The following is an 89,555-nucleotide window of genomic DNA, read 5'->3' as shown; positions in this document are numbered from 1 at the left end:
ACCCCACGCCCACCCCCCCGCCCCCCGCGTTAGTGGACTCCCCCCACCCGCCCGCCCCGGTGGTGGTGTTCTGCCGCCAACCAACCGCCAAACCGTTGGGGGGGGCGGCCCGCGCCCCCCCCCCCACTACGTTGTCCGGATGTGAGCTCGTCAGACCTCCTCGACCTGGGCGGCCGGTTGGGGAGAGACCTCTACCGCGGTGCTCGGTGCTCTGCGCTTGGTGACGGCGAAGACGGCAAGGAGGACGGCGAGGACGATCAGCACGACCCAGGACATGGTGTCGGCCGGCGAGGGCGGTGGGTTGATCACCCCGTTGATGTACATCCACGCGGTCGCCACTGCTCCGAAGACGGACGCACCGATCAGGAACGGTCTGTTCTCACGGGCTCGCACGGTGAGCACAATGGCGCCGATGGTGATCAGGACGTACGGAAGCACCCACAGGTACACGACCAGCGGAGCGACTGTGTAGTACGCCGACACCACATCTCCTGCGGCAAAGACCAGGGCAGCGACGAGGACGAACCCGGCGACGGACATGACCGCGATGCTGACGAAGGGGCTGTGGTGACGAGGATGGATCTTCCCCAGCGAAGCGGGCAGGACACCGTCGTCGGCGAGTGTCATGGCGAAACGCGCACCGTAGTTGATGAATCCGATCAGTGCGGCGAAGGTGGCGACCGCGAGGACCAGATCGCTGACGGTGGCGACCCCGGAGCCGAGTCCGGCATGCAGCGCCAGCGCCGCGGGCGCCGACATCCCGGCCTCCAGTTCGGCGGACGCCGCCTTCAGCCCCGGGACCTGGAGGATGGTGACCAGAGGAAAGACACCGCCGAGGAGGACTGGGACGGACATGACCGCGAGAGGAACGTTGCGGCGAGGATTGCGAGTCTCTGCTGCGAGGGCGGTGCACGATTCGAATCCGACCAGGAATGCAGCTCCGACGGCCATGCCCTGGAGCGTTCCGCTGAGACTGAACTCGCTCAGGCCGAACTGATCGGCGAGATCGAGTCCGGTCTTGGCAGCGCTGGCGATGGTGATCACCAGGACTAGGGGGAACGACAGCACGGCGAGGGTCACCGCGATCCACACCGAGGTGTCGAGGCCGCGGTAGGCGATCGCGGCGGCGAGGGCGAGAGCGACGAGGAAGATTGCCAGTTGCGGACCGAAGGTGAGGGCCTTGTCGACCCCGTGCGAGAGCAGGAAGCTACCGGCGAAGATCCCCACGACGGCGGCGAGTGCTCCGATCGCGGCGATGAACCCCGCCAGCAGTGCGGCCGCGGTCAGGTATCGGGCCCAGGGCCCGAATACCTCCCCGATGTAGGAGTACAGCGATCCGGTGGCGACGTATCGCCGGGCGAAGGCGGTGACTGCTCGTCCGACACAGATGACGGCGATCGTGGAGAGCAGTGATGCCTGCCACGCATTGGCGCCGGCGGTGCTGAACACGAGCAGGGGCACCAAGGCGATGCCGACTGCGGGGAAAAAGGATGCCAGAGAAAGCGATACGAGTGAGGCCCGGCTCAAACGTCCCGACTCGAGATGCGCCTCAGCGGTGAGGTCGCCGCCGGTTGTGGGCGTGGATGGGTTGGTCATTTCAGGCCGCCTTCGTCGCCGTGCTGACGCACGCCGTCCTCAGGCAGTTCCGTCCACTCCTGTGGATAGTGGATTCCCGCTCGGTCATGTGAACTCCTTCGGTGAGGGTGACTGGCCGGCTGCGTGACGACACGCACTCCGATCGATGAGCGAGAACGCTACTGCTGTGATACCGCTAACACAAGAGGTTTTATATTAAAAGTTTAAGCGATAGGTTTTCACCCGTCCGGTCACCACTCTCGTCAGTTCTGGCGTGCTGGAACGAAGCTCACAGGAAGCTCGATCGGTCCGGTGTTCCCCGTCGGAGGCCGATTGCTGGGCGGGGCGGAGTATCGCGGCTGGGTGAGGCGCTGCGAAAGGGCTTGCAGCGCTTCGCGGATGTCGAGGCGGGCGACGAAGTGCCCGAGGCAGTGATGCCGCCCTCCCCCGAAACCGAAGTGGGGGGCGCGCTTGGCCGTGATGTCGAAGCTTGCGTCTCCGACGGCGAGGGGGTCGGTGCCGGAGGAGTAGGACATGAGGTGGAGCACCGTCCCCTCCGGGATGTCGACATCTTGGAAGGAGAAGTCCTCGATGGCCAGTCGGGTGGTCCAGTGGATCGTCGGATTGAAGCGAATGACTTCCTCGACAGCCTGGGCGGCGAGTTCCGGCTGGTCGGCGAGCAGCGCCCATTGATCGGGGTGTTCGACGAAGGCCTGCATCATCAGACCGAGTTGGCTGCGGGTGGTGTCCATGCCGCCGAAGATCAGGCTGGTGATCAGCTCCCGAAGTTCCTGATCGCTCAGCCGGTCCCCATTCTCGTCCGTTGCGATAACCAGTTGCGAGACGAAGTCGTCGGTGGGCTGGCGGCGGCGCTGGGCGACGAGTTCGTCGGCGCGGGCGTAGAGGGCGAGGATTGCGGCTTCGATAGTGGCTCGCTGCTCGGCGATCTCGGGGCCGAAGGCCAGCCCCATGTCGGACGAGAGCTGCGTGAGCTCGCGCCAATCCTCTTCGGGTAGGGCGAGCAGTCGGCACAGGGCACGAGAAGAGTACGGTTCGGCGAAGTCCGTCATGAACTCGCATGCGCCGGAGGCGGCAAACTGGTCGATGACATCGTGGGCGAGCTCGCGGAAACTCTCGGTCATCGTCGCGATGACCGAGTGGGAGAACGCGGGGTTGACCAGCTTGCGGATGCGGGCATGGTCCTCACCCTCCATGCCGACCAGGGAGTTCTTCCACCAGTCCGAGAGCACACCGTCGGTGATGCCATTCTGCGCGGGCCACGACCAGCTTCCCTGCCGGAGGCGGCGATCCTTGAGCAGGGCGGCGACTTCGCTGTGGCGCAGTACAGCGAGACCGTAATTGGTTCGGGCATACCAGTTTCGCTCCCTGGCCGCACGGATCTCGTCGCCCATCGCGGAGAATCCGGGGTCGGTGATCTTCAGCAGTTCGCCATCGGTGGCAGATTCGATACTCATGCTAGAACTCTAACATTAGATGTTAGAGTTGCAAGTAGTCGACGCGGTCGATCTAGACCTATATGATGTGAAGATAATGGATACAAATGACTCGGCGTCCGATACCCGGGCCCCCTCGCCGGCGTCCTTGCTCGTTCGCAGTGTCATCCTGTCCCCGATCGGCGGTGAGGGGCTGGTAGCGCAGACCGTTCGCCGACTCGGTGAGGCCATCGGCCTGGGAATCTTCGATGTCGGAGCGCGACTTCCCTCCGAGTCGGAACTGGCCGAGCAGCTGGGGATCTCCGCGATGACGTTGCGCGAAGCGCTCGCGGTGATGCGCGAAGCCGGCTACGTCGAGACCCGACGCGGTCGCCAGGGCGGCACCTACGTCAAGCAGCTGGCACTTACGGTTCCCGAGCGCGAGGCGCAGAAGCGGATCGCGACGATCACCGACGAGTACATCACTGACCTCACCGACTACCGCATCGCCATCGGCGGGGAGAGTGCGGCACTCGCCGCCGAACGCGCGACGACCGAGGATCTCGCCGGGATGCGGGAACTGGTCGAACGTATGGATGCCGCAGAGGCGTTCGAGGAATTCCGCAAGTGTGACGCAACCTTTCACGTCACCATCGCGTCCTGCACGCGGTCGCACCGGCTGGCGAAAGCAGAGACGGAGCTGCAGGCCGAGTTGACCCCACTGATGGGGGCATTCCGAGTGGGCCCGCAGGCCCGGCATACCACCAATGATCAGCACCGCAAGATCTTCGCGGCGATCGAAGCCGGAGACGGCGCGCGGGCGCGCCGCCTGATGGCCGAGCACATGACCAGCAGCGCGGAAGCAATTCTGGGATTTACCCGCGCCGCAGCGGGCGCCGGAAGCTGACGCGATCCCCAGGCGCGCGTGGACAACGAAACACGCACGCCCGGGCTCGGGATCGACATCTTGCGCCACCATCTGGTCGCCGCGTTCGTGCAGAGACACCGGCGGATAACGCTCTGTCAGAGCGGATGCGTGTGCTCCGGCCGGCTCAGCGACCACAGATCGACCTCGCAATTCGGGAGGGTGTGCGCGCCCCAGTTGCGTTGATGCAGCCCTTCGTCCCGGTCGGCCCACAGCAGCAGGGTGCGGTGCCGGAGCGTGGCGTCGGCGGTCAACCCGAGGGCACCGTGCAGTTGGTGTGCCTGCGTGGCGACGTCGGAGGCGACATCGCCCGCGAGCGCCCGGGCTGCGGTGGCAGCGAAGTGAATCCGATCGGGGGATGCGGTGTGCAGTCGGCGGGCGAACTCGGCGATCGCCTCGTCGAGTTGCAGCTGTGCGATTGTCAGTCGGCCCAGTTCCTGGGCCACGGCGGGAAGCTTGATCAGGGCCCGGCCGAACTGCACCCGGCTGGAAACGTAGTTGCGAGCCTGCTCGATTGCACCGCGCGCTGCGCCCGCGATTTCCTGGACGAGCAGGAACTGGGCCAGCACGCCGTCGGGTCGATCCCCGAGGTCCTCCGGGTGGTCGGTTCGGTGCAGCGGGCGTCCAGCGACGTCGCGGTCCACCGATCCCAGCGCCACCCGGTCCTGGGTGGTGCCGTCGGCAACGACGAAGGCGGTCGCGATCGGATCCCAGACCCCGAACGAGTGCGCGCTGACAACGATCGGCCCGGGGGCAATCGGCTGGGAGGCGAGGGCGCGCGCAACAAGGGTCTGGCGGACGGGAAGGGTGGCGCCCGCGTGGGCGAGGGCGCGGGTGACGGCGGCGGCGGCGTCGATGAGTTCGGCCGACTCGGCCAGCCCCTCGAAGCTGGTGCAGTCGACGTCGTCGAGGATCGTGGTCCATCCCAATTCCTCGGCGACCTTCCACTGAGCGTGGAAGTGTTCGGCCTCCGAGACGAGGCAGCCCGCGACCGGGAGAGCCCAGGTCGCCACCACATCGGCGACGGTCGCCGCCAGTTGTGCGGCTTCGTCGGTGAGAATCGTCGTGCTCATTGCATTTCCTTCGTGACGATGGACAGCATGACCGGGGCGGCGCCGCCGCGCAGGCCCGACTTCGGGGAGGCGATCACAGCCGCGTCGAACAGTGCGCGTACTCGCCCATCGCACCGAGCCAGCAGGGGCCGGACGAACTCGAGCACGGCCAACTCGAGCCGGTTTCCGAGGTACTTGCTGGTGGCGGCCTCCGCGACCGGGCTGCGCCCGGCGTCCAAGGCGGCCGCGATGTCCCGCGCGAGTGAGCGCAGAACCGTCAACTGTGCAGTCAGCACGCGAAGTGCGCCGCGGTCGGTGTCGTCGAGCACTTCGGCGTCGAGGACCGCGCCCAGGACCGGATACATCGACAGAAACCGTTCGGGGCCACCGCGTTCGAAGGCGAGCTGCGAGATGACCTGTTGCCAGCCGCGTCCCTCGGTGCCGATCAACCACCGGTCGGGCACGTGCACCTCGTCGAAGACGACTTCGTTGAAGTGATGTCCGCCGTCCATGCCGATGATCGGTTGCACGTGCACCCCGGGCGCGGACGTGTCGACCACGAACTCACTCAGGCCGGCGTGCCGACCCTCACCTTTGGAGGTGCGGGCGAGGACGTAGAGGTAGTCGGCGAAGTGGGCGCCGCTCGTCCAGACCTTGCGGCCGTTGATGACCCAGCCCTCGTCGGTGCGGGTGGCGGTGGTGCGGACGGCGGCCAGGTCGGAGCCGGCGTCCGGTTCGCTCATCCCGAGCGCGAAGCTGATCTCGGCCCGGGCCAGTCGGGGACAGAATTCGTCCTGGAGCGCCCGGCTGCCGTGGCGGATCAGGGTCGGGCCGATCTGCCGTTCGCCCGCCCAGTGGTAGGAAACCGGGGCGCCGGCCCGGAGCAGTTCCTCGGTGACCGCAAGGCGGGAGAGGTTCGATTCCGCGGCCCCGCCCAGGTCCTTCGGCCAGGTCAGCGCGAGGAGTCCACGCCGCCCGAGTTCCCGGCTGAAGTCGGGGTCGGCCTCGCCGCCCCAGGCGTCGCATCGGGGTTCGTAGTCCCACTCGGCGCACAGTTCGCGCACCGCGGCACGCAGCGCTTGTTCTCGTGTAGTCATCGTGTCCTGGGTTGTCATCGTCCCTCGAAGGCAGGGGTTCGTCGGGTGGTGTAGGCGTCGAGTGCCTCGATCGAATCGGATGTGGTCATCGCCACCGCCTGGTGTGAGGCGATGAGATCGAGCGCTGACCGTAGATCGCCGGTATCGGCTTGGCGTACTGCGTTCTTGATCATCTGGACCGCCACGGGAGGCTGCCGGGCGATCTGGGCGGCGAAGGAGTCGAGTCGGACGTCGAATTCGTCGGCGGCGCAGACTTCGTCGACGAGATTCCAGTCGAGAGCTTGCTCGGCGGTGATGAACTCGCCGGTCCACAGCAGCCGCAGCGCGCGGGGTCGGCCGATCAGCCGCGGGAGGTAGAAGCAGCCGCCGTCACCCGGTACCAGGCCGACGCGGATGTACCCCTCGGAGAACCGGGCCGCAGCCGAGGCGATCCGGTAGTCACACATCAGGGCCATATCCATCCCGGCGCCGACGGCGGGCCCGCTCACACCGGCAATCAGTGGTTTGGTCAGGTCGTCGACCGCGCGAGCCACCTGGTGGACCGTGTCGGTCATCAGTTTCCGGTTGGTCAACGGTGTGCGATCGATCTCGCCGATGTCGGCGAGATCGGCGCCGGCGCAGAAGGCCTCACCCGTGCCGCGGACCACGATCACCCGCACCCGCTCGTCTCGCTGGAACTCGCGCAGCGCCTGCGCCCAGTCCTCGAGCATGTCCACGGTGAACGAATTCTTCTTCTCGGGTCGGTTGAGGGTGATGCGCCCGATGTGGTTGTCGATGGTGACGACGAGGTCGCCTCCGGAAAAGGTCATGGCAGGGCGTCTCCATTCACGGTGATGCGACAGGTGGTCATGCTCTGCTCCGCTGCCGATGGTCGAGTTCGTCGAGGATCGACTCGGTGTGCTGCCCCTGTGCCGGGCAGTGTCGGCGCAGTTGCGCCGGTGTCTCGGAGTACCGGACCGGGTGACCGATCAGGTGGTAGGGCCCTTCGGTGGGGTGGTCGGTCGTGGTCAGCAGCCCGCCGTCCTGCGCGTAGCGGCTGGTCGCGCTCTCGGCGAGGCTGTAGACCGGATGCGCCGGAATGCTCGCGTCGTCGCACATGCGTTGCCACTCGGCGGTGCTGAACTGTGCTGTCAAGGAGCGCATTCTGGCGTACAGGGCATCGGCGTGTGCGACCCGGCCGGCCATGGTGGTGAACCGGGGATCGGTCGCCGCGGCGGGGTCGCCGGCGAACTCGAAGAAGTCCCTCCAGTTCGCGTCGTTGTAGGGCAGGATGCACATCCACCCGTCCGCGGTTCGGCAGGCTTTGCGTTCACGGCTGAGCACCCGCCGGTAACCGTAGTCGCTCTCGTTGGACGGATCGAGTGATGCTCCGGCGAGGTGCTCGACGAGATTGAAGGCGATCATGGTGTCCGCCATCGGGATTTCGACGTGCTGTCCGCGTCCGGTGCGGTCGCGGTAGTGCAGGGCCGCGAGTACCGATTGCACCATCATCAGCCCGCACACCTTGTCGGCCACCACCGATGGGATGAAGTTCGGCTGTCCGGAGACTTGCTCGTTGAGCCACACCAGTCCGGTGGCCGCCTGGATGATGTCGTCGTAGGCCGCGTTGTCCCGCATCACCGAGTCGGAACGAAATCCTTGTGCGGTGGCGTACACCAGACGTGGATTGACTGCGACCACGTCCGCCCATCCCAGCGACAGCCGCTCGAGGGCGCCGGGGCGGACATTGGTGAGGAAGACATCCGCGGTCTCGAGCAACGCGAGTAGCGATTCTCGATCGGACGCATCCTTGAGATCGAGTGTGACACTTCGCTTGTTGCGGTTGAGATTGAGGGTGGGGCCGCCCATCCCCGGATGGCGTTTCGGTTCGAACTGCCGTGTCGGATCCCCGCCGGGAGCCTCGACCTTGATCACATCCGCGCCGAGATCGCCGAATTGCTGACCGGCGTAGGGGCCCATGATGACCGTGGCCAGTTCGATCACGCGAAGTCCTTGCAGAGGACCGCCTGCCGCACCGGGATGGGTGGATGGTTTCCGCGGGCCAGGGGGAATGGATGTGCTCGATGCGATCGAACCGATGTTGTCGTGCTTCACACCATAATGAAAGCCCCGATGACGATCTATATCCAATACTAATTATGCCAACATTAATATTATGGAAGATATGGATTTTTCGCGACGGCTGCTCGAGCAGTTCGTCGTGGTCGCCGAAGAGCGTCACTTCACCCGTGCTGCCGAGCGTCTGTCCATGAGTCAGCCGCCCCTCACGCAGGCGATCAAACGCCTCGAGAAGGCCATTGGGGTGCCGCTGCTGGAACGAAGCACTCGCCAGGTGCAACTCACCCCCGCCGGACAGGCGTTCGCTCTCGATGCACGGCACCTCCTGGACGCGCAGAGCTCCGCAACCGAACGCGCCAGACGGATCGCACGAGGAGCCGAAGGGACTCTGCGCCTCGGATTCGTCAGCGGGGCCTCCTACGTATCCGTCCCCGGCCTGATCGGCATGGTCCACGACAACTTGCCCGGGCTGCACATCCACCTCTACCAACGCACCTCCGCCGAACTCGCCGATATGGTCCGCAGCCGGCGACTGGACTTCGCTATGGTGCGAGCTCCACTGGCCGACCCGGACCATCTCGATATCCGTCTCCTGCACGACGAACCGCTGGTATGCGCACTGCCCGCCGAGCACGATCTCGCGTCCCGGTACAACATCACGCTTGCCGACTTGCGGCATCAGCATTTCGCGCTGCCTTCCGCGACCGCGTTGCCCGGGCTCAGCCAGTTGATCTACTCAGGTTGCCGCGCCGGAGGTTTCGAACCCAGAGACGGCGGGCGAGCGGACAGCCTGATGGGAATGCTGGGCCTGGTAGCCGCCGCCCACTGTGTGTGCCTGGTTCCACGGGAGATCTGCGACGGGGTCGTCCCGGGGGTCACCTACCGGCCTCTCGTCGACGCCCCGCGCCTGCAAACACTCGTCATCGCCAGTGCGGCACGTAACGACCCCCTGGTCGACCGAGTGATGGCGCTCGTCGGGCGCTCCGCGTAGGAGGTGTCGATGGCACTGGAGGGTGCGTCGTCAGCCTGCCAGGGGTTCGGCGGCGGGAGCGTTGATGGCGTCGTAGAACTGGAGTGCGCTTGCAACGGCGACTGGCCCGCCCACGATGATGGTTCCGGCGACGGCTCCGATTGCGCCCGCGGCGGCTCCGGTAACCAGGCATCCTCCGAGAAACCCGGGGACCGCGAGGGTACCGATCGTCGGGACGGCGACCGCGGATCCGACGAGCGCTCCTCCGGCGACGCATCCGATGCCGGCACCGATCGCCGTTCCGATCAGACTGCCGATACCGACTCCCAGCGCAACTTCGGTTCCGAAGTTGATGATGGCTGCGCTGAATTCCGGTGACCGAACGTCCAGGGCGGTCGGCTGCAGTGGAAGCGCTGCATCTTCGAGCGGTGTGGCAGTTGCGGGTTCAGTGCTCGGTGTGAGGGTGGCGCTCCTGCCGTCGATCTGAGCCGCGACCGGCCATTCTTTCCCGTCCCGGTAGTAGGTCAGCGGGAAGCCGGCTACCAGATTCCCGGCGGCATCGAGGACCTGGAACTGGTTGCCGCGGCTGGTCAGTGAGCCGGCATCGGTCGTCAGGACGACGGACTTGTCGACGACGCTCGCCGCGTAGTGAATGCCGGGAAGGATCTCCGTTTCGAGGGCTGATGCATGGTGGGGGTCGGTCTGTTCCGGGGCGGCACCAGCGGTGCTGGTGGTGGCGACCGCTGCCGTAATGGCAAAGGCTGTCACCGCAATGAGGCGTGTCATCAGCATTGGAATCTCCATTGTGAAGGGGTGGGAATGGGCATGCGAGTGTGAGTTGCGGGGGGTGTGCCGCCGGGAACGTGGGGCGTGAGTGACGGTGCGTACAGCAACGGCGCCCTGAGAGGTCCCCGGGCGCCGCTGTGTGTTCTTTCCGTCAGTTGTCGAAGACTCCGAGCTGACGTAGCAGCGTCCCCGAGTCCCAGTACGAGCGTTCTTCGAGCAACTGTCCGTCGGGGTTGCATTTGAGCAGGTTGACGCCGCGTACCTCGATGCGGTTGCCGGTCGGTGCGATTCCGTCAAGGTCGCCGGTATGCACTCCGGTCACGGTCCACTCAACGGTGGCCGTCTCACCATCATCGGCAACGACGTAACTCCGGAACTCCATCGAGGAGAAGGCGTTCGTGAAGGCGCTCAGGGCTTCGGCGATCGCGGCTCGGCCGGTGGCCGGGCCGGGTGAGGTCATGTCGTGCAGGACGCCGTCCTCCGCGAAATGCGCGGCAAGAGCCTCATGGGGCTGCGCGGCAGCCCATGCCTTGTCCATATCCTTGACGAAGTTGTGCAAGCCGGGGCGCACGGGATTCCCTTCTGTGCCCCGGGTGTGCCGTGTTCACGCACGGCACACCCGGGAAAATAGTTGTCGAGTGTGGGGTTGCGAATGTGATCGGTGGGCGCGACGTCTCTGTCGTGTCGCCGGAAAGCGGGCGGCCCTCAGGCCCGCGGGCCGCCGGTCGCCTGATCGCGCACCACATTCCGAGCGGCGAGCGCGCCGCTTTCGAGAGCCCCCTCGATCCACCCGACGAACGTTGGGGCGATATCGCTGCCGGCGAAGTAGACGCGGCCGTGCGACTTCTGAATGTCCGGAACTGCCGACGACAACTGCCCGGGACGCATCATCATCCAGGTACCCTGCGAGAATTCGTCGTCCACCCAGTCGTGCCCGTCGGTGTCCACGACCTCGAGGTCGGGCACGTACGCGCGCAAAGCGTCCTGCACCGCGCCCTTGTCATCGGGGTCGATCGCTGTGGAGTCGGGACAGAAGCACACGATCAAGGTGTCACCGTCGAGACGGTATTCGGTCATGGCGATGGTGATGGGGTTCGCTCCCAACGGGGCATAAGCGGTGAACGCCTCGATTTCACCCTTTGCCCGGACCCACATCTTGCGGTTGCGCATCGGATGCCCCTCGTCCGAGAGGCGCTGGCTGCCCTCGCTCAACGCGGGCGAGAACTCGATCATGTTGAGCGCGTTGATCGGAACGGCCACGACGACAGCCTCGGCGCGGATCGTCCCACCCGATCGGGTGGTGACGAGCACTTCGTCGCCTTCGTTCGCGATTGCCGAGACCGGAGTCGACAGCCGAATATCGGCTGAGGATTCGGCGGCAATCGCCTCGATCAGGCTCTTGGTTCCGGTCGCGATACGCCAGTAGGCGCCCGACTCCCAGAGAACTCGCCAGTCACCGAAATATAGTGCGGCCCAACGGAGGAGTTGCGACACCGCCTGCTGGTCGGGTGCCGCCACGGTGTACGAGAGAATGCCGTCGAGCATGTCACGTTCCGCCGGGTCGAGATCGAGTCGCTTCATCCGATCGGTGAAGGTCTCCAGATCGATCTCCCCGATGTCCGTCGCGTGGACATCGTAGGGAAACGGGAAATGGTCACGGGCGTCCTGGACGAACCGCTCCATACCTGGGCCGGCGAGGGCGTCGAATTCCGCCTCGGTGCCCGAGTGCAGTGCGCCGTCGGCCAACCAATGGACCCGTTCGATCGGCACGGGAGTCGACAGTTCGAGACCGTGCCGCTGCATCTCTCGCCACAGATTCGGCTGTGTCCAGTGCACGTAGGCGCCGCCGAGTTCCACCGGCCGCCCGATCTTGTCATCGGTGTAGGTACGGCCACCGATGCGATCGCGTCCCTCGAGAACGACGACTGACTTCCCCTCCGCGGTCAGGTCTCGGGCGGCGGTGATGCCGGCGAATCCGGCTCCCACGACAACTACGTCAAATACTTCGTTCATCGACACTCTCTCCTTCATTAACTATGAGCGCGATCACAACCTAACATCTCATAACCTCATATACTAGAGGTTGTAGTGTTAAATCCTGGAGAGTTGCGATACCTGTGATGAAGATGCCGAAAGAGCCGCCGAACGGGCCGTGCCACGCGCCCACCTTCCAACAAGGTTCGGCGCGTGGAACGGATCGTTCGGCGGCCCGTGGACAGCCGTCGGATGTGGGAGAGTGCGGATCCGTCAGACGGTGAGGGCGTGAGCCGACGCGAGTCCGTGTGCTTCCGCGACCGGGGCGTAGGTCACCTGCCCGGCGTGGGTGTTCAGACCCCTTGCCAGCGAGTGGTCCTCGCGCAGCGCCTGCTCCCAGCCCTTGTTCGCCAGGGCGAGGGCGTAAGGCAGCGTCACGTTGGTGAGGGCATGAGTGGAGGTGTGCGGCACAGCGCCGGGCATGTTCGCCACGCAATAGAAGTGCGAGTTGTGCACTTCGTATGTGGGCTGGGCGTGCGTTGTGGGGTGTGAGTCCTCGAAGCAGCCACCCTGATCGATGGAGATGTCAACCAGCACCGATCCAGGCTTCATCCGGCTGACCAGCTCGTTGGAGATCAATGTCGGGGCCTTGGCGCCGGGTACCAGCACCGCCCCGATCACCAGGTCGGCGTCGAGGACCGCGGCTTCGATCGCATAGGCGTGGGAGGCGACGGTGCGCACGCGCCCACGGTAGATGCGGTCTGCGGCGCGCAGGGTGTCGACGTTCCGGTCCAGGAGCGAGACCTCCGCTTGCAGGCCCAGTGCGATCGTTGCGGCGTTCATGCCCGAGACGCCGGCACCGATCACGACGACCTTGGCCGCCGGTACACCGGGCACCCCGCCGAGAAGCACGCCCCGACCGCCACCGGCCCGCATGAGGTGGTACGCACCGGCTTGCGGCGCCAGTCGGCCGGCGACCTCGCTCATCGGTGCCAGGAGCGGCAGGGCGCCGGTCGGAGTCTGCACTGTTTCGTAGGCGATGCCGGTCACCTGACGTTTCTGCAGCTCTTCGGTCAGCCGCTTGTCGGCGGCCAGATGGAGGTAGGTGAACAGGACCTGCTCCTCGCGCATCCGGTGATACTCGTCGACGATGGGTTCTTTGACCTTCAGGATCAGGTCACCGGTGGCCCACACATCGTCGGCCGAGGAGAGGATCTTCGCGCCGGCGGCGAGGTAGTCCTCGTCCGGGATCGACGACCCGACGCCGGCCGACTCCTCCACGAACACCTCGTGCCCGGACGCGATCAATTCGTGCACGCCGGCCGGGGTGATGGCCACGCGGTACTCGTGGTTCTTGATTTCCTTGGGAATGCTGACCTTCACAGGACCTCACTTCGATCGTTCGTGGTTGGCGAAAAGGGTGGTGCCGCAACTGCAGCGGACATTCGGCGCGGCGCACAGAAAGGCGACAAGTGCCTCGGAGCTGCGGTAGGCGTGGGCTCAGCCCACGCTCTCGAGAAGGGCCTTGTGCCGCAACCGTTGCGCCGGCGTGCCGCCGGCAATGACGACGCCGGTCATCGTGGACTCTGTGAAGTAGCCGACCACGACACCCTTCGATGGCCATCCCGGGGTGAATCCGCCCTCCAGGACCTCGATACGGTCTGCGTGTTCGGTGCGCCCGAAACCCTGGATCCTGACGTCGAATTGGTCGCTCCAGAAGGCTGGCAGCGGCGCGAACGGTGCCGGATCTCGGTCACCGCCTTCGGCAGGGCTCAGCCCGCGGATCAAGGTGGTGGCGGCGCGCTGCGCGGTGTCGGCCGGGATGCACCAGTGCTCGACGCGGCGCGGAGTGCTGTCGAATCTCGGGTTCGGGAATCGAGCCACGTCCCCGACGGCCACCACCTCGTGGCGACCTTCGACCCGCATCATGTTGTCGCAGAGGACGCCGTCGGACAGATCCAGGGCGTTCCCGTCCAGCCATTCGACGTTCGGCTGCGACCCGACTGCCTCGACCAGCACGTCGGCCTCGAGCGCGGAGCCGTCGTCGAGGACGACCGTACCGAGCGCCTCGGGATCCGATGACCGCCCGACCAGGGCCGATACCGACCTGCCCAGTGCGAAGGCCACGCCATGCTTTTCGTGGAAGGCCTGCAGGGTGCGGGCGAGGTCGGTGCCGAGCGGGCGCAGCATCGGTGCGGCGAACGGCTCGACGATCGTGACCCGGCATCCGGCGCGGCGGGCACTCGCGGCGACCTCGCACCCGATGAAGCCGCCGCCGACGACCACCACGGAGGTCCCTGCCGTCAACTGCTCACGCAGTGCGATCGCATCGTCGAGAGTGCGTAGTACGTGCCGGTGAGAGCTGAAACCGTCGATCGGCAACCGGCGGGGCCGCAGACCGGTCGCAACGACCAGACCGTCATAGCCGAGTGTGCGCCCGTCCGCGGTGTGCAGGACCCGGTTTGCCAGCACGGCCCCGGTTAGCTCGGTGCCCGTCACCCAGGACACGTCCTCGACGCGCGCGCGCCGGCGCAGGGCCACACCCGGGTAGTTCACGAGTTCGGCCGCGCCGAGTGCACTGGCGTCGGAGGCGACCAAGACGTTCTTCGACAGCGGCGGACGATTGTAGGGCAGGTGCGGTTCGGCGCCGACGACTGTCAGCTCACCCGACCAGCCGTTCACGCGCAGTTGCTCGGCGGCACGCAGCCCGCCGAGGGATCCGCCGACGATGACAATCCGTGGCGACATCGGTTAATCGTCCACACTGATCGCCTGAACGGGGCACACGTCCGCGGCTTCTTCGACGGACGCGCGCAGCGACTCGTCCGGCCCCGGTTCCCAGACCAGCTTCCCGTCGTCGTCGAAGTGGAATACTTTCGGCGCGCTGAAGATGCACTGTCCGTGGTCGGCGCACACCGCGGTGTCTACGGTGACTTTCATAAGGGGGGCCTCTCTTCCCTGGGTGGTCGGCGGCTGTACCGCGATGGGTACGGTCGGGGTCTGCCGGGTGTGCCGGCGGTCAGGACTCGTTGTGGTCGCGAACCCGACCGTCGACACGGTCGAGGAATGCTCGGAACAGTGGGCTCATCGGGTCCTGCTCGGGATGCCACAACACACCGAGCGCGAACGCGTGCTCGGGAGACTCGATGGCCTCGATCACCCCGTCCGGCACCGAGTGCGCACTGACCGTCAGTCCGGTGCCGAGTCGGCCGACGCCCTGATGGTGTGCGGAATGCACGGTCGCGGTGTCGGATTGGCAGGCGCCCGCGACGACGGTGTCCGGAACGAGGGTGACCTCGTGCTTGCCGAACACGCCGTCGTGGGCCGCGTGATCGTCGTGGGCCAGTGAGTCCGGCAGGTGCTGGTCGAGCGTTCCGCCGAAAGCGAGGTTGAGCATCTGCATTCCGCGGCAGATGCCGAGGATCGGGACGTCGAGTTCGAGGGCACGGCGAGCCACCGCGAGCTCGGCGCGATCGCGCGTGAGGTCGGGTTCGGCCGTCGCGGTGTGCGCGGGTTCGCCGTAGGTCGCCGGGCCGATGTCACGCCCCCCGGCCAGAATCACTGCGTCGACGAGATCGAGGACTTGGTCAGGGTTTTCGGCGATGTCGTCATCGGCGGGGAATAGTAGAGCAGTCGCCCCGGCGCGCCGCACGGCCTCGACATAGGTGGTCGGCAGCATCGCGCTGGGCACGTTCGTCCACATACCGAAGTCTCCGTGTTCGACGCCGACGACGATGCCGACCTTCACGCGCCCGGAATTCGAGGAATCCATCGGGGTCACCTCAGCCGATCGTGAAGGGGTCGCGGGTGGCGCCGGTCAGTTCGACCCAGACCGCCTTGGTTTCGGTGTATTCGAGGGCTGCCTCGGGTCCGTTTTCTCGGCCCCAACCGCTGCTCTTGAACCCGCCGAACGGCACGCCGGGCCCGACCACGCGGTAGGCGTTGATCCACACGGTGCCGGCAGTGACCGCGGCCGCGACGCGGTGTGCGCGCTGCAGGTCACGGGTCCACACTCCGGCGGCAAGGCCGTACTGGGTGCCGTTGGCCAATGCGAGTGCTTCGTCCTCGGTCGAGAATCGTGTCACGGCGAGCACCGGGCCGAAAACCTCCTCCTGTGCGATGTGCATGTCGGGCCGGACGTCGGTGAGCACGGTGGGTGCGACGAACAGTCCGCCGCGGCTGGACGATTGGCCACCACCGGTGGCGACGGTGGCGCCGTCGGCGACCGCCTTCTCGATCATTTCGAGCACCGAGACGAGCTGCCTCTGGTTCGCCACGGGTCCCATCTCGGTGGCCGGATCCGTCGGGTCGCCCAGCACGATGGTCTGCGCGCGGCGCACGATCAGCTCGACCAGTTCGTCGTGGACGGATTCGTGGACCAGCAGGCGTGAGCCGGCCAGGCAGGTCTGACCGGTGGCCGCGAATACGCCGGCGATGACACCGTTGGCGGCGGCTTCCAGATCCGCGTCGGGGAACACCAATTGGGCGGATTTACCGCCGAGCTCGAGCAGTACCCGGGTCATGTTCTGCAGGGCCGCGCGGCCGACCTGGACACCGACCGTGGTGGAACCGGTGAAGGCGATCTTGTCGATGCCGCGGTGGCCTGCGAGTGCCTTGCCGACCTCCGGCCCGGTGCCGGTCACGACGTTGAAGACACCCGCAGGGAAGCCCGCCTCGTCCATGCGCTCGGCGAATTCGAGGGTGGAGGCGGGGGTGTAGTCGGAGGGTTTGACGACGAGGGTGCAGCCGGCGGCCAAGGCGGGCGCGAGTTTCCACGCCAGCAGCATCAGGGGTGAGTTCCAGGGCAGGATGGCGCCGACGACGCCAACCGGCTCGCGTCTGGTGTAGATGAAGAAGTTCGGGCGATCCGACGGCAGTGTGTCGCCGCCGAGCGTCTCGGCGATCCCGGCATAGTACCGGTACCACTGGGGCAGATAGGCCATCTGGGCGGCCATCTCGCGCAACAGTTTGCCGTTGTCCTTGGTCTCGATCGCGCCGAGGGCGGCGGCATCGCGCTCGAGTAGATCCGCGAGGGTGCGCATCAGCCGTGCGCGCTCGGCTCCGGTCGCGGTCGACCACGGTCCGGTGGTCAGGGCGGCGCGGGCGGCGGTGACGGCGCGGTCGACGTCGGCGGCGCCGCCGTCGGGGGCCGTCGACCACGGCTCCTGGGTGTAGGGGTTGGTGGTGGCATAGCGGGCTCCGGTCCCGGCGGGGACCCAGTGCCCGTCGATGTACATCTGGTACGCGGGCAGACCGGTGGTGTCGATCGTGCTGCTCATCAGGTTTCTCCTCGGGTCAGTCGGTCGGCAACGAGAGCGCCGCGGCATCGACGAGTGTCGATCGCAGGATGGTCTCGATCTCGGCGAAGTGTTCGGGGCCGGCGATGAGCGGCGGCGCCAGTTGGACCACGAGATCCCCGCGCATGTCGGCCCGGCAGATCAGACCCCGCCGATAGAGTTCGGGGGCCAGGAAAGCCAGCAGCGCCCGGCCCTCGGCCGGCGAGAAGCGTTGCCTCGTCGCTGGGTCCTTGACGAGTTCGATCGCCCAGAAGTAGCCCGCCCCGCGCACGTCACCGACCAGGGGAATGTCGCGCAGCGACTCGAGCATGGCATTCAACGCCGGTTCGTTGGCCCGCACATTCTCGAGCATCTTCTCGCTCTCCATCAGCTCGATGTTGGCCAGCGCCACCGCCGATGCCACCGGATGACCACCGAACGTGACGCCGTGCATGAACACGTTGTTGTCGGCGAGGAACGGCTCGATGACGCGATCGGAGGCGATGACCGCCCCCATGGGCGCATAGGCGGAGGTGAGACCCTTGGCTGTGGTGATGATGTCGGGCACATAGTCGAACCGCTGGGCGCCGAACCACTCCCCCAGGCGCCCGAACGCGCAGATGACCTCATCGGAGATCAGCAGGACGTCGTACTGATCGCAGATCTGCCGCACGCGCTGGAAGTAGCCCTCCGGCGGGACGAAACAGCCTCCCGAGTTCTGGACCGGTTCGAGGATCACCGCCGCGACGGTGTCCGGCCCCTCGAACTCGATTCTTTCCCGGATCGCCTCGGCGAGCGTGTCCACCGCCTGCGGGTCCAGCCGGTAGACGTTGGTATTCGTCACGTGGCTTCCACCCGCGGGCAGCGGTTCGAACGGCGCCTTGGCCGCGGACAACGCGGTCGCCGACAACGCGCCCAGCGTGGTGCCGTGGTAGGCGGTGTTGCGGGAGATGACTTTGTACTTGCCGGCATTTCCGCGAAGGCGGTGATATTGGCGGGCGAGCTTGAGCGCGGAGTCCACGGCTTCGCCGCCACCGCCGACGAAGAACACTCGGTTGAGATCCGCGGGTGCCAGGTGGGCGATCTTCGTTGCGAGCTCGATCGCGCGAGGGTGAGCGAAGGACCACGTCGGGAAGAAGGCCAACTCGGTAGCCTGCTTGGCCGCGGCGTCAGCCAACTCGGTGCGGCCGTGACCGACGTTCACGCAGTAGAGCGAACTCAGGCCGTCGAGGTATCGGTTCCCATGTCGGTCCCACACATAGCAACCCTCGCCGCGGACGATGACTGGGACTTCGGCCCCCTGCGCATACGCCCCCATGTTGCTGAAATGCATCCACAAATGTCTGCTCGGGTCGGAATCGACGGTGTGCACAGGATTTGCACTCAACTCGACTACCTCCATTCTCATTACTCAATGAGCCTTGCCTTCTAACCTCTGACATTATAGGTTTGAGGTAACGATGTCAACGAAGGAGCAGAAGCATGACACTGGTGCGCAGTCAGAACTTCATCGGCGGGCGGTGGGTCGATCCCGTCGACGGTGCGCGTGCGCCGATCACGAATCCGGCCACGGGGAAGGCTATTGCCGAGGCGGCCGTGAGTTCACGCTCCGACGTCGACCATGCGGTCGATGCAGCCGAATCCGGCTGGCGGACTTGGCGGGACACGACCCCCCGGGAGCGATCGGAGTTTCTCTTCGGCCTGGCCGAGGCGATGGCCGCGCACAAGAACGAGCTGGCCGATCTCGAATCGGCGAATGTGGGCAAGCCGATCCTGCTCGCGCGCGGCGAAGTCGACGAGGCGATCGACGGTCTGCGTTTCTTCGCCGGCGCGGTGCGTAGCGGAGAGGGTCTGGCGTCCAACGGGTTCCGTCGCGGTACCACCTCGGTGGTGCGCCGTGAGCCCATTGGTGTGGTAGGCCTGATCACGGCGTGGAACTTCCCCCTGATGGGCGCGATCTGGAAAGCGGGCGCCGCGCTGGCCGCGGGTAACGTGTGCGTACTCAAACCCGCCGAGCAGACCCCGCTGACGACGCTGGCACTTGCCGACGTGGCGGCTCCGATCCTGCCACCGGGGGTACTCAACGTCATTACCGGGCAGGGTGATCCAGTCGGCTCCGCGCTCGCCCAGCACCCCAGGGTCCGGATGGTGTCGGTGACCGGCGCGGTCACTACCGGGAAGGCGGTGGCCGCCGCGGCGGCCCACACCCTCAAACGGGTGCATCTCGAGTTGGGTGGCAACTGTCCCGCCATCGTGTTCGCCGATGCCGACCTCGATGCGGTGACCGCGGGGATTCGTCATGCCGCCACGGTCAATTCCGGCCAGGTCTGCCTGGCGGCGACGCGTCTGCTGGTGGAGAAGTCGTGTTACGACGACCTTCTCGATCGCCTCGTGCCGGCGTTCGAGTCGGTCCGGGTCGGTGCACCCGAGGAGGGTGAGCACATCGAGATGGGGCCGCTCGCCTATCGCGGGCACCGCGATCGAGTGGCCGGCTACATCCGCAACGCCGAGAACGCGAAGATCCTGACCGGGCACCTCGGCCCGGACGCCGACGGCAATTTCGTTGCCCCGACACTGATCACCGGCGTCGAGCAAGGTGACGCGATCGTTCAGGAGGAGATCTTCGGGCCGGTCGTGACCGTACAGCCGTTCGACAATGACGCCCAGGCGGTCGAGTGGGCGAACGGTACCCCCTTCGGCTTGGCCGCGTCGATGTGGACGGGCGACCTCAGCCGGGCGATGAGCAGTGCCCCTCGCCTCGAGTTCGGCACCGTCTGGCTGAACGATCACTTGTCGATGCTTCCCGAGATGCCGCACGGCGGGGTAAAGGACTCCGGCTACGGCAGCGAAGGCTCGAGCTACGGTATCGACGAGTTCACCCAGGTCAAACATCTCTGGATCAACCACGGTTGAGGTCTGAGGCATTCGTACAGACCGGTCTGAACGGTGAATCCATCGGTACTCGGGTCTTGCGAAACAGGAAACGAGCGGATAACATCTAATTCCAGATGTTATATTCCTGACTCAGGGCTCGGCCCTGGATTCCCCGCGCGCCGCACGCAACATCGGCCCGAACGCCCGCTTGATCGGGCGCGGCGCAGCACACTATGTTTGAGACCCGGAGGCCAAGTATGCCCACCACCCGCGAACACGCGACCCCACTCGAGCTGGCGCTCAGCGATCCCGCCCGCGAATCCGAACTGGAACGGTGTCGGCGGCTGTTCGACGAACGCGGTGTCACACACGTGCACTGCCAGTACGTGAGTGTGCAGGGCCGCGTCCTCGGAAAGGTGATGCCGGCCAAGTACTTCCTCGGCACCGCGGCCCGCAAGGGCGTGCCGTTCGGCTACGCCGCGGCAGGTGGGCTGCAGGCCAGCCTCGCCGGTGAGCTGCTCGGACCAGGTGGTATCAGCACCCGCGAGGGCCTCCTGGTGCCCGACCTGACCACGGCGCAAATCCTGCCGTGGGACCCGAGCGTCGCACGAGTCTTCTGCGACCACTACCGCTCGCTGCGTGAGGAGGTCGGGCCGGGTGAACCGGAAGAGGCCGACGCCCGCGGCAACCTCAAGCGCGTCATCGCCGCCTTCCGGGAGGAGACGGGGCTCGAGCTCCGGACCGGGTGCGAGCCGGAGATGAGCTGGTTCAGCGGTCCGGACGCCATCGACAGGTCCGCCTCCTTCTTCCCCGATTGGGTAGGCCCGTCCTACCACCTCGAGCACATCGCGGAGATGATGCCGATCCTCAAGCGCATCACGCAGTATGCCCAGGAAATGGGCTTCGAGATGATCCAGTCCGACTACGAAGACCCCGGTCAGCTCGAGTGCAACTTCCTCTACGACAACGCCCTCGCGACGGCCGACCGACTGATCACCTACCGGCAGATCTGCATGGCGGTGGCCAAGGAGTTCGGTGTTCTGGCCACCTTCATGCCCAAACCGGTCCCCGGGATCATGGCCAACGGCTGCCACCACCATGCGAGCCTGTGGCGTGGCGAGGAAAATGTGTTCGCCGACGATGACGATCTCACCGAACTGGGCCGCCACGCGCTCGGCGGCCTGCTCGAGCACACACGCGGTATGACCGCACTGCTCGCGTCGACGACCAACTCCTATGCCCGCTTCTGGGACGTCGGCCTGTTCGCGCCTGCAGTCACCAACTGGGGATATGACAACCGCACGACCAGCTACCGTGTGCTACCCGGACGCGTCGAAGTCCGCTCGCCCGACGCAGCCGTCAACCCCTACCTGTCCCACGCCGCGCTGATCGGCGCCATGGCCGACGGCATCCGACGGAACGTCGATCCCGGCAAACCCGAACTCGGCAACGCCTACGCACCCTCCGACGACGATGCCCCCTCGACCTTCGCGCCGCCGCCGCTGACCTTGTCCGAAGCCCTCGACGCCCTCGAGGACGACAAGGCGGTTCGATCCGTTCTGCCCGGTCCGCTCTACGAAACCTTCACCTCCTGCAAGCGTGACGAATGCAACCGGCGCTCGGGCGCGATCACCGACTGGGACTTCAACACCTACCTGCGTTACACGCCGTAACACACCATTTCGGACCCCGCCAGAGGGCGGGGCCCGATCCTCCATGCCGGTTCACCGGAGAAGGATCCTTACCGTGAGCGATCTCGAACTCATTCAATCCGGAACTCTCGTCCTGTGCTCCACGGACATTGCCGCCCCGCCCATGACCTCCGTCGTCGACGGTGTGCGATTCGGCTACGAGCCCGACCTCGGTCGTGCACTGGCCAAGCACCTGGGCCTCGAACTGCAGTGGGTCGACGTACGTCGGTGGTCCGATTTCGTGCCGACACTGACCGAACGGCGGTGTGACGCGATCTTGTGCAACCAGGCCATCACCCCCGACCGCGAGGAAATTGTCGACTTCACCATCCCCTACGGACGGTTCAACGAAGGAGTTGTCGTCCGGACCGACAGCCCCGTCCACTCGGCCGCCGACCTCGTCGGCCGCAAGGTCGGAGCCATCACCGGGACCACCAACATTGCACTGGCCGCGTCGTTCGCCGGAGCCGAGGTCGTCGAATTCGGTTCCGGTGACGATGCATTCCACGAGATGGCCGACGCCGCCGTCGACGGCACCATCGATGCGTTCGTCGACGACGAGATCGTGCTGCCCGCACTCGAAGCCACCGGCACGCTGCGTGTCGCCTTCATCGCACCCACAGGAAACCCGTACGGCATCGCGGTGCGCAAGGATTCGCACGCGTTGCGCACCGGCCTGAATGGAGCGATCAATCACCTGATCTCAGACGGCACGCTCGCCGAAATCTGGAACAACTCCTTCCCTGCCAAAGCCTTTCGGTTGTGACCCCACCCAGACCGGCCACGATCCTCTAGGCAGCTGGTTTTCCATGTCTGAACCGCGCACCACAGCACGCAACTTCCGTCCTGACTCCGAGTCGGGCAGGAGCCTCGCCGACAGTCCCGCCACCGATGAGCACCCAACGGCGCACCGACTCCCTCGCCGTCAGCGGCTGCGTGACAAGATCCGCGCAGAAAGACACTCCCGCGTTCCGCGAGAGGCCGACCAGCTGATTCGTTTCGCGCAGAGCTGGATCCCGTATGGGGGGCCACCGCCAGATGAAATCTTGGTCCAGTTCGGGATGACCACAGCCCGCTTCTCGGAGGCCCTGCGACAGGCGACTTCCCTGCCCGACTGCGATCCCGGTATCGCGCGCCGAATACACACCGCCTACTTCATCCGCCCGAGTAGTCTGTGCTGGTATGGCACGGGATGAGCGCGGTGTGGGCGTAGTCCGATCGCGGGGATTCTGCCACGGCGTATCGATGGATGCTCCTTACGCGCAGGCCGCGGTCTGGGTCGCCGACACCGCGCAAGGCGAGCTGACCGGCTATGAGTTCATCCAGTGGCCATCGCGAGGACGGCACATCCTCAACCCCCGCCTCCGCCAGGAAGGACCGGTGTGGGTCGACCCGCACACCGACGCCGCGGTCGCCTCGATCGGCGAACTGTGCGAGCAACGCAGCGCCTGGGACTCCCTCGACCGGCGACCGGGGGAATGAAGGCCCGGGTCCGCTGTCGACCTGCCTTGACGCCGCCGAGGAACCTTCTGCCGGTCAACGATGACCGGATGGTGATTGCCCCACCCGTACACCGTCTTCGCACGGGCGCGGCGGCCGCGTTCGTGTCCTCAGCGACATCGCTCCTCTCAGCATCAGTGAGGTTCGCGAGCACCTCCAACACGAATCCGCCCACAGTCCCACCCCAGGCCCCACCCACTGCACCCCGCGCCGCCGCGCACACAGGCCAGAACCTCGAAACCTCCTGTCCGCGACCGCATCATCGACGCCCTCGAACGACCCGAACAGCTATGGGAATCAACACCGAATGTTGCAGGGTCTCGCGCGGATGCACCCTCGCCCGCGGAACCTCGAAATAGTACTGGAACCCGCCCGGGATCACCGTGAGAGCCTAATGGGGGTGCCAACGCATCTCCGCGGCCTCTCAGTTGGGATCAGACGGACAGCCTTCAACTCGGTTGTGCATCAGAGTTATCGACAATTCGATGTAAATCCGCCACATGAAAACGGTGCAGTGGTTCGGATGGAGGTGAAGTGGACACTTCAACGAGGAAGTCCATGGCCTCGTGGCCGAAACTACGCGGGGCAAGATCTACTGCGAAGATCTGAGAACTTCCCAACTCACTGACAGGGTCGCCAGCCAGGGAAGCCACGCGAAAACCGCGCTCGCTGTTGACGTCGGGAGTCTTCCCGAGCGCGTGCAGCATCGGAAGGGCGCGCCCGGCCAATCCTTGGGGCCCGAACACGATTGCGTCGACGGCGCATTCACCAGTCAACTTCTCGAGAGCAGCGAACAGTTCGTCCTCGTTGGGGTCTGTGGGTAGGAGGAACATGTGCGGCTCGATGCCCTCACGTAGGCACCACTCTTCGAAGCTGCTCTTCGAGTCGGCGGCCCAATGGGGGCCGTGCAGTGATTCCAGGCCAACGTAGCCCGGACGCCGTGTACCTGTTGATTTGAGTTGCTCGAGAACAAAGTTGACGACGGCGCGATGGTCGATCTCGATCGTTCCCACCGGTTGCGTGGGCAGTGGAAGGGGGCCGCTCCGTCCGGCGAAGACGATCGGGATCGCAGCGCGGAGCATCCTGTCGACTACCGGGTCGTCGTCGAGAGCATCGATGACGAGCGCGCCGTCGACCTGGAAGTGTTCGGACGTACGCGTATGGAGCGTGAGATCTCGTCCGACGGATGCCGCTGCGTCCGCTGCTCCGAAAGCGAAGTGCATGTAGAAAGACAGCCCTCGGACCTCCGACGGAATGTACAACCCGAATGCCCCCGTCGTTCGCCGACGCAATGACCGGGCGGCACGATTCGAAACGTATCCCATCGACTGTGCAGCCGTCATCACCCGCTGCCGCGTGGCCTCCGACACCCGCCCGGATCCGATCAACGCATCGGAGACCGTCGTCTTCGACAGACCGAGTTCTCGAGCCAGATCGATGATCGTCACTGCCGGCATGCCGCAATCGTACTGAGGTTCCGGTTTGGAAACCTCGCCACCACACCTTGACATGTGACCGGGGTTACGTGACGATAAAAATCTGCCGGAACGTTCCGGCAGATGCCCTGAGGGCCCTACCACGGAGTTTGCACATGTCATATTCAGCTCGACCGTCCGCGAGAAGGTCGCGTTCCGCCCTGATCCTGGGGCTCCTGGCGCTCGACTTCGTCATTGGGCTGGCACCGCCGCTGCACTGGCTGGCCGGCAACGGCACCGCCGTGGTCTCGATCGGATATTTCCTCGCGGCCGGTGTGTTCATCACGCTGAGCCTGTTCGTGATGACCACGCTGGACGGTGGGAGCGGGGGCGATCGATGATGAACATGCTCATCGGATACGGAGGCGTCGCCGTCTTCTTCGTTGTCGTCGTGACGGCCTTGGAGCTCACCAAACGGAAAGACGCAACGTTCAGTGAGTACGCGACGGCCGGGCGATCCTTCGGATCGTTCTTCGGAACGATGGCGTTCCTCAATACGTGGTTGCCCGGGACGATGTTCATCTCGTTCGCCGGGCTCGCCGCGAGCGCCGGAGTCATCGGCTTCTACTCGATGATCTACTCCCTGCTGGCCGTCGTGCTCATGTTCTTCCTCGCCAAACCCGTCCACGATTGGGGTAAGCGGTACGACCTGAGATCCCAAGCCGACCTGCTCGGCGCCCGTTACAACTCACGCGCGGTCCGGGTAGTTGCCGCAGTGATCGGAATCGCCGCATCGTTTCCGTGGATCGTTCTCGGGATGCAGTCGCTGGCTCTGGTCTTCAAGTATCTGTCGTTCGGGCACGTCGGAGCGAGCGCGGCTGTCGTGATCGGCATCGTGGTGATCGGCCTCCGCCAGATCTGGACGATCAGATTCGGCATGCGCGGGGTGATCATCAGCGACATGGTGCAGGGCATCGTCGCCTACCTCATCGGGACCCTCATCATCCTCGGCCTACTCACCTGGCTTGTCAGCAACGGGCACGGTTTCGACGCCGTCGCCCCGGACCACTTCGAGCTCCCCGGGCCGGGAAGCTCGCTCGGACCTCTCTACCTCTCGTCGCTGATTCTCACCGGCGCGCTGGGAGGTTGGTGCTGGCCGGACATCTTTGTTCGGCTCTTCACAGCAAACAGCACAGCCACGATCAAACGCTCGGCGGTACAAGCGGCGCCGGTGCTCCTGATCTTCGGGGCCGCATTGACGCTGATGGCGATCGCCGCCACCAGTGTTCCCGGTGTCACCGAAGCACCAGATGACGTGTGGTTCATCACGGCCGGTATCGGGGGCGTAGGCCTGATCACCCTGGCGGGCATTTGCGTGGTCGCCGCCACCATGGGCAACGTGGGCGCCAACCTCCAGGCCCTGGGCACCCAAACCGCCAACGACATCATCGGGGTAGCCAAGGGAGTCCGAGTCACCGACCCCCGGATCGGACGCATCACAGTAGGCGTGCTGACACTTCTTGCCGCCATCGGCGCCGTCGCCACCGTCGGCACCTCCTCCGGACTGATCACCCTCGCCCTCATCTCCTACCAGGGCATCTGCCAGCTCGCCCCCACGTTGTTCCTCGGGATTTTCTGGAGAAGAGGCACCGCCACGGCAGCGGTCGCCGCGATGACCAGCGGTTTCGTGACTGCAGGTGTCCTGCAGCTGGTCTACCCGATCTCGATCCCCTGGCTCGGAGGCCTCACCTCCGGTGTCGCAGCACTACTCGTCAACGCCACCGTCTACGTCGCCGTGACCTACGCAGCGCCGATGAGCACCGCTGAACGCCGGAGAGTGGATCTGCTGTTCGACCGGCTGCACGCGTCGGACGCCGATCCGGACCCCCAGACCCACCCCGACCCCGAGGTGGACCTCAATTCCCACACACCAGCCCATTAACACCCGCACCGAGAAGGCAATCCACATGAGACCCACCCAGCAAACGAACCCACGGCCAGTGACCGTGGCCGCCACCCAGTTCGCCTGCACCTGGGACCTACACGAAAATCTTGCAACCGCCGAGCGCCTGGTGCGCAAAGCCGCCGACGCCGGCGCCCAGATCATCGCCCTCCCGGAGTTATTCGAGACGCCCTACTTCTGCCAGAGCCTCGACGACGAGTACTTTTCACTCGCCGCACCCATCGACGAGAACCCCGCGGTGCAACTGGGCCGCGACCTTGCCCACGAACTGCAGATCGTTCTACCGGTGAGCACATTCGAACGCGACGGTCAGAAGTACTTCAACAGCGTCACCATCATCGACGCAGACGGCACGATCCTCGGAACATATCGGAAAACACACATACCGGAAGGCCCCGGATATCACGAGAAGTTCTACTTCAATCCCGGCGACACAGGCCTGAGAGCGTGGCGCACGCGCTACGCCACCATCGGCGTCGGTATCTGCTGGGATCAGTGGTTCGTCGAATCGGCGAGAATCATGGCGTTGCAAGGAGCGGAAATGCTGCTCTACCCCACCGCAATCGGATCAAGCCCCACCCCGAACGACCACCACGGCGACCATCACACCGAACCGGGAGACTTGCAGAACACCGAACTGCGACACACCCACTGGCAGAACGTGCAACGCGGACACGCCGCCGCCAACATGATGCCGGTCATCGCAGCCAACCGAATCGGCGTCGAGACCCAAGGCACCACGCACATCGAATTCTTCGGGCAGTCCTTCATCACCAACCAACGCGGAGAAGTCGTCGAGGAACTGTGCAACGACAGCGAAGGAATCATCCTCCACGAGTTCGATCTGGAGAAGCTGCGCACCCAGCGAGCAAGCTGGGGCCTCTTCCGCGACCGCCGCCCCAGTGCCTACACCGACCTGGCCGCCGGTTCATACCCGCCATCGAATCGAACGACTCCTCCCCCACCCCAACGCAATCACGCCTCGGCGTCGTCAAGCGTCTTCTGACAGTGGACGGACCCGTCACCGCGCCAACCCGATCAACCCAACACCGGCATCGGTCACCGCGCGGTGGCGTGTCCACCCGCCACGCAAGTCGAAGCCCACGCGGGCGAAGGCGCCCGCGCGGCGGGTCTGAGTGAGCCCCAACGCCACTCATCCTGGCCTGAACCGTGAGGAGTGGGACTGTGCGCATCGACAGCAATGATCACGGCTCACGTCGTGTACCCGGCCCCGTCGACGACACGCAGAGCGAGCTTTCCGAGATCACCGAACCTGCCCTCGCCCACACTGCCGACCAAGGCCACGGTGTGCACGTCCTCCGGCACGGCGGACAGGTCGATCGCGATCCTCGCCTGCGCACCTTCCTCGGTGCCGCTCGTACCCAGGAACCGGATCGACCCGTCTGTCGACTCGGGCTGGCTGTAGAACACGAAATCTTCGTCGGAGCGGACCTTGCCGCCGGAGTTCAGCAGCAGAGCCGACGCATCGACCTCGACTTCCGACTCGGTCCACCCGAGCACCACATCGATCTGCTCCACCTCAGCGGGCAGCGACACGTTCTGTCCCTTGGACAGCATCGGAAACTCCACCAGAATCCACCCTCGTTCGACCCGAAACCGCACCAACCCTGCCGGGGCCGGGCAGAGCCTGAGCCGACCACCGACGTCCGTCGCATCAACTGCGCACACTAATCGGTTCGTTTCATCTGTGGACACCACCTGGCAAACATCGTGTCGCCGCGTGACCACACAGCGCCAGCATGCCGTCTTGTCCCAATAGAACACTGTCATCCGCGCGAATAACATTGCAGACGATGCAAAGTGAGCACGGGTGGCGGTTGTCCACGACGCGCAAGCTCATCACGTGTAACACGTGGCTAGCCTCGGTCAAGCCGAGTCGCCCGATGCAGCTAACGGCAGGTCTCCGCCGACCGGTCGCCGCATCAGACTCCGAGCAACAGAATCCCGGTCACCAGCAACGCAATGACCTTGACAATTTCCAGGCCGATATAGATGTAGTGCGCGTGCGAACGGGGGCTGTCTTCACCGGCGAGGACGCGGTCGGTTCGACGTGTCAACCGGGGTCGAACACCGACCAGTTGCACCACGAGCACCGCGACTGCCGCCGCTCCTGCCACCACCACCCGGGTAGGTGGACCGTCGAAGAGGAGCCCGGCAACGAGCAGCGCCGACCAGACCACCTCGGTGGCGTTCAGCGCACGAAACACGAGCCGGCCGATCCCCAATCCGAGGGGCACCGTCACCCCGGGTGCGCGAAACTTCAGCGGCGCCTCGAGGAACGAGATCGCGAGCACCATTCCCAGCCAGGTGAAGGTCACCGCGATCGAGACGGCATGCGCTGCGGACATCCGCCCTCCTTTCTCCTACTCTCGCCGGTGCGGCAAGCTTGATCTCAGACAGTGTGCACCCGAACTCGTAATTCGACAGCTGCGAGTGGCTGATCCTCCCGAGTAGTCTGTGTGGGCATGGCACGGGATGAGCGTGGTGTGACAGCCCAGAGTGAGGACTTCGCTGCCTGGTACAACGAGGTGGTCTTCAAGGCGGGCCTCGTGGACCGAGGTCCGGCCAAGGGCACCATGGTGATCCGACCGTACGGATACCGGCTGTGGGAGCTGTTGCAGTCCGAGCTCGACAGCCGCATCAAGGACACCGGTCACGAGAATGCATACTTCCCGTTGCTGATTCCGGAAAGCTACCTGGGCCGGGAAGCGGAACACGTCGAAGGGTTTTCCCCGGAGCTGGCGGTGGTCACCCACGCCGGCGGGAAGATGCTCGAAGAACCGCTGGTGGTGCGGCCGGCGTCGGAGACGGTCATCGGCGAGATGATGGCGAAGTGGATCAGCTCGCACCGCGACCTGCCGCTGCTGTTGAACCAGTGGGCGAACGTCGTGCGGTGGGAGCTGCGGCCGCGAATGTTTCTGCGCACCACAGAGTTTCTGTGGCAGGAGGGCCACACCGCGCACGCCGACGAGGCCACCGCCCGCCGCGAGACGATGCTGGCGCTGGACATCTATCACGAGGTGGCGCGCGAGTTGGCCGCGATCCCGGTCGTTCCGGGTGAGAAGACACCCGGTGAACGGTTCGCCGGTGCGGAGGCGACCTACACGATCGAGGGCATGATGCGGGACGGCCGTGCGCTGCAGTCCGGCACCTCGCATTACATGGGCACCAGGTTCGCGTCGGCGTTCGACATCCGTTTCACCAGTGAGTCGGGGCGAGAGGAGTTGTGTCACACCACGTCCTGGGGAATGAGCACCCGGATGATCGGTGGCATCGTCATGACTCACGGCGACGACAAGGGTCTGGTGTTCCCGCCGCGGTTGGCACCCCACCAGGTGGTGATCGTGCCGATCACCCGTGGCGGCAACGTTGCGGTCGAGGAAGCGGCCGACGAGCTGGCCCGCCGCCTGCGGTCGGCAGGGGTGCGGACCCACGTCGATGCCCGCCCCCAGCTCACTCCGGGGTTCAAGTACAACGAGTGGGAGATGCGCGGCGTCCCGATCCGGCTCGAGCTCGGCCCGCGAGATCTGGAGGCCGGCACCGTGATGATGGTGAAACGACTCGGCGACGACGGTAAGCAGGCCGTGCCGATCGGCGCCCTGCCCGAGACCATGCCGGGGGTCCTGGACGACTTCCAGGCCTTCCTGCTCGATCGTGCCACCACGTTCCGCGACAACCACACTCGGACCGTCGACAACTGGGCGGATTTCGCGGACGCGGTGTCGACCGGGTGGGCACTGGCACTGCACTGCGGGATCTCCACGTGCGAGGAGGAGATCAAGTCCCTCACCGCTGCCACCCCGCGGTGTGTCCCCCTCGGCGGCGAACCGGAGACAGGCGGGTGCGTGCGATGTGGCGCGGCGTCAGCGTACGGCAAGCGGGTGATCTTCGGGCGCGCCTACTGACGGAACGGGGCGGTACGTGAAGGGGTGCCCATCACCACCCCTCGGGGGACTATTCGCATGCCCGGCACTCGACGGACGCTGGGGATCGCGAAAACCGACCACTCGGAGAGAGACTCCCCTCGATCGGAAGGAACCTTCCACCATGCCCCGAATCCTCGGCACCACCGTCCCCGACGTCCACGAACACGATCCGCCGGGCGCGGCCCTGCCCGCCGTCGAATCCGTCCGGAAGGCGGTCCGTCACCACTGGGCCTTCGCCCGGATAGGCCTGTACCTGCTGCTCGCTTCCCTACCGTTGCTCGCGATCTCGGCGCAGGTGTTCGGTGTCGTGCCGATGAATGCCACCGGTGCCCTGGTGATCATTCCGCTCGCCGCCACCCTCGCCGTGTTGTGCGTGTTCGCTCCGCACCCCATCGACCGCATCGTCGGCCATGGCCTCGGCTGGGGGATGTTCGCGTGTCTGGCCTACGACGTCTTCCGCCTCGACACCGTGTATCTGCTCGGGCTGTGGGGCGACTTCATTCCGAAAATGGGTACGTGGCTGCACTCGGGAACCGATACCCGGACCGGCGCGATCGTCGGCTACCTGTGGCGGTACCTCGGAGACGGCGGCGGTATCGGAATCGCCTTCTTCCTCATCGCCCTCGCGCTCGGCCTCCAACATCGGTCGCGCCGCGTCGTCCTCTTCGCGTTCGTCACCTTCGCGGTGTTCCCGGTGTGGGCCGGGCTCATCGCAACGGTCGCCCTGTCGCCACGCGGACAGCACGACATGTTCCCGCTCACGCCGACGACGATCACGCTGTCGCTGGTCGGGCATCTGATCTTCGGGCTCGTGCTCGGCCTCGGCTTCCTGCGTGCGCGGGGTCGCCTCGGCCAGCACTGGCCGTGGCCGCCGCTGCTCCCGGTACGGTCGCCGGCCGGTGCGGCACAGCCGCGCAGTGAGGCACTGGTGCCCGCGTGCGGCGAATGCGGCGTGGCCGAACGGTAGCGACCCTCGGTAGGTGAGCGGCGAAGCGTGCCCTGGCACGCTTCGCCGCTCACGTGTGGGTGAGGTGCCGGTCCTTCACCCTCCGGCCCACTGCCACGGACAGCAGCATCAGCAGTGCCGCCCCCACGAAGCAGGTGGCGTAGCCGACGTGCGGCGCGAGGAGTGAGATGACGAACGGGACGGCGAAGCCGATGTAGATAAGGCAGTAGAACACCGCCACGGTCTGCGCGAGTTCGTCGGCCGGCGCCAGCTTTTCGACGGACGCGAGACCGGAACCGAGCAGGATGCCGTAGCAGGATCCGAGGAGGAAGGCCGCGACGACGATCGCGGCGACGGACAGCGCACCGTCCGTGTATGCGGCCACGGTCGCGGCGCCGAAGCCCAGCACCCCGAGGGTGATGCCGACCCGGATTCCGGCGGCGGCGTCGTCCTGCTGCGACCACCGTGTGGCCCACGGCTGGATCACCGCCCCGGTGATCAGGGTCAGCGCCGCGACGAGCCCGGTGAATGCCACGGACGCGGAGCGCAGCGACTCGGAGACGAGCGGCGGAAGGGTCGCGAACGACACGGTCGCCACACCGAACACCCACGGCGCCCAGGGCGTGATGCCCCACCGGAACTGCGGTGCTGCCAGCGCCGACAGGGGTTTGGCGGTGAGGTCCGTCGCCCGGACCCGTGCGTCGGGCACCGTCCACACCAGCGCCAGTGCGCCGATCATCATCGCGATGTGCACCAGGTACGGGAGCAGTTCGGGGGCGGGAAGCCACTGCGCGATCACGCCGGCGAACAGGGCTCCGCAGCCGAATCCCGCGGACAGTGACACGGCGGCGCGGCGTGCACCCGCCCCGGCCGGCGCGGTGGAGCTGAGTTCCTTCATCCAGGCGGTTCCGGCGCCGAACGCCATGCCGGACGCGAGTCCGGCCAGCACCCGGCCCAGGTAGAGCAGGTCGGGGACGGCGGCGCCCGCGATGAGGACGAGCGAGGAGACGATGCCGACGGGGATCATCGGGCGGATCACGGCGCGCCTGCCGAAGCGGTCGGACACGCGCCCGAAGTACAGCAGGGCGGGTACGAGCCCGACGACGTACGACGCGAGCATCGCGGTGAACGAGCCGTTTCCGAGGCCGAGATGTTCGCGGTAGACGAGCTGCATCGGGGCGAACTGGTTGGCACCCCAGCTGACCGCGAACAGCGCGGCAGCGAGGCGAACCCAGGGCGAGAGCATCACCTGATCCTCCCAGAGCCTGTAGCGCGGCGAAGTATCAACTCTTCACAGCCCGGGGCGCTCATTCCTGTGCACACTGGCCGTGTGCGGCGGGTGCGGGGATGTCTAGCGTCGATCCCTGAGCACGAGCCGAGGAGGACATGTGTGGGGTAACGACGGAAGCTGGGTCGGCTCGGACGCGCACGCGATCGCCCGCGCCGTGACGAGCCGGGAGGTGTCCGCGAGCCAGGTGCTCGACGACCACCTGGCGCACATCAAGGCCCGCAACCCGGAGCTGAACGCCGTCGTCACCGTCGCCGAGGACCAGGCGATCCGGGCCGCCGACGACCTCGACACCCGGATCGGCCGAGGGGAGGACGTCGGGCCGCTGGCCGGAGTCCCGTTCACGGTGAAGGACCTGATCGCGACCGCGGGTGTCCGGACGACGGCGGGATCGCGCGCACTCGAGCACAACGTGCCGCGCGTCGACGCGCCCGCGGTGGCCGCGATGCGGGCGGCCGGCGCGATTCTCGTCGGGAAGACGAACACCCCGGAGTTCGGGGCCAGCGGCCTCACACACAACGACCTGTTCGGGTACACCGTGAACCCGCTCCGGCCCGACGGCGTTCCCCGCTCCCCCGGCGGTTCGAGCGGCGGCGAGGCGGCGGCGGTCGCGTCCGGGATGAGTGTCGTCGGTCTCGGCACCGACTTCGGCGGCTCGGTCCGCTGGCCCGCCCACTGCACGGGACTGCGGTCCGTGCGCCCGACGATCGGCCGGGTGGACCCCGACGGACAGTATCCGGGCGTTCCGTCGGGCGATCACCTGTTGACCAACCCGGCGACCATGCACGGCACGCTGCAGACGATCGGTCCGATGGCGCGGACCCTCGACGACGCGGCCCTCGTGCTGCGGGTGCTCTCGTCCCGGCAGTACAACTGGACCGACCCGGGTTCGGTAGACCTCTCGCGTCTCGACATCACGTGGGCGCCCGGTGAGGGGACCGTCCCGGTCGACAGGGAGATTTTCGCGGCCGTCGCCGGTGCCGCCGGCCGGCTCGGTGCCCGACCGTACCGGGGTGCGGCGCTGTCGGAGGGGAACGACCTGTTCGGAAGGTTGCGTTCGGTCGAAACCCACACCGACATCGAAGAACTCGGCACCGGATTCGGGACGAACATCACTACGATGCTCGCCGACGCGCGGGACGTGGATCGGCGCCTGGTCGAGCGGCTGTGGGCGCAGCGATCGGAACTCGTGCACCGGCTGCTCGGCGAGATGGGTGACGTGCTCGTCCTTCCCGTCGCCTCGATCCCGGCGCCGCCGCTCGGCGAAGAAGTCTTCGACGTCGGTGGGCAGTCGCTCACGTGGGCGCAGGCTCTGGCGAGTTGTCGCGCGATCAGCGTGACGGGTCTGCCGTCCGTCGTCGTTCCGGTGGGAATCACCCGGTCCGGGTTGCCGATCGGCGTGCAGATCGTGGCGCGGCCGTGGTGCGAGCACGTGGCGTTGGCCGTGGCCGCCCGGTTGTGAGGCGACCACGGCCGACGCGGGTGTCAGATCACCCGGTCTCGCCGCAGGCCCTCGATGTCTTCGTCGCTCAGCCCGAATTCACCGAGCACCTCGGCCGTGTCCTGCCCCAGTACCATCGGCGGCGCATTCCGGATCGGCAGGGTCTCGTCGTCCACCCAGAACGGACCCCGGACCAGCGGCACTTCACCGCCGTCGGGGGTGGTCACCGGCTGCACCATCTTCAGCGCCTGCACCTGCGGGTCGGCGAAGGCCTGATCGATCGTGTGGACGGGACCGCACGGGATGCCCGCCGCGCGAATCGACGTCACCCATTCGGCGGCCGACCGCACGGACAGCAGTTCGAGAAGTTCCTTGGTGAGCCGATCCCGGTGCGCGAGTCGTGATTGGCCGGTGCGGTATTCGGGCCGGTCGGCGAGGTCGGGATCCCCGAGAACCTCGCACAGCGACACCCAGTGCCGGTCCGAACCGGTCGCGATGATGATGGGAAAATCGGCGGTGTCGAACGTGCCGTACGGCGTGATCGTCGGGTGCGTGTTTCCGTTCGGCTCCGCGACGCGTCCGGTGCTCAGGTAGTTCTGCGCCTGGAACGACATGATCGACAGGGCGGATTCGAGCAGGGACGTCTGCACGTGATGACCGGCGCCGTCGCGGCCGCGGGACACGAGTGCGGCCGTGATGCCCAGCGCCGCATAGATACCGGACACCGTGTCGATGATCGGGATGCCGACGCGCATCGGCGTGTGGTCGCCGGCGCCGGTCACCGACATCAGACCCGACATGCCCTGCGCCACCTGATCGAGTCCCGGCGAGAACTGTTCGGGTCCGGTCGGGCCGAAACCGCTGACGCTCATGACGATCACTCCGGGGTTGTCCTCTGCGAGCGACTCCTGGTCGAGCCCCATGTCCGCGAGGACGCCGGGACGGAAGTTCTCCACGATGACGTCCACGTCGACGGCAATGCGGCGCAGCAGTTTCCGGCCCTGCTCGCTGCGCATGTCGAGAGCGACGGAACGTTTGCCACGGTTGACGGAGGCGAAGTACAGGCTGTCGCTGCCGTCGAACGGCGGCCACTGCCGGGAACTGTCGCCACCGGAACGGGTCTCGACCTTGATGATGTCGGCGCCGAAATCGGACAGCAGTGCCGTGCACAGCGGACCGGCGAGGGCCCGCGTGAGGTCGAGGACCCGGATCCCGCTGAGCAACTGATTCATGGTGGATCCTCGGTTCTCTGTGAAGGAAGGGGGACCGTCCGAGAATTGCGGACGCGTCGATCGATAGCGATGGCGACAATGCACAAGCGGCCGCTGGGGATTTCGGCGCATTGTGTGCCGCGACGGCCGGTCGTCGCCGGTTAGCGTGAGGTTCCCGACGAAGCACCCGAGGAGTACGAGACGATGCGCGACATCCTGACGGGCCTGGAAGCGTGGTTCGACCGTGGCGAGAACTTCGCCCTCGCCACGGTGGTGCGCACCTGGAAGTCGTCTCCGCGGGCACCGGGCGCGGCGATGGCCGTGTCGGAATCCGGTGAGGTGCTCGGAAGTGTGTCCGGTGGGTGCGTCGAGAGTGCGCTGTACGAGACGGCGCGGGACGTGCTGGCCGACGGGCGGAGCCGGACGGAAGTGTTCTGCGTGGCGGACGACGACGCGATCGGTGTCGGTCTGACGTGCGGTGGCACCATCGAGGTGTTCGTTCAGCGCATCGGGCACAACGACTTCCCGGACTTCGCGGACGTCGCGCGACGCATCCGCGGCGGTGAGTCGATCGCCGTCGTGACGGAGACCTGCGACGGAGCCCGGACCCGGCGCTGCGTGATCACCGGGGACGGACCCGTCGGCGACCTCGACCTGCCCGAGACCGATGTCGAGAGCGTCCGCCGTCGCCTCCAAGCCGGTGAGTCGCTGGTGTATCAGCTGCAGTCCGAGACGGTGTGCATGGTCGAGATCTTCGCGCCGCCACCGCGGATGTACATCTTCGGAGCCATCGACTTCGCCGCGGCCATGTGCACGCTGGGCGCGTTCGCCGGCTACCACGTCACGGTGATCGACGCCCGCGCCGTGTTCGCGACGCGTGCCCGGTTCCCGGACGCCGACGACGTCGTCGTGATGTGGCCGCACCGATTCCTCGAGACCGCGGCGGTCGACCACCGGACGGTCCTCGCGGTACTCACCCACGACGAGAAATTCGACATCCCGCTGCTGGAGCTCGCCCTGCGTTCGGGCGCGGCGTACATCGGCGCAATGGGCAGCCGGGCCACGCACGACCGCCGGGTCGCGCTGCTGCGCGAACGGGGGACGACCGCGGCGGAGCTGGTGCGGCTGCATTCCCCGATCGGCCTCGACCTCGGCGCCCGCACCCCCGAGGAGACCGCGGTGTCGATCCTCGCCGAGATGATGAAGACGACCCGGGGCACGACGGGGCTCGAGCTCCAGCAGCTGAGCGGTCCGATTCACCGTGACGCGCCGGCCGGGACCGGCCGGCCGCTCGAGTGCACCGCGTGAACACCGTTTGACGGGTATTCGGGTCGCGACTTAAGGTCACAGTTTCGCGCCATCCGGGGCGAGTGTCGGATCAGGTGAGCAGGGTGTTGCAGTGACGACGAGGGATGCCGGTAGTTCCGCTCCCGGGTTCCGCGCAGCCGCCGACACCGGCAACGGGCCTGGTCCGGGCATTGCGCCGCAATCGTTCGCCGACGTGCTGGTGTCCGATCTCCTCGTCTCCCCGACCCTGGTCGCCGGCGAGACCGGCACCTCGCGAGAGGTGTCGAACGTCGCCGTGATGGCGGTGCCGGACATCGGACCGTGGCTCCGGACCGGACAGTTGCTGATCACCACGTCCGCGGTTCTCGGCCGGCTGGTCGAGCCGATCGACGTGTTTCTCGCCCGGCTCGACAGGCGAGGCGTCTCCGGGCTCGCCGTCCGCCTCGACGACCCCACCGCGGCGCTGCCGGCCGAGATGTCCGATGCGGCCGACGAACTCGGGCTTCCCGTCGTCGTGGTCGCGGACCTGTACTCGCAGGCACACCCGCTGGCGGGTGCTCTGGCGGAGCTGTCGGCCCGGCAGGTCGACGCCGTGTTCGAGGCGGACCGGTTGCGGAGAGTGCTCGTCGACGTCGTGATGGCCGGCGGAGGGTTCGCCGAGCTGTCCGTCGCCGTCGCCCGTGAACTGGGCGGTGCCGTGCTGATCACGACACCCGACGGCCGTCAGTTGTGCCGGGCCGGGGACGAGTCCGAGCTGAGCCGGCTGGCGTCGAGTGCGGCGCTCGACTCCACCGGGCGGGTTCGCACCGATTCGACGGAGGGCGGGCTCGGCCTGCACCGGCTGGGCGACGAGTTCATCGCGGTCTCATCGATTTCGGCCAACGGCATCGATCACGGGCGGCTGGTGCACTTCAGCACCGGGCATGCGCTGCGCAGCGAAGACCTGTATCTCGTCGAGCAGGCGGCGGCGGTGTGCGCCCTGGTGGTCGCCCGCGAACTGGTGGTCTCCTCGGTGGAGGAGAAGCATCGCGCGAACTTCGTCCGGGACCTGCTGCTCGGCCGCGGCGGCGAACACGAGCACGTCGTCGCGCACGCCAAGACGTTCGGCTGGGACCTGGACCGTCCCGTGGTCGTCGTGGTGATCGAACCCGATCCGGTCGGTGAGGACGAGCCGTCGGTGCCCACTCGGATGCCTCTCGTCGAGCGACAGGCGCGGGCATTCACGAGTGCCGTCGCGGGCCGTGACACCGGCGCCGCGGTCACCGCACTGGCGTCGGAGACGGTGATCCTGATGGGTGTCGGCACCGACACGATGAACCTCGTCCACGAACTCGTCGCCAACGTGCGCGGCGCCGGCGGCGGTGGTCGCCGGGCGTTCGGGGTGGGCGTGTCCCGGCCGACGGACTCGGTGGACGGCATTCCCGCCCTCTACGGCCAGGCCCGGACCGCGCTGAAGGTGGGGCGGCAGATCACCGGCGCCTGGGCGGTGACACATTTCGACGACCTCGGCGTCTACCGACTGCTGAGCCTCGTCGAGGACGACCGCGAACTCGAGTCGTTCGCCAACGAGACCCTCCGCGAACTGACCGCGGACACAGCCGAGGCGCAGGACATGCGCCGCACCCTCGAGGTGCTGCTCGCCACCAACATCAACATCGCCGAAACCGCACGTCAACTGCACTTTCACTACAACACCCTGCGGTACCGGGTGGTGAAGCTGGAGAAGATGCTCGGGTCGTTCACGGACCACCCCGAATTGCGCCTCGACCTGTCTCTCGCCCTCAAGATCATGGCGATGCGCGGCATCAATTCCTAAAGTTGCCAATTTCGCCGGGCACGCACTGGCAGATTCTTCTCACGCCGGGTGGCTGACGCTGTAATAACGTTGCCCTCCTATCGAGGTGCAACTGTGACATGCGGCACATCATCGAAGCTGGCCGCCGGCACCCCTGCACCGTCACCTGTCTGAAAGGTCCCCCTATGCCTATCTGGACACTGCACGGAGATGGCAAGACCATCGCGCCCGGGGAGGTCGTCGCCCCGAGCGAACGGCTGAGCTGGGGTCGCACGATCGGGCTCGGCGGGCAGCACGTGGTCTCGATGTTCGGGGCCACGTTCGTCTTCCCGATCATCATGGGTCTCAATCCTCAACTGGCCGTGATGTTGTCGGGGTTCTGCACCCTCTTCTTCCTGCTCGTCGTCAAGGGCCGGATTCCCAGTTATCTGGGGACGTCGGCCGCGTTCGTCGGCGGCATCGCCGCCATCCGCGCCCAGGGCGGCACCTCCGCGCAGGTGACGGGGGCGATCCTGGTGTCGGGTCTCGTGCTCGCCGGGATCGGCGTGCTGATCCACTTCCTCGGCGGCGGGGTGGTGTTCAAGATCCTGCCGCCCGTGGTCACCGGCGCCGTCGTCATGCTGATCGGGTTCAACCTGGCCCCGGTCGTGGCCGGGACGTACTGGCCGCAGGACCAGTGGGTCGCGTTGACGGTGATGGTCGTGCTGGTGGTGGCGAGCGTCGCGCTCCGAGGATTCCTCGGAAGGGTCGCGATCTTCCTGACGCTGCTCTTCGGATACGCGCTGTCGTGGGTGCTCGACCTGACGACCGGCATGATCACGTCGTACGACCCGGTCGCAGGCGGGGTCACCGAGCACTTCCGCGTCAACTGGGACGGAGTGTCCTCCGCCTCGTGGATCGGGCTTCCGCCGTTCTCCGACGAGGCGAACGGCATCGTGGGCATCCACGCGCCGTCGTTCAGTCTCACGTTCATCGTCCTCGTGCTGCCCGGTGTGATCGCCCTGATCGCGGAGAACGCCGGACACGTCAAGGCCGTCGCCGAGATCACCAAGACCGACCTCGACCCGATGATGGGACGCGCCCTGATCGGGGACGGCCTGGCCACCACCATCGCGACCAGCCTCGGCGGATCCCCCACGACGACGTACGCCGAGAACATCGGCGTCATGGCCGCGACGAAGGTGTACTCGACGGCCGCGTACGCCGCGGCAGGTGTCATCGCGATGCTGCTGGGCTTCTCTCCCAAGTTCGGCGCCGTCATCTCCGCGACCCCCGGCGGGGTGCTCGGCGGAATCACCGTGGTGCTCTACGGGATCATCGGCCTGCTCGGCGCGAAGATCTGGAAGGAGAACGGCGTCGACTTCGGCAATCCGCTCAACCTGATGCCCATCGCCGCCGGCCTGATCATCGCGATCGGTGACACGGAGCTGACGTTCACGGACAGCTTCTCCCTCAGCGGCATCGCGCTCGGCACGATCGTGGTGATCGGGATGTACCACCTGTGCCGCGTCATCGCCCCGAAGGATGCCGACGACGCCGGCACCGGCCGTCACCACCCGAAGCCGACCGCGGACGATGGAACGGTCCCCGATCGGGTCGGTCAGCTCACGTGATCTGCCATCGGGGGGACGTGAGTTTTGTCACTAGTTCACGAAACGTCGAGCGTACGATACGGGCAGGATCTGAGGAATGAAACCGTCGCCACTGACTTATCACCGACCTCGGTCGATCGACGAGGCCTGTCAGATCCTCGCGGACGTGGCTCACGAGGGAAAGGTGCTCGCGGGCGGGCAGTCGCTGATCCCGTTGCTCTCGATGCGGCTGGCCGCGCCGGCGCACCTCGTCGACATCGGATCGATCCCCCGGCTGGACGCGGTGTCGTCGTCACGCGATCTCGGTGTCACGTTCGACGCACTGACCACCCACTCGGTGCTCGAAGCCGACCGCGGCGCCGCCCAGGTGCAACCCCTGATCGGCCGCGGGCTGCGTCTCGTCGCACACCCGACCATCCGCAACCGCGGCACGACGGTCGGATCCATCGTCCACGCCGACCCGTCCGCCGAGATGCCGGCCGTGCTCGCGCTGCTCGGTGGCTCGGTCACCGTGCGTTCCGTGCGCGGGGTCCGGGAGATCCGCTCGACCGACCTGTTCGCCGGACCGCTCGAAACGACGCTCGAGGCGGACGAGATCGCCACGAGCGTCGCCGTCCCGGCCGCCGAGCCCGGTGTCGGAACGGCGATCGACGAGATCGCCCGCAGGCACGGCGACTACGCACTCGTCGGGGTCGCGGCGCAGGTGCGGGTCGAGGACGGTGCGGTCGCAGAGGTCCGGATGACGTACGTGTCGGCCGGCGAGCTCGGTGAGGTCGTCGACTACACGGACGTGCTACGGGGTGCGTCCGCGACGGACGACCGGGACCCGTTGTGGCGGAATCTGTCCGAGTTCGCGCGGGAACGGATCGATACCGAACCCGACATCCATGCCACGGCGCGGTACCGGTCACAGCTGGTGGCGGCGCTGACCGCCCGGGTCGGGTTCGCGGCCGCGCAGGATGCAGTGCTCGACGGTGCCGCCGTGCACGCGTCGGCGGGAGGAAGGTGACCATGGCAAAGGCAACACGCAGCATCGACGAGCAGCTCGCCGAACTGCAGGAGGAGACGGGCGAACAGCACGTCGCGGTGACGTTCACGCTCAACGCGGTGACGCAGACGGTGGTGCTGCCGTCGCGCACGCTCGCGTCCGACGCGATCCGGCACCATCTGCGCCAGACGGGGACACACGTCGGTTGCGAGCACGGGGTCTGCGGCGCGTGCACCGTGCTGCTCGACGGCAAACCCGTGCGGTCGTGCCTGGTGCTCGCCGCGAGCCTCGAGGGCCGGGAGATCACCACCGTCGAGGGTCTCGTCGAACCCGACGGCACCCTGCATCCGGTGCAGCAGGCGTTCATCGACTGCCACGGCCTGCAGTGCGGCTTCTGCACGCCAGGCTTCGTCACCACCATCGCCGCGTTCCTCGAGGAGAACGATTCGCCCACCCGCGAGGAGGCCACCGACGCGATCGCGGGCAACCTCTGCCGGTGCACCGGATACCAGAACATCAGGGCAGCCGTGCTGCGCGCCGCGGAGATCAAGCGCGAGCGTTCGGGCGAGTTCCCGCTCGGCGCGGACGACGAGTCGTCGCGGGCCTCACTCGACCCGAAGGTCCGCGGCACGACCAACCCGGTCGGTGGAAGGGCAGGGCGAGCATGAGCGTCACGAAACCCCGCACCGAGCCCGCGCCCACCAAGGGAGCCGACGCGCCCGCCGCGTCGGAGAAGTTGTTCGGCAAGCCGATTCCCCGCACTGAGGACGCCCGGCTCCTGTCCGGCAACGGCCGCTACCTCGACGATCTGGGCCACAACGCGCTCATCGCCGCGTTCGTCCGGTCACCGCACGCGCATGCCCGGATCACGGGGATCGACATCGATGCCGCGCTCGATCTGCCCGGTGTGCACGCGATCTACACGTACGAGGACCTCGCGGACGACTCCCCGGAGATGGCGGAGAACCTGCCCCTCCTCATCCCGCATCCGGCGATCACCGCACCGCGCAACGGGTATCCGCTCGCCAAGGACGAGGTGAACCACGTCGGCGAGGCGATCGCGATGGTGGTCGCCGACAACCGGTACATCGCCGAGGACGCGTGCGCCAAGATCGACGTCACGTACGAGATGCTCCCACCGGTCGTGGGCGTCGACGTGGCGCGGCAGGCGGGCAACGCCGTTCACGCGGACGTCCCCGACAACGTGGCGGCGCACCTGCAGCACGGATTCGGCGACGTGGACGCGGAACTGGCGAACGCACCGCACCGGCTGACCCTGAACCTCGAGATCGAGCGGTCGGCGTCGATGCCGATGGAGGGCAAGGGCGTCTACGCTCGCTGGGACACCGACGAGCAGGCGCTCACGTTCTGGACGTCCACGCAGACGTCGACGTCGGCCCGCGCCGCGATCGCGGCACGACTGAAGATGGCGCACAACAAGGTCCACTGCATCGCACCCGACGTCGGCGGCGGTTTCGGCGTCAAAATCGTCCACCCGTGGCCGGAGGAGGTCATGGTCACCTGGGCCGCGCGGCGGCTCGGGACGGCGGGCATCTCGAGCGAGGTCAAATGGGTCGAGGACCGGCGCGAGCACTTCGTGTCGAGCGCACACGAGCGCGGCCAGATCCAGGAGGTGACGGTCGGATTCGACGACGACGGCACACTCCTCGCTTTCGACTTCACGTTCTGGCACGACAACGGCGCCTACCTGCCGTACGGCATCATCGTCATGCTGAACACGTCGACGCAGGTGCTCGGGCCGTACAAGCCGAAGTCGTTCCGGGTGGACGCGTACTCGCTGTACACGAACACCGTCATCGTGACGCCCTACCGCGGCGCCGGCCGTCCGCAGGCCGTGTTCGCGATGGAACGGGCGATGGACGCGATCGCGAAGTATCTCGGCAAGGACGTCATCGAGGTTCGTGAGCACAACTTCATCCGGCCCGAGGAGATGCCGTACGACTTCCACCTCACGTTCCAGGACGGCCGCCCGCTGATCTACGACACCGGCGACTACCAGGCCGGGATCGACAAGCTGAAGAAACTGATCGACTGGGACGGGTTCGCCGAGTACAAGAAGCAGGCGAAGGCCGAAGGCCGGGCCGTGGGCATCGGGATCGGCGCCTATGTGGAGGGCACCGGACCGGGCCCGTACGAGGGCGCACACGTTCTCGTGGAAACGTCCGGGAAGGTCAAGGCCGCAACGGGTCTGACCACCCAGGGTCAGGGCCACCAGACGGCGTTCGCGCAGATCGTCGCGGACGACCTCGGCGTGCCGGTCACCGACGTGGAGATCGTCACCGGCGACACCCGCCGATTCGGCTATGCCGTCGGCACGTTCGCGTCCCGCGGCGCCGTGATGTCGGGTTCGGCGTTCCACGTGGCCGCGCAGATGGTGGCGGAGAAGGCCCGCACGATCGCCGGTGAGGCGCTGAACCTCGATCCCGCCGAACTGGAACTGCGCGGTGGGCACGTGTGCAAGATCGGCACGCTGCCCGGCGCCGAGGGCACGTCCATCTCGCTGGGTGTGGTCGCCGTGCTGTCGAACCCGCTGCGCTACGCGTTCGACGACGCGTCGAGGCAGGCCACCGGATTCGCGAAAGCCGACACGGACATGACGATTCCGCCGGTCCGGGAGGGCGAACAACCCGGGCTCGAGGCGACCGGCTACTACTCGCCGCCGACGTCGACGTTCGCGTCCGGCGTGCACGCGGCGATCGTCGAAACCGATCCGGTGACGGCCGAGATCCACGTGCGGCGGTACGCCGTGATCCACGACTGCGGCAACGTCATCAACCCGCGGATCGTCGAGGGCCAGGTCATGGGCGCCGTCGCGCAGGGTATCGGCGGCGCACTGTACGAGAAGATCGTCTACGACGAGCACGGCCAGCTGCTCAACGCGTCGTACATGGATTTCCTGATGCCGTTCGTCACCGAGATGCCCGACTCGCTCGAGATGGACCACACCGTCACCCCGTCCGGCCTCAATCCCCTGGGGATGAAGGGCGCAGGCGAGGCGGGCGTGATCCCGACGTCCGCCGTCATCGCGGCAGCGATCGAGGACGCGGAAGGCATCCCGATCACGTCCATGCCGATATCCCCGTCAGAGTTGTTCGAGCTTCGCCTCGCACACGCGTCGTCACAGAGCAAGGAGAACGAATGAGAATCGCCGGCACCGCCCTACTGACGGCCCCACCGGAGGCCGTGTACGACAACCTGCAGGACGGACGGGTCCTCGCGGCGACCATCCCCGGGGTGCAGTCCCTCGAGCAGCTCAGCGACAACCACTACAAGTTGTCCATCACCGCGGGTGTCGCGTCCATCAAGGGCACGTACGACGGCGAAGTGATTCTGTCGCAGCAGAATCGGCCCGAGTCGTTCGTGATGACGGCATCGGGTGCGGGTGCTCCGGGCACCGTCAAGGCGGATGTGACGGTGCGGCTCGAGGAACGTGACGGCGGCACCCTGCTCAGCTACGACGCGGACGCCGTCGTCGGCGGCATGGTCGGCGGCGTGGGGCAGCGGATGATCACCGGCGTCGCGAAGAAGATGGCCGGGGTGTTCTTCAAGGGCATCGACGGCGTGATCGCCAACGGCATCCCTGCGGCCGAGGTCGTCGCGGCGTCGGGCGAGGTGCCGGCGGCCGCCGGCGTCGCAGCGGCAGCCCCGGTTCCCGCGGCAGCCGCCGCGCGGGTGCGGGTACCCGAGGGAACCTCCACGACAACCGTTCTCGCGTCGGCCGCCCTCGGCGCCGGCATCGCCCTCGCCGGTGTTCTCGTCGGCGGCATCCTCGTGCGGGGCACCTGCTCGAAGTAGCGCCGCGAACACCTCGTCACACAGCACCCCGAACCGTCCGGTTCGGGGTGCTGTCGTCTGTCCGGGTTCATCCGGTCGCGGGCAGCGCCGAACGAGGACCGGTGAGTTCGGCGATATGTGACAAAGAAACCGGGCGGCGAAAGCGGTGCAATTGCTTTACGCGAGACGAGCCCAGGAGGAATCGTGGAATCCAGAAAGATTCGGGTCGGTATCGACACCGGCGGAACATTCACCGACGTCGTGGCTGTGGACGAGGAGTCCGGAGCAGTCGTCACCACCAAGACACCCTCGACGCCTGCCGACCCGGCGCAGGGATTCCTCACCGGAATCGAGAAGGTGCTCGCCAAGCTCGGCGAGACCGGCGACGCGATCGGCGCCGTCAGCCACGGCACCACCGTCGCCACCAACAAGCTCCTCGAAGGCAAGGTCGAAAACCTCGGGTTCATCACGACCGAGGGTTACGAGCACGTGCTCGAGATCGCCCGGCAGTCCGTCCCGGACGGCTACGGCAACTCCTACTTCTGGGTCAAGCCCGACCGCATCGTCCCCGCAGACCGGGTCCGCACCATCGGCGGCCGGCTCGCGTTCGACGGCAGCGAGATCCGCCCCCTCGTCGAGGACGACGTCCGCAAGGCCGCCCGCTTCTTCGCCGAGCGCGGCATCCGCACCATTGGCGTGTGCCTCATGCACTCCTACGCCGACCCGAGCCACGAGAACCGCGTCCGGGATCTTCTGCTCGAGGAATACCCCGAGGCCACGGTGAGCATCTCCAGCCAGGTGCTGCGCGAGTACCGCGAATACGAGCGGTCCATCACCACGCTGGTCGACGCGGCCGTGAAGCCGAACATTCGCAACTACGTGAACAACATCGCCAACCGACTGCGTGAATTCTCGTCCGACGAGGGCGAGGCCCGCGACATCCCGTTCTATGTGATGAAGTCGAACGGCGGCGTGCTCTCCGCCAAGGAGGTCGTGCACCAGCCGATCACGACGGTGTTGTCCGGCCCCGCGGCCGGCGCACTCGGAGCGGCGCTCATCGCGAGTGTCGCGGGTGTCGAGCAGGTCCTCACGTGCGACGGCGGCGGAACGTCGACCGACGTCACCGTCGTGGTCCGCGGTGAGCCCGCGCTGACCACCGAGGGTCGCGTGGGGGCGTATCCGTCGAAGATCCCGATGATCGACGTCGTCACCGTCGGCGCCGGCGGCGGGTCCATCGCCTGGCAGACCCCCGAAGGCACGCTGCGCGTCGGACCGCAGTCGGCGGGCGCCGACCCCGGCCCGCTCTGCTACGGCAAGGGCGGCAGCGAGCCCACGATCACCGACGCCCACGTGCTGCTCGGCCGCATCCCACCCCACCTGCTCGGCGGCGAGATCCCCCTCGACACCGAACTGGCCCGCAAGGGCGTCGAGCAGCTCGCGCACCAGCTGAAGCTCGACTTCGAGGCGTGCGCCACCGGCATCCTCGAGGTGTCGGCGTGGAACCAGGCCAACGCGCTGCGGCAGGTCACCGTCAAGCGCGGCCTCGACGTCCGCGACTTCACTTTGGTGACGTTCGGCGGCTCCGGTTCGCTGCTCGCCTGCCGGCTCGTCGACATCCTCGGGCTCAAGGACGTCCTCGTCCCGCTGAACCCGGGCAACGTGTCCGCATTCGGGCTGCTCACGGTCGACGTCCGCAACGACTACGTGCAGACCCACGTCTGCAGGCACGACCGGTTGAAGATCGAGGAACTGCAGTCGGGGCTGGACGCGCTCGCCGCCGAGGCGGAACGCGCACTCGCCGACGAGGGCTTCGGCGAGGCGGAGCGCAAGTACGCGCGCTCGGCCGACCTCCGCTACCTCGGCCAGGCCTTCGAGGTCCGGGTGCCGGTCGGTGAAGGTCCCGTCACGCAGGAGTTGATGGACGACGCCGCGGACAGGTTCCATCAGGCGCACAAGGAGCTGTACGGCTACGACTTCCGCGGCGACCCGCACCAGCACGTCGAGTGGGTCAACCTGCGCGTCAGCGGCATCGGCCCGATCAAGCGCCCGACGCTGAACGAGATCGCGGCGGGGGCCGGAGCCGAGTCCGCCGTGACCGGCACGCGTCCGGCGTACTTCGACGAGTGGGTCACCACCCAGGTCTACGACCGGGCGCGGCTCGGCGCGGGCGACGTCCTCGAGGGTCCGGCGGTAATCGAGGAATTCAGCTCGACCATTCCCGTGCACCCCGGTTTCCAGGCGCGGATCGACACCTTCGGAAACATCCGCATCACCAAGATCGCCGACTCGAACGGAGCGAACCGATGACCGTCACCACCGAACCCGTTGCAGTGCAGGCGGCCAAGCCCTACCGGCTGACACCGGTCGACGGAAAGACGCCCGACCCGGTGCTGGTGGAGATCGTCGCCGGCTACCTCGCCAGCGTCGAGATGGAGGTCGAGACGTCGATCTCGCGGACCTCCCGCTCCCCCATGATCCGCGACGCGCACGACTTCCGTGCCGGCATTCACGACCGTAACCTCCGGAAGCTCACGGGCCGTTCGTATTCGGCGCTCGTGCATCCGGTGGCGCGGGACTTCCCGCTCGACACGATGAAGCCCGGCGACGTCTACTTCCACAACGACGTCTACCTGTCCGAAGGCGGCATCGGCCACCTCCCCGACCTCTGCGTCACCGTCCCGGTGTTCGCGACCCGGCCGGGCGAGGAGGAACCGTCCGTCGTCGCGTTCGTGCAGGCGTTCGGCCACCACGACGACATCGGCGGCTGCTGCCCGGGATCGATGCCCTCGGGCGCGACCACGGTGTACGAGGAGGGCCTGATGGTCCCGCCGATCAAGCTGTGGGATCAGGGTGTGCCCAACGAGGCCGCACTGCGCATCATGACCCGCAACTCGCGGATGCCCGACGCGCTGGCCGCCGACCTCGACGCCGAATGCTCGGCGTGCCTCATGGGCGCCCGCCGCCTCACCGAGCTGTTCGAGCGGTACGGCTGCGACACCGTCGAGGCCTGCTTCGACGCGATGATGGACGCGACCACCGAAACGTACCGGCGGGAGATCCTCAGCAAGATCCCGAAGGGCGAGTACACGTGGGAGGACTACGCCGAACACGACGGCGTCGACGAGCCCATGCTGCACCGCCAGCGGATCACGCTCACCAAGACCGGCCCGGAGGACGAGGGCGGCGAACGCCTCATCCTCGACTTCAACGGCACCGGACCGCAGGCCAAGGGGCCCATCAACCACTGCGGTGACTACGCCGACGGCAACTTCCTCATCAAGTGGCTCGCGCCGATCCTGCGCAACCTCGCCGACAGTCCCGAGCGGATGGCGGAACTCGACGTCAACGAGGGTGTCGTGCCGTTGATCGAGATGAAGTTCCCGGAGAAGGGCACGCTGATCACCCCGATCTTCCCGGCGCCCACCAACGCCCGGACGTTCGTGATCCTGCGTCTGCTCGGCGTTCTCGCCGGTGTCGTCGCGAAGGCCGTCGACGGGAACATGCCCGCCGACCAGGAGACCATCCGCTACACGGGTGTGTACGGCGAGGACTTCGACGGGCACTCGTACCTGATGCGGGAGGTGCTCGGCGGCGGGTCCGGTGGCAGGCACTACGCGGACGGTGAGGACACCATCCACGTCGTTCCCGATTCGCGGAACCTACCGACCGAGTTCACCGAGAGCCGGTTCCCGTTCATCGTCGAGAAGCTCGGCCTGGCGAAGGACTCCGGCGGTGCCGGACGCTACCGCGGCGGCCTCGGCTACGAGAAGCACATCCGGATGCTCAAGGACGCGAACTTCATGTCCATCGCCGACCGCTCGATCCTCTCCTGCTGGGGGGTCAAGGGCGGCAAGGCCGGACGTCCCTTCTCGGTGGTCCTCGACCCGGGCGGCCCGAACGAGCGCGAGTTCGATGCGCTGACCGACGCCGAACCGATCAAGGCCGGCGAAGTGGTGCGCATCCGCACCACCGGTGGCGGCGGCTGGGGCGACCCGCTCGACCGTCCGATCGAGGAAGTCGTCCGGGACGTGCTGTGGGGCAAGGTGTCCGCGGAGGGTGCACGCGTCGACTACGGTGTGGTGCTGGCGTCGTCGACCGAGGAGCCGGTCGCGGACGTCGACGCCACCGACGCGCTGCGCGAGCAGATGCGCGCGGACCGCGGCCTGGACGAGCCGTTCTTCGACCGCGGTCCCGGCTACGAACGTCTCTCCGGCGGTGCGAAGTTCGCCGAGTTCGACTTCATCGACCGGTGATCCGATGACCGAGTCGCTCTCCCGCGGTGCCGAGATCGCCGTCATCGGCGCCGCGGGGAAGACCGGAGCCGCCGTCGTGGCGGCGCTCGAGGGGCTCGCCGACGTACGCCGGGTGGTGCACACCGCCCGGCGTTCCGGCGATTTCGCCGTCGACCTCGAAACGGGTGCGGGACTGGAAGAGGCGCTGTCGGGTTGCCGGGGCGTGTACTTCATCGCCCCCAACGTGCACCCCGACGAGCCCGCGCTGCTGCGGAACGCGATGGGCGCCGCAGCGTCGGTGGGTGTCGAGCACCTCGTCTACCACTCCGTGGCCTGGCCTTACACCCCGCTCATGCCCCACCACGTCGACAAGGCGCGGTGTGAGAACGAGCTCAGGACGTTCGGCGGGCTCCGGTGGACCGTCCTGCAGCCGTGCGCGTACGCCGAGAATTTCGGGGCGGTGCTGGCGGGCTCGGCGACGACCGTCGAACTGCCCTACAGTCCCGACGCGGCGTTCTCGTTCGTCGCACTCGCGGACGTCGCCGAGGTGGCCGCGCGAGTGCTGATGGAAGGCCCGGACATCCACCACGGCGCCACGTACGAACTCGGCGGTCCGGAGGCCCTCAGCGTGCGGGATCTGTGCGACCGGGCGGGTGGTCCGGTGTCGGTGAAGCAGGTGTCCGTCGACGAGTGGATGTCGCGGCACGGGCGGGACCTGACGGACGACGGTCGCGCGCGGTTGTCGGCGATGTTCGAGTTTTACGACCGATTCGGGTTCCTCGCAGGCGGCGTGATGTTCGAGGCGCTGCTGGGCCGCCCGCCCACCCCCGCCATGTGAGCGGCAAAGCGTGCCGGGGCACACTTTGCCACTCACCTGGGGTCAGACGCCGATCCGGCCGCCCGACTTCCACACCGCCACGACGGCGGGACGCGGCTGCGAGTCCCCGCCGTCGGGCCAGTGCGACGCCGGGTTGTCGGCGCTCGCGTCGTCCAGTTCACCCGGGTGCTGCACGCACACCGTGACCCGCTCCTCGCCGACGATCGGGCCGCACGTCTCGGCGCCCTTGGGCACGGTCAGAAACTGCTTGGTCTCCCCGCGGTTCGGGCCCTCGAGGACGACGCTGAACAGGCCGTCGTTGGACTTCAGCGCGTTGCCGTCGGTGGAGATCCACAGGTTGCCGTGCGGATCGAACGCCAGGTTGTCGGGGCAGGAGATCGGGCTGACGCTCTCCTTGTCGAAGCCGCCGAAGTAGGTGTCGGCCACCTTCGGGTCGCCGCACACGAGCAGCAGGTTCCACGTGAACGCGGTGCCGGCGTGGTCGTCGGTGAGTTCGAGGACCTGGCCGTTCTTGTTGTTGTTCCGCGGGTTGGCCTCGTCGGCCGCCGCGGCGCCGTCGACGCCGCGCTTGGTGTTGTTGGTCAGCGCCACGTACACCTTGCCGGTCGTCGGGCTGGGTTCGAAGTCCTCGGGACGGTCCATCTTGGTGGCACCCACCTTGTCGCCGGCCTGACGGGTGAACACTGCCACCTCTTCGGCGCTCATGCCGTCGACGAGCGACTCACCCCGGCCGTCCTCACCGGTGCGCAGCAGCGGGATCCACTCACCGGTGCCGTCGAACGTGCCGCTCGACGGCAGCGTGCCCGACCCGTCGATCTCGTCCGCCGAGTTGCCGCTGAACTTCGCGACGTACAGGGTGCCTGCGTCGAGCAGCGTCATGTTCTGGCGCACGGCGGCCTGGCTGTTGCCGTCCATCATCTTGCGGCTGGAGACGAACTTGTACATGTAGTCGAAGCGCTCGTCGTCGCCGCTGTACGCCACCACCGTGCCGTCGTCGGTGACGTGGATGGTGGCGGCCTCGTGCTTGAACCGGCCCAGTGCCGTGTGCTTGACGGGTGCGGACGTCGCGCCCCACGGATCGACCTCGACGACGTACCCGAAGCGGTTGACCTCGTTCGGCTCCTGGACGAGGTCGAAACGCTTGTCGAACCGTTCCCACTTACGCTCGGACGCAGCACCTTCCACGCCGTACCGCTTCAGCCGTGCGGCGACGACGGGGTCGGTGACCAGTTCGGCGTTCCCGAAGTACTGGTTGAAGTTCTCCTCCCCCGACAGCACCGTGCCCCACGGGGTCACGCCACCCGAACAGTTGTTCAGTGTGCCGAGCACCTTCGTGCCCGTCGGGTCCGTGGACGTCTTCAGGAAGTCGCTGCCCGCGGCGGGACCGGTGACGGCGAATTCCGTCGTCGCCGTGATGCGCCGGTTGTACGGTCCGAAGTCGGGAGTGAGCGTGCCCGAGCCGGATTCGCCCTTCACCTGCACCACGGACAGCCCGTGGGCGGCGAGCGCGGTCTGGAACTGCTCCGGCGACGGGTTCTCGGCGTCATAGCCCTTGAACATGAACGGCTCGGTGGTGTACTCGTGGTTGACCACCAGCAGGAAGGTGTTCGGCTGCCCCTCGACCGGCAGAAGTCCGGCGAAGTCGTTGTTGAACCCGAACTGCTGCGCCTGCGCCTGGGCGGTCTGGTTGTCGAAGTCGAACGCGGGAGCCCCGGGCAGCACCGCGTCGCCCCAGCGGATCACCACACCCTGCTCGTACCCTTCGGGGACGACGAGGGCGTCCTCGGTGTTGGGGGCGACGGCGTCGAAGTTCGTTCCGGCGGGCGCGCCGCCGTCCGAACCGCCCGTGCCGGAGACGCTTCCCTCGCCGGAGTCGTCCGAGCAGGCCACCAGCGCACTGCCCGCGCCGACGGCGAGGACGGCCATCCCCGTCCCGCGCAGCATCCCGCGCCGCGACAGGGCGGTACGGGCGATGTCACGGAAGTACTCGCCGTGCGAGGTGTTGGGCACGTCGTGGGAGCACGCGTTGCCGCACTTGTACTGACAGGTGACGGATGCGCGCGAGGACACTCCGGCGTGATTGACGAACAGTGCGAGGGGTTTCAAACTCACCGTGGCTCCCGATTCGAATGTGGACAACTCCGGCACCGTAGAAGTCGTAAGCGAGACGAAGGGAACGGTTGCATGAACGTGCGGACAACGAGGTGACCCTAAGTTCTGGCAGAAATTGCTTCTAGCCAGCAGCCCGGCAGCCGTGCACCATTGAAAGATGGACCCCGTCGAAGCGCTGCGGGAAATTGCGTTCTGGCTCGAGCGCTCGCGTGACGAGGCACAGAGGACCGCCGCATTCCGGCGGGCGGCCGATGTGCTGACTTACGCGGACGAGGACGAACTGGCCGATCTGGAGGAGCGCGGGTGGGTGTCGCCACCCGACATCGGGTCCGAGGCCGCCGCGATCATCCGTGAGTGCGCCGAGTCGGTGCCGCTGTACCTGACGTACCTGCGCAATGCGGCCGAGCCGATCGGACTCGGCGGGACGGAACTGCTCGACGCGCTCCGCGGCGACCTGCACACCCATTCGGACTGGTCGGACGGCCGGTGCCCGATCCGGGAAATGATGCGTCGGGCGGCCGCCCTGGGCCACGAGTACTGCGCGATCACCGATCACTCGCCGCGACTGACGGTCGCGAACGGGCTGTCGTCGGAGCAGCTGCTCTCCCAGCTGAGCGTCGTCGCCGAACTGAACGCGGAACTCGCGCCCTTCCGCGTGCTCACCGGCATCGAGGTCGACATCCTCGACGACGGTTCCCTCGACCAGGACGACGACCTGCTCGCCGACCTCGACATCGTGGTGGCCAGCGTGCACTCGCACCTGGACACCGACCGTGCGACGACGACCAAGCGGATGCTGCAGGCCGTGAAGTCCCCGCACGTCGACGTCCTCGGGCACTGCACCGGCCGGCTCGTCGAGGGTGCGCGGGGACCGCGGGCCGAATCGAAGTTCGACGCGGAACGGGTGTTCGAGGCGTGCCGCGAGTACGGCACCGCGGTCGAGATCAACTCCCGCCCCGAGCGGCGCGACCCGCCGGGACGCCTGATCGACCTCGCCCTGAACAGCGGTTGCAAGTTCTCCATCGACACCGACGCGCACACCACTGGTCACCTCGCGTGGCAGGGCTACGCCTGCGAGCGCGCCGCCGAACGCGGAGTCGAGCCGTCGGACGTGATCAACACCCTGCCCGTCGCCGAGTTGCTGGAGTGGGCCGGAGCGCCGATTCGGCAATGATCCGCGTCGGCATCGTTGCGCTCGCAATCGTCGCTCTGCTGGTCGCCGCCGTGTGGGTGTTGCAGCGTCGACTGATCTACTACCCAGACACCTCCCCGGTGCCGCCTGCGGACCGGCTGATCGCCGGGGCCGAGGACGTCACGCTGACCACGTCGGACGGCCTCGAACTCGGTGCCTGGTACGTCCCACCCGCGAGCAGGGACCCGCTGATGACCGTCCTCGTGGCCGCCGGGAACGCCGGCAACAGGGCTGACCGGGCGCTGCTGGCGTCGGACCTCGCCGCCGCGGTTTCGCCACGCTGCTCTTCGACTACCGCGGGTACGGCGGCAACCCCGGTCACCCCAGCGAGGACGGGCTGGCACTCGACGTCCGGGCGGCCCGCCGTCACCTCGTCGACGAGCGTCGCGTGCCGCCGGAGCGGCTGCTCTACTTCGGGGAAAGCCTCGGCACCGGCGTCGTCACCGAACTCGCCACCGAGCATCCACCTGCGGGCCTGTTGCTCCGGTCGCCGTTCGTCGACCTCGCGTCCGTCGGCGCCCGGCACTACCCGTTTCTGCCGGTCCGCCTGTTGCTGCGCGATCGATTCCCCGTCGCGGAGTTCGTCGCACGCATCGATGTGCCGACCACCGTGGTCTACGGCACGGCCGACATCGTCGTCCCACCGGACCAGAGCGCACGCGTGGCCGATGCGGCGCTCGGCCCCGTCGAGACCGTCGTGCTGACCGGGGCGGGGCACAACGACGACGTGATGTTCGGTGGCGCGGAGATCGTCCGCGCCACCGCCGATCTCGCCGCGAGGGCGCTCCGCGCCCCGTGAGCCTTTTTGGTACCCGGGACTACCAAAAGGGCGCACAGGCGTGTCAGCGCACTATGACGACGTCCAGCGTCCGGGGACCGTGGACGCCCTCGACGCGGTTGAGTTCGATGTCGCTGGTGGCGCTGGGACCGCTGATGAACGTCAGCGGCTTGGTCGCGTCGAGGGTCTGGAAGGCCTGCGGCACGGTGTCGACGATCTGATCGGTGCGCACGATGCAGATGTGGTGATCCGGGACCAGGGTCAGTGCCCGCCGCCCCTGACCGGCGCCGCCGTCGAGCACGATCGTCCCGGTGGCGGCGATCCCGAGGGTGCAGCCGGTGACGACCACGTCGAGCGCGTCGAGTTCGAGCGTCGACAGTTCGGCGGGTGACCCGTCGACGACGACGTCGCGTCGCGGCCGCCACGACAGCGGCAGGTCCGGTGGGACGACGGCGCGCGCCCCCTCCGCGATCAGCCCGGTGACGATCTCGGCGACCGTGTTCTCGTCGGCGCGATGGACCTGCGCGCGGTAGTCGTCGACGGTGTGGGCGAAGAACTCGACGTCCCCGGGACCCGACGCGGGCTGCCGGTGGTAGTCACGGGGAACGGGTTCGGGGGCGGGAGCTTCGGCGAGCGCCGACCGGATCCGGGTCAGTATCTCTTCGCGTGCGGTCATCGTGTCGTGTCCTCGTGAGTGCGGGCCCACCACTGTCGGAACGTTTCCTTCGGCGGGGACGGCAGGTCGCGGCTCGCGGTCCACTTCGACCCCGGGTACGGCAGCGACGTGATGCGTCCCTTCTTGCCGCCCAGCACCCGGCCGACCTTGGACGCCGTCTCTGCGGCGGCGAACCGCTTCTCCGACCCCATCACGAAGCCCGCGGCCTTCATCGCGAGGTCCTGGCCGCCCGGAAGTCCGTGCCGCTCGGAATCGACCTGTTCCGCGCGCAGGTGCACCAGAATGCTGGGGATGTCGATGCGCACCGGGCAGGCGTCGAAGCACGCGCCGCACAGCGTCGAGGCGAACGGCAGCGAGGCGTTCGGGTCGTCGTGACCGGTGGTCCCCGTGAGTTGCGGGCTGAGGATCGCGCCGATCGGGCCCGGATACACCGACCCGTAGGCGTGGCCGCCCGCCCGCTCGTAAACGGGGCACACGTTCAGGCAGGCACTGCAGCGGATGCAGTGCAGAGCCGACCGCCCGACCTCGTCCGCCAGCACGTTGGTGCGACCGTTGTCGAGGAGGACGACGTGGAAGTTCTGCGGGCCGTCGCCGGGATGCACCCCGGTCCACATGGAGGTGTATGGGTTCATCCGCTCGGCGGTGGACGACCGCGGCAGCAGTTGCATGAACACCTCCAGGTCGGTGAACGTCGGGACCAGTTTCTCGATGCCCATGAGGGTGATGAGGGTGTCGGGGAGGGTGAGGCACATCCGCCCGTTGCCCTCCGATTCGACCACCGCGAGCGTCCCGGTTTCCGCGACCCCGAAGTTCGCGCCGCTGACCGCCACCTTGGCGGAGAGGAACTTTCGCCGAAGGTGTGCCCGCGCGGCCATCGCCAGCGCCCGGGGGTCGTCGGTGATGTCCTTGTCGATGCCGGGCATCGATTTCAGGAAGATCTCGCGGATCTCGGCGCGGTTGCGGTGGATGGCGGGAACGAGGATGTGGCTCGGCTTGTCCTCGCCGAGTTGGACGATGAGTTCGGCGAGGTCGGTCTCGATCGCCGCGATCCCGTTCTCCTCGAGGTGCTCGTTGAGGCCCGTCTCCTGGGTGGCCATCGACTTGACCTTCACGACCTCGTCGGAGCCGGTGGCCCGCACGAGGTCGGTGATGATCCGGTTCGCCTCCTCCGAGTCGCGCGCCCAGTGGACGGTGCCGCCGCGGGCGGCGACGTTCTCCTCGAACTGCACGAGCAGTTCGGGGAGCCGCGCCATCACGTCCGCCTTGAGGGCGCTGCCGGCCCGGCGCAGTTCCTCCCAGTCGTCGACCTCGGCGACCGCGGCGATGCGCTTGTTGCGGATGGTGGTGGTGGCCGCGCCGAGATTGGCGCGCAGCTGGGTGTCGGCGAGCGATTTCCGCGCCGCGTCGGGGAAGGATTCTGTGCCCCGGATGTTTCCGGTGCCCGCATGGAACGTGGGTGAGCCGAGGAACGTGGTCATGCGTTGCTCCCGATCTTCTCGGTGCTCGCCAGGATCTCGGCGAGGTGGACGGTGCGGACCCCGCTGCGCAGCCGGGACAGTCCGCCGCCGATGTGCATCAGGCAGGACGAGTCGCCGGCGCTGCACACCTCGGCGCCCGTGTTCAGGACGTTGCCCATCTTGTCGGCGAGCATCGCGGTCGACGTCTCGGAGTTCTTCAGCGCGAACGTTCCGCCGAAACCGCAACAGGATTCGGCCGCGGGGAGCTCGATCAGGGTCATCCCCCGCACCGCGCGAAGCAGTTGCAGCGGCTTGTCGGCGACGCGCAGCATCCGCAGCGAGTGGCACGTCGGGTGGTACGTCACCCGGTGCGGGTAGTAGGCGCCGACGTCGGTGACGCCGAGGACGTCGACCAGCAGTTCGGACAGCTCGTACGTCCGGGACGCGACCTCCTCGGCGCGCGTCGCGAGCGATTCGTCCCCGTACCGGCGGGCGACCATCGCGTGCTGGTGCCGGACGGATCCGACGCAGGAACCGGACGGTGCCACCGCGACGTCCCAGGACGGTCCGCTCTCGAACGCCTCCACGTGGTGACGCACGAGCGGCAGCGCCTCGGCCTGGTAACCGGTGTTGATGTGCATCTGCCCGCAGCACGTCTGCTTCGGCGGGAACACGACCTCGTGGCCGAGCCGCTCGAGCAGGCGGACCGTCGAGGTGGCGGATTCGGGGAACAGGGCATCCGCCAGGCACGTGGCGAACAGGGCGATTCTCATCGGGTACTCCAACCGGGCTGGGCTGTGGTCTGACCACAGTAGCGCACTGTGGTCAGACCACACCAGGTAAACTTCGTTCGTGCGCACACACGAGGTCGTCCTGCACCGCATCGAGCAGGATCTGGCCGCCGGCAAACTCACCGTCGGCGGACGGCTGCCCGCCGAGCGCGCACTCGCGGAGGAACTGGGCGTCGGACGCTCGTCCGTCCGCGAGGCCATCCGCGTGCTCGAGGCGATGGGCATCGTCCGCACGGCCGTCGGGTCCGGACCGGACGCAGGCGCGATCGTGGCCGCCGACCCGGCCGCGTCCATCGGCGCGGCCCTGCGACTGCACATGGCGACGCGCACGCTGCCGATCCGCGACGTCGTCCAGACGCGCACGCTGCTCGAGTCGTGGGCGGTGCAGGAAGCCGCCGGCCAGGCCCGCGACCTCGACTTCTCGGCCATCGACACGCTGCTCGACGCGATGGACGACGAGGACCTCTCCCCGGAGGCGTTCCACCGGCTCGACGCCGACCTGCACGTCGCGATGGCCGGACTCGCTGGCAACGTCCTCGTCGAGGCGATGATGGTCTCGCTCCGCGACTCCATTCACGGCTACGTCATGCAGGCCGTTCCGCTGCTCGACGACTGGCCTGCGGTCGCGACCCACCTCCGCTGCGAGCACCGCGGCATCGTCGCCGCCCTCCGCGACGGGCACGGCGCCGAGGCCGCCGGCCTGGTGCGGGAGCACATCGAGGGCTTCTACGGGCTGATCCGCTAGGTGCTTCGCACCCGTGCGCCTTTGTGGTTGCTCCAACTACCAGAAAGGCGCACGAGCGCGGTGCGCCTCAGTACGCCCCCAGGATCTGCGCCTCGGCGTCTTCGAGGTAGGTCTTGAGCAGCTGACCTGCGGCTTCGGTGTTGCCGGCGGTCAGGGCGTCGTAGATCTCGTGATTGCGGGTGAGGTACGGGCCGTGGAATCGGTGGGCGTCGTCCATGACGTGGAAGACGAGCCGCGCCTCGTTCCACACGCTGCGCATCAGTTCGTCGATGCGATTGCTGTTGTTGAGGCTCGCGAGGGCGCTGTGGAAGTGGATGTCGGCGGTGCCGACTCCGGTCCAGTCCTCGACGGCGTACCGTTCGTCGGCCAGGTCCAGGGCCTCGGCCACGCGCGACAGGTCGCCGGTGGCGGGGTCGAATCCGTTGACACCCGCGCATTCGACGACGCGCCGGCAGATGTAGAGCTCCGTGATGTCCTCGGCCGTGGGCACGCGGACGAAGACGCCGCGGTTGAGTTCGTGCGCGACGAGCCGGTCCTCGATCAGGATCTGGAAGGCCTCGCGCACCGTGTTGCGGGAGACGTCGAGGGCGGCGCAGATGTCGGGTTCGGAGAGTCGCGCCCCTGGTTGGAACGTTCCGTCGATGATCGCGTCCCGCAGAATGCCGGCAACCCGGGTGGTCCTGCTGGTGCGTTCGAGCAGGCCGCGGTGAGCGGCCAGGCGGGAATGCGCATCGCCGCGAAGGGCATTCGAGCTGGTCAAGTCCACTCCTCAGGTTTCGATCTCGACCGCAATCATAGTTGTGAGCTCAGTTACGCGATGTAATCCATGTTAAACGATCCTCTCAGGGTATTGCAGGATCGTTGAACGATTTGTACCGTGATGGGAGTTACACCGTTTCTTCCGGCAGTTACATCCCTTCTTCAGGCGAGGTGCCATGACCACAGATACACAGACCGAGGTCGCGCAGGCGCGCCCCTTCGACTGGTTCCGCACCCTCGGGCCGAAGGGAAAGAGAGCCTTCGTCGGGGCGTTCGGCGGATACGGACTGGATTCCTACGACTTCCAGGTCCTCCCGCTCGGCCTCGCGGCCATCGCCGCCTACTTCGGCCTCACCACCGGTCAGGCTGGTCTGCTGACGACGGTGACGCTGGTCGTGTCTGCGCTCGGCGGTGCCCTCGCCGGCATCCTCGTCGACAAGATCGGCCGGGTCCGCACCCTGCAGGTCACCGTCGCGACGTACACGATCTTCACGGTGCTGTGCGGCTTCGCTCAGAACTTCGAGACGCTGCTCGTCTTCCGCGCCTTCCAGGGCCTCGGCTTCGGCGGCGAGTGGGCGGCGGGTGCGATTCTCGTGGCCGAATACGCCCGGGCCGAGTACCGGGGCCGGGCCGTGGCGTTCGTCCAGAGCGCGTGGGCAGTCGGCTGGGCGCTGGCGGTGATCGTCTACACGGTCGTCTTCCAGCTGTTCGATCCCGACGTCGCCTGGCGAGTGCTGTTCTTCACCGGTGTTCTGCCCGCCTTCCTCATCATCTGGGTTCGCCGGAACCTGAAGGACCCCGAGGTCGTCACGAAACGTCGTGAGTCCGCGGGCAAACAGACGGGTTCGTTCGCCGCCATCTTCCGCGGCGGACTGCTCCGCACCACCATCTTCGCGTCGCTGCTCGCCACCGGTGTGCAGGGCGGCTACTACACGCTGGCGTCCTGGCTGCCCACATTCCTGAAGACCTCGCGCGGACTCGACGTCGTCGGCACCGGCGGGTACCTCGCCATCCTGATCTCGGGTGCGTTCCTCGGTTACGTCAGCGGCGGCATCCTCACCGACAAGCTGGGCCGCAAGCGGACCATGCAGCTGTTCGCGGCACTGTCGGCCGTCTTCATGGTCGGCTACACCCAGGTGCCCGAGGGTGCGAACACGTTGATCCTCATCCTGGGCTTCCCCCTCGGCTTCTGCACGTCGGCGATCTTCAGTGGTTTCGGATCGTTCCTGTCCGAGCTGTACCCGACGCAGTCCCGCGGCACGGGCCAGGGCTTCACGTACAACTTCGGCCGCGCGGTCGGTGCCGTGTTCCCCGCGGTCGTCGGTTTCCTGGCGGCCACCCAGCTGGGTATCGGCGGCGCGATGATCTTCGGTGCGCTCGGTTACGCCATCGCCGTCGTCGCCTTGTTCTTCCTCCCCGAGACCCGCGGGATCCAACTTGACTGACTCACCGACCGACCTCCGATCCGCATTCCGTTCGGGACGTATCACCCCGACCGCCGGTCTGGCGCCCGGATTCGCACAGACGAATCTCATCGCCGTTCCGCAGGACTGGGCCTACGACGTTCTGCTGTTCACGCAGCGGAACCCGAAGCCGTGCCCCGTCCTCGACGTCGGCGACGTCGGCTCCAGGGCGACGATGCTCGCCCCCGGCGCCGACATCGCCACGGACCTGCCGCTGTACCGCGTGTGGAAGGACGGCGAACTGGCCGACGAGACCGCGGACGTGTCGGCGCTGTGGCGGGACGACCTCGTGGCGTTCCACATCGGATGCAGCTTCACGTTCGAGCATCCGGTGGCCGCCGCCGGGGTGCCGCTCCGGCACGTCGAGCAGGGCAGCAACGTCCCGATGTTCGTGACCAACCGCGAATGTCGGCCCGCAGGCCGGATGAGCGGACCGATGGTGGTGTCGATGCGACCCGTTCCCGAACATCAGGTGTCCCTCGCGGCGGCGATCTCGGCGCGGATGCCCGCCGTCCACGGTGGACCCGTCCACGTCGGTGATCCCGCGGAACTCGGCATCGCCGATGTCGCGGCCCCCGACTTCGGCGATCCGGTGAACTTCGAGCCCGGCGACGTGCCGGTGTTCTGGGCCTGCGGGGTCACCCCGCAGGCGGCGGTGATGGCGTCCCGGTTGCCGTTCGCGATCACCCACGCGCCCGGGTACATGCTCATCACCGACATCCCGGACAGCGAGTACGTCCTGGAGGTTCCCGATGCGTGTTGATCTGAACTGCGACCTCGGTGAGGGCTTCGGGCAGTGGACCCTGGCGGACGACGAGGCCCTCCTCGACATCGTCACCAGCGCGAACATCGCGTGCGGGTTTCACGCGGGGGACCCGATGATCATCCGCCGGGCCTGCGAGGGCGCGGCCGAGCGCAACGTCGCGATCGGCGCGCACGTGGGGTTCCGGGATCTGGCCGGATTCGGCCGCCGTGAACTCGCAGTGGCGCCGGCGGATCTGCGCGACGAAACGTTGTACCAGATCGGCGCGCTCGCCGGGTTCGCGCGGGCCGCCGGGTCCCGCGTGTCATACGTCAAACCGCATGGTGCGCTCTACAATTCCGCCGCGCTCGACTTCGGGCGGGCCGAGGCGATCGCGTCGGCCATCGACCGGTTCACCGAGCCGCTCGCGCTGATGGGTCCACCCGGCTCGCAGTTGCAGCGTGCGGCGGAAACCCACGGCATCGAGTTCGTCGCCGAGGGTTTCGCCGACCGCCGCTACACCGCCGCGGGCTCGTTGACCCCGCGCTCGGTGACCGGCGCCGTCATCGACGATCCCGACGTCGCCGCCGCCCAGGCCGTGCGCATGGTGTCGAGCGGAACGGTGGAGTCGATCGACGGCGACGATGTCGCGGTGTCGGTGCGCAGCATCTGCGTGCACGGCGACTCGCCCGGATCCGTGCGCACGGCCCGCCAGGTCCGGCACGCCCTGGAGAGTGCCGACGTCACGCTCGGGGCCTTCGCATGACCACCCCCAGCGCCGGCACCCGGATCCTTCCGGCGGGCAACCGGGCCCTCCTCGTCGAACTGGAGTCGGAACCCTTCGTGGTGTCGTTGACCGAACGTCTCCGCAACACACCGGTTCCCGGTGTGGAGGACGTTCTTCCGGCGGCGCGGACGGTGCTCGTCACCACGACTCCGCGGACCGACCTCGACGAGGTGCGCCGCGCACTGCGGACGATGACCGTCGACCTCGAGGCGCAGGAGCGCACCGGCGTCCTCGAATCCGAACCGGTCACCGTCCCGGTCCGCTACGACGGCGCCGATCTCGCCGACGTCGCCGACCATCTGCGGATGAGTCGCGAGGACGTGATCGCGGCCCACACCGCGGCCACCTGGCGCTGCGTATTCATCGGATTCGCACCGGGTTTCGCCTACCTGAGTTGTGGTGACGACCGGCTCACCGTGCCACGGCGGGCCCAGTCCCGCACCGTGGTGCCCGCCGGGTCCGTGGCCCTCGCGGGTGGCTACGGCGCGGTGTATCCCCGGTCTTCCCCCGGCGGATGGCAGATCATCGGAACCACGGACTCCCCGATGTGGAACCTCGACGCGAACCCTCCGGCGCTGCTGCAGCCGGGGCGTCGCGTCCGATTCGTCGACGAGGAAACACTGTGAGTGAACTCGAAGTACTCGAAACGGGTCCGCTCAGCCTGATCCAGGATCTCGGTCGCCCCGGCTACCTGAGTTCGGGTGTGGGCGTGTCCGGCGCCGCCGACCGCGGGTCCGCGAAGCTGGCCAATCGGCTGGTCGGGAACGACGAGAACAGCGCGTGCATCGAGGTGCTGATGGGCGGCCTCGCCCTCCGCTCACGGGAGGTGACGATCGTCGCCGTCACCGGTGCACCCGCCACGGCGCTGCTCGACGGAATCCCGATGGGGCACGCCAGCGTCATCGTGATGCAACCGGGACAGACGCTGCGCCTGCAGTACGCGCAGGCCGGTCTGCGCAGCTACGTCGGCGTCCGAGGCGGCGTCGCGGTGCCGGACGTGCTCGGCTCCCGCAGCACCGACACCCTCTCCGGAATCGGCCCGGAAGCGTTGAAACCCAACGATGTTCTGCCCGTGGGAACCGCGGCGACGAACTTCCCGAACGTCGACGTCGCACCCGTTCCCCCGATGGACGCGGGAACGCTGTCGGTGCGCGTCATCGGCGGCCCCCGCGACGACTGGTTCACCAACCCCGAAGCGTTGACCGCCGGGGCGTGGGCCGTGTCCTCGGACACCGATCGCATCGGGGCCCGCCTGAACCGGCACGGCGACGCGCCGTCTTTGATGCGGACGTCCGAGGCCGAACTCCCGACCGAAGGTGTCGCGCTCGGCTCCATCCAGGTTCCGCCGAGCGGGCAGCCCGTCGTCTTCCTCGCGGACCATCCCATCTCGGGCGGTTATCCCGTCATCGGCGTCGTCGCGGACGAGGACATCGACCGGATCGCCCAGGCTCGACCAGGTCAACTGATTCGCTTCACCACTGCGTGATCGGCTTCGCACCGATCCCACCACAGGAGATCACCCCATCGTCATGAACAGCATCGGCACGGAACTCGACACACCCTGGTCCCACGAGCTGTGGCGCAGCACGCTGCTCGCGGAACCGCACCATCAGGGCACCGCGGTCGCGCGCCACTACGCGTCCGCGCTGCCGATCAGCTATGCCACCGAAACCGATCCGGCACAGGCGATCCGCGACGTCGCCGAGGTGGAGCGTCTCGGCGTCGACAGGGTGGCGCTGACATTCACGACCGCCGAGGCGTCCGCGCCGTACGAGAACCTGAAGATCTACGCGGTCGGGAAACCCGCACCGCTCAACGAGGTTCTGCCGATCCTGTCCAGCCTGGGCGTCAACGCGCTCGACGAACGGCCGGCCGCCTTGACCCGCCCGGACGGGCACCGCGCCTGGATCTACGACCTGACCGTCGATCTGGTCACCGTGACGGAGGGCCACGGGGTGACCCGCGACAGCCGGATCGCGGACGCGTTCCGGGCGGCGTGGACGGGTGAGACCGAGGTCGACGGGTTCAACGCGCTCGTCCTGCACGCCGGGCTCGGCTGGCGTCAGGTGACCGTCCTCCGCGCGTACGCCGCCTACCTGCGTCAGGCCGGGCTCCCCTACAGCCGCAGCAACGTCGAACGAGTCCTGCTGGGCAACAGTGTAATCACGCAACTTCTCGTCGAGTTCCACGCGCTTCGGCTCGACCCGGGCATCGAACGCGACGCCGCCGCGGAAGACGCGCTCGAGGGCCGCATCGTCGACGCGATCGACGCCGTCGCCGGGATCGACGCCGACCGGATCCTGCGGGCACTGCTCTCGCTGATTCGCGCCACCACCCGGACGACGTACTACGCCGGCGACCGTCGGCCCCCGCGCGCTCTCGCGTTCAAGTTCGATTCCTCGTCGATCGACGAATTGCCGCTGCCCCGGCCGAAATACGAGGCCTACGTGTACTCGCCCCGCATGGAGGGCGTGCACCTGCGATTCGACGACGTCGCCCGCGGCGGCATCCGGTGGTCGGATCGTCGCGACGACTTCCGCACCGAGATCCTCGGACTCGTCAAGGCGCAGGCGGTCAAGAACGCCGTCATCGTCCCGGCGGGAGCGAAGGGCGGCTTCGTCGTCAAGAACCCGCCCGTGCCGACCGGCGACGCCGCTGCCGACCGGGACGCGATGCAGTCGGCGGGCATCTCCTGCTACCGCGAATTCATCTCGAGCCTCCTCGACATGACGGACAACCTCGACATCACCACCCGGCAGGTGATCGCGCCGGAGGCCATCGTCCGGCGCGACGGCGACGACACCTACCTCGTGGTCGCCGCAGACAAAGGGACAGCGGCGTTCTCGGATGTCGCCAACGCGATCGCACTCGAGCGCGGGTACTGGCTCGGCGACGGATTCGCGTCCGGCGGTTCCGTCGGATACGACCACAAGGCGATGGGCATCACCGCCCGCGGTGCGTGGGAAAGCGTCCTGCAGCACTTCCGTGAGATGAGCGTCGACACACGCACCGACGACTTCACCGTCGTCGGGGTCGGCGACATGAGCGGCGACGTCTTCGGAAACGGGATGCTGCTCAGCCCGCACATCCGCCTGATCGCGGCGTTCGACCACCGGCACGTCTTCATCGACCCCGATCCCGATCCGCAGCGGTCGTGGGACGAGCGGGCACGGCTCTTCGGGCTCGGCAGGTCGAGCTGGAAGGACTACGACAAGGCGGTCCTCAGCGACGGCGCCATGATCGTCGACCGGTCGGCGAAGTCGGTTCGGCTGACACCGGAGGCGCGGCGTGTTCTCGGGATCGAGGACGATCGGGTCCTCACCACCGTCGAACTCGTGCGCGCCGTCCTCGGTGCGCCCGCGGACCTGCTGTGGAACGGCGGCGTTGGCACATACGTGAAGGCGACGACTGAGAGCCACGCGGACGTCGGCGACAAGTCGAACGACGCGGTCCGGCTCGACGCGCCTGCGCTGCGGGTCCGGGTGGTCGGCGAAGGCGGCAACCTCGGCCTGACGCAGCTCGGGCGAATCGAATACGCGCGCAACGGTGGTCGCGTCAACACCGACGCGCTCGACAACTCGGCCGGCGTCGACTGCTCGGACCACGAGGTCAACATCAAGATCGCCCTGGCAGGCGCCACCGCGGACAACACGCTCACCGCGCAGGACCGGCGAGAGCTGCTGTCCGACATGACCGACGACGTCAGCAGGCTCGTCCTCGCCGACAACCGCAGCCAGAACGAGATGATGAGCCTGAACCGGGCGCAGGCGGGCACACTCGTCAGCTTCCACTCCCGCATGGTCGACGACCTGGAACGCCGCGGCCACGTGGACCGCGCGATCGACGTGCTCCCGACGTCCGCCCAGTTCGGCGCGCTCGAACGTGAGCAGAAGGGGCTGACGAGCCCGGAGCTGGCGCAGCTCACCGCGCAGGTCAAGCGTTTCATCAAGAGCGAGGTGTCGGGCACGACGCTCCCCGACAACGGGGTCTACGCCGGCCGGCTGCACAACTACTTCCCGCCGCGCCTCGGCCGGGAGTTCGCGCACACGGTCGCCGCGCACCCGTTGCGCCGGGAGATCGTCACGACGTCGGTCGTCAACGACATGGTCGACCGCGCGGGGATGACGTACGCATTCCGGCTGCGGGAGGAGACGGGTGCCGACTCCGCGGAGGCGGTGAACGCCTTCACGGCGGTCACCGAGATCTTCGACCTCGGAGCGACTTTCGAGCGGATCCGGGCGGCCGCCGGCGCGACGCCGACGCCGGGCACGAATGCACTGACGGTGCAGACCCAGCGACTGATCGACCGCGCGTCGCGGTGGCTGACCACGCACCGGCCGCAACCGCTGCCGCTCGAGGCCACCATCGCCCGCTACCGGCCGGTCGTCCGCGACCTCGGGCCACGCGTGCGGGAATGGTTGCGGGGCGACGAGATCACCGCGGTCGAGCGGCGCACCGAGGCGCTAACGTCGCGAGGGGCGGACGCCGGGCTCGCCGCCGACGTGGCGGACCTCCTGCACACGTACTGCCTCCTCGACATCGTGGACATCGCGGAGATCTCACAGCACCGTCCCGAGGACGTCGCGGAACTGTACTTCGCGCTGTCGGCGCATCTGCACATCAACACCGCACTGACAGCCGTCACGGCGCTCCCCAGGCTGGACCGGTGGCACGCCCTCGCGCGCCTCGCCCTGCGCGACGACCTCTACAGCTCGCTGCGCGCCATCACCCTCGACGCGCTGTCCGTGAGCGAACCCGGCGAGGACGCAGCCGACAAGGTCGACCAGTGGGAACAGCACAACGCCGCCCGGCTCGCCCGCGCGCGTGCGCTGCTGACCGAGATCGAGTCGGAGGTCGCCACCGAACCCACGCTGGCGCTGATCTCCGTCGCGGCCAGGCGGATCCGGGCGATGACGCGGTAGGCGCTTCGCGCCCGTGCGCCTTTCTGGTTGTTCCAGCTACCAAAAAGGCGCACGAGCCGCGGAGCGGCCTAGAGCACCTGCGACAGGAACTGCTGCAGCCGTTCGGTTTCGGGTTTGTCGAACAGCTGGTCCGGCTTGCCGGTCTCGACGACGGCACCGTGGTCCATGAACAGCACGGTATCGGACACCTCGCGGGCGAAGCCCATCTCGTGGGTGACGACGACCATCGTCATGCCGCCGTTGGCGAGGTCGGCCATCAGCGCGAGGACGCCCTTCACCAGCTCGGGGTCGAGTGCGGAGGTGGCCTCGTCGAAGAACATCACCTCGGGCTTCATCGCGAGGGCGCGGGCGATCGCGACGCGCTGTTGCTGCCCTCCCGACAGGTTGCCGGGCCGCGAGTCGGCCTTGTTGGCGAGGCCGACGAGTTCGAGTTGCTCGAGCGCCACCGACCGCGCCTCGTTCTTGGACATACCCTTGAGCTTGCGGGGCCCGAGGGCGATGTTGTCGACGACGGTCTTGTGCGGGAACAGGTTGAAGTGCTGGAACACCATGCCGATGCGCTGCCGCAGCTTGTCCGGGTTGTCCTTCAGCACCGACTTGCCGTCGAGCAGGACGTTGCCCTGATCGGGTTCGTGCAGGCGGTTGAGGACCCGCAGCAGCGTGGATTTGCCGGAGCCGGACGGTCCGATCACGGTGACGGTGTCGCCGGCGTCGACGTGGAGGTCGACGCCGCGGAGCACCTTGTTGGTGCCGAACGCGAGATGCAGGTCGGTGCCAGTGAGAGAGACGGCCATCGCCTTATCCCCTTTCCACGACGATGGACTGTTCCACCGGGTCGAGCGTGCCGGACGTGTCGGCGCGGCCGGTGCGCAGACGGTTGTCGATGTAGTTGACGAGGTGGGTCAGCGGAATCGTCATCGCCAGGTAGAACAGGCCGGCGGCGACGAGCGGCGACAGGTTGCCGGTCTGGGCGTTGAGGTCGCGGCCGACGGCGAACAGCTCCCGCTGGCTGACGAGCAGGCCGAGGAAGTAGATCAGCGACGAGTCCTTGATCAGGGAGATGAACTGGTTCATCAGCGCGGGCAGCACCCGTCGCACACCCTGTGGGACGACGACGAGCGTCATCGACTTCCGGTAGCTGAAGCCGAGCGCCCGGGACGCCTCGAGCTGTCCGGGTTCGACGCTCTGGATGCCGGACCGGAAGATCTCACCGATGTACGCGGACGCGAGCAGCGACAGCGCGGCCGCACCGAGCCAGTAGGGGTTGTTGCCGGTGAGTCCCTTGACGATGGGTCCGGCGCCGAGGCCGACGATGAGGATGATGACGACGGCGGGCAGGCCGCGGAACACGTCCGTGTAGATGCGGGCGGGCCAGCGGAGCCAGCGGGTGCGGGAGATCCCGGCCATCGCGAGCAGCATGCCGAGGACGGTGCCGACGATGCCCGACGCCAGCGCCAGGATCAACGTGTTCGGCAGACCGGTCTTGAGCAGATCGGGGAACGCCCGCGTGTAGAGGTCCCAGTTGAAGAACGTGTCCTTCAGCTGCTGGAGTGTCGATTTGGGTTCCGCGACCGGGGTTTCGGTCGCGTTCTGCGAGTTCTGGGCGGCGAGCGCGGCGAAGTCCGGCAGGTCGGGCGCCGGTGCCGCCTCGCTGCCGGGCTTCCAGCCCTCGGGCAGTTCGCGGGGCACCCAGTCGGAGTACAGCTGCGCCCACGTGCCGTCCGCGATGGTCGCGTCGAGACCGGAGTTGAGGGCGTCGATGAGCGGCTGGTTCTCCTTGTTGACGGCCCAGCCCACGAAGTTGTTGACGCTGAAGGTGTTCTCGACGATCGACGTGGGATCGCCCGGCGCGATGGCACCCTCGGCCTGCTGCGACGGCGCCACCCAGGCGTCGATCTGCCCGGACTTCAGATTCGCGTAGGCGGTGGCGTAGTCGGGGAACTTCACCGGGTTCAGCTTCAGCGTGTTCACGACGTAGTCGTCCTGGACGGTGCCCTGGACGACGCCGATGCGGGTGGACGCGGTGAGGTCGTCGAAGCCCTGGATCGGACCGCCGTTGGGAACGACGAGGGAGAAGTAGCCGAAGTCGTAGCCGTTGGTGAAGCCGACGGTGTTGCGGCGTTCGTCCGTCGTCGTGATGGACGAGGATCCGACGTCGAAGCGCCGCCCGGCGACCTGGGCGAGCAGTCCGGCGAACTCGGTGCCGACGAAGTCGACGCGCAGGCCCAGTTTGCCGGCGACGGCTTTCAGCAGTTCGTTGTCGTAGCCGGTGAACTGGTTCTCCGAGTTCACGCAGATGCTCGGCGGTGCGTCGGACAGCGTGCCGACGGTGAGCACACCGGGGGTGATCAGGTTCAGTTTCGACGTGTCGATCTGGTCGATCGGGGTTGTCGACGGCGTCGTGTAACGGTCCTCGGCCGCGGCGCCGGCGGCGGCGAGGTTGGTCGGGGCGGCGGTGGCCGCGCCCACGCCGGGTGGCGAACACAGATCCTGCGATGCCGCCCCCGACGTCTCCCCGTCACTCGAACACGACGACAGGGTCAGCGCCAGCAGGGCGGTGAGCAGCAGCGCCACCACCACACGGATCTTCGCTCCGACGGAAGAAAACATGGTGAGCAGCGTAACCCTGGCAGTCGGTATTTCCGGGGTCGGAGGACGTGTGGGGCGACGCCCGTCACTCTCCTTGTTTGTCATACAAACAAAGTCGAGTTATTGTTTGTCATACAAACAAGTAGGAGTGCAGACATGGTGCCGCAGACGGGCCGAGCAGCGCGAGCCACCCGGGAGTCCGGTCGTCAGACCCGCGACGCCCTGTTCACCGCCGCCACCGAACTGTTTCTCGCGAACGGCGAGGGCGTCCCGATCACGCAGATCTGCGCCGCCGCGGGGGCCCACCCCAACCAGGTGACCTATTACTACGGTTCCAAAGAACGGCTCTTCGTCGAGGTCGCGTGTGCTGCCGTGTTGCGCGCAGGCAAGAGGGCCGAGGACGACGCGGCCACCGCGGAGACCGTCGGCGACTACACGGAGAGACTCGTCGGCTCCCTGCTCGGGCCCGGCGCGCCCAGCGTCGAACTCTTCACCTCGGCGATGCTGATGACGGGGCGGCGCAGCGAACTGCGCGACCTCATCACCGACACCCTCCGCACTCTGCACTCCTCGGGCGAGGACGCGCTGATCCGCACCCTGATGCGCACCGGCTGGCAACTGCGCGCCGGCATCGACGTCGAATCGAAGGCGTTCTGGTCGGCGATCTTCGGCCTCGTGATCCAGAAGACCGCCACCGGCGAGAGCTTCGGCTACTCGCTCGAGGAGTCCGTCGCCGTCATCTTCGCGAACCTCCAGATCCCCAGGACCGTCCGCAACACCTCCATCGACTGAACCCTCTTCTTCAAGGAGCGCGATGAACATCGTTCGCGTATTCGACAGCAACGTCCGGAAGACGCCCGACAAGGCCTTTCTCCATTTCCAGGGGCGCGACCATACGTATGGTTCCGTGCAGGACGGCAGCCGCCACGCGGCCGCCCTGCTGCGGAAACTGGGGGTCGGGCGCGGCGAGCGCGTCGCCCTCATGTGTTTCAACACCCCCGGCTTCGTCTACGCGATGCTCGGCGCCTGGCGCATCGGCGCGGTGGTGGTGCCGGTCAACCACAAGATGCAGGCACCCGAGGTCGACTACATCCTGCGGCATGCGCAGGTGAAGGTGTGCGTCTTCGACGGCGAACTCGCACCCGTGATCGAGCGACTCGAGACGCCGGTGCAGCTGCTGACCACCGACACCGCCGTGGCGGGCCACACCTTCTTCGACGACGCGATCGCGGACCCGGACGGCATCGACGGCATCGACCTCGACGAGAACGACCCCGCGGAAATCCTCTACACCTCCGGTACCACCGGCGCGCCCAAGGGTTGCGTGCACAGCCACCGCAACGTCGTGCTCGTGGCGACCACGGCGGCCGTCGGTCTGTCGATCACCCGCGACGAGCGACTGCTGATGGCCGTCCCGATCTGGCACGCATCGCCGCTCAACAACTGGCTGATGGCGACGCTCTACATGGGCGGCACCGTCGTGCTCGTCCGCGAGTACCACCCCGTCCACTTCCTGGAAGCGATACAGCAGCAACGCATCACGCTGTGCTTCGGACCGCCGGTCATCTACACCACGGCACTGAATGCGGTACCGGACTTCGCCGACTACGACCTGTCCAGTGTCCGGGCCTGGCTCTACGGCGGCGGGCCGATCGGCGCCGACGTGGCGCGCCGGCTCGTCGAGTCGTACCGGACGACCCGCTTCTACCAGGTGTACGGGATGACGGAGACGGGTCCTGTCGGGGCCGTCCTCTACCCGGAGGAACAGCTCGCGAAGGCCGGCTCGATCGGCCGGGCGGCGCTCGCCGGCGTCGACATGCGCCTGGCCGGCCTCGACGGCGGTGATGTGCCCGTCGGGGAGATCGGCGAAATCTGGCTGCGTACCGAGACCGTGATGCAGGGCTACCTCGACGATCCCGGTGCCACCGCAGCCGTGTTCGCCGACGGCGGCTGGTACCGCACCGGCGATCTCGCACGCAAGGACGACGACGGCTACCTCTACATCGTCGACCGGGCGAAAGACATGATCATCACCGGCGGCGAGAACGTCTATTCCAAGGAAGTGGAGGACGCCATCTCCGGCCATCCCGACGTCGTGGACGTCGCGGTGGTAGGCCGGCCGCACCCCGAGTGGGGTGAGACCGTCGTCGCGCCCGTCGTGTGGCGTGAACCGGACGTCGTGGGTGCCGACGACATCCGTGACTACCTGTCGGACAAGCTGGCGCGCTACAAGATTCCCCGCGACTACGTGTTCGCCACCGTGTTGCCCCGCACCCCCACCGGCAAGATCCAGAAGCACCTGATCCGCTCCGCGAGCTGACTCACGAAAGACAGTGTCATGACTACTTTTTCCGAAACGAACGTCACCCATCCCGCACCCCACCGGACGCACGCCGTGCTCAACCAGTCGGTGCCCCGCACCGAGGTCAACGAGTTCACCCTCGACACGGTGCTGTCCGAGGGCGTGCGCCGCCACGACGCCGACTGGGCCACCGGCGAACTCACCGACATCGGCGCACTCGTCGGCAGCGCCACGTTCCAGCACGACGCCGAACTCGCCAACACGATCATCCCCGAACTGAAGACGTTCGACCGCTGGGGCAACAGGATCGACGAGGTCGAATACCACCCCGCGTACCACCGGATCATCTCCGCGGCCGTCGCTCACGGAGCGCACACGTCGGCCTGGGCCGATCCGAAGCCGGGCGCGAACGTCGCTCGCGCAGCGGCATTCATGATGTTCGCGCAGATCGAACCCGGACACTCCTGCCCGATCTCGATGACCAACGCCGTCATCCCCTCCCTCGAACTGCAACCCGACGTCGCCGCGATCTGGAAGCCCCGCGCGCTGTCCCGCAGCTACACCCCCGAACTCGACGCACCCGGCAAGGCGTCCGCGATCTTCGGCATGTCCATGACGGAGAAGCAGGGCGGCTCGGACGTCCGGGCCAACACCACCGTCGCGAAACCCGCCGGTCGCGGCGGTCCCGGCGCCGACTACCTCCTGACCGGGCACAAGTGGTTCTGCTCCGCGCCGATGTCCGACGCGTTCCTCGTCCTCGCGCAGGCGGAAGGCACAGGCGGCGAAGGACTGTCGTGCTTCCTGCTGCCGCGCATCCTCCCGGACGGCACCCGCAACGTCTTCCGCATCCAGCGGCTGAAGAACAAGCTCGGCAACAAGTCCAACGCGTCGTCCGAGATCGAACTCGACGGCACTGTCGGCGTCATGGTCGGCGAACCGGGGCGCGGCGTCCGCACCATCATCGAGATGGTCGCGCGCACCCGCCTCGACTGCGTGCTCGGCAGCACCGCGGGGATGCGGCAGTCCGTCGCCGAGGCGGTGTGGCACGCCCGGCACCGTTCGGCGTTCGGCAAGGTCCTGGCCGATCAGCCCGCGATGACGTCGGTGCTCGCCGACCTGGCGCTCGAGTCGGAGGCGGCCACCGTCACCGCGCTGCGCCTCGCCCGGGCCCACGACGAGGACGCGAGCGAGCAGGAACGCAGCTTCCACCGCCTCGCGACCGCGGTCGCGAAGTACTGGATCTGCAAGCGCGGCCCGCACCACGCCTACGAGGCGCTGGAATGCCTGGGCGGCAACGGCTACACCGAGGACTTCCCGCTCGCCCGCCGCTACCGAGAGCAGCCCGTCATGGCCGTGTGGGAGGGGTCCGGCAACGTCATCGCCCTCGACGTCCTGCGCGCGATGACCCGCGAACCCGACAGCGTCGCCGCGTTCGACGCGGAGGTGAACCTGTCCCGCGGCACCAACGCGGTGCTCGACGAGCACCTCGACCGGGTCCGGCGTCTGCTCGGCGAACTCGCCGGACTCGACGCTGCGGCCGCCCAACTGCGCGCCCGTACCGTCGTCGAATCGATGGCCCTCGCGCTGCAGGCGTCGCTGCTGACCCGGTTCTCGCCCGCCGCCGTCGCCGATGCATTCGTCGACGCCCGCCTCGGCCCCGACCGCACGCACGAATACGGCACCCTCTCCCCGTCCGCCGACCTGCAGGCGATCCTCAGGCGGGCGTAGGCGGCTCCGCCGCCCGTGCGCCTTTTTGGTAGCTGGGACAACCAGAAAGGCGCACGGGTGCGAAGCGCCCTCGGGCTCGGACGGCGGTCCCTGCGCAGACGACCACGGCGACGCCGCCGAGGATGGTGGCCCAGGTGAGCTGTTCACGCAGCAGCAGGGCCGCCCAGCTGATGGTCAACACGGGTTGGACCAGTTGGACCTGGCTGACCTGCGCCATCGGCCCGATCGCGAGGCCGCGATACCAGGCGAAGAAGCCGAGGAACATGCTCACCACGCCCAAGTACGCGAACGCGGCCCACTCGATCGGTGAGCCGGTGGGCGGCTGCCGGATCGCCGACATGACTGCCAGGGTGATCATCAGCGGCGCGGCGACCATCAGCGCCCAGGATACCGTCTGCCATGCGCCGAGTTCGCGGGCGAGGAGGCCCCCCTCGGCGTATCCGACCGCGGCGGCCACGACGGCGCCGAACAGCAGTAGGTCCGCCCAGTGCAAGTGACCAACCCCGTCGCCCTGCATGGATGCGAACACGACAGACGCCAGGGCGCCCACCCCTGCCATGATCCAGAACGACAGTGGCGGATGCTCCTTGCCCCGGACAACAGCGGTTACCGCCGTGGCCGCCGGCAGCAGCGCGATGACGACGGCACCGTGACTGGCAGGCACAGTCGTCAGGGCGAAGGACGTGAGAAGCGGGAAGCCGACGACGATTCCGGCCGCCACCACACCGAGACGCGCCCACTGCACACCTCGCGGAAAGCGCTGCCGGGTCAGCGTCAGAGCTGCCGCCGCGAGCACCGCCGCGATCACTGCCCGGCCCGAGCCGATGAACATCGGCGACAACCCGGTCACCGCCACCCGAGTGAACGGCACCGTGAACGAGAACGCTGCCACCCCGAGCAGGCCCCACCAGAGGCCGGCGCGAGAAGGCGATAACACTGTTGCGCGAATTTGAGTAGCGCTACTATCTACCGTCATGGTCAACGATAGCAGCGTGCGCATCGTCACCGCACTGGGTAAATGGATCGCCCAGGCGCCACCCGGCGCGCGGCTCCCATCGACCCGGTCACTCGTCGCCGAGTACGCGGCGAGTCCGGTGACCGTGCAGAAGGCCCTGCGTACCCTGACCGCGCAGGGGCTGATCGAGAGCAGGCCCGGCGTCGGCACGTTCGTTCGCGCCGTTCGGACGGCCCGGCCGCTCGACTACGGATGGCAGACTGCGGCTCTGCGATCCCCGCAGAGCCGCCTCCCCGCGCTGTCGACTCCGATGCGCCGGGCCCCCAACGATGCGATCGCGTTGCACGCCGGCTATCCGGATCGGGAACTCCTACCCGAGCGCCTGGTTCGATCCGCGCTGACCCGGGCAGCACGCAGCGACGCCGCGCTGTCACCCTCTCCCGCCGCGGGCCTCCCGGAGCTGCAATCGTGGTTCGCCAACGAACTGGGCACCTCGACACCCGTCGGCGTCACGCCGCCCACGGCGAGCGACGTCATCGTTTTGCCCGGAAGTCAGAGCGGGCTCAGCTCCGTCTTCCGGGCCCTGGTTCCCATCGGGCAACCGCTGCTGGTGGAGTCGCCCACGTATTGGGGGGCCATACTGGCCGCGGCCCAGGCCGGAGTGCACGTGGTCCCCGTCCCCAGCGGACCCGAAGGCCCCGACCCGGACGAGCTGGCGCGAGCCTTCGCGGAGACCGGCGCGCGGGTGTTCTACGCTCAACCGAATTACGCCAACCCCACCGGCGCGCAATGGTCGAACATGGTGTCCGAAAACGTATTAGAGGTTGTCCGGGCAAACGGCGCCTTCCTCGTCGAAGACGACTGGGCCCACGATTTCGGGATCGACACCGACTCCAACCCCGTCGCCGCGCACGACGACGCCGGCCATGTGGTCTACCTCCGCTCGCTGACCAAGAGCGTGTCACCGTCCATACGCATCGCCGCAGTCATCGCCCGCGGTCCGGCCCGGGAACGCATCCTCGCTGACCGCGGAGCCTCATCGATGTATGTCAGCGGACTACTCCAGGCCGCAGCACTCGACGTCGTCACCCAGCCCGGATGGCAGACCCACCTGCGCAATCTCCGGCAACAACTCCGAGCACGCCGCGACCTGCTCGTCACCAGCCTGCGCGAGCACGTCCCCCGAGCTCACCTCACCAACGTGCCCAAAGGCGGACTCAACCTCTGGGTGCGCCTGCCCGACGCAACCGATCTCCGGCAACTCGTCCGCGACTGCGAAGCCGCAGGAGTGCTCATCGCGCCCGGCGGCGAGTGGTTCCCCGCCGAACCCGCCGGGCCATTCATCCGACTCAACTACTCCGGCACGAACCCCGGCGCCTTCCCTGAAGGCGCACGCGTGATCGGCGAAAAGCTCGCCCGCAACACCTGAGGCGGCTCCGCCTCCCTGCGTGGTCAACGAGTCTCTGGACTCCTTGGCCGCTCACGGGCGGCGGAGCCGCTTGTCTCCGGCGGACAAATCCCCGCGCAAACTCGAGCCCCACGGAATATTCCGCATCTCACTCCCCCTGCATAGTGTCGTGGATCACACCACCACTGAAGGGGATCGAAACCGTGTCGGACATCGGCTATTTCGCTTGGGACCTCGCGACAGCACGTGGTGACGCACCGTGCCTGCGCGACGACCACCTCGACCTCACCTACCGGCAGTTCGCCGACCGCGTGGATGCGTTCGCGACGCAACTGACAGATAACGGCGTCCGGAGCGGGGACGTCGTCGCCGTGATGCTGCCCAACCGGGCGGAACTCCTGGTCGCCCTGATGGCCGCGTGGCGGATCGGCTCGACCGCGACCCCGGTCAACCCCACGTTCACCGCCGTCGAGGCGGAATACCAGTTCGCGGACGCCGAGGCCGTCCTCGTCGTCAACGAGGGACCGGGCGCACCCTCCGGCGGCCGCCCGACGATCGCCGTGGCCGACATGGCGACGACCCCGCGCCCGAACTGGGCCCCCGACAGTGGCCCGTCCGGCGACGACATCGCACTCCTCATCTACACGTCCGGTTCGACGGGACGCCCCAAGGGGGTCATGCTCACCCACGACAACCTGCAGTTCATGAGTTCGTCGATGGTCGAGCACTTCTCGCTCACGGCCGCCGACCACTGCCTGCTCGTCCTGCCGCTGTTTCACGTCAACGCGATCTGCGTGAGCTTCCTCGCGCCGATGCTGGCCGGGGGGCAGTTGAGCGTCACCGGACGGTTCTCGCCGGCCCGGTTCTTCGACGACGTCGCCAGGCTGCGGCCGACGTACTTCTCCGCGGTCCCGACCATCTACGCCCTCCTGGTCTCCCAGGACACCGTCGGCGACACCTCGTCGCTGCGGTTCGCGGTCTGCGGGGCGGCACCGATCTCCAAGGAACTCCTCGACCGTGCCGAGCAGCGTTTCGGACTCGTCATCGTCGAGGGGTACGGGCTCACCGAGGGCACCTGCGCGTCGGCGTGCAACCCGCCCGGCGGTGTCCGCAAGCTCGGCACGGTGGGCCCGGCGCTGCCCGGGCAGCGGATCGCCATCGCCGGACCCGACGGCGAGCACCTGCCCGTCGGCGTCACCGGAGAGGTGATCGTCGCAGGTGCCAACGTCATGCACGGTTACCGGGGACGCTCCGAGGAGACCACACGGACCGTCGTCGACGGTTGGCTGCACACCGGCGACGTCGGCCGCCTCGACGAGGACGGCTACCTCACCCTCGTCGACCGGATCAAGGACATGATCATCCGCGGCGGCGAGAACATCTACCCCAAGGAGATCGAGAACGCCCTCGCCACCCACGACGGCGTGCTCGAGGCAGCGGTGATCGGCGCACCACACGAGGTGTACGGCGAGGTGCCCGTCGCGTACGTCGTCACCTACCCCGACAGCCCCGTCACCGGCGACCAGCTCACCGACCACCTCCGAGGATGCCTCACGAAAGTCAAACTGCCCGTGTCTATTCACGTCGTCGACGCTCTGCCGCGCAACCCCGTCGGCAAGATCGACAAGCCCGGCCTGCGCAGCCGCCACCGGCCTGCCGCCGTCAGCTGATCCAGTACGCCCCACACCTCGGGACCCACCCGAGGCGATGACCCCTACCCACCTCAGCCCAGGAGCCTCCCATGGGATTCAAAACCGGGAACTTTCCCGACGTCGACCCCGCCACCTTCCTCGACCGCCCGTTCTTCGACCGCATCCGCGCCATGTCGACGCACTGGGTCGACTACGGCTTCGGGACCCCGAAGATGGTGCACACCATCTACATCCTGAAACTACTCGTCCTCTATCTCGGTGTGGGTCTGTCCATCGCGACCTTCACCTCCGGGTACAACGTCCTCGACGTCGGTGCATGGTGGAACGCCCCGGTCGTGTATCAGAAGCTGATCCTGTGGACGATGCTGATCGAGATCCTCGGACTGGGTGGTTCCTGGGGGCCGCTCGCCGGGCACTTCAAGCCCATGATGGGCGGCGCCCTGTTCTGGTTGCGACCCGGCACCATCCGGCTGCCACCGTGGCCGGGGAAGGTGCCGCTGACGTCCGGTGACACCCGCACCGTGTTCGACGTTCTCGTCTATCTCGCCATCCTCGTCAACCTCGCCCTGGCGCTCGGGTTCGCCGGCGTGCACACACCGTCCATCGACGCAGTGCTGCCCGGCAACCACGGCCTGGTGAATCCCACGCTTCTGTTGCCGCTGATCGTCTTGCTGGTCGTGATCGGGCTGCGCGACAAGGTCGTCTACATCGCAGCGCGCGGCGAACAGTACTTCCCGGCCGTCGTCTTCTTCGGTGTCCTTCCGTTCGTGGACATGATCGTCGCGCTGAAGCTGCTCATCGTGTCGGTGTGGGTCGGCGCCGGCGTCTCCAAGCTGGGCCACCACTTCTCGATGGTCGTGCCTCCGATGCTGTCCAACACCCCCTGGTTGCCGTTCAAGTCGATCAAGCGCGCCCACTACCGCAGCTTCCCGAACGACCTGCGGCCGTCGCTCGTCGCCGGTGGGGTCGCCCACGTCCTCGGCACCGTCGTCGAGGTGGTCACGCCGCTGGTGCTGCTGTTCACCACGAACGGCACCGTCACCCTGCTCGCGGTCGCGCTGATGGTGGCGTTCCACCTGTTCATCCTGTCGACGTTCCCGCTTGCAGTTCCGCTCGAGTGGAACCTGCTGTTCGCCTACGCGTCGGTGTTCCTGTTCCTCGGCTTCCCGAACGCCAACGGCTTCGGATTGGGAGACTTCTCGTCCCCGCTGCTGCTCGCCGTGATCATCGCGGCACTGGTGTTCTTCCCCATCCTCGGGAACCTGCGCCCCGACCTCGTCTCGTTCCTGCCCTCGATGCGCCAATACGCGGGCAATTGGGCGTCGGCGACCTGGGCCTTCGCGCCGGGCGCGGAGGACAAGCTCGACCAGTTCGTCAAGCGGCCCAGCCAGAACACCCGCACCCAGTTGCTGGCGACCTACCCGCCCGAGGTGGCCGACGTCGTGATGCACCAGCTGCTGGGCTGGCGGTCGATGCACAGTCAGGGCCGCGCCTTGCTCTCACTGATGAGCCGGCAACTCGGCGACAACATCGACACCTACTCCCTGCGTGAGGCCGAATTCAGCTGTAACTCACTGGTGGCGTTCAACTTCGGCGACGGGCACCTGCACAACGAACACCTGATCGCCGCGCTCCAGCGCCGCTGCAACTTCGCCCCAGGCGAGTTCCTCATCGCCTGGATCGAGTCGCAACCGATCCACAAGGGCGTCCAGGAATACAAGGTGATCGACGCCGCCCTCGGCGTGATCGAACGCGGCACCTACAAGGTCGCCGACGCCATCGCCGAGCAACCGTGGCTGCCGAACGGTCCCATCCCGTTCGACGTGCAGTGGACACTGGAGGGAGACATTGCCAGGTCGAGTACGCAGGAGGCGACGGTGCCGGACAATAGTGCGGCGGTGCGGCCGTGACCACCGCAGTCGTGGTCGGCAGCGGGCCCAACGGGCTCGCTGCCGCGGTCCACCTCGCCCGCCACGGTGTCGAGGTGCAGGTCCTCGAGGCGGCCGACACCATCGGCGGCGGCACCCGGTCCGCGGAACTCACCGTCCCCGGACTCGTGCACGACAACTGCTCCGCCTTCCACCCCATGGGCGCCGGGTCGCCGTACCTGCAGACCCTCGACCTCGAACGCTACGGCCTGAAGTGGAAGTGGGCCGACATCGACTGCGCCCACCCCCTCGACACCGGTGACGCCGGACTCCTGCACCGCTCCGTCCACGCGACCGCCGCCGGCCTCGGCGCCGACGGAACCCGCTGGCAGCGGATGTTCGGCGGGCTCGCCGACGGCTTCGACGACCTCGCCGCCGACCTGATGCGACCGATCGCGAACGTCCCGCGACACCCCCTGAAGCTCGCGAGCTTCGGGCCCCGGGCATTACTGCCCGCGACCGCCACCGCCCGGTGGTGGCGCACCGAGAAGGGCCGAGCGCTGTTCGGCGGGGTCGCCGCCCACGCCTACTACCGCCTCGACCGTCCCGCCACGTCCGCGGTCGGGTTGATGATCGTGGCCGCCGGACACCGCTACGGCTGGCCGGTCGCCGAGGGCGGATCGCAGTCCATCACCACCGCGCTCGCCGCGATGCTCACCGATTGGGGCGGCAAGATCACCACGGGCACCCGGGTCCGCGGCAGCCGCGACCTTCCGCCCGCGGACGTCGTTCTGCTCGACGTCGCCCCGTCCGCCGCCGTCGACATCCTCGGCGACCGGATGCCGTCCCGGGTCGCGAAGGCTTACCGCCGCTTCCGGCACGGCCCGGCGGCGTTCAAGGTCGACTTCGCCGTCGAAGGCGGCGTTCCGTGGACGAACCCCGACTGCGGCCTGGCCGGGACCGTCCACCTGGGTGGCACTTTCGCGGAGATCGCCGACGCCGAACGTGACGTCGCGACGGGCCGGATGCCGACGCGCCCCTTCGTCCTCGTCGGCCAGCAGTACCTCGCCGACCCCGGCCGGTCGAAGGGCGACCTGCACCCCCTGTACGCGTACGCCCATGTTCCGCATGGCTATTCGGGCGACGCCACCGAGGCGGTGGTCGCGCAGATCGAACGGTTCGCCCCGGGGTTCCGCGACCGTATCGTGGCCACCGTGAGCAGCGGGCCGGTCCGGCTGGCGGCGTCGAACCCGAACTACGTCGGCGGCGACATCATCGGCGGCGCCAACACCGAGACCCAGGTGGTACTGCGACCACGGATCGCCCTCGACCCCTACAGCACCGGAGTGCCGGGCACCTACCTGTGCTCCGCATCGACGCCGCCGGGGGCAGGCGCGCACGGGATGAGCGGGTACAACGCCGCCCAGTCCGCGCTGCGCTACCTGCGGCGGCGCGGAGGCGACGTCCTGTGAACGCAGTCGTCGACCGGCACGGTTCGATTGCCGTGATCACTCTGGACCGTCCCGGAGACGGGAACGTCGCGGACGCCGAGATGTCCGCCGCGTTCAGTGCGGCGATGGACACGTTCGCGGGTGATCAAGGCCTTCGGGTGGGCATCGTCACCGGTACAGGAGACACGTTCTGCGCCGTTGCGGACATCTCGGCGCTGACCGCCGGGCGGATGAGCGCGTACCGGGGGTTCGCCGACTTCGTTCGTCATCAGGTCGGCAAACCGCTGATCGCCGCCGTGAACGGACTGGCGTCGGATGGAGGCCTCGACCTCATCCTCGGGTGTGACGCCGCCATCGTCAGCTCCGAGGCCACGCTGTGGCCACGGCAGGCACGGGACTCGGTGTTCACGGCGGACATCCTCGAACCGGAAAGGGCGTTGCGTTGCGGGATCATCGATCGGATCGTGCATCCGCACGAAGTGTTGCCCGAATCCTGGCGGCTGGCGCGGGCACTGGCGGTCACACCGCCCGCGCCGGAGGGGATCGCCGCGGCGGTGACGCGTCGGCGCCGCGCCGGGGCACCGCATTTTCGGCGAGGGCAATCAGCCGGGTGTCAAAACTGCCGGCCCCAGCCATTGACACGCGAGTAGTGCAAGTTCGACTGCGAGCCGATCACGGGTGAAATCCTCACCGCGTTCCTCGGCTGCACGCTTGACCCGGTACTTCACGGAGTTGTAGTGCAGGCCTAGTTCTTTCGCCGCGGTGACGTTGCTGAGATTGTTCGCGAGATAGACCTGCACGGTGTCACGCAGGCGGGCGGCGTTGTCGCTGTCGGCTGCCAGCCCACGCAGGACGGCGTGTACCCAGGCGCGGGTCGCGGCCAGGTCGTCGATCAGCAGGGAGACCGTGGACACCCCCGGTTCGTCGTAGGCGGTGACGACGGGGGCGTTCCGGCCGGCGGCGAGTGCGAGCGCCCGGGCGCGTTGCGCGCCACCGTGAGAGTGGCGAAACCCGCTCGGGCCGTGTGCTACCCCGCCCACGGACATCGCGAGACCCGGATACCGCCCGGTGAGAAAGTCGCCCAGTTCGCCGTACCCGCGTCGCGCAGCTTTCCGTGCACCCAGTGGGATCCACACCCAACCGGTGACCCGGTCCGCGGCCACGAACAACGGGTCGGTCACGCCCCCGATGAAGCCGGCGACGTCGTGTGCCGCGGCCTCGATCCTCGCCAGCATGTCACCCGCATCGGTGTCGGACACCCAGATGATCGCGGCGAGGTGACGTTGAAGCAGAACATAATTGAGGGCGGCACCGGCGTCCGGATCGTCGTTGCCTGCCAGTATCTCCTGCACGCGAACAGCCCGGACACCGCTCTGGTGCGCCAGCCAACGCTCACGTTCACGCTCGTAGACTTCGACGACCTGCTGCGAGACCCTGTCGATGTACACCGACATGACGGTGATGATGCGTTGGAGTACCGGCACACCGAGCTCGGACGGGACCGCAGCTCCGCCCAGCTCGTCGAACACGAGTCCGAGCAAGTTGGTCTGCCCCAGCCGATAGGCGCGCACCAGAGCATTGACGGGAACCCCGTGCTGGGCAAGCCGTCTCGCGTACTCCATGGCGGCTGCCGGCGCATCCAGGATGTCCGGGTCGATATCGTGCTGAAGCGTGTGGAAGATGGTGTCGAGATTGCTCTCCACACTTGCACCGAGGAGATCGAACAACTGTCGATCAGCGCGCAGATCCGGGATCTCCGCATAGAGCACTTCGGTGATGTCGCCGGTCAGTGGCACCAGCCGCTGGTTGAGTGAAGCTGCGATGCGTCCGACCAGGAGCGCGACGCGCTCGTCGTGTGAAGCCATGGTGAGGACAATAGAGGGTGTCGGCACCGCAGGTACCCGTTCACCGGAAATCTCTTCTACCAGCGAACTGTCGCGCATGAGTCCAACAGGCCGAGGGGGCTCTTGTCCGGGCAGGACAAAAGCCGGCCGATCATTGGTGCTTCGGAGACGTGGTCAAGGCCGGACGGGCTCTTCTACCGTGAGGAGCGCTCGTTCGACGCCACGAGACTCTTGACGAGAGCCGGGTGCGTCCCCCTGCCCACGGGGCATGAGCAGGTTTCCTCCTCACCAGAAGAACGAAGGAATGCGATGAACGACAACAGTTTCCATGGCCGAACCGCTGTCATGTCCGGCGGAAGTCGTGGCATCGGCCTCGCGATCGCGCGCGCCCTCGCCAGTCGAGGGGGGAACGTTGTCCTGCTCGCCAAGACCGACACTCCCGACCCGCGACTGCCCGGAACCATTCATACCGCCGTCAGTGAACTGAACGAACTGGGTGGACATGCCGTGCCGGTGGTCGGTGACGTCCGCAACGGCAGCGACATCGCCCGGGCCGTCGACACCGCCCGCGACAACTTCGGTGGCGTCGACATCGTGGTCAACAACGCGAGCGTGCTCGACATCTCGAAGACTGAGGACCTCACGCTCAAGAGGTTCGATCTGATGCAGCAGGTGAATGTGCGCGGCACTTTCGCGCTGACCCGCGCCTGCCTGCCCTACCTGCAGAAGTCGGCGAGCCCTCACGTACTGACCCTCTCCCCTCCGCTCAACATGTCACCGCAGTGGCTGGGCGCCCACCCCGGATACATGCTCGCAAAGTACGGGATGACGCTGGCGGCGCTGGGGATCGCCGCCGAGTACGCGGAGGTAGCTCTGTCCAGCAACTGTCTGTGGCCGCAGACGACGATCGCGACAGCGGCCGTGGGCAACCTGCTCGGCGGCGACGCGAGTCTGCAGCACGCGCGGTCCCCGGAAATCATGGCCGACGCGGCAATCGAACTCCTCAGCCGTCCCGCCGGCACCGACAACGGCCGAACCCTTCTCGACGTCGAGGTTCTCGCCGAAGCCGGCGTCACCGATTTCACAAGCTACGGAGGTACTCCGCCCCTCGCGATCGACATCTTCGTCGACGCGGTGGTCTCCGGATGACATCCGGCCCCATCGAGCACCACCGCGGGCGTCCGGGGGTTGACACCACGCCGCCGCCGCGGACAATATATGCAAACGCTTAGAAAATAAGCATATGCTTAGAACTGAGGGGCTGCAGGTCCGCACCGACTGCCGTCCACCACGTCAATCGGTAGGAGTTACCCATGCCCGAGGCCGTCATCGTCTCCATCGCCCGTTCCCCGATCGGTCGCGCCATGAAGGGGTCGCTCAAGGGCATGCGCCCCGACGACCTGGCCGCGCAGATGGTCCAGGCGGCACTCGACAAGGTGCCCGCCCTCGACCCCACCGACATCAACGACCTGATCCTGGGCTGCGGCCTGCCCGGCGGCGAGCAGGGGTTCAACATGGGCCGCAACGTCGCGGTCCAGCTCGGCTACGACTTCATCCCCGGCACCACCATCACCCGGTACTGTTCGTCGTCGCTGCAGACCACCCGCATGGCCCTGCACGCGATCAAGGCCGGTGAGGGCGACGTGTTCATCTCCGCCGGCGTCGAGACCGTCTCCCGGTTCGTCAAGGGCAACTCCGACTCGCTGCCCGACACCCAGAACCCGCTGTACGCCGACGCACAGACCCGCACCGAGAAGCTCGCCCAGGGCGGGCGGCAGTGGGTCGACCCCCGCGAGGAGGGCCTGGTCCCCGACACCTACATCGCGATGGGCCAGACCGCCGAGAACGTCGCCCAGATCACCGGCATCACCCGCGAGGAGCAGGACCGCTGGGCGGTGCGCTCCCAGAACCGCGCCGAGGAGGCCATCAACAACGGCTTCTTCGCACGGGAGATCACCCCGGTCACCCTGCCCGACGGCACCGTCGTGACGAAGGACGACGGCCCCCGCGCCGGCACCACCTACGAGGCCGTCAGCCAGCTCAAGCCCGTCTTCCGTCCGGACGGCACCGTCACCGCCGGCAACGCGTGCCCGCTCAACGACGGCGCCGCCGCCCTGGTGATCATGTCCGACACCAAGGCCAAGGAGCTGGGGCTGACCCCGCTGGCCCGGATCGTGTCCACCGGGGTGTCCGGGCTGTCGCCGGAGATCATGGGTCTCGGCCCGATCGAGGCGTCCAAGCGGGCCCTCGCCATCGCGGGACTGGGCATCTCCGACATCGACCTCGTCGAGATCAACGAGGCGTTCGCCGTCCAGGTGATCGGGTCGGCGCGGGAGCTGAACATCGACGAGGACAAGCTCAACATCTCCGGCGGCGCGATCGCCCTCGGTCACCCCTTCGGCATGACCGGCGCCCGCATCACCGCCACGCTGCTCAACAACCTGACCACCCACGACAAGCAGTTCGGCCTCGAAACCATGTGCGTCGGAGGCGGACAGGGCATGGCCATGGTCCTCGAACGGCTGTAGGCGGCTCCGCCACCCGTGCGCCTTTTTGGTTGTTCCGGCTACCAGAAAGGCGCACGGGTGCGAAGCGCCTACGCCAGGCCGGACAGCGGCGGCGGGGTGTTCTCGTCGCGCCAGGCGATGGCCTCCTTCAGAGTGCTGAGGTCGTAGTCGGGACCGCCCACACCTACGGTGAAGAGGGTGACGCCGGCGTCGACTTGGGCTGCCGCGTCCTCGACACCCGGCCACGATGTGGAGTGCTGGATGCTGTCGGGGCTGCGTCCGGCATCCTGTGCGTACCCGGCGAGGATCCCCGACTTTCTCTTGTACGTGTCCATGTCGCTGAAGCTGTGCCAGATGTCGCCGTATTTCCCGACCAGCGGCAACGTCTTCTTCTCGCCGCCACCGCCGATGAGGATCGGAATGTGCCGGGTGGGTGCGGGTTCCAGCTTGCCGAACCGGGCGGTGATCCGCGGAAGATACTCGGCGAGCAGGTCGAGCCGTGACCCCGCGGTACCGAATTCGTAGCCGTACTCGTCGTAGTCGCGCTCGAACCAGCCCGAGCCGATGCCCAGGATCAGCCGTCCGCCGCTGATGTGATCGACGGTGCGGGCCATGTCGGCGAGGAGGTCCGGGTTCCGGTAGCCGGCACACGTGACGAGCGCGCCGATCTCCACTCGCTCCGTCTGCTCGGCGAACGCCCCGAGCATCGTCCAGCACTCGAAGTGGGCGCCGGCCGGATCGCCGTACAGCGGATAGAAGTGATCCCAATTGAAGACGATGTCGACGCCGGCGTCCTCGGCCCGCAGCACCGCGTCGCGGATCATCCCGTAGTCGGGCGCGTGCTGCGGCTGAAGTTGGACACCGATGCGAACTGGACGAGTCATTCGTGGCTCCTCGGAGTAGACGTTGGGCCTTCTCGATCCATAGTGCTCGCGCGACGGCCGGGCGCACAATGAACCCGCCGAGCGGACGATCTGAGCGGGCGAATGTGCCGTCCGACGCCTCAGGTGCGTCGAAAGGTACATCCACCCGGCGGTCGCCGCCTCAGTTCAGCCGCACCCCGCCCGCGAGGAGCATGGTCCGCAGGACGAATGCCGCCTCGGGGCCGATGATCTCCCCGACCAGGGTGAGGTAGCGGTCCACGTACTCCGGTCCGTGCGGCGCGACCGTCGGGTACTCGGGGTCGGACGGATCGAGGTGATGGGCGATCTCGTGGAGCACCACCAGTTCGCGGAACGCCCAGGCGCTCCCGTTCCGATGCTCGGGTACCGCGATTGTCGCGCAATCGTTTTCGTAGTGGGCGGCCTTGTTGCCCGACCGCGCGCGGACGTGAATCGGGGTGGCCGCCCGCGTCCATGTGGACCGCACCCAGTTCAGGGCGAGCACCCGGTCCACGTAGTCCTGCACCGAGTCGATCGACGCGAACTTGCGTTCCACCGGCAGCGTCACCTGCGACCCGAGAACGTCGACGACGCGCAGCCCGCGCTCGTCGGCGCGGTCGAACATGGTGCGCACGAGGGCTTCCGCGTCGTACACGGCGGTCCGCTGGGTGTCGCGGGGTCGCTTCACGACGGGATCTGCTTTCGGGAGGTCGACAGTTCGGGTGAGTTGCTCAGGCGGGCGGTCCGGGCGGCGCGGTCGCCGGCCCGGCGGGCGCTCGACGAATGTCCGGCGGACGCCCGCCCTCCTCGCCACATCCCGCGGGCCTGCGAGTTCTCCGAGTAGTAGTCCTTCAGCTCGAGCTGCTTGTCGCGCAGGACCAGCGCCGTCTCCGCCGACGACTCCAGCACGGACACTGCCTGCTCCTCGGCCTCCTTCTTCGCGTCGGCGAGGCGCTGCCCGATCCGCGCGGCGTAGGCGAGCTGGAAATTCAACCGGGCGGTGACACCGGCGACGGGGCGTCGCACCCGTGTCGCGACCCGGCGGCGTCCGCGCTTCTCGATTTGCGTCCGCACCGTCGTCTCGCTGCGGTACTCCCCCGACTTGATGTACGCGTCGGACGCCCGGACCATCTGGATCAGCAGGCTCGCGTACAGGGCCTCGCAGACATCGATGTCGCCCGCGAACCCGTATGCGTAGATGACGGCCGACGTCTGGGCGATGTCGCACTGGACGTCGTTGGCGGCGGCGATCACCAGGAACAGCTGCGCGTACGTCCGCAACCCCTTCTTGCCCGGTTCGCCGATCGTGATCAGGCGCTGCGTGGGAGTGGCCCGCTTCTCCCTGCCCGCCGCGTGTGCACGCGCCACCGCGAGGTCGATCGAGGCGGCGGTCGCGAGCCGTTGGGCGGCGGCCATGAAGGCCTCGCCCTCGTGCGGGTTGTCGGTGGATTCCGCCTGCCGGAGGAGCCCACCGATGCGGGTCAGCATCTTGTCGGAACTCACCAGGGGAGGCTAGCGCCCGTGCGCCTTTCTGGTCGTCGGCGCTACCAAAAAGGCGCACGGGCGCGAAGCGCCTACAGCCGCTCGAGGTCGTCGAGGATCAGGTTTGCGCCGGTGAGACCGATGCCGGTGATCCACACCCGGTAGTCGGTCTGGCGGACGCCGTCGCGTCGTGACGGCCCCATCTGCCCGACGAGTGCGGGGTCGATCCCCAGTTCCCCCGGTGCGGACGTGTTGGCGACGAACGCGATGTCGGAGTCGATCTGGGCGACGTTCTCGAGTGAGATCTCGGACATGTCGTTCTTCGCGTCCCACGGCTGTCCAGTGATGGTGTAGCCGGCCGCGGTCAGCACGGAACCGGAGAACGTGCCGGGTCCGTGGAGGCGCAGACCGTCGTCCATCACGCGGATGACGTGCGCGGTGCGGCCCCGGTTGGTTTCGCTCAATGCGGCGGTGCGGGCGTGGAACGCCGACAGCTTCTGCTCGGCTGCTTCCGTCTCCCCCATGGCCTCGGCGAACAACCGCAGCGTCCCCTGCCAGTCGACCGCCGGCGACACCGCGAACACGGTGGGCGCGATCGCCGACAGCGCGTCGTACAGGTCGCCGTGCCGCTGCTTGCTGCTGAGGATGAGGTCGGGCTGCAACGCGGCGATCGCCTCGAGGTTCGGTTCGGCGATCGACCCGACGACGGTGGTGCTGTCCAGTCCGCCGCCGAGGTAGGCAGGCAGCGCGTCGGCGGAGCCTGCCTGAGCCGCGCCGACCGGTGTCTTCCCGAGCGTGACGACGGTGTCGATGGGCAGGCTGTCGAGGGCGACGATGCGACTGGGCCGGTTGCTCACCGTTGTCGTGCCCATGGCGTGGGTGACGGTGCGGTGCCCGCTGCTGTCGCTGCCCGTTGCGGCGTCGGGTCGCGCGCATGCGGCGGTGAGGGCGGCCAGCGCGGCTGCTCCCAGCCCGGCACCGAATTCTCGTCGCGTCAGGGCGTCGACGATCTCCTGCCATTGGACGTCGGTGACATTCGGGAGCACGTAGCTGAACGCATCCTGGACCTCGATCTCGAAGGGGGTAGAAGGTAGGCGAACCTAACCTTATACAGTCTGTTGCGTGAGCGTGCAGACGACGACGTCGCCCGAGGGGTGGACGCCACCGGCGTGCGCGGCGCTTTCCCGGTCACTCCAGGAGCCGTTGTGCGGCACCGCGCCCCGGGTGCGGGGCTGGCTGCTGATCGAGCAACCCGGACCGTGGGGTCGCGACCGGCTCCGGCAGAGCCGCCTCGATCCGGTCCTCGGCGACGCGCTCGCCGTCCGGTGCGCCGATGAGGGGGTGCGTCCGGTGCTGATCCGCACCCGGCAGCGCCGCGACGTCGCCGCCGGACGTCACGTCTACCTAGTGCGTCCCGGACGCACCGAGGGCTGGGCGGAGCGACTGCTGGTGCGCGAGGACCGGGAACTGCTCGATCTCGACCTGGACCTCACGAATCTGCCGCCCGGCCGAGGGGAACGCCTCGACGCCACCGAATCACTCTTCCTGGTCTGTACCCACGGCAAGAAGGACGCCTGCTGCGCGTCGTTCGGACGCCCCGTCGTCACCGGTCTCGGCCACCGCGACGGACGGGTCTGGGAGTCGACGCACGTCGGCGGCGACCGGTTCGCCGCGACCGTGGTGTGCCTGCCGTCGGGCATCTACTACGGCCGGGTCACCGCGGAGGCCGCGGAACACATTGTCGCCGAGCATGATCGCGGACGGGTGGTGCTCGAACACTACCGCGGCCGGTGCACCGACGACCCGGTGCTGCAGTTCGCCGAGCACACCGTCAGGGTCGAGCGGTCGTTGCTCGGACTCGACGACGTGACCCCGCTGTCGGCGGTCCCGCGACCGGACGGCGACACCGACGTCCTGGTCCGGCACCCGGACGGCACCGACCGGGTCCGGGTGCGCACGACCCGCACCGAACCCCGCCTGACCGCCTGCAGCGCGGGTGTCGTGGACAGCCCGGACCGGTTCGAGGCGGCTCCGCCACCCGTGCGCCGTTCTGGTAGCTAGGACAACCAAAAAGGCGCACGGGCGCGAAGCGCCCCTGCGGCAGGAGGTCTCGTTACGGTCACACCCGCGACTCATGGTGTTCACGCGGCATTCACGCCCCCGACCCATCGAGGCGTTCATCCCCACCTGTGGAGAAACCTGTACATGAATGTGGCCAACGCGATTCGGACCGAGGGTAATTCGGCCGCATCGACATCGGTGGCGGCGCGAGGAGGACTGACGGCGGTTGTGCGAGCCGATCATCCGCCGACCCACAGGTGAGTGAGAAAGTGCGTCAACAGGTACATTTTCACGCACCTGTGCGCGGCGCCGGGTAGAAGGGACTTCGACGTTCATGGCCACAGTGACCTATGACGGTGCCACCTGCCTGTTCCCCGGCTCGGACAAGCCGGCCGTCGATACGCTCGACCTGAAGATCGAGGACGGTGAGTTCCTGGTCCTCGTCGGCCCGTCC

Annotated in this window: 74 protein-coding genes and 2 pseudogenes (1 of these 76 only partly in view); 43 read left to right on the top strand and 33 right to left on the bottom strand. The window is 67.5% G+C overall.

Annotated features, from left to right (window positions below; translation table 11 throughout):
* Positions 1-150 precede the first annotated feature (150 nt).
* Complete coding sequence (locus ACFVJ3_RS06645) at positions 151-1,596, bottom strand: APC family permease (protein WP_378451314.1); 1,446 nt, start codon at positions 1,594-1,596, stop codon at positions 151-153.
* Between the two features lie 242 nt (positions 1,597-1,838).
* Positions 1,839-3,050, bottom strand: coding sequence for a cytochrome P450 (locus ACFVJ3_RS06640; protein WP_378451313.1), 1,212 nt, complete (start codon positions 3,048-3,050; stop codon positions 1,839-1,841).
* A 76-nt stretch (positions 3,051-3,126) separates the two neighbouring features.
* On the opposite strand from ACFVJ3_RS06640, the gene ACFVJ3_RS06635 reads away from it, so the two are divergent.
* Positions 3,127-3,915 carry a FadR/GntR family transcriptional regulator gene (locus ACFVJ3_RS06635; protein WP_378451312.1) on the top strand — a complete coding sequence of 263 codons (789 nt, stop codon included), beginning with the start codon at positions 3,127-3,129 and terminating at the stop codon, positions 3,913-3,915.
* A 116-nt stretch (positions 3,916-4,031) separates the two neighbouring features.
* On the opposite strand, the gene ACFVJ3_RS06630 is transcribed toward ACFVJ3_RS06635, so the two are convergent.
* The 4 genes from ACFVJ3_RS06630 to ACFVJ3_RS06615 are packed head-to-tail and all read right to left on the bottom strand — an operon-like array spanning position 4,032 to position 8,176.
* A complete protein-coding gene (locus ACFVJ3_RS06630; RefSeq protein ID WP_378451311.1) occupies positions 4,032-5,006 on the bottom strand; it encodes an acyl-CoA dehydrogenase family protein in 975 nt (324 codons plus the stop codon).
* Positions 5,003-6,082 carry an acyl-CoA dehydrogenase family protein gene (locus ACFVJ3_RS06625; RefSeq protein WP_378451310.1) on the bottom strand — a complete coding sequence of 360 codons (1,080 nt, stop codon included), beginning with the start codon at positions 6,080-6,082 and terminating at the stop codon, positions 5,003-5,005. The genes ACFVJ3_RS06630 and ACFVJ3_RS06625 overlap by 4 nt, the downstream gene beginning before the upstream one ends.
* Before the next feature lie 14 nt (positions 6,083-6,096).
* Positions 6,097-6,891, bottom strand: coding sequence for an enoyl-CoA hydratase/isomerase family protein (locus ACFVJ3_RS06620; protein ID WP_378451309.1), 795 nt, complete (start codon positions 6,889-6,891; stop codon positions 6,097-6,099).
* 37 nt (positions 6,892-6,928) lie between these two features.
* Positions 6,929-8,176 carry a CaiB/BaiF CoA transferase family protein gene (locus ACFVJ3_RS06615; RefSeq protein WP_378451308.1) on the bottom strand — a complete coding sequence of 416 codons (1,248 nt, stop codon included), beginning with the start codon at positions 8,174-8,176 and terminating at the stop codon, positions 6,929-6,931.
* Between the two features lie 70 nt (positions 8,177-8,246).
* On the opposite strand from ACFVJ3_RS06615, the gene ACFVJ3_RS06610 reads away from it, so the two are divergent.
* Positions 8,247-9,131, top strand: coding sequence for a LysR substrate-binding domain-containing protein (locus ACFVJ3_RS06610; protein WP_378451307.1), 885 nt, complete (start codon positions 8,247-8,249; stop codon positions 9,129-9,131).
* Between the two features lie 30 nt (positions 9,132-9,161).
* Here ACFVJ3_RS06610 and ACFVJ3_RS06605 read toward each other — a convergent pair whose 3' ends face one another.
* The 9 genes from ACFVJ3_RS06605 to ACFVJ3_RS06565 form a co-directional block, all read right to left on the bottom strand.
* A complete protein-coding gene (locus tag ACFVJ3_RS06605) occupies positions 9,162-9,896 on the bottom strand; it encodes a hypothetical protein (protein WP_378451306.1) in 735 nt (244 codons plus the stop codon).
* Between the two features lie 151 nt (positions 9,897-10,047).
* Positions 10,048-10,467, bottom strand: coding sequence for an ester cyclase (locus ACFVJ3_RS06600; protein WP_378451305.1), 420 nt, complete (start codon positions 10,465-10,467; stop codon positions 10,048-10,050).
* 134 nt (positions 10,468-10,601) lie between these two features.
* Positions 10,602-11,909, bottom strand: a complete 1,308-nt coding sequence (locus ACFVJ3_RS06595) for a flavin monoamine oxidase family protein (RefSeq protein ID WP_378451304.1) — start codon at positions 11,907-11,909, stop codon at positions 10,602-10,604.
* Between the two features lie 234 nt (positions 11,910-12,143).
* Positions 12,144-13,253 (bottom strand): alanine dehydrogenase, encoded by a 1,110-nt coding sequence (gene ald, locus ACFVJ3_RS06590; protein ID WP_378451303.1) that lies wholly within the window; start codon positions 13,251-13,253, stop codon positions 12,144-12,146.
* A gap of 117 nt (positions 13,254-13,370) precedes the next feature.
* Positions 13,371-14,618 (bottom strand): NAD(P)/FAD-dependent oxidoreductase, encoded by a 1,248-nt coding sequence (locus ACFVJ3_RS06585; protein ID WP_378451302.1) that lies wholly within the window; start codon positions 14,616-14,618, stop codon positions 13,371-13,373.
* A gap of 3 nt (positions 14,619-14,621) precedes the next feature.
* Entirely contained in the window at positions 14,622-14,810 is a 189-nt protein-coding gene (locus ACFVJ3_RS06580) for a ferredoxin (RefSeq protein WP_378451301.1), read from the bottom strand.
* Positions 14,811-14,889: 79 nt separating this feature from the next.
* Entirely contained in the window at positions 14,890-15,642 is a 753-nt protein-coding gene (locus ACFVJ3_RS06575) for a gamma-glutamyl-gamma-aminobutyrate hydrolase family protein (protein WP_378451300.1), read from the bottom strand.
* A 10-nt stretch (positions 15,643-15,652) separates the two neighbouring features.
* Positions 15,653-17,149, bottom strand: a complete 1,497-nt coding sequence (locus ACFVJ3_RS06570) for an aldehyde dehydrogenase (protein WP_378451299.1) — start codon at positions 17,147-17,149, stop codon at positions 15,653-15,655.
* 16 nt (positions 17,150-17,165) lie between these two features.
* Positions 17,166-18,548: an aspartate aminotransferase family protein gene (locus tag ACFVJ3_RS06565; protein ID WP_378451298.1), complete on the bottom strand. Its 1,383-nt coding sequence runs from the start codon at positions 18,546-18,548 to the stop codon at positions 17,166-17,168.
* 80 nt (positions 18,549-18,628) lie between these two features.
* Here ACFVJ3_RS06565 and ACFVJ3_RS06560 point away from each other — a divergent pair, with 80 nt between their 5' ends.
* From ACFVJ3_RS06560 to ACFVJ3_RS06545, 4 genes are all read left to right on the top strand, one after another.
* On the top strand, positions 18,629-20,059 hold the full coding sequence (locus ACFVJ3_RS06560; RefSeq protein ID WP_378451297.1) for an aldehyde dehydrogenase family protein: 1,431 nt from the start codon (positions 18,629-18,631) through the stop codon (positions 20,057-20,059).
* A gap of 218 nt (positions 20,060-20,277) precedes the next feature.
* Positions 20,278-21,693 carry a glutamine synthetase family protein gene (locus ACFVJ3_RS06555; RefSeq protein WP_378451296.1) on the top strand — a complete coding sequence of 472 codons (1,416 nt, stop codon included), beginning with the start codon at positions 20,278-20,280 and terminating at the stop codon, positions 21,691-21,693.
* Positions 21,694-21,766: 73 nt separating this feature from the next.
* Positions 21,767-22,477 (top strand): substrate-binding periplasmic protein, encoded by a 711-nt coding sequence (locus ACFVJ3_RS06550; RefSeq protein WP_378451295.1) that lies wholly within the window; start codon positions 21,767-21,769, stop codon positions 22,475-22,477.
* Positions 22,478-22,956: 479 nt separating this feature from the next.
* The gene (locus ACFVJ3_RS06545; protein WP_378451294.1) at positions 22,957-23,193 is read left to right on the top strand and encodes a hypothetical protein; all 237 of its coding nucleotides are present in this window, start codon (positions 22,957-22,959) and stop codon (positions 23,191-23,193) included.
* Positions 23,194-23,660: 467 nt separating this feature from the next.
* On the opposite strand, the gene ACFVJ3_RS06540 is transcribed toward ACFVJ3_RS06545, so the two are convergent.
* Positions 23,661-24,668, bottom strand: coding sequence for a LacI family DNA-binding transcriptional regulator (locus ACFVJ3_RS06540; RefSeq protein WP_378451293.1), 1,008 nt, complete (start codon positions 24,666-24,668; stop codon positions 23,661-23,663).
* 134 nt (positions 24,669-24,802) lie between these two features.
* Between ACFVJ3_RS06540 and ACFVJ3_RS06535 the strand changes: the two genes are divergently transcribed.
* The 3 genes from ACFVJ3_RS06535 to aguB are packed head-to-tail and all read left to right on the top strand — an operon-like array spanning position 24,803 to position 27,595.
* Positions 24,803-25,027 (top strand): hypothetical protein, encoded by a 225-nt coding sequence (locus tag ACFVJ3_RS06535; RefSeq protein ID WP_378451292.1) that lies wholly within the window; start codon positions 24,803-24,805, stop codon positions 25,025-25,027.
* Positions 25,024-26,568 carry a sodium:solute symporter family protein gene (locus ACFVJ3_RS06530; RefSeq protein ID WP_378451291.1) on the top strand — a complete coding sequence of 515 codons (1,545 nt, stop codon included), beginning with the start codon at positions 25,024-25,026 and terminating at the stop codon, positions 26,566-26,568. The genes ACFVJ3_RS06535 and ACFVJ3_RS06530 overlap by 4 nt, the downstream gene beginning before the upstream one ends.
* A 25-nt stretch (positions 26,569-26,593) precedes the next feature.
* Complete coding sequence (gene aguB / locus ACFVJ3_RS06525) at positions 26,594-27,595, top strand: N-carbamoylputrescine amidase (protein ID WP_378451290.1); 1,002 nt, start codon at positions 26,594-26,596, stop codon at positions 27,593-27,595.
* Between the two features lie 212 nt (positions 27,596-27,807).
* Here the strand turns inward: aguB and ACFVJ3_RS06520 are convergent.
* A pseudogene (locus ACFVJ3_RS06520) lies at positions 27,808-28,179 on the bottom strand (TerD family protein); the annotation flags it as partial.
* A 353-nt stretch (positions 28,180-28,532) separates the two neighbouring features.
* Positions 28,533-28,958 (bottom strand): hypothetical protein, encoded by a 426-nt coding sequence (locus tag ACFVJ3_RS06515; protein WP_378451289.1) that lies wholly within the window; start codon positions 28,956-28,958, stop codon positions 28,533-28,535.
* A gap of 117 nt (positions 28,959-29,075) precedes the next feature.
* Here ACFVJ3_RS06515 and proS point away from each other — a divergent pair, with 117 nt between their 5' ends.
* The gene (gene proS / locus ACFVJ3_RS06510; protein WP_378451288.1) at positions 29,076-30,515 is read left to right on the top strand and encodes a proline--tRNA ligase; all 1,440 of its coding nucleotides are present in this window, start codon (positions 29,076-29,078) and stop codon (positions 30,513-30,515) included.
* A gap of 142 nt (positions 30,516-30,657) precedes the next feature.
* Positions 30,658-31,503, top strand: a complete 846-nt coding sequence (locus ACFVJ3_RS06505) for a hypothetical protein (protein ID WP_378451287.1) — start codon at positions 30,658-30,660, stop codon at positions 31,501-31,503.
* 49 nt (positions 31,504-31,552) lie between these two features.
* Here ACFVJ3_RS06505 and ACFVJ3_RS06500 read toward each other — a convergent pair whose 3' ends face one another.
* Positions 31,553-32,728, bottom strand: a complete 1,176-nt coding sequence (locus ACFVJ3_RS06500) for an MFS transporter (RefSeq protein WP_378451286.1) — start codon at positions 32,726-32,728, stop codon at positions 31,553-31,555.
* Between the two features lie 142 nt (positions 32,729-32,870).
* Between ACFVJ3_RS06500 and ACFVJ3_RS06495 the strand changes: the two genes are divergently transcribed.
* Positions 32,871-34,232 carry an amidase gene (locus ACFVJ3_RS06495; protein ID WP_378451285.1) on the top strand — a complete coding sequence of 454 codons (1,362 nt, stop codon included), beginning with the start codon at positions 32,871-32,873 and terminating at the stop codon, positions 34,230-34,232.
* Between the two features lie 23 nt (positions 34,233-34,255).
* On the opposite strand, the gene ACFVJ3_RS06490 is transcribed toward ACFVJ3_RS06495, so the two are convergent.
* Positions 34,256-35,443: a CaiB/BaiF CoA transferase family protein gene (locus ACFVJ3_RS06490; protein ID WP_378451284.1), complete on the bottom strand. Its 1,188-nt coding sequence runs from the start codon at positions 35,441-35,443 to the stop codon at positions 34,256-34,258.
* A gap of 183 nt (positions 35,444-35,626) precedes the next feature.
* On the opposite strand from ACFVJ3_RS06490, the gene ACFVJ3_RS06485 reads away from it, so the two are divergent.
* The 10 genes from ACFVJ3_RS06485 (at position 35,627) to ACFVJ3_RS06440 (ending at position 49,949) form a co-directional block, all read left to right on the top strand.
* Positions 35,627-36,730, top strand: a complete 1,104-nt coding sequence (locus tag ACFVJ3_RS06485; protein WP_378451283.1) for an XdhC family protein — start codon at positions 35,627-35,629, stop codon at positions 36,728-36,730.
* Between the two features lie 91 nt (positions 36,731-36,821).
* Complete coding sequence (locus ACFVJ3_RS06480; protein ID WP_378451282.1) at positions 36,822-38,525, top strand: PucR family transcriptional regulator; 1,704 nt, start codon at positions 36,822-36,824, stop codon at positions 38,523-38,525.
* 164 nt (positions 38,526-38,689) lie between these two features.
* Positions 38,690-40,117: a uracil-xanthine permease family protein gene (locus tag ACFVJ3_RS06475; protein WP_378451281.1), complete on the top strand. Its 1,428-nt coding sequence runs from the start codon at positions 38,690-38,692 to the stop codon at positions 40,115-40,117.
* 76 nt (positions 40,118-40,193) lie between these two features.
* Positions 40,194-41,105, top strand: coding sequence for an FAD binding domain-containing protein (locus ACFVJ3_RS06470; RefSeq protein WP_378451280.1), 912 nt, complete (start codon positions 40,194-40,196; stop codon positions 41,103-41,105).
* Positions 41,106-41,107: 2 nt separating this feature from the next.
* Positions 41,108-41,752, top strand: a complete 645-nt coding sequence (locus ACFVJ3_RS06465) for a (2Fe-2S)-binding protein (protein WP_378451279.1) — start codon at positions 41,108-41,110, stop codon at positions 41,750-41,752.
* Positions 41,749-44,247: an aerobic carbon-monoxide dehydrogenase large subunit gene (gene cutA / locus ACFVJ3_RS06460; protein WP_378451278.1), complete on the top strand. Its 2,499-nt coding sequence runs from the start codon at positions 41,749-41,751 to the stop codon at positions 44,245-44,247. The genes ACFVJ3_RS06465 and cutA overlap by 4 nt, the downstream gene beginning before the upstream one ends.
* Complete coding sequence (locus ACFVJ3_RS06455; RefSeq protein ID WP_378451277.1) at positions 44,244-44,900, top strand: carbon monoxide dehydrogenase subunit G; 657 nt, start codon at positions 44,244-44,246, stop codon at positions 44,898-44,900. Before cutA ends, ACFVJ3_RS06455 begins: the two co-directional genes overlap by 4 nt.
* Positions 44,901-45,083: 183 nt before the next feature.
* Positions 45,084-47,186, top strand: a complete 2,103-nt coding sequence (locus ACFVJ3_RS06450; RefSeq protein ID WP_378451276.1) for a hydantoinase/oxoprolinase family protein — start codon at positions 45,084-45,086, stop codon at positions 47,184-47,186.
* Positions 47,183-49,132 carry a hydantoinase B/oxoprolinase family protein gene (locus ACFVJ3_RS06445; protein WP_378451275.1) on the top strand — a complete coding sequence of 650 codons (1,950 nt, stop codon included), beginning with the start codon at positions 47,183-47,185 and terminating at the stop codon, positions 49,130-49,132. Before ACFVJ3_RS06450 ends, ACFVJ3_RS06445 begins: the two co-directional genes overlap by 4 nt.
* 4 nt (positions 49,133-49,136) lie before the next feature.
* Entirely contained in the window at positions 49,137-49,949 is an 813-nt protein-coding gene (locus ACFVJ3_RS06440; protein WP_378451274.1) for an NmrA family NAD(P)-binding protein, read from the top strand.
* Positions 49,950-49,991: 42 nt separating this feature from the next.
* Here ACFVJ3_RS06440 and ACFVJ3_RS06435 read toward each other — a convergent pair whose 3' ends face one another.
* On the bottom strand, positions 49,992-52,061 hold the full coding sequence (locus ACFVJ3_RS06435; protein WP_378451273.1) for a PhoX family protein: 2,070 nt from the start codon (positions 52,059-52,061) through the stop codon (positions 49,992-49,994).
* Positions 52,062-52,218: 157 nt separating this feature from the next.
* On the opposite strand from ACFVJ3_RS06435, the gene ACFVJ3_RS06430 reads away from it, so the two are divergent.
* Complete coding sequence (locus tag ACFVJ3_RS06430) at positions 52,219-53,235, top strand: PHP domain-containing protein (protein ID WP_378451272.1); 1,017 nt, start codon at positions 52,219-52,221, stop codon at positions 53,233-53,235.
* A pseudogene (locus tag ACFVJ3_RS06425) lies at positions 53,232-54,052 on the top strand (alpha/beta hydrolase). The gene ACFVJ3_RS06430 and the pseudogene ACFVJ3_RS06425 overlap by 4 nt, the downstream one beginning before the upstream one ends.
* 43 nt (positions 54,053-54,095) lie before the next feature.
* Here ACFVJ3_RS06425 and ACFVJ3_RS06420 read toward each other — a convergent pair.
* The 3 genes from ACFVJ3_RS06420 to ACFVJ3_RS06410 are packed head-to-tail and all read right to left on the bottom strand — an operon-like array spanning position 54,096 to position 56,937.
* Entirely contained in the window at positions 54,096-54,707 is a 612-nt protein-coding gene (locus tag ACFVJ3_RS06420; RefSeq protein ID WP_378451271.1) for a lactate utilization protein C, read from the bottom strand.
* Positions 54,704-56,185 carry a LutB/LldF family L-lactate oxidation iron-sulfur protein gene (locus tag ACFVJ3_RS06415; protein WP_378451270.1) on the bottom strand — a complete coding sequence of 494 codons (1,482 nt, stop codon included), beginning with the start codon at positions 56,183-56,185 and terminating at the stop codon, positions 54,704-54,706. Before ACFVJ3_RS06415 ends, ACFVJ3_RS06420 begins: the two co-directional genes overlap by 4 nt.
* Positions 56,182-56,937 (bottom strand): (Fe-S)-binding protein, encoded by a 756-nt coding sequence (locus ACFVJ3_RS06410; RefSeq protein ID WP_378451269.1) that lies wholly within the window; start codon positions 56,935-56,937, stop codon positions 56,182-56,184. Before ACFVJ3_RS06410 ends, ACFVJ3_RS06415 begins: the two co-directional genes overlap by 4 nt.
* Before the next feature lie 79 nt (positions 56,938-57,016).
* Here ACFVJ3_RS06410 and ACFVJ3_RS06405 point away from each other — a divergent pair, with 79 nt between their 5' ends.
* A complete protein-coding gene (locus tag ACFVJ3_RS06405; protein ID WP_378451268.1) occupies positions 57,017-57,700 on the top strand; it encodes a FadR/GntR family transcriptional regulator in 684 nt (227 codons plus the stop codon).
* 67 nt (positions 57,701-57,767) lie between these two features.
* Here the strand turns inward: ACFVJ3_RS06405 and ACFVJ3_RS06400 are convergent, their stop codons facing one another.
* Positions 57,768-58,466, bottom strand: a complete 699-nt coding sequence (locus ACFVJ3_RS06400) for a GntR family transcriptional regulator (RefSeq protein WP_378451267.1) — start codon at positions 58,464-58,466, stop codon at positions 57,768-57,770.
* A gap of 169 nt (positions 58,467-58,635) precedes the next feature.
* Here ACFVJ3_RS06400 and ACFVJ3_RS06395 point away from each other — a divergent pair, with 169 nt between their 5' ends.
* Genes ACFVJ3_RS06395 through ACFVJ3_RS06370 form a run of 6 tightly spaced genes read left to right on the top strand, consistent with a single transcriptional unit; the run spans position 58,636 to position 66,373 of the window.
* Positions 58,636-59,904 carry an MFS transporter gene (locus ACFVJ3_RS06395; RefSeq protein WP_378451266.1) on the top strand — a complete coding sequence of 423 codons (1,269 nt, stop codon included), beginning with the start codon at positions 58,636-58,638 and terminating at the stop codon, positions 59,902-59,904.
* Positions 59,897-60,685: a putative hydro-lyase gene (locus ACFVJ3_RS06390; protein ID WP_378451265.1), complete on the top strand. Its 789-nt coding sequence runs from the start codon at positions 59,897-59,899 to the stop codon at positions 60,683-60,685. Before ACFVJ3_RS06395 ends, ACFVJ3_RS06390 begins: the two co-directional genes overlap by 8 nt.
* Positions 60,675-61,430: a LamB/YcsF family protein gene (locus ACFVJ3_RS06385; RefSeq protein ID WP_378451264.1), complete on the top strand. Its 756-nt coding sequence runs from the start codon at positions 60,675-60,677 to the stop codon at positions 61,428-61,430. The genes ACFVJ3_RS06390 and ACFVJ3_RS06385 overlap by 11 nt, the downstream gene beginning before the upstream one ends.
* On the top strand, positions 61,427-62,077 hold the full coding sequence (locus ACFVJ3_RS06380; RefSeq protein WP_378451263.1) for an allophanate hydrolase subunit 1: 651 nt from the start codon (positions 61,427-61,429) through the stop codon (positions 62,075-62,077). The genes ACFVJ3_RS06385 and ACFVJ3_RS06380 overlap by 4 nt, the downstream gene beginning before the upstream one ends.
* Complete coding sequence (locus ACFVJ3_RS06375) at positions 62,074-62,937, top strand: biotin-dependent carboxyltransferase family protein (protein ID WP_378451262.1); 864 nt, start codon at positions 62,074-62,076, stop codon at positions 62,935-62,937. The genes ACFVJ3_RS06380 and ACFVJ3_RS06375 overlap by 4 nt, the downstream gene beginning before the upstream one ends.
* Positions 62,938-62,980: 43 nt before the next feature.
* Entirely contained in the window at positions 62,981-66,373 is a 3,393-nt protein-coding gene (locus tag ACFVJ3_RS06370) for an NAD-glutamate dehydrogenase domain-containing protein (RefSeq protein ID WP_378451261.1), read from the top strand.
* A 68-nt stretch (positions 66,374-66,441) separates the two neighbouring features.
* Here ACFVJ3_RS06370 and ACFVJ3_RS06365 read toward each other — a convergent pair whose 3' ends face one another.
* Positions 66,442-67,167: an amino acid ABC transporter ATP-binding protein gene (locus ACFVJ3_RS06365; protein WP_378451260.1), complete on the bottom strand. Its 726-nt coding sequence runs from the start codon at positions 67,165-67,167 to the stop codon at positions 66,442-66,444.
* 4 nt (positions 67,168-67,171) lie between these two features.
* Positions 67,172-68,983 carry an ABC transporter substrate-binding protein/permease gene (locus ACFVJ3_RS06360; protein ID WP_378451259.1) on the bottom strand — a complete coding sequence of 604 codons (1,812 nt, stop codon included), beginning with the start codon at positions 68,981-68,983 and terminating at the stop codon, positions 67,172-67,174.
* A gap of 135 nt (positions 68,984-69,118) precedes the next feature.
* On the opposite strand from ACFVJ3_RS06360, the gene ACFVJ3_RS06355 reads away from it, so the two are divergent.
* From ACFVJ3_RS06355 to ACFVJ3_RS06345, 3 genes are read left to right on the top strand one after another with little or no spacing between them, the layout of a single operon-like run.
* Entirely contained in the window at positions 69,119-69,754 is a 636-nt protein-coding gene (locus tag ACFVJ3_RS06355; protein ID WP_378451258.1) for a TetR/AcrR family transcriptional regulator C-terminal domain-containing protein, read from the top strand.
* Between the two features lie 22 nt (positions 69,755-69,776).
* Entirely contained in the window at positions 69,777-71,282 is a 1,506-nt protein-coding gene (locus tag ACFVJ3_RS06350) for a class I adenylate-forming enzyme family protein (protein ID WP_378451257.1), read from the top strand.
* Between the two features lie 18 nt (positions 71,283-71,300).
* On the top strand, positions 71,301-72,992 hold the full coding sequence (locus ACFVJ3_RS06345) for an acyl-CoA dehydrogenase family protein (RefSeq protein WP_378451256.1): 1,692 nt from the start codon (positions 71,301-71,303) through the stop codon (positions 72,990-72,992).
* Here ACFVJ3_RS06345 and ACFVJ3_RS06340 read toward each other — a convergent pair.
* Positions 72,979-73,968: a DMT family transporter gene (locus tag ACFVJ3_RS06340; protein WP_378451255.1), complete on the bottom strand. Its 990-nt coding sequence runs from the start codon at positions 73,966-73,968 to the stop codon at positions 72,979-72,981. The genes ACFVJ3_RS06345 and ACFVJ3_RS06340 overlap by 14 nt on opposite strands.
* Between ACFVJ3_RS06340 and ACFVJ3_RS06335 the strand changes: the two genes are divergently transcribed.
* The 5 genes from ACFVJ3_RS06335 (at position 73,967) to ACFVJ3_RS06315 (ending at position 80,976) form a co-directional block, all read left to right on the top strand.
* Complete coding sequence (locus ACFVJ3_RS06335) at positions 73,967-75,376, top strand: PLP-dependent aminotransferase family protein (protein ID WP_378451254.1); 1,410 nt, start codon at positions 73,967-73,969, stop codon at positions 75,374-75,376. The two genes, ACFVJ3_RS06340 and ACFVJ3_RS06335, sit on opposite strands and share 2 nt — an antisense overlap.
* A gap of 182 nt (positions 75,377-75,558) precedes the next feature.
* On the top strand, positions 75,559-77,025 hold the full coding sequence (locus ACFVJ3_RS06330) for a class I adenylate-forming enzyme family protein (protein WP_378451253.1): 1,467 nt from the start codon (positions 75,559-75,561) through the stop codon (positions 77,023-77,025).
* Between the two features lie 71 nt (positions 77,026-77,096).
* Positions 77,097-78,917 carry a DUF3556 domain-containing protein gene (locus ACFVJ3_RS06325; RefSeq protein WP_378451252.1) on the top strand — a complete coding sequence of 607 codons (1,821 nt, stop codon included), beginning with the start codon at positions 77,097-77,099 and terminating at the stop codon, positions 78,915-78,917.
* Positions 78,914-80,347 carry a phytoene desaturase family protein gene (locus ACFVJ3_RS06320; protein WP_378451251.1) on the top strand — a complete coding sequence of 478 codons (1,434 nt, stop codon included), beginning with the start codon at positions 78,914-78,916 and terminating at the stop codon, positions 80,345-80,347. The genes ACFVJ3_RS06325 and ACFVJ3_RS06320 overlap by 4 nt, the downstream gene beginning before the upstream one ends.
* Positions 80,344-80,976 carry an enoyl-CoA hydratase/isomerase family protein gene (locus ACFVJ3_RS06315; protein ID WP_378451250.1) on the top strand — a complete coding sequence of 211 codons (633 nt, stop codon included), beginning with the start codon at positions 80,344-80,346 and terminating at the stop codon, positions 80,974-80,976. Before ACFVJ3_RS06320 ends, ACFVJ3_RS06315 begins: the two co-directional genes overlap by 4 nt.
* Here ACFVJ3_RS06315 and ACFVJ3_RS06310 read toward each other — a convergent pair.
* Entirely contained in the window at positions 80,929-82,191 is a 1,263-nt protein-coding gene (locus ACFVJ3_RS06310) for a PucR family transcriptional regulator (RefSeq protein WP_378451249.1), read from the bottom strand. The two genes, ACFVJ3_RS06315 and ACFVJ3_RS06310, sit on opposite strands and share 48 nt — an antisense overlap.
* Before the next feature lie 288 nt (positions 82,192-82,479).
* On the opposite strand from ACFVJ3_RS06310, the gene ACFVJ3_RS06305 reads away from it, so the two are divergent.
* Together ACFVJ3_RS06305 and ACFVJ3_RS06300 are read left to right on the top strand one after the other, a co-directional pair.
* Complete coding sequence (locus tag ACFVJ3_RS06305) at positions 82,480-83,319, top strand: SDR family oxidoreductase (protein ID WP_378451248.1); 840 nt, start codon at positions 82,480-82,482, stop codon at positions 83,317-83,319.
* A 164-nt stretch (positions 83,320-83,483) separates the two neighbouring features.
* A complete protein-coding gene (locus ACFVJ3_RS06300) occupies positions 83,484-84,698 on the top strand; it encodes an acetyl-CoA C-acetyltransferase (protein WP_378451247.1) in 1,215 nt (404 codons plus the stop codon).
* Positions 84,699-84,766: 68 nt separating this feature from the next.
* Here ACFVJ3_RS06300 and ACFVJ3_RS06295 read toward each other — a convergent pair whose 3' ends face one another.
* The 4 genes from ACFVJ3_RS06295 to ACFVJ3_RS06280 all read right to left on the bottom strand — a co-directional run bounded on the left by ACFVJ3_RS06295 (position 84,767) and on the right by ACFVJ3_RS06280 (position 88,086).
* On the bottom strand, positions 84,767-85,561 hold the full coding sequence (locus ACFVJ3_RS06295) for an LLM class F420-dependent oxidoreductase (RefSeq protein WP_378451246.1): 795 nt from the start codon (positions 85,559-85,561) through the stop codon (positions 84,767-84,769).
* Between the two features lie 160 nt (positions 85,562-85,721).
* Complete coding sequence (locus ACFVJ3_RS06290) at positions 85,722-86,246, bottom strand: TIGR04338 family metallohydrolase (RefSeq protein ID WP_378451245.1); 525 nt, start codon at positions 86,244-86,246, stop codon at positions 85,722-85,724.
* Positions 86,243-87,061: a DUF2786 domain-containing protein gene (locus ACFVJ3_RS06285; RefSeq protein WP_378451244.1), complete on the bottom strand. Its 819-nt coding sequence runs from the start codon at positions 87,059-87,061 to the stop codon at positions 86,243-86,245. The genes ACFVJ3_RS06290 and ACFVJ3_RS06285 overlap by 4 nt, the downstream gene beginning before the upstream one ends.
* A gap of 71 nt (positions 87,062-87,132) precedes the next feature.
* Positions 87,133-88,086: an ABC transporter substrate-binding protein gene (locus tag ACFVJ3_RS06280; protein WP_378451243.1), complete on the bottom strand. Its 954-nt coding sequence runs from the start codon at positions 88,084-88,086 to the stop codon at positions 87,133-87,135.
* 76 nt (positions 88,087-88,162) lie between these two features.
* On the opposite strand from ACFVJ3_RS06280, the gene ACFVJ3_RS06275 reads away from it, so the two are divergent.
* Positions 88,163-89,101 carry a sucrase ferredoxin gene (locus ACFVJ3_RS06275; RefSeq protein ID WP_378451242.1) on the top strand — a complete coding sequence of 313 codons (939 nt, stop codon included), beginning with the start codon at positions 88,163-88,165 and terminating at the stop codon, positions 89,099-89,101.
* Positions 89,102-89,435: 334 nt separating this feature from the next.
* Positions 89,436-89,555 carry the 5' portion of an ABC transporter ATP-binding protein gene (locus tag ACFVJ3_RS06270; RefSeq protein WP_378451241.1) on the top strand. 954 nt of this gene lie beyond the right edge of the window, so the window shows 120 of its 1,074 coding nt (coding positions 1-120); its start codon is at positions 89,436-89,438; its stop codon lies off the right edge, out of view.

Source organism: Rhodococcus sp. NPDC127593 (assembly GCF_042671975.1).
Lineage (GTDB): Bacteria > Actinomycetota > Actinomycetes > Mycobacteriales > Mycobacteriaceae > Rhodococcus_F.
The sequence above is the reverse complement of the archived record's forward strand: the minus strand, read 5'-3'. Positions and strand labels throughout refer to the sequence as shown.

Bases quoted from the DNA above. Each gene is read 5' to 3' on its own strand.
- ACFVJ3_RS06645 (WP_378451314.1), bottom strand. From the start codon at position 1,596: ATGACCAACCCATCCACGCCCACAACCGGCGGCGACCTCACCGCTGAG.
- ACFVJ3_RS06640 (WP_378451313.1), bottom strand. From the start codon at position 3,050: ATGAGTATCGAATCTGCCACCGATGGCGAACTGCTGAAGATCACCGAC.
- ACFVJ3_RS06635 (WP_378451312.1), top strand. From the start codon at position 3,127: ATGGATACAAATGACTCGGCGTCCGATACCCGGGCCCCCTCGCCGGCG.
- ACFVJ3_RS06630 (WP_378451311.1), bottom strand. From the start codon at position 5,006: ATGAGCACGACGATTCTCACCGACGAAGCCGCACAACTGGCGGCGACC.
- ACFVJ3_RS06625 (WP_378451310.1), bottom strand. From the start codon at position 6,082: ATGACTACACGAGAACAAGCGCTGCGTGCCGCGGTGCGCGAACTGTGC.
- ACFVJ3_RS06620 (WP_378451309.1), bottom strand. From the start codon at position 6,891: ATGACCTTTTCCGGAGGCGACCTCGTCGTCACCATCGACAACCACATC.
- ACFVJ3_RS06610 (WP_378451307.1), top strand. From the start codon at position 8,247: ATGGATTTTTCGCGACGGCTGCTCGAGCAGTTCGTCGTGGTCGCCGAA.
- ACFVJ3_RS06605 (WP_378451306.1), bottom strand. From the start codon at position 9,896: ATGACACGCCTCATTGCGGTGACAGCCTTTGCCATTACGGCAGCGGTC.
- ACFVJ3_RS06595 (WP_378451304.1), bottom strand. From the start codon at position 11,909: ATGAACGAAGTATTTGACGTAGTTGTCGTGGGAGCCGGATTCGCCGGC.
- ACFVJ3_RS06585 (WP_378451302.1), bottom strand. From the start codon at position 14,618: ATGTCGCCACGGATTGTCATCGTCGGCGGATCCCTCGGCGGGCTGCGT.
- ACFVJ3_RS06580 (WP_378451301.1), bottom strand. From the start codon at position 14,810: ATGAAAGTCACCGTAGACACCGCGGTGTGCGCCGACCACGGACAGTGC.
- ACFVJ3_RS06575 (WP_378451300.1), bottom strand. From the start codon at position 15,642: ATGGATTCCTCGAATTCCGGGCGCGTGAAGGTCGGCATCGTCGTCGGC.
- ACFVJ3_RS06570 (WP_378451299.1), bottom strand. From the start codon at position 17,149: ATGAGCAGCACGATCGACACCACCGGTCTGCCCGCGTACCAGATGTAC.
- ACFVJ3_RS06565 (WP_378451298.1), bottom strand. From the start codon at position 18,548: ATGGAGGTAGTCGAGTTGAGTGCAAATCCTGTGCACACCGTCGATTCC.
- ACFVJ3_RS06560 (WP_378451297.1), top strand. From the start codon at position 18,629: ATGACACTGGTGCGCAGTCAGAACTTCATCGGCGGGCGGTGGGTCGAT.
- ACFVJ3_RS06555 (WP_378451296.1), top strand. From the start codon at position 20,278: ATGCCCACCACCCGCGAACACGCGACCCCACTCGAGCTGGCGCTCAGC.
- ACFVJ3_RS06545 (WP_378451294.1), top strand. From the start codon at position 22,957: ATGGATGCTCCTTACGCGCAGGCCGCGGTCTGGGTCGCCGACACCGCG.
- ACFVJ3_RS06540 (WP_378451293.1), bottom strand. From the start codon at position 24,668: ATGCCGGCAGTGACGATCATCGATCTGGCTCGAGAACTCGGTCTGTCG.
- ACFVJ3_RS06535 (WP_378451292.1), top strand. From the start codon at position 24,803: ATGTCATATTCAGCTCGACCGTCCGCGAGAAGGTCGCGTTCCGCCCTG.
- ACFVJ3_RS06530 (WP_378451291.1), top strand. From the start codon at position 25,024: ATGATGAACATGCTCATCGGATACGGAGGCGTCGCCGTCTTCTTCGTT.
- aguB (WP_378451290.1), top strand. From the start codon at position 26,594: ATGAGACCCACCCAGCAAACGAACCCACGGCCAGTGACCGTGGCCGCC.
- ACFVJ3_RS06515 (WP_378451289.1), bottom strand. From the start codon at position 28,958: ATGTCCGCAGCGCATGCCGTCTCGATCGCGGTGACCTTCACCTGGCTG.
- proS (WP_378451288.1), top strand. From the start codon at position 29,076: ATGGCACGGGATGAGCGTGGTGTGACAGCCCAGAGTGAGGACTTCGCT.
- ACFVJ3_RS06505 (WP_378451287.1), top strand. From the start codon at position 30,658: ATGCCCCGAATCCTCGGCACCACCGTCCCCGACGTCCACGAACACGAT.
- ACFVJ3_RS06500 (WP_378451286.1), bottom strand. From the start codon at position 32,728: ATGCTCTCGCCCTGGGTTCGCCTCGCTGCCGCGCTGTTCGCGGTCAGC.
- ACFVJ3_RS06490 (WP_378451284.1), bottom strand. From the start codon at position 35,443: ATGAATCAGTTGCTCAGCGGGATCCGGGTCCTCGACCTCACGCGGGCC.
- ACFVJ3_RS06485 (WP_378451283.1), top strand. From the start codon at position 35,627: ATGCGCGACATCCTGACGGGCCTGGAAGCGTGGTTCGACCGTGGCGAG.
- ACFVJ3_RS06475 (WP_378451281.1), top strand. From the start codon at position 38,690: ATGCCTATCTGGACACTGCACGGAGATGGCAAGACCATCGCGCCCGGG.
- ACFVJ3_RS06470 (WP_378451280.1), top strand. From the start codon at position 40,194: ATGAAACCGTCGCCACTGACTTATCACCGACCTCGGTCGATCGACGAG.
- ACFVJ3_RS06465 (WP_378451279.1), top strand. From the start codon at position 41,108: ATGGCAAAGGCAACACGCAGCATCGACGAGCAGCTCGCCGAACTGCAG.
- cutA (WP_378451278.1), top strand. From the start codon at position 41,749: ATGAGCGTCACGAAACCCCGCACCGAGCCCGCGCCCACCAAGGGAGCC.
- ACFVJ3_RS06455 (WP_378451277.1), top strand. From the start codon at position 44,244: ATGAGAATCGCCGGCACCGCCCTACTGACGGCCCCACCGGAGGCCGTG.
- ACFVJ3_RS06445 (WP_378451275.1), top strand. From the start codon at position 47,183: ATGACCGTCACCACCGAACCCGTTGCAGTGCAGGCGGCCAAGCCCTAC.
- ACFVJ3_RS06440 (WP_378451274.1), top strand. From the start codon at position 49,137: ATGACCGAGTCGCTCTCCCGCGGTGCCGAGATCGCCGTCATCGGCGCC.
- ACFVJ3_RS06430 (WP_378451272.1), top strand. From the start codon at position 52,219: ATGGACCCCGTCGAAGCGCTGCGGGAAATTGCGTTCTGGCTCGAGCGC.
- ACFVJ3_RS06420 (WP_378451271.1), bottom strand. From the start codon at position 54,707: ATGACCGCACGCGAAGAGATACTGACCCGGATCCGGTCGGCGCTCGCC.
- ACFVJ3_RS06415 (WP_378451270.1), bottom strand. From the start codon at position 56,185: ATGACCACGTTCCTCGGCTCACCCACGTTCCATGCGGGCACCGGAAAC.
- ACFVJ3_RS06410 (WP_378451269.1), bottom strand. From the start codon at position 56,937: ATGAGAATCGCCCTGTTCGCCACGTGCCTGGCGGATGCCCTGTTCCCC.
- ACFVJ3_RS06395 (WP_378451266.1), top strand. From the start codon at position 58,636: ATGACCACAGATACACAGACCGAGGTCGCGCAGGCGCGCCCCTTCGAC.
- ACFVJ3_RS06385 (WP_378451264.1), top strand. From the start codon at position 60,675: ATGCGTGTTGATCTGAACTGCGACCTCGGTGAGGGCTTCGGGCAGTGG.
- ACFVJ3_RS06380 (WP_378451263.1), top strand. From the start codon at position 61,427: ATGACCACCCCCAGCGCCGGCACCCGGATCCTTCCGGCGGGCAACCGG.
- ACFVJ3_RS06370 (WP_378451261.1), top strand. From the start codon at position 62,981: ATGAACAGCATCGGCACGGAACTCGACACACCCTGGTCCCACGAGCTG.
- ACFVJ3_RS06365 (WP_378451260.1), bottom strand. From the start codon at position 67,167: ATGGCCGTCTCTCTCACTGGCACCGACCTGCATCTCGCGTTCGGCACC.
- ACFVJ3_RS06360 (WP_378451259.1), bottom strand. From the start codon at position 68,983: ATGTTTTCTTCCGTCGGAGCGAAGATCCGTGTGGTGGTGGCGCTGCTG.
- ACFVJ3_RS06355 (WP_378451258.1), top strand. From the start codon at position 69,119: ATGGTGCCGCAGACGGGCCGAGCAGCGCGAGCCACCCGGGAGTCCGGT.
- ACFVJ3_RS06350 (WP_378451257.1), top strand. From the start codon at position 69,777: ATGAACATCGTTCGCGTATTCGACAGCAACGTCCGGAAGACGCCCGAC.
- ACFVJ3_RS06345 (WP_378451256.1), top strand. From the start codon at position 71,301: ATGACTACTTTTTCCGAAACGAACGTCACCCATCCCGCACCCCACCGG.
- ACFVJ3_RS06335 (WP_378451254.1), top strand. From the start codon at position 73,967: ATGGTCAACGATAGCAGCGTGCGCATCGTCACCGCACTGGGTAAATGG.
- ACFVJ3_RS06340 (WP_378451255.1), bottom strand. From the start codon at position 73,968: ATGACGGTAGATAGTAGCGCTACTCAAATTCGCGCAACAGTGTTATCG.
- ACFVJ3_RS06325 (WP_378451252.1), top strand. From the start codon at position 77,097: ATGGGATTCAAAACCGGGAACTTTCCCGACGTCGACCCCGCCACCTTC.
- ACFVJ3_RS06310 (WP_378451249.1), bottom strand. From the start codon at position 82,191: ATGGCTTCACACGACGAGCGCGTCGCGCTCCTGGTCGGACGCATCGCA.
- ACFVJ3_RS06305 (WP_378451248.1), top strand. From the start codon at position 82,480: ATGAACGACAACAGTTTCCATGGCCGAACCGCTGTCATGTCCGGCGGA.
- ACFVJ3_RS06300 (WP_378451247.1), top strand. From the start codon at position 83,484: ATGCCCGAGGCCGTCATCGTCTCCATCGCCCGTTCCCCGATCGGTCGC.
- ACFVJ3_RS06295 (WP_378451246.1), bottom strand. From the start codon at position 85,561: ATGACTCGTCCAGTTCGCATCGGTGTCCAACTTCAGCCGCAGCACGCG.